Origin of the sequence: Streptomyces sp. 8N114 (genome assembly GCF_052245835.1) — a bacterium.
Classification (GTDB): Bacteria; Actinomycetota; Actinomycetes; order Streptomycetales; family Streptomycetaceae; genus Streptomyces.
Window position 1 is genome coordinate 279,364 of the sequence record NZ_JBQQBT010000003.1, and the last position, 112,306, is coordinate 391,669.

General features: G+C 68.5%; 99 protein-coding genes and 23 pseudogenes (1 of these 122 cut by a window edge). 80 read left to right on the forward strand and 42 right to left on the reverse strand.

What is annotated here, in order from left to right:
- Nucleotides 1–1,351, reverse strand: the 5' portion of a protein-coding gene (pdxR, locus tag ACTWQF_RS09440) for a MocR-like pyridoxine biosynthesis transcription factor PdxR (protein WP_443278732.1). It extends 104 nt beyond the left edge of the window; only the first 1,351 of its 1,455 coding nucleotides appear in the window; its start codon is at nt 1,349–1,351; the stop codon falls past the left edge of the window.
- A 46-nt stretch (nt 1,352–1,397) separates the two neighbouring features.
- On the opposite strand from pdxR, the gene ACTWQF_RS09445 reads away from it, so the two are divergent.
- Both ACTWQF_RS09445 and ACTWQF_RS09450 read left to right on the forward strand, forming a co-directional pair.
- On the forward strand, nt 1,398–1,850 hold the full coding sequence (locus ACTWQF_RS09445; RefSeq protein WP_443278733.1) for a carboxymuconolactone decarboxylase family protein: 453 nt from the start codon (nt 1,398–1,400) through the stop codon (nt 1,848–1,850).
- Nucleotides 1,851–1,940: 90 nt separating this feature from the next.
- A complete protein-coding gene (locus tag ACTWQF_RS09450) occupies nt 1,941–3,155 on the forward strand; it encodes an MFS transporter (RefSeq protein ID WP_443278734.1) in 1,215 nt (404 codons plus the stop codon).
- Between the two features lie 195 nt (nt 3,156–3,350).
- Here ACTWQF_RS09450 and ACTWQF_RS09455 read toward each other — a convergent pair.
- Nucleotides 3,351–3,501 (reverse strand): annotated as a pseudogene (locus ACTWQF_RS09455) (IS630 family transposase); the annotation flags it as partial.
- Between the two features lie 210 nt (nt 3,502–3,711).
- Between ACTWQF_RS09455 and ACTWQF_RS09460 the strand changes: the two are divergent.
- The 3 genes from ACTWQF_RS09460 (at nt 3,712) to ACTWQF_RS09470 (ending at nt 5,352) form a co-directional block, all read left to right on the forward strand.
- Entirely contained in the window at nt 3,712–4,275 is a 564-nt protein-coding gene (locus ACTWQF_RS09460; protein ID WP_443278735.1) for a hypothetical protein, read from the forward strand.
- Nucleotides 4,272–4,865, forward strand: coding sequence for a TetR/AcrR family transcriptional regulator (locus tag ACTWQF_RS09465; protein WP_443278736.1), 594 nt, complete (start codon nt 4,272–4,274; stop codon nt 4,863–4,865). Before ACTWQF_RS09460 ends, ACTWQF_RS09465 begins: the two co-directional genes overlap by 4 nt.
- A 292-nt stretch (nt 4,866–5,157) precedes the next feature.
- Nucleotides 5,158–5,352: a hypothetical protein gene (locus tag ACTWQF_RS09470; RefSeq protein ID WP_443278737.1), complete on the forward strand. Its 195-nt coding sequence runs from the start codon at nt 5,158–5,160 to the stop codon at nt 5,350–5,352.
- Nucleotides 5,353–6,021: 669 nt separating this feature from the next.
- Here the strand turns inward: ACTWQF_RS09470 and ACTWQF_RS09475 are convergent.
- The 3 genes and pseudogenes from ACTWQF_RS09475 to ACTWQF_RS09485 form a co-directional block, all read right to left on the reverse strand.
- Nucleotides 6,022–6,363: a DUF6191 domain-containing protein gene (locus ACTWQF_RS09475; RefSeq protein ID WP_443278738.1), complete on the reverse strand. Its 342-nt coding sequence runs from the start codon at nt 6,361–6,363 to the stop codon at nt 6,022–6,024.
- Between the two features lie 570 nt (nt 6,364–6,933).
- Nucleotides 6,934–7,915, reverse strand: a pseudogene (locus tag ACTWQF_RS09480) (IS481 family transposase); the annotation flags it as partial.
- Nucleotides 7,916–8,092: 177 nt separating this feature from the next.
- A pseudogene (locus ACTWQF_RS09485) lies at nt 8,093–8,191 on the reverse strand (MarR family winged helix-turn-helix transcriptional regulator); the annotation flags it as partial.
- 181 nt (nt 8,192–8,372) lie between these two features.
- Between ACTWQF_RS09485 and ACTWQF_RS09490 the strand changes: the two are divergent.
- Together ACTWQF_RS09490 and ACTWQF_RS09495 are read left to right on the forward strand one after the other, a co-directional pair.
- Nucleotides 8,373–8,732: a hypothetical protein gene (locus ACTWQF_RS09490; RefSeq protein WP_443278739.1), complete on the forward strand. Its 360-nt coding sequence runs from the start codon at nt 8,373–8,375 to the stop codon at nt 8,730–8,732.
- A 410-nt stretch (nt 8,733–9,142) separates the two neighbouring features.
- Nucleotides 9,143–9,736 carry a DUF6461 domain-containing protein gene (locus ACTWQF_RS09495; protein WP_443278740.1) on the forward strand — a complete coding sequence of 198 codons (594 nt, stop codon included), beginning with the start codon at nt 9,143–9,145 and terminating at the stop codon, nt 9,734–9,736.
- A gap of 340 nt (nt 9,737–10,076) precedes the next feature.
- Here ACTWQF_RS09495 and ACTWQF_RS09500 read toward each other — a convergent pair.
- A pseudogene (locus tag ACTWQF_RS09500) lies at nt 10,077–10,592 on the reverse strand (transposase); the annotation flags it as partial.
- A gap of 63 nt (nt 10,593–10,655) precedes the next feature.
- The gene (locus tag ACTWQF_RS09505) at nt 10,656–12,851 is read right to left on the reverse strand and encodes an SUKH-4 family immunity protein (RefSeq protein ID WP_443278741.1); all 2,196 of its coding nucleotides are present in this window, start codon (nt 12,849–12,851) and stop codon (nt 10,656–10,658) included.
- Between the two features lie 46 nt (nt 12,852–12,897).
- On the opposite strand from ACTWQF_RS09505, the gene ACTWQF_RS09510 reads away from it, so the two are divergent.
- Nucleotides 12,898–13,026 carry a hypothetical protein gene (locus tag ACTWQF_RS09510; RefSeq protein WP_443278967.1) on the forward strand — a complete coding sequence of 43 codons (129 nt, stop codon included), beginning with the start codon at nt 12,898–12,900 and terminating at the stop codon, nt 13,024–13,026.
- Between the two features lie 16 nt (nt 13,027–13,042).
- On the opposite strand, the gene ACTWQF_RS09515 is transcribed toward ACTWQF_RS09510, so the two are convergent.
- The 3 genes from ACTWQF_RS09515 to ACTWQF_RS09525 all read right to left on the reverse strand — a co-directional run bounded on the left by ACTWQF_RS09515 (nt 13,043) and on the right by ACTWQF_RS09525 (nt 15,045).
- A complete protein-coding gene (locus ACTWQF_RS09515) occupies nt 13,043–13,213 on the reverse strand; it encodes a hypothetical protein (RefSeq protein ID WP_443278742.1) in 171 nt (56 codons plus the stop codon).
- A 143-nt stretch (nt 13,214–13,356) separates the two neighbouring features.
- Nucleotides 13,357–13,809, reverse strand: coding sequence for a hypothetical protein (locus ACTWQF_RS09520; RefSeq protein WP_443278743.1), 453 nt, complete (start codon nt 13,807–13,809; stop codon nt 13,357–13,359).
- A gap of 177 nt (nt 13,810–13,986) precedes the next feature.
- The gene (locus ACTWQF_RS09525) at nt 13,987–15,045 is read right to left on the reverse strand and encodes a pentapeptide repeat-containing protein (protein ID WP_443278744.1); all 1,059 of its coding nucleotides are present in this window, start codon (nt 15,043–15,045) and stop codon (nt 13,987–13,989) included.
- A 557-nt stretch (nt 15,046–15,602) separates the two neighbouring features.
- On the opposite strand from ACTWQF_RS09525, the gene ACTWQF_RS09530 reads away from it, so the two are divergent.
- On the forward strand, nt 15,603–20,486 hold the full coding sequence (locus ACTWQF_RS09530; RefSeq protein WP_443278745.1) for a DUF4132 domain-containing protein: 4,884 nt from the start codon (nt 15,603–15,605) through the stop codon (nt 20,484–20,486).
- A gap of 294 nt (nt 20,487–20,780) precedes the next feature.
- Here ACTWQF_RS09530 and ACTWQF_RS09535 read toward each other — a convergent pair whose 3' ends face one another.
- Nucleotides 20,781–21,710 (reverse strand): LysR family transcriptional regulator, encoded by a 930-nt coding sequence (locus tag ACTWQF_RS09535; RefSeq protein ID WP_443278746.1) that lies wholly within the window; start codon nt 21,708–21,710, stop codon nt 20,781–20,783.
- Nucleotides 21,711–21,945: 235 nt separating this feature from the next.
- On the opposite strand from ACTWQF_RS09535, the gene ACTWQF_RS09540 reads away from it, so the two are divergent.
- The 4 genes from ACTWQF_RS09540 (at nt 21,946) to ACTWQF_RS09555 (ending at nt 26,387) form a co-directional block, all read left to right on the forward strand.
- A complete protein-coding gene (locus ACTWQF_RS09540) occupies nt 21,946–22,452 on the forward strand; it encodes a cupin domain-containing protein (RefSeq protein ID WP_443278747.1) in 507 nt (168 codons plus the stop codon).
- 105 nt (nt 22,453–22,557) lie between these two features.
- Nucleotides 22,558–23,181: an NAD(P)H:quinone oxidoreductase gene (gene wrbA, locus ACTWQF_RS09545; protein ID WP_443278748.1), complete on the forward strand. Its 624-nt coding sequence runs from the start codon at nt 22,558–22,560 to the stop codon at nt 23,179–23,181.
- 39 nt (nt 23,182–23,220) lie between these two features.
- Nucleotides 23,221–24,825: an MFS transporter gene (locus tag ACTWQF_RS09550; protein ID WP_443278749.1), complete on the forward strand. Its 1,605-nt coding sequence runs from the start codon at nt 23,221–23,223 to the stop codon at nt 24,823–24,825.
- 86 nt (nt 24,826–24,911) lie between these two features.
- Entirely contained in the window at nt 24,912–26,387 is a 1,476-nt protein-coding gene (locus ACTWQF_RS09555) for an MFS transporter (protein ID WP_443278750.1), read from the forward strand.
- Nucleotides 26,388–26,863: 476 nt separating this feature from the next.
- Here ACTWQF_RS09555 and ACTWQF_RS09560 read toward each other — a convergent pair.
- Nucleotides 26,864–27,319 (reverse strand): annotated as a pseudogene (locus ACTWQF_RS09560) (hypothetical protein); the annotation flags it as partial.
- Nucleotides 27,320–27,501: 182 nt separating this feature from the next.
- On the opposite strand from ACTWQF_RS09560, the pseudogene ACTWQF_RS09565 reads away from it, so the two are divergent.
- A pseudogene (locus ACTWQF_RS09565) lies at nt 27,502–27,672 on the forward strand (transcriptional regulator); the annotation flags it as partial.
- Nucleotides 27,673–27,781: 109 nt separating this feature from the next.
- Here the strand turns inward: ACTWQF_RS09565 and ACTWQF_RS09570 are convergent.
- Nucleotides 27,782–28,747, reverse strand: a complete 966-nt coding sequence (locus tag ACTWQF_RS09570) for a LysR family transcriptional regulator (RefSeq protein WP_443278751.1) — start codon at nt 28,745–28,747, stop codon at nt 27,782–27,784.
- Nucleotides 28,748–28,856: 109 nt separating this feature from the next.
- Here ACTWQF_RS09570 and ACTWQF_RS09575 point away from each other — a divergent pair, with 109 nt between their 5' ends.
- The 13 genes and pseudogenes from ACTWQF_RS09575 to ACTWQF_RS09635 all read left to right on the forward strand — a co-directional run bounded on the left by ACTWQF_RS09575 (nt 28,857) and on the right by ACTWQF_RS09635 (nt 43,685).
- Nucleotides 28,857–30,107 (forward strand): M6 family metalloprotease domain-containing protein, encoded by a 1,251-nt coding sequence (locus ACTWQF_RS09575; protein ID WP_443278752.1) that lies wholly within the window; start codon nt 28,857–28,859, stop codon nt 30,105–30,107.
- A gap of 308 nt (nt 30,108–30,415) precedes the next feature.
- Nucleotides 30,416–31,000 carry a helix-turn-helix domain-containing protein gene (locus ACTWQF_RS09580; protein WP_443278959.1) on the forward strand — a complete coding sequence of 195 codons (585 nt, stop codon included), beginning with the start codon at nt 30,416–30,418 and terminating at the stop codon, nt 30,998–31,000.
- A 117-nt stretch (nt 31,001–31,117) separates the two neighbouring features.
- Entirely contained in the window at nt 31,118–32,317 is a 1,200-nt protein-coding gene (locus ACTWQF_RS09585) for an NAD(P)/FAD-dependent oxidoreductase (RefSeq protein ID WP_443278753.1), read from the forward strand.
- Complete coding sequence (locus tag ACTWQF_RS09590) at nt 32,314–32,715, forward strand: (2Fe-2S)-binding protein (protein ID WP_443278754.1); 402 nt, start codon at nt 32,314–32,316, stop codon at nt 32,713–32,715. The genes ACTWQF_RS09585 and ACTWQF_RS09590 overlap by 4 nt, the downstream gene beginning before the upstream one ends.
- Nucleotides 32,712–34,220, forward strand: a complete 1,509-nt coding sequence (locus tag ACTWQF_RS09595) for an FAD-dependent oxidoreductase (RefSeq protein ID WP_443278755.1) — start codon at nt 32,712–32,714, stop codon at nt 34,218–34,220. The genes ACTWQF_RS09590 and ACTWQF_RS09595 overlap by 4 nt, the downstream gene beginning before the upstream one ends.
- The gene (locus ACTWQF_RS09600; RefSeq protein WP_443278756.1) at nt 34,217–35,155 is read left to right on the forward strand and encodes a dihydrodipicolinate synthase family protein; all 939 of its coding nucleotides are present in this window, start codon (nt 34,217–34,219) and stop codon (nt 35,153–35,155) included. Before ACTWQF_RS09595 ends, ACTWQF_RS09600 begins: the two co-directional genes overlap by 4 nt.
- A complete protein-coding gene (locus ACTWQF_RS09605; protein ID WP_443278757.1) occupies nt 35,155–36,156 on the forward strand; it encodes a proline racemase family protein in 1,002 nt (333 codons plus the stop codon). The genes ACTWQF_RS09600 and ACTWQF_RS09605 overlap by 1 nt, the downstream gene beginning before the upstream one ends.
- Before the next feature lie 53 nt (nt 36,157–36,209).
- Entirely contained in the window at nt 36,210–37,694 is a 1,485-nt protein-coding gene (locus tag ACTWQF_RS09610; RefSeq protein ID WP_443278758.1) for an amino acid permease, read from the forward strand.
- A complete protein-coding gene (locus ACTWQF_RS09615) occupies nt 37,691–39,040 on the forward strand; it encodes an MFS transporter (RefSeq protein WP_443278759.1) in 1,350 nt (449 codons plus the stop codon). Before ACTWQF_RS09610 ends, ACTWQF_RS09615 begins: the two co-directional genes overlap by 4 nt.
- Nucleotides 39,037–40,482, forward strand: coding sequence for an aldehyde dehydrogenase (NADP(+)) (locus ACTWQF_RS09620; RefSeq protein WP_443278760.1), 1,446 nt, complete (start codon nt 39,037–39,039; stop codon nt 40,480–40,482). Before ACTWQF_RS09615 ends, ACTWQF_RS09620 begins: the two co-directional genes overlap by 4 nt.
- A 143-nt stretch (nt 40,483–40,625) precedes the next feature.
- A pseudogene (locus tag ACTWQF_RS09625) lies at nt 40,626–40,745 on the forward strand (transposase); the annotation flags it as partial.
- A gap of 119 nt (nt 40,746–40,864) precedes the next feature.
- Nucleotides 40,865–41,458 carry a hypothetical protein gene (locus tag ACTWQF_RS09630; protein ID WP_443278761.1) on the forward strand — a complete coding sequence of 198 codons (594 nt, stop codon included), beginning with the start codon at nt 40,865–40,867 and terminating at the stop codon, nt 41,456–41,458.
- Between the two features lie 1,660 nt (nt 41,459–43,118).
- The gene (locus ACTWQF_RS09635) at nt 43,119–43,685 is read left to right on the forward strand and encodes a putative immunity protein (RefSeq protein WP_443278762.1); all 567 of its coding nucleotides are present in this window, start codon (nt 43,119–43,121) and stop codon (nt 43,683–43,685) included.
- A gap of 325 nt (nt 43,686–44,010) precedes the next feature.
- Here ACTWQF_RS09635 and ACTWQF_RS09640 read toward each other — a convergent pair whose 3' ends face one another.
- Both ACTWQF_RS09640 and ACTWQF_RS09645 read right to left on the reverse strand, forming a co-directional pair.
- On the reverse strand, nt 44,011–44,610 hold the full coding sequence (locus ACTWQF_RS09640; RefSeq protein ID WP_443278763.1) for a hypothetical protein: 600 nt from the start codon (nt 44,608–44,610) through the stop codon (nt 44,011–44,013).
- A gap of 280 nt (nt 44,611–44,890) precedes the next feature.
- A pseudogene (locus ACTWQF_RS09645) lies at nt 44,891–45,004 on the reverse strand (IS21-like element helper ATPase IstB); the annotation flags it as partial.
- On the opposite strand from ACTWQF_RS09645, the pseudogene ACTWQF_RS09650 reads away from it, so the two are divergent.
- Nucleotides 44,994–45,238 (forward strand): annotated as a pseudogene (locus tag ACTWQF_RS09650) (IS630 family transposase); the annotation flags it as partial. The pseudogenes ACTWQF_RS09645 and ACTWQF_RS09650 overlap by 11 nt on opposite strands.
- Nucleotides 45,239–45,280: 42 nt before the next feature.
- On the opposite strand, the gene ACTWQF_RS09655 reads toward ACTWQF_RS09650, so the two are convergent.
- Nucleotides 45,281–46,126, reverse strand: a complete 846-nt coding sequence (locus ACTWQF_RS09655) for an SDR family oxidoreductase (protein ID WP_443278764.1) — start codon at nt 46,124–46,126, stop codon at nt 45,281–45,283.
- 80 nt (nt 46,127–46,206) lie between these two features.
- Here ACTWQF_RS09655 and ACTWQF_RS09660 point away from each other — a divergent pair, with 80 nt between their 5' ends.
- Entirely contained in the window at nt 46,207–47,157 is a 951-nt protein-coding gene (locus ACTWQF_RS09660; protein ID WP_443278765.1) for an AraC family transcriptional regulator, read from the forward strand.
- Between the two features lie 261 nt (nt 47,158–47,418).
- On the opposite strand, the gene ACTWQF_RS09665 is transcribed toward ACTWQF_RS09660, so the two are convergent.
- Nucleotides 47,419–48,843 (reverse strand): WD40 repeat domain-containing protein, encoded by a 1,425-nt coding sequence (locus tag ACTWQF_RS09665; protein ID WP_443278766.1) that lies wholly within the window; start codon nt 48,841–48,843, stop codon nt 47,419–47,421.
- Between the two features lie 154 nt (nt 48,844–48,997).
- Between ACTWQF_RS09665 and ACTWQF_RS09670 the strand changes: the two are divergent.
- Nucleotides 48,998–49,417 (forward strand): annotated as a pseudogene (locus ACTWQF_RS09670) (transposase); the annotation flags it as partial.
- Between the two features lie 21 nt (nt 49,418–49,438).
- Nucleotides 49,439–50,132 (forward strand): annotated as a pseudogene (locus tag ACTWQF_RS09675) (transposase); the annotation flags it as partial.
- Nucleotides 50,133–50,139: 7 nt separating this feature from the next.
- Here the strand turns inward: ACTWQF_RS09675 and ACTWQF_RS09680 are convergent.
- Nucleotides 50,140–50,646: a DinB family protein gene (locus tag ACTWQF_RS09680; protein ID WP_443278767.1), complete on the reverse strand. Its 507-nt coding sequence runs from the start codon at nt 50,644–50,646 to the stop codon at nt 50,140–50,142.
- Between the two features lie 193 nt (nt 50,647–50,839).
- Between ACTWQF_RS09680 and ACTWQF_RS09685 the strand changes: the two genes are divergently transcribed.
- Both ACTWQF_RS09685 and ACTWQF_RS09690 read left to right on the forward strand, forming a co-directional pair.
- Nucleotides 50,840–51,025 carry a hypothetical protein gene (locus ACTWQF_RS09685; protein WP_443278768.1) on the forward strand — a complete coding sequence of 62 codons (186 nt, stop codon included), beginning with the start codon at nt 50,840–50,842 and terminating at the stop codon, nt 51,023–51,025.
- Between the two features lie 50 nt (nt 51,026–51,075).
- Nucleotides 51,076–51,360 (forward strand): peptidase inhibitor family I36 protein, encoded by a 285-nt coding sequence (locus ACTWQF_RS09690; protein ID WP_443278769.1) that lies wholly within the window; start codon nt 51,076–51,078, stop codon nt 51,358–51,360.
- Between the two features lie 561 nt (nt 51,361–51,921).
- Here ACTWQF_RS09690 and ACTWQF_RS09695 read toward each other — a convergent pair.
- A complete protein-coding gene (locus ACTWQF_RS09695; protein ID WP_443278770.1) occupies nt 51,922–52,101 on the reverse strand; it encodes a hypothetical protein in 180 nt (59 codons plus the stop codon).
- Nucleotides 52,102–52,392: 291 nt separating this feature from the next.
- Here ACTWQF_RS09695 and ACTWQF_RS09700 point away from each other — a divergent pair, with 291 nt between their 5' ends.
- On the forward strand, nt 52,393–52,482 hold the full coding sequence (locus ACTWQF_RS09700) for a helicase (RefSeq protein WP_443278771.1): 90 nt from the start codon (nt 52,393–52,395) through the stop codon (nt 52,480–52,482).
- Between the two features lie 236 nt (nt 52,483–52,718).
- Here the strand turns inward: ACTWQF_RS09700 and ACTWQF_RS09705 are convergent, their stop codons facing one another.
- Nucleotides 52,719–53,285: a hypothetical protein gene (locus ACTWQF_RS09705; RefSeq protein ID WP_443278772.1), complete on the reverse strand. Its 567-nt coding sequence runs from the start codon at nt 53,283–53,285 to the stop codon at nt 52,719–52,721.
- Between the two features lie 148 nt (nt 53,286–53,433).
- Here ACTWQF_RS09705 and ACTWQF_RS09710 point away from each other — a divergent pair, with 148 nt between their 5' ends.
- Both ACTWQF_RS09710 and ACTWQF_RS09715 read left to right on the forward strand, forming a co-directional pair.
- Nucleotides 53,434–54,561, forward strand: coding sequence for a sensor histidine kinase (locus ACTWQF_RS09710; protein WP_443278773.1), 1,128 nt, complete (start codon nt 53,434–53,436; stop codon nt 54,559–54,561).
- The gene (locus tag ACTWQF_RS09715) at nt 54,561–55,226 is read left to right on the forward strand and encodes a response regulator (protein ID WP_443278774.1); all 666 of its coding nucleotides are present in this window, start codon (nt 54,561–54,563) and stop codon (nt 55,224–55,226) included. Before ACTWQF_RS09710 ends, ACTWQF_RS09715 begins: the two co-directional genes overlap by 1 nt.
- An 82-nt stretch (nt 55,227–55,308) precedes the next feature.
- On the opposite strand, the gene ACTWQF_RS09720 is transcribed toward ACTWQF_RS09715, so the two are convergent.
- Nucleotides 55,309–55,953 (reverse strand): hypothetical protein, encoded by a 645-nt coding sequence (locus ACTWQF_RS09720; RefSeq protein ID WP_443278775.1) that lies wholly within the window; start codon nt 55,951–55,953, stop codon nt 55,309–55,311.
- 153 nt (nt 55,954–56,106) lie between these two features.
- A complete protein-coding gene (locus tag ACTWQF_RS09725; protein ID WP_443278776.1) occupies nt 56,107–56,511 on the reverse strand; it encodes a hypothetical protein in 405 nt (134 codons plus the stop codon).
- Nucleotides 56,512–56,715: 204 nt separating this feature from the next.
- Between ACTWQF_RS09725 and ACTWQF_RS09730 the strand changes: the two genes are divergently transcribed.
- The 7 genes and pseudogenes from ACTWQF_RS09730 to ACTWQF_RS09760 form a co-directional block, all read left to right on the forward strand.
- On the forward strand, nt 56,716–56,856 hold the full coding sequence (locus ACTWQF_RS09730) for a hypothetical protein (protein ID WP_443278777.1): 141 nt from the start codon (nt 56,716–56,718) through the stop codon (nt 56,854–56,856).
- Nucleotides 56,853–57,725, forward strand: a complete 873-nt coding sequence (locus ACTWQF_RS09735; RefSeq protein ID WP_443278778.1) for a ParB/RepB/Spo0J family partition protein — start codon at nt 56,853–56,855, stop codon at nt 57,723–57,725. Before ACTWQF_RS09730 ends, ACTWQF_RS09735 begins: the two co-directional genes overlap by 4 nt.
- Before the next feature lie 416 nt (nt 57,726–58,141).
- Nucleotides 58,142–59,317, forward strand: coding sequence for a replication-relaxation family protein (locus tag ACTWQF_RS09740; protein WP_443278779.1), 1,176 nt, complete (start codon nt 58,142–58,144; stop codon nt 59,315–59,317).
- 489 nt (nt 59,318–59,806) lie between these two features.
- Complete coding sequence (locus tag ACTWQF_RS09745) at nt 59,807–60,424, forward strand: hypothetical protein (RefSeq protein ID WP_443278780.1); 618 nt, start codon at nt 59,807–59,809, stop codon at nt 60,422–60,424.
- A gap of 374 nt (nt 60,425–60,798) precedes the next feature.
- A complete protein-coding gene (locus ACTWQF_RS09750) occupies nt 60,799–60,966 on the forward strand; it encodes a hypothetical protein (protein WP_443278781.1) in 168 nt (55 codons plus the stop codon).
- A gap of 702 nt (nt 60,967–61,668) precedes the next feature.
- Nucleotides 61,669–62,006, forward strand: a pseudogene (locus tag ACTWQF_RS09755) (transposase); the annotation flags it as partial.
- Between the two features lie 297 nt (nt 62,007–62,303).
- Nucleotides 62,304–63,266: pseudogene (locus tag ACTWQF_RS09760) on the forward strand (IS110 family transposase); the annotation flags it as partial.
- Here the strand turns inward: ACTWQF_RS09760 and ACTWQF_RS09765 are convergent.
- Together ACTWQF_RS09765 and ACTWQF_RS09770 are read right to left on the reverse strand one after the other, a co-directional pair.
- On the reverse strand, nt 63,233–63,502 hold the full coding sequence (locus ACTWQF_RS09765) for an integrase core domain-containing protein (RefSeq protein ID WP_443278960.1): 270 nt from the start codon (nt 63,500–63,502) through the stop codon (nt 63,233–63,235). The pseudogene ACTWQF_RS09760 and the gene ACTWQF_RS09765 overlap by 34 nt on opposite strands.
- 193 nt (nt 63,503–63,695) lie before the next feature.
- Nucleotides 63,696–63,848 (reverse strand): annotated as a pseudogene (locus tag ACTWQF_RS09770) (DDE-type integrase/transposase/recombinase); the annotation flags it as partial.
- A 32-nt stretch (nt 63,849–63,880) separates the two neighbouring features.
- Here ACTWQF_RS09770 and ACTWQF_RS09775 point away from each other — a divergent pair.
- Complete coding sequence (locus ACTWQF_RS09775) at nt 63,881–64,117, forward strand: helicase associated domain-containing protein (RefSeq protein WP_443278782.1); 237 nt, start codon at nt 63,881–63,883, stop codon at nt 64,115–64,117.
- Between the two features lie 950 nt (nt 64,118–65,067).
- On the opposite strand, the gene ACTWQF_RS09780 is transcribed toward ACTWQF_RS09775, so the two are convergent.
- Nucleotides 65,068–65,979, reverse strand: a complete 912-nt coding sequence (locus tag ACTWQF_RS09780; RefSeq protein WP_443278783.1) for a hypothetical protein — start codon at nt 65,977–65,979, stop codon at nt 65,068–65,070.
- A gap of 422 nt (nt 65,980–66,401) precedes the next feature.
- Here ACTWQF_RS09780 and ACTWQF_RS09785 point away from each other — a divergent pair, with 422 nt between their 5' ends.
- Nucleotides 66,402–67,016 carry a dihydrofolate reductase family protein gene (locus ACTWQF_RS09785; protein WP_443278784.1) on the forward strand — a complete coding sequence of 205 codons (615 nt, stop codon included), beginning with the start codon at nt 66,402–66,404 and terminating at the stop codon, nt 67,014–67,016.
- Nucleotides 67,017–67,638: 622 nt separating this feature from the next.
- Nucleotides 67,639–68,190: a hypothetical protein gene (locus ACTWQF_RS09790; protein WP_443278785.1), complete on the forward strand. Its 552-nt coding sequence runs from the start codon at nt 67,639–67,641 to the stop codon at nt 68,188–68,190.
- A gap of 33 nt (nt 68,191–68,223) precedes the next feature.
- On the opposite strand, the gene ACTWQF_RS09795 is transcribed toward ACTWQF_RS09790, so the two are convergent.
- Nucleotides 68,224–68,346 (reverse strand): hypothetical protein, encoded by a 123-nt coding sequence (locus ACTWQF_RS09795; RefSeq protein ID WP_443278786.1) that lies wholly within the window; start codon nt 68,344–68,346, stop codon nt 68,224–68,226.
- A gap of 243 nt (nt 68,347–68,589) precedes the next feature.
- Here ACTWQF_RS09795 and ACTWQF_RS09800 point away from each other — a divergent pair, with 243 nt between their 5' ends.
- The 4 genes and pseudogenes from ACTWQF_RS09800 (at nt 68,590) to ACTWQF_RS09815 (ending at nt 71,911) form a co-directional block, all read left to right on the forward strand.
- Entirely contained in the window at nt 68,590–68,886 is a 297-nt protein-coding gene (locus ACTWQF_RS09800) for a peptidase inhibitor family I36 protein (RefSeq protein WP_443278787.1), read from the forward strand.
- Between the two features lie 427 nt (nt 68,887–69,313).
- A complete protein-coding gene (locus ACTWQF_RS09805; protein WP_443278788.1) occupies nt 69,314–69,502 on the forward strand; it encodes a hypothetical protein in 189 nt (62 codons plus the stop codon).
- A gap of 362 nt (nt 69,503–69,864) precedes the next feature.
- Nucleotides 69,865–71,333 (forward strand): annotated as a pseudogene (locus ACTWQF_RS09810) (NF041680 family putative transposase).
- A 158-nt stretch (nt 71,334–71,491) separates the two neighbouring features.
- Complete coding sequence (locus ACTWQF_RS09815) at nt 71,492–71,911, forward strand: hypothetical protein (protein WP_443278789.1); 420 nt, start codon at nt 71,492–71,494, stop codon at nt 71,909–71,911.
- 84 nt (nt 71,912–71,995) lie between these two features.
- Here the strand turns inward: ACTWQF_RS09815 and ACTWQF_RS09820 are convergent.
- The 3 genes and pseudogenes from ACTWQF_RS09820 to ACTWQF_RS09830 all read right to left on the reverse strand — a co-directional run.
- A pseudogene (locus tag ACTWQF_RS09820) lies at nt 71,996–72,579 on the reverse strand (transposase family protein); the annotation flags it as partial.
- A gap of 189 nt (nt 72,580–72,768) precedes the next feature.
- A pseudogene (locus tag ACTWQF_RS09825) lies at nt 72,769–73,116 on the reverse strand (IS5 family transposase); the annotation flags it as partial.
- A gap of 53 nt (nt 73,117–73,169) precedes the next feature.
- Nucleotides 73,170–73,583 carry a winged helix-turn-helix transcriptional regulator gene (locus ACTWQF_RS09830; protein WP_443278790.1) on the reverse strand — a complete coding sequence of 138 codons (414 nt, stop codon included), beginning with the start codon at nt 73,581–73,583 and terminating at the stop codon, nt 73,170–73,172.
- A gap of 102 nt (nt 73,584–73,685) precedes the next feature.
- Between ACTWQF_RS09830 and ACTWQF_RS09835 the strand changes: the two genes are divergently transcribed.
- From ACTWQF_RS09835 to ACTWQF_RS09850, 4 genes are all read left to right on the forward strand, one after another.
- Nucleotides 73,686–74,537, forward strand: coding sequence for an alpha/beta fold hydrolase (locus ACTWQF_RS09835; protein ID WP_443278791.1), 852 nt, complete (start codon nt 73,686–73,688; stop codon nt 74,535–74,537).
- Nucleotides 74,538–74,814: 277 nt separating this feature from the next.
- A complete protein-coding gene (locus ACTWQF_RS09840) occupies nt 74,815–75,063 on the forward strand; it encodes a GMC oxidoreductase (protein ID WP_443278792.1) in 249 nt (82 codons plus the stop codon).
- A 232-nt stretch (nt 75,064–75,295) separates the two neighbouring features.
- On the forward strand, nt 75,296–75,490 hold the full coding sequence (locus ACTWQF_RS09845; protein WP_443278793.1) for a hypothetical protein: 195 nt from the start codon (nt 75,296–75,298) through the stop codon (nt 75,488–75,490).
- A gap of 124 nt (nt 75,491–75,614) precedes the next feature.
- Complete coding sequence (locus tag ACTWQF_RS09850; RefSeq protein ID WP_443278794.1) at nt 75,615–76,298, forward strand: alpha/beta fold hydrolase; 684 nt, start codon at nt 75,615–75,617, stop codon at nt 76,296–76,298.
- Between the two features lie 18 nt (nt 76,299–76,316).
- Here ACTWQF_RS09850 and ACTWQF_RS09855 read toward each other — a convergent pair.
- From ACTWQF_RS09855 to ACTWQF_RS09865, 3 genes and pseudogenes are all read right to left on the reverse strand, one after another.
- Nucleotides 76,317–77,436, reverse strand: a pseudogene (locus tag ACTWQF_RS09855) (IS630 family transposase).
- Nucleotides 77,437–77,519: 83 nt separating this feature from the next.
- Nucleotides 77,520–77,990: pseudogene (locus tag ACTWQF_RS09860) on the reverse strand (WhiB family transcriptional regulator); the annotation flags it as partial.
- Between the two features lie 159 nt (nt 77,991–78,149).
- Entirely contained in the window at nt 78,150–78,884 is a 735-nt protein-coding gene (locus tag ACTWQF_RS09865; protein WP_443278795.1) for an AAA family ATPase, read from the reverse strand.
- A 289-nt stretch (nt 78,885–79,173) separates the two neighbouring features.
- Here ACTWQF_RS09865 and ACTWQF_RS09870 point away from each other — a divergent pair, with 289 nt between their 5' ends.
- Nucleotides 79,174–79,344, forward strand: a complete 171-nt coding sequence (locus ACTWQF_RS09870) for a hypothetical protein (protein ID WP_443278796.1) — start codon at nt 79,174–79,176, stop codon at nt 79,342–79,344.
- Nucleotides 79,337–80,359 carry an RNA polymerase sigma factor gene (locus ACTWQF_RS09875; protein WP_443278797.1) on the forward strand — a complete coding sequence of 341 codons (1,023 nt, stop codon included), beginning with the start codon at nt 79,337–79,339 and terminating at the stop codon, nt 80,357–80,359. The genes ACTWQF_RS09870 and ACTWQF_RS09875 overlap by 8 nt, the downstream gene beginning before the upstream one ends.
- A gap of 352 nt (nt 80,360–80,711) precedes the next feature.
- On the opposite strand, the gene ACTWQF_RS09880 is transcribed toward ACTWQF_RS09875, so the two are convergent.
- Complete coding sequence (locus ACTWQF_RS09880; RefSeq protein WP_443278798.1) at nt 80,712–81,008, reverse strand: hypothetical protein; 297 nt, start codon at nt 81,006–81,008, stop codon at nt 80,712–80,714.
- 234 nt (nt 81,009–81,242) lie between these two features.
- On the opposite strand from ACTWQF_RS09880, the gene ACTWQF_RS09885 reads away from it, so the two are divergent.
- From ACTWQF_RS09885 to ACTWQF_RS09895, 3 genes are read left to right on the forward strand one after another with little or no spacing between them, the layout of a single operon-like run.
- Nucleotides 81,243–81,647, forward strand: a complete 405-nt coding sequence (locus ACTWQF_RS09885) for a hypothetical protein (RefSeq protein WP_443278799.1) — start codon at nt 81,243–81,245, stop codon at nt 81,645–81,647.
- On the forward strand, nt 81,619–82,128 hold the full coding sequence (locus ACTWQF_RS09890) for a hypothetical protein (protein ID WP_443278800.1): 510 nt from the start codon (nt 81,619–81,621) through the stop codon (nt 82,126–82,128). Before ACTWQF_RS09885 ends, ACTWQF_RS09890 begins: the two co-directional genes overlap by 29 nt.
- Nucleotides 82,129–82,157: 29 nt before the next feature.
- The gene (locus tag ACTWQF_RS09895) at nt 82,158–82,319 is read left to right on the forward strand and encodes a hypothetical protein (protein WP_443278801.1); all 162 of its coding nucleotides are present in this window, start codon (nt 82,158–82,160) and stop codon (nt 82,317–82,319) included.
- Between the two features lie 706 nt (nt 82,320–83,025).
- Here ACTWQF_RS09895 and ACTWQF_RS09900 read toward each other — a convergent pair.
- The gene (locus tag ACTWQF_RS09900; protein ID WP_443278802.1) at nt 83,026–85,446 is read right to left on the reverse strand and encodes an ABC transporter permease; all 2,421 of its coding nucleotides are present in this window, start codon (nt 85,444–85,446) and stop codon (nt 83,026–83,028) included.
- Entirely contained in the window at nt 85,443–86,135 is a 693-nt protein-coding gene (locus tag ACTWQF_RS09905) for an ABC transporter ATP-binding protein (RefSeq protein WP_443278803.1), read from the reverse strand. The genes ACTWQF_RS09900 and ACTWQF_RS09905 overlap by 4 nt, the downstream gene beginning before the upstream one ends.
- 220 nt (nt 86,136–86,355) lie before the next feature.
- Between ACTWQF_RS09905 and ACTWQF_RS09910 the strand changes: the two genes are divergently transcribed.
- Nucleotides 86,356–87,654 carry a sensor histidine kinase gene (locus ACTWQF_RS09910; protein ID WP_443278804.1) on the forward strand — a complete coding sequence of 433 codons (1,299 nt, stop codon included), beginning with the start codon at nt 86,356–86,358 and terminating at the stop codon, nt 87,652–87,654.
- Nucleotides 87,651–88,340 (forward strand): response regulator, encoded by a 690-nt coding sequence (locus ACTWQF_RS09915; protein ID WP_443278805.1) that lies wholly within the window; start codon nt 87,651–87,653, stop codon nt 88,338–88,340. The genes ACTWQF_RS09910 and ACTWQF_RS09915 overlap by 4 nt, the downstream gene beginning before the upstream one ends.
- 12 nt (nt 88,341–88,352) lie before the next feature.
- Here ACTWQF_RS09915 and ACTWQF_RS09920 read toward each other — a convergent pair.
- Nucleotides 88,353–88,609: pseudogene (locus ACTWQF_RS09920) on the reverse strand (IS982 family transposase); the annotation flags it as partial.
- Between the two features lie 234 nt (nt 88,610–88,843).
- On the opposite strand from ACTWQF_RS09920, the pseudogene ACTWQF_RS09925 reads away from it, so the two are divergent.
- The 12 genes and pseudogenes from ACTWQF_RS09925 to ACTWQF_RS09980 all read left to right on the forward strand — a co-directional run bounded on the left by ACTWQF_RS09925 (nt 88,844) and on the right by ACTWQF_RS09980 (nt 99,935).
- Nucleotides 88,844–89,529: pseudogene (locus ACTWQF_RS09925) on the forward strand (ADP-ribosylglycohydrolase family protein).
- Between the two features lie 46 nt (nt 89,530–89,575).
- On the forward strand, nt 89,576–90,463 hold the full coding sequence (locus tag ACTWQF_RS09930) for a hypothetical protein (RefSeq protein ID WP_443278806.1): 888 nt from the start codon (nt 89,576–89,578) through the stop codon (nt 90,461–90,463).
- Complete coding sequence (locus ACTWQF_RS09935; protein WP_443278807.1) at nt 90,460–91,155, forward strand: hypothetical protein; 696 nt, start codon at nt 90,460–90,462, stop codon at nt 91,153–91,155. Before ACTWQF_RS09930 ends, ACTWQF_RS09935 begins: the two co-directional genes overlap by 4 nt.
- Before the next feature lie 142 nt (nt 91,156–91,297).
- Complete coding sequence (locus tag ACTWQF_RS09940) at nt 91,298–92,050, forward strand: Imm49 family immunity protein (RefSeq protein WP_443278808.1); 753 nt, start codon at nt 91,298–91,300, stop codon at nt 92,048–92,050.
- Between the two features lie 606 nt (nt 92,051–92,656).
- The gene (locus ACTWQF_RS09945; protein WP_443278809.1) at nt 92,657–94,294 is read left to right on the forward strand and encodes an RICIN domain-containing protein; all 1,638 of its coding nucleotides are present in this window, start codon (nt 92,657–92,659) and stop codon (nt 94,292–94,294) included.
- 245 nt (nt 94,295–94,539) lie between these two features.
- Nucleotides 94,540–95,529 (forward strand): quinone oxidoreductase family protein, encoded by a 990-nt coding sequence (locus ACTWQF_RS09950; RefSeq protein WP_443278810.1) that lies wholly within the window; start codon nt 94,540–94,542, stop codon nt 95,527–95,529.
- Nucleotides 95,530–95,655: 126 nt separating this feature from the next.
- A complete protein-coding gene (locus ACTWQF_RS09955; protein WP_443278811.1) occupies nt 95,656–95,826 on the forward strand; it encodes a hypothetical protein in 171 nt (56 codons plus the stop codon).
- 373 nt (nt 95,827–96,199) lie between these two features.
- Nucleotides 96,200–96,478, forward strand: coding sequence for a hypothetical protein (locus ACTWQF_RS09960; protein WP_443278812.1), 279 nt, complete (start codon nt 96,200–96,202; stop codon nt 96,476–96,478).
- A 165-nt stretch (nt 96,479–96,643) separates the two neighbouring features.
- The gene (locus tag ACTWQF_RS09965; protein ID WP_443278813.1) at nt 96,644–96,985 is read left to right on the forward strand and encodes a hypothetical protein; all 342 of its coding nucleotides are present in this window, start codon (nt 96,644–96,646) and stop codon (nt 96,983–96,985) included.
- Between the two features lie 820 nt (nt 96,986–97,805).
- On the forward strand, nt 97,806–98,291 hold the full coding sequence (locus ACTWQF_RS09970) for a peptidase inhibitor family I36 protein (protein WP_443278814.1): 486 nt from the start codon (nt 97,806–97,808) through the stop codon (nt 98,289–98,291).
- A gap of 174 nt (nt 98,292–98,465) precedes the next feature.
- On the forward strand, nt 98,466–99,221 hold the full coding sequence (locus tag ACTWQF_RS09975; RefSeq protein WP_443278815.1) for a Helicase associated domain protein: 756 nt from the start codon (nt 98,466–98,468) through the stop codon (nt 99,219–99,221).
- Nucleotides 99,222–99,341: 120 nt separating this feature from the next.
- On the forward strand, nt 99,342–99,935 hold the full coding sequence (locus ACTWQF_RS09980; protein ID WP_443278816.1) for a helicase associated domain-containing protein: 594 nt from the start codon (nt 99,342–99,344) through the stop codon (nt 99,933–99,935).
- A gap of 319 nt (nt 99,936–100,254) precedes the next feature.
- On the opposite strand, the gene ACTWQF_RS09985 is transcribed toward ACTWQF_RS09980, so the two are convergent.
- Nucleotides 100,255–101,283, reverse strand: coding sequence for a saccharopine dehydrogenase family protein (locus tag ACTWQF_RS09985; RefSeq protein WP_443278817.1), 1,029 nt, complete (start codon nt 101,281–101,283; stop codon nt 100,255–100,257).
- A gap of 144 nt (nt 101,284–101,427) precedes the next feature.
- On the opposite strand from ACTWQF_RS09985, the gene ACTWQF_RS09990 reads away from it, so the two are divergent.
- Nucleotides 101,428–102,402, forward strand: a complete 975-nt coding sequence (locus tag ACTWQF_RS09990) for a GlxA family transcriptional regulator (protein WP_443278818.1) — start codon at nt 101,428–101,430, stop codon at nt 102,400–102,402.
- A 222-nt stretch (nt 102,403–102,624) separates the two neighbouring features.
- Here ACTWQF_RS09990 and ACTWQF_RS09995 read toward each other — a convergent pair whose 3' ends face one another.
- On the reverse strand, nt 102,625–103,446 hold the full coding sequence (locus tag ACTWQF_RS09995; RefSeq protein ID WP_443278819.1) for an SDR family NAD(P)-dependent oxidoreductase: 822 nt from the start codon (nt 103,444–103,446) through the stop codon (nt 102,625–102,627).
- 3 nt (nt 103,447–103,449) lie between these two features.
- Nucleotides 103,450–104,043: a TetR/AcrR family transcriptional regulator gene (locus ACTWQF_RS10000; protein WP_443278820.1), complete on the reverse strand. Its 594-nt coding sequence runs from the start codon at nt 104,041–104,043 to the stop codon at nt 103,450–103,452.
- Between the two features lie 90 nt (nt 104,044–104,133).
- Here ACTWQF_RS10000 and ACTWQF_RS10005 point away from each other — a divergent pair, with 90 nt between their 5' ends.
- Nucleotides 104,134–104,844, forward strand: a complete 711-nt coding sequence (locus tag ACTWQF_RS10005; protein WP_443278821.1) for an SDR family oxidoreductase — start codon at nt 104,134–104,136, stop codon at nt 104,842–104,844.
- A gap of 132 nt (nt 104,845–104,976) precedes the next feature.
- Nucleotides 104,977–105,093 (forward strand): annotated as a pseudogene (locus ACTWQF_RS10010) (IS481 family transposase); the annotation flags it as partial.
- Nucleotides 105,094–105,127: 34 nt separating this feature from the next.
- On the opposite strand, the gene ACTWQF_RS10015 reads toward ACTWQF_RS10010, so the two are convergent.
- Nucleotides 105,128–106,153 (reverse strand): hypothetical protein, encoded by a 1,026-nt coding sequence (locus tag ACTWQF_RS10015; protein ID WP_443278822.1) that lies wholly within the window; start codon nt 106,151–106,153, stop codon nt 105,128–105,130.
- 1,256 nt (nt 106,154–107,409) lie between these two features.
- Here ACTWQF_RS10015 and ACTWQF_RS10020 point away from each other — a divergent pair.
- The 4 genes and pseudogenes from ACTWQF_RS10020 to ACTWQF_RS10035 form a co-directional block, all read left to right on the forward strand.
- Nucleotides 107,410–108,438: an esterase-like activity of phytase family protein gene (locus ACTWQF_RS10020; RefSeq protein WP_443278823.1), complete on the forward strand. Its 1,029-nt coding sequence runs from the start codon at nt 107,410–107,412 to the stop codon at nt 108,436–108,438.
- Between the two features lie 221 nt (nt 108,439–108,659).
- Entirely contained in the window at nt 108,660–108,953 is a 294-nt protein-coding gene (locus ACTWQF_RS10025; protein ID WP_443278824.1) for a DUF6233 domain-containing protein, read from the forward strand.
- Between the two features lie 265 nt (nt 108,954–109,218).
- Complete coding sequence (locus ACTWQF_RS10030; protein ID WP_443278825.1) at nt 109,219–109,992, forward strand: hypothetical protein; 774 nt, start codon at nt 109,219–109,221, stop codon at nt 109,990–109,992.
- A gap of 313 nt (nt 109,993–110,305) precedes the next feature.
- Nucleotides 110,306–110,731 (forward strand): annotated as a pseudogene (locus ACTWQF_RS10035) (helix-turn-helix domain-containing protein); the annotation flags it as partial.
- 133 nt (nt 110,732–110,864) lie between these two features.
- On the opposite strand, the gene ACTWQF_RS10040 reads toward ACTWQF_RS10035, so the two are convergent.
- Both ACTWQF_RS10040 and ACTWQF_RS10045 read right to left on the reverse strand, forming a co-directional pair.
- Entirely contained in the window at nt 110,865–111,299 is a 435-nt protein-coding gene (locus ACTWQF_RS10040; RefSeq protein ID WP_443278826.1) for a VOC family protein, read from the reverse strand.
- Nucleotides 111,300–111,664: 365 nt separating this feature from the next.
- Nucleotides 111,665–112,252 carry a hypothetical protein gene (locus tag ACTWQF_RS10045; protein WP_443278968.1) on the reverse strand — a complete coding sequence of 196 codons (588 nt, stop codon included), beginning with the start codon at nt 112,250–112,252 and terminating at the stop codon, nt 111,665–111,667.
- Between the last annotated feature and the right edge of the window lie 54 nt (nt 112,253–112,306).

The following is a 112,306-nucleotide window of genomic DNA, read 5'->3' on the forward strand; positions in this document are numbered from 1 at the left end:
GGCGGGGTGGCATCGTGCTGTCGGGGTGGCGGTAGGGGCGCAGTCCATCAAGGGCCAGGCCCTGGCGCCGGGCCGCGCGCAGGACCGCTTCCTCGGTGTTCTCCGGCAGTTCGAGGACGGCGTGAAGTCCTGCCGCGATGCCGCTGACCTTGATGTGCGGGGCGCGTTCGGCGAGCGTGCTCGCCAGCAGGTCGCGGCGGCGCCGGTAGTGCTGCCGCATGCGGCGCAGGTGCCGGTCGTACGCCCCGCAGGCGATGAAGTCGGCGAGGGTGAGCTGGTCGACGACGCCCGACCACATCTCCCGAGGTCCCTTGGCGGCGAGGATGTCGTCGACGAGCCATCCCGGCAGCACCATCCAGCCGAGCCGCAGCGCTGGTGACAGGCTTTTGCTGGTCGAGCCGATGTAGACGACCCGGTCGGGGTCGAGGCCCTGCACCGCGCCGACCGGCTGCCGGTCGTAGCGGAGCTCGCCGTCGTAGTCGTCCTCCACGAGCAGCCCGCCGGAGGAGCGGGCCCAGTCGATGACCGCCGCCCGGCGTTCCGGGTGCAGCGGTCCGCCGGTGGGGAACTGGTGCGCGGGCGTGAGCAGCACGGCCCTGGCGCCGGTGTCCGGCAGCTCGTCGATCCGCGCCCCGTACGAGTCGACCGTCAGCGGGACGGTGCGCAGACCTGCCTTGCCGAGGATGCTCCGGTGGAAGTCCAGTCCGTACGACTCCACCGCGACGGGACCTTTCAGCACGCTGCCCAGCAGCTCCAGCCCGTGGGCGAAGCCGGAGCAGATCACGATCCGGTCCGGCGCGGCGCGTACACCCCTGGCGCGTGCCAGGTACTCCGTGAGCGTGCCGCGCAGCTCCGTCCTGCCGCGCGGATCGCCCACGCCGAAGGCGTCGTTGGGTGCCGCGGCGACGGCTCTGCGGGCCGATGTAAGCCAGGCGGAGCGCGGGAAGGTGGCCGCGTCGGGCGAGCTGGGCATCAGGTCGTGCAGGACGTGCCGGCGGGCCGGACGGTGAGGACGGCGCGTGCGGTCGGGCTGCAGTGGTGAGGCACGCGGGGCGACCCGGGTGCCGGAGCCCTGGCGGGCGGTGAGCCAGCCCTCCTCGACGAGTTCGGCGTAGGCGTCGGCGACGGTGTTGCGAGCGATGCCGAGGTCGCTCGCGAGGCTCCGGTAGGGCGGCAGCCGGGTGCCCGGGGCGAGCCGACCGGACCGAACGGCCTCCCGCAGGGCGTGCATCAGCCGGCTGCGCAGGCTGCCCTCCCCGGAGAGTTCCAGGTGGAGGTCGGTGCCCGCGGCCTGCCCGGGCAGGGTGCCGTCGCCTGACTGCTCCTTAGGATTGACCCACGTTTCTGCCATGGGAATGCACCATATCTTGGGTCGTTTTCGCTCTTACGGTCTTCACATGCCAACTTTTCAGGTGCCTCAGCGCATGAACTTCACCACCGTCGCCCCCAAGGTCTTCAAGGCCGTCTACGCCCTCGACGCCGCCGCCCGTGAGGGGATCGACCCCGTCCTGCTGGAGCTGGTGCAGATCCGCGCCTCCCAGATCAACCGGTGCGCGTACTGCATCGATTACCACACCTCCGACGCCCGCAAGGCCGGGGAGACGGAGGAGCGCATCTACCAGCTCTCCGCCTGGGAGGAGTCGAGCCTCTATACCGAGAAGGAGCGGGCCGCCCTGGCGCTGACCGAGGCCGTCACCCGCCTGCCCGACGGCGTGCCGGACGAGGTCTACGACGAGGCCGCCCGGCACTTCGGTGAGAAGGAACTGGCCCAGCTGATCGCGTTGATCTTCACCGTCAACACCTGGAACCGCATGAACGTCACCACGCGCAAGACCCCGGGCACCGAGTAACAGACAGCTCACTCCACGGGCGGTGGCCGAGTCCTGGTCCACCGCCCGTGGCATGCCATGTACCTCTCCTCACGAAGGGCTGATGGAGCCGTGACCTCCGTCGACACACTTGTCCCCGCCATCAGAGAGCCGTCACCCGTCAAGGGCTGGCTCGCCGTCCTGGCGGTGACCCTGGGCATCTTCGCCCTGATGACATCCGAACTGCTCCCCGTGGGCCTGCTCACCCCGATCGGCTCCGCCCTGGAGGTGTCCGAGGGCACCGCGGGCCTGATGGTGACCGTGCCCGGCCTCGTCGCCGCGATCTCGGCGCCCCTGGTCACCGTGGCCACGGGTCATATCGACCGCCGGATCGTGCTGGCGGTCCTGATCGGCCTGGTGGGCGCGGCCAACCTCGCTTCCGCCTTCGCGACCAGCTTCGAGGTCGTGCTGATCGCCCGTTTCCTGATCGGCATCAGTGTCGGTGGTTTCTGGTCCCTGGCCGGCGGCATAGCGCTGCGGCTGGTTCCGGAGAAGCACGTCCCCCGGGCCACCGCCGTCATCTTCGGCGGCGTCGAGACCGCCTCCGTCCTGGGCGTGCCCACCGGAACGTTCATCGGCGACCTCAGCGGCTGGCGCACCGCGTTCGCCGCCGTGGGCATCCTCGGCCTCGTCTCCCTGGCATGCATGGTCTTCCTGATGCCGAAGGTGCCGGCGGAGCAGACCATCGGGTTCGCGGACCTGCCGAAGGTTCTCAAGGGCAATGCGGGCCTACGGGCCGGCATCGCCATGACCTTCCTCGTCATCACCGGCCACTTCGTGGCCTACACGTTCGTCCGGCCGATCCTGCAGGACGACGGAATCGACGACAGCATGATCGGCACGCTGCTGCTGACGTTCGGCGTCGCCGGCATCTGCGGCAACTTCATCGCCGGGGCGCTCGTCGCGAAGCGGCTGCGGCAGACCGTCGTGGGCATCTCCGTGGTCCTCACGCTGGCCATGGTGCTCCTCGTACTCGTCGGCAACTCCGCCTTCACCGCGGGTGCCATCTTGATCCTGTGGGGCCTGAGCTACGGAGCGGTGCCGGTCACCTTCCAGACCTGGATCCTCGACGCCGCACCGGACGCCACCGAAGCCGCCTCCTCGCTGTACGTCTCCACGTTCAACCTGTCCATCGCGCTCGGCGCTCTCTTCGGCGGCCTGGCCGTCGACGGCCTCACCACCACCAGCGTGCTGTGGATCGGCGCCGCCCTCGCCGCCGTCACGCTGTTCGTCGTGGGCAGGGCCCGCCGCAGCGCGTCACCTCAAGACAGGGCAACGGTTCTCTGATGCGGCACTAGTGGCCAGTGTGTGCACGTCGTACGTGTTGCCGGGCGTCAAGGCGTCGGCTTCGGCGGTCAGGCGGTCCTGCATGGCCACGGGAAGCGGCCGGTCATCGGCCTTGCGGATTGGCTTCAGCGCGGCGCGGCTGTTGGCGGTGCCCTTCGTCGAGGCGAAGGCCCGGTCTGGGAAGCGTTCCCGCTACTGCTCGATCCGATCGAGCCAGGCGTCGCGTTCGGGGTGGGGGTACTTCTTCCAGGTCGTTGGTGTGCTGGAAGGTGATGCCGCGGCGCAGGAGCAGGCACCGTAAGGCTTCACGGCCCATCCGGATGACGCGTCCGTGGACGCGGCGCAGCACCGAGCTGGTACGGCCCCGGCGCACGACCTGCCTCAGCCTCCGCCCGTCCTGACCGGTCGGTATGCGCACCCGCACAAACTCGGCCACCACACCCCCAGCGGTCGCAACGGACGACACCGCCCATCCAAACGCTCCAACCACCAACCCGGCGAACCTTCTCGGTCCCAGCACTAGCCCTCCACGCTCTACAAATGTAGAGTCACCGACATGAGTGGGCTTGCAGGCACCTTCGTTCCCCGCGCGGACTTCGGGTCCCGGCACCAGACGGTCATCCCGGCTCCGGTGGAGGCGGTGTGGGCAGCGTGGCGGGAGATGGAGCAGGTCGGCGGCGAGGGGTGGGGGCCGGTCGTGCGGGTGCTGTTCACCGTGCGGCGGCAGCTCGGCCGGCTGAAGCGCGGGGGCGGCGAGGTGTCGGAGGAGGACCTGCGGGACAGCTTTCTGCTGCTGGCCGAGGACCCTCCGCGAGAGATGGTCCAGGGGATCCTAGGGCAGTGGTGGACCATGGGAGCAGCCGACGGACGGCCGGACGTCACAGGCCCGCGTGAGTTCCTGGAATTCGACGAACCCGGCTACGCGAAGGCGACGTTCAGCATGAGGTTCACCGCGGACGCCGCCACCGGCGGTACGCGGGTCGTCACCGAGACCCGGGTCCAGTGCCTGGACGAGGCGGCTCGGCGTGCCATGGGGCGGTACTGGCGGTTCATCGAGCCATTCAGCGGCCTCGTCCGCCGGATGATGCTCAGCAGGCTCAGGAAGCGGGCCGTCGCATGAGCGGAGCGAGAAGCCCTCGCGTACAGGCGCTGCTCACCGCCGCAGTGGCGGTTATTGCCGATGAGGGCCTGCGAGGGCTCACCCATCGGGCGGTCGACAAGCGGGCGAAGGTGCCGGCCGGGTCGACCAGCTATTACTTCCGTACGCGGCAGGCACTGTTCGCCGGCGTGGTCGCGTTCATCGCCGAACAGGAAGTGGCGGAGATCGAAGCGGCGACCGTCGCCGAAGAGCTGGCCGAGGCGCCGCGGGTTCGCCAGGTCGCCGACCGCTTCGCGGGCGTACTGGCCCACTGGCTCGGCCCTCAACGCGACCGCACGCGCGCCCGTCTGGAGATCATCCTCCTGACGGCGCGCCACCCGGAAGGGGAGCTGGGCGCCGAACTGCTCCGTGTCCGGGAGAACTTCGTCCGCCAGGCGCAGCTGCTGGCAACGGCGCTCGGCAGCCCGAACCCGGAAGAGGGCGGGCGGACCGTTGTCGCCTTCGCCGAGGGACTCACGTACGACGGGGTGACGCGACCCGGCCCGGACACCACCGACCGGGCGGCCCTGCGAGAGATGCTGGAGAAGGTCCTGCTCACCCTGGCGACGTAGCGGGGTGCTGGAGGGGACCACTGGGGCGCGGGCCCTCGCGGGGTTCTCCTCCGTTCCAGTACGACTGCCGGCGGAGGTCGGTGCCTTGGGAAGTGGCGGGTCCACGGAGTTGGGAGGGATGGGCAGGAGGTGCCTCCCTACCTGGTCGACGTCGCGGCGAGCAGCTGGACGGTCAAGCCGTACGGGCAAGACACCCAGGAACAGCGCGCCACCTGGAAGTGGAACGGCCAGTGGGCTCAAAGGCAGCAAGCTGACCCTTCAAGGCCCCTGGCGGCCCGGTGAGCCGGACATCGTGAGGAAATGGGTCGCGCTGGACGTCCCTGACGAGATCGTCGAAGCAGAGTCCTTACGGCTTCCGTGGCAGATCTTTGACGGCGACTCCCCCGACACCGACAAGCTGAAAGTCAAGTACGCCAAGGACACGTTGCACATCGTGCATACCGATGGCGACGGGGACCGTACAGAGTTCACCTGCACGCGGCTGTAGATCCGGCTGGCCCCTTGCGGAGCAGGCTGCAACGAACGCCCGACTCGAACAACGCTCGACCGAGCACTCGGCGCTTTCGGTCGGCGCCCACGAAGCTTGGCGCACAGACCGTACAGGCACGGCGCGGTGAACAGCTTCTGAGGGTCGTCCTCGGGCGTCAGGGCGTCCTCGGCACGGTGCTGCCCTCGGGCGTAACGCATCGTCAGCAGCTGGTCGTCGCCTTCCGGGGCGGGTTCGCCCAGCAGGCCGGCTGCCTGGGCCCGGTCCACCTCGCGGGGCGCGTCTGCCCGGATCTTCTGGTGGCTGGTCTGCAAGTAGGACCGGAACCTGTCTGGCGCCATGCCGGTGTGCTCGCAATGCGCGGCGATCAGCATGGACGCCGTGTTCACGATGAGCGGCGCGGGCCCGGGCTTCCTCAGCCTTGGACTCTGCCGCGGTCGCCCGTAAGGCGCCGAGGAGGTACAGCGCACCACACCCCAAAACCCGGCTACGACGAACCACAGCGGGCGCTCGGTGGCCAGCGGGCCGGCGGAGATGCCAGCCCCACATCACGCCGACGGCCCAGTAGAAGTGCAAACCCGGCCCGCCGGCGAACGCGGCCGCCCACAAGCACGCGATACGCCCCCTAGGGCGTGGACAATTCCGCCGCCGTTCCCGTCGGTTCGCGTCTCACCGCCGTCCCTCAAGGCGATCGCGCCTGTCAGCGCGCGGGCCATCCGCTTCCTGTGGCAACACGATGAACGCCGTGCCCTTGGTCAGGTCAATGCTGGAGCGGGGCGGCGCACCGTCGCTCTCGTCGTCCCGCCGCAGCAGTTCCACCCGCCGCTGCTCCAGCTCCACCGTCTTGTTTCCGTTCACGACCGCCGTGAATTCATCGAAGGCGATACTCGACAACGACCGCCCCGTGCGCCTGCGTAGCCACGGGATCAGGCCCAGCCCCGTGAACCGTCGCCACGCGCTCTCCACGAGGGCGAACAAGACCAGCAGACACACGAACGCCGGGAACGACATCAGCCATATCGTCACAGATGATTCCCCATCGTCCTCAACGCAGTTGACTGACGGGAAACGACGGAGGGGGTCGGCGTCGTTCTCATCGGACGTGTGGACCGGGAGAGCTCGGGGCCCCGGGCATCGGTCCGCTCGTGGTCCGCTCGCACAGACACTCCGGCACCCATCGCGGCAGCGTCGTATGTCATCCGGTAGGGGTGGTTCCCACTCTCGCGGGCAATGCGCTCTGCCCAGAGCGGCACAGGCCGCTCGGTCCCCTCGACCGCCGTCGTTGCACTCGTCTCGCTGGTTGCCATGGGGTCACTGTTCTCGATCCGTGGCGCGCAGAGATCAGACCGGCGCAGGATCCGCTTCCCCCGTGCGGCGGAGGCGCCGCCATGGAGATCCACCGCATGGCGGAGTGCCGAGGGAGCAGGCCGACTTCGGTAGACCTGCCGGAATCCCGCCCCGGTGTTCCATCTCGTGGTGGGACAGGGGTGTGGGGACGGTCGGCTGGCTCCGGGCCGGGCTGTGGGCGCAGGCCGGGGGGGGGGCCGGCCGGTTCAGGAGGAGGCGTCGGGGGCGGTCTGTATCAGCTTGTTCTTCGACACCGGAGGTTGAAGAACAAGCTGAGTGTGGGCGGTGGTAGTTGTAATGGATGTTCCAGACCGCAATCGTGGATGAGCGGGCGTCCTCGCTGGTGAACTCGCGGGCGTAGAGCAGCCCAGCTCCTCGGCCAGGATGCGCTGATAGCGCTCGACCTTCCCGTTGTGGCGCGGGGTGTAGGGCTTGGTCTTCTGATGTCGAGCCCGCTGGCCGACGATCAGGGCGAAGTCGCCGGATCGATAGCAGGCGCCGTTGTCGGTGACGGTCCGGGGGATGTGGGTGATGCCGTGGGCGGTGAACCAGACCTTTGCGCGGGCGGGGAACGCCGCCGCGGTGGCGCCCTTCTCGTCCGGCAGCGGCTCGGTATAGGAGCGTCGGGAGAAGCCGTCGACGGCTGAGTGCAGGCAGGTGCAGCCGCGTTTCGCACCAGCTGACTTGGTACGGTCGGCGGTCTTGACCTGGTCGCTGTCGCTGTCGCGGCCGTGGACGCGCCAGCCGCTCCGTCGGGGATCCGGCCGACCTTCTTCACGTCCAGGTGCACCATGTGGCCGGGCCGACGGGCGGTGATCTTCCCGGGTTTGCGGTTGTTGTCTCCGCCGGGGTCGATGAACCGGCGTCTGTCGAGGCCGAGTCGGGTCATGTGACGGGTGACGGTCCGGCGGTTGATCGAGAGCCCAAGGTCGGCGAGCTCGTCGGTGATTCGCTGGGCTGACCACTTGTGCTCGCGTCGCCAGGTCTCGATCTCGTCGGTCACCCACGCAGGTGCTGTGCTCGGGCTCCGGTGCGGAGCCGAGGAACGGTCGACCAGCCCAGCGTCACCCTGACGCCGCCAACGGTTGACCCACTTCGACGCGCAGGCCCGCGAGATGCCCATCTCTGCCGCGATGTGAGCGATGGGGCGCGTCTTGCAGCGCTCGATCAGCCGTCGGCGTCCCTCGATACTCAACGGCGCATTGGCGTGGCTCATGCGTCCCGCGCACCGGGACCGGTCCATCAGATCGTTCATGGCCTGCTGGAAGTCGCGGCGCCGCTTCTCGCTCCAGTCCGCTGTCAGCTGCTCGAAGACGTCCTCCTGCCAGCGGTGGGCCTGCGCCGGCATGGATCGGTCCGCAGGAGTGAGGGACGCTTCGCGTCGCCGACCATCAGTCGCAGATGCCGCCACTACCAGGTACCCCGCTGCGGTAGCACTCTTGATCAGCCGTGAAGCCCCGCTCTGGTCGATCCCGATCTCGTGCGCGATCGCGTTGACCGTTGCAGGCCACGCTCAAGCAGTGCGCCGCCCTCGCCGGCGACAGCTCCACGCCAGCCGGGCGCAAGGCATACCGCACCTACGCCGACCGGATCACCACAGCAGCGAAGAAGTGGCGGCCGGCCCGTCACGAAGGGGGCTGCGCACATCGCCTTAAGCGACTCGCTCAAGGGCGGTGAGTGACCAAGACGCGGGCGCATTCTTCGAGTTCGGCCGCTACCCGCACGCCGCGGGCCCGGTAGGGGCGGAGGTCGGAGCGCAGGGAGCGGCACCGGACGGCCTTGAGGGTGCGGGTGGACTTCACTCCGGCCATGGTGTCGATTGCCTGGCCCCAGGTGGTGCATGCCTGCTCGATGTTGTCTTGCTTGGCCTGCTGCTCGGCTCGGGCGACCAGGTCGAGGGCGGTGATCCGCGTTTACGTCGTGTCCGGACGGCTGGCTGCCGCGGTGGCGTACTGGCGGGCGGTGTGGGCGCGGTCGACGTCGGCGATCGCGTGCTGGGCCTGACCGGCCAGGTGCGTGCCAGTGAAGTTTGAGCGCTGCGCGAGGTGGTGCGATCCCCTTGTGGCTCGGCAGATGGCTTACGGGGTGTCAGGTCTCCATTTTTTGCTGCCTGGTGGGGTGTTTGGTGCTGGTGGGCGGGGGCGGTGATGAGGGGGTGTAGCCGTGTTCGTGGGAGTGTTCGCCGATGGGCTCGCCGTGGACGGCTACCCAGGCGTGGGCGCAGACGGCCCAACATCACGGCCTGCTCCGAGGTGGGGGCAAGTTCGAACCGAGCCCTTGCTTATGACTCGCCCGACCAGCCTATAGACCACCACTGACAACCAGCCCGCCAGCAACACAACGTGAGGAACGCAGAGATTCGATGACGAAACCTCCAGCAGATAGCAGCCCCACACCATCTGGGCACAACGACCAACGAACCCGAATAGAAAGGCCCCACACCGTGGACTTGGACGAGATGTTCGGCGAAGGCTGGTGCGTAACCCTCGCCCCCCACCCACTCACCGAAACCCTCCACCTCATGGGCGTCGCCAACCCCGTCCCCTGCCCCGAGGGCCTGAACCGAGCCGCAGACTTCCTCCAGGAGCACCAGGACGAAGGCGCCTTCATCCTCGGCCGCGACATGCCCGGCGGCTGGACCCTCACAATAGAAGGCGAAAGCTGGATCGGCTTCGATGACGATGTCCTACGTACCCTCGCCGCCGACGGCCGCACCGCTATCAGCGCCTACCGCGACCCCGACACGAAGACGGCCACCATCGCCCACGACGGCGCCATCCTCGGCCGCCTCGAACTGTCCGGCGGCTACTTCGACGGGCCCTCCGGCAGCGTAGACACCACCCACCCCGTCGTCGGCTCCCTCACCGCGGTCGGCTTCGACGCCTCCGACGACTGCGAACCCACCGGCGAAGCCGACACCGAAGAGCCCGAAGGCTGCCTCATCCTCGCCGTACGCGTCCTGACCGGCGTCACCCTCACCGCAGCCGACTTCGAGGACCCCTGGACCGGCGGCGGCCTCTCCCGCACCGCCTTCTAGCCCGGTCCTGAAACCATCTTGAAGTCGAGGTAAAGGTCGGGAAAGCTCGATGAGCTGTTGGTCGATCACCGGAGCCACGGTGGGAAACCAGGCCCGACCGGAACCCGTTCCGCAGCCCGTACACACCGCCAGAACATGCGACCGCGTACGTGCCCGGACCACCATGACCGGCCCGGACGCGTTCACCGAGACGACCAGCACATCCGCCAAGCGCGGTAATAGGAAGGCGAGTTCAACAGGACACACCCGAAGGCTGCCCGCTATGCGGACCGGCCGACCGCATCACCGGGATGATCTCCGGCTACGAAAATCTTGCCAGAGCCGGCAAAGCCCGTACGCCGACAACGGCGTCGGTGATGTCGGAGATGGTCTGCTTGGAGACCTCGGCGCGGTATACCTCGGCCAGATGGGCCGCGATCTCGCCGTGGGTGAGTCCCTTCGCCGAGAGTGAGAGCACCATCTCCTCGACGCCGGTCAGGCGCCGCAGCCGCTTCTTGACGATCTGCGGCTCGAACGCCCCTTCGCGGTCCCTCGGTACGTCGATGCCGACCGGGCCGACATCCGTCAGGACGGTCTTGGACCGCTTGCCGTTGCGGGAGTTGCCGCCGTTCTTCCCTGCCGTGTCGTGCTCATATCCGAGGTGATCGGTCATCTCACCCTTGAGCGCGGACTCCAGCAGCCGCTTCGTCAGCTGCTGCAGCAGCCCGCCCTCGCCGGTCAGCTGCAGCCCGTCGGCCTGGGCCCGGGACACGAGTTCCTCGATGAGCTTCTCGTCCGCCACTGCTGACGACGCCTTCGCGGGCACCGTCCCTGACTCCCGGCCATGTTCCTGCTGGTCGCAGGTGCAATCCTCCATGATCGGAGTTACACCGTTCTCTTTACAGGCCCTCTTGCCGCCCGCCTCTCTGACTGATCGACGTCACTCGTTGTGGAGTACGTACGACCAGGCGGGCTGCTCACTGCCCGTCTCGTCGACTTCGGCCAGCACTCCCAGGACCCAATAGGTGATCTGCTCTCGCTCGGAACTGGCCGGGGGCAGAACACTCCGCGTATGCAGCCCGGTGACCCACAGCGCGACCATGGTGAGGAAATCTTCGAGGCTGCGTGCGGCGGGAAGGCCGGCGAGGTGATCCTGGCCCGGCTTCGTGGGAACGCGCAGGACGTGACCGGTGGGCCCGTCGATGACGAGCTTGCCGCCCATCCACTTACCGATCTGGAAGAAGGGCCCGCTTTCGGGGACGGGCTCGATTCCCTCGGGCCAGGAGGGAAGTTCGTCCAGAGTTCCCATGTCCCAGCCGCCGTACGGGAAGATCCCCATGGCCCCTTCGTTCACGTAGGGCAGACCGAAATCGAGGAGCTGTTCGCGCGTCGCCGCATGGGTGAGTCGATCCGGAAGGTCCTCGTCCGGGATGGGGCACAGCAGGTCCTCGCCGAAGAGGGGGATGACGTCCTCGTGACTCGGTGCTGGCGCGTCGATCGGACCGCACGGGCCCGCGTCCGTGTAGTCCCAGCTCAGGGGTTGCTGCCGGGCACCGAAATCGGAGATGTCCACGCCGTCCGCGGGACTGATGGCGATCAGCCCCAAGTCGCCTGCGAAGACGACGACTTCACCCACGGTCAGCGGCACACAGGGGAGCATGAAAGCGCGCTGGTCGCGTCGGGGGGACGACGCAGCGAACAGATCTCGCACGCGTGCGGGCGCGGCGGCGTCGCTCCCGGGTGACGCGGGCCAGGTGAGGTCCGTGCGATGCTCCTGCGGAATCTCGTCGTGTTCCCAAGGGTCCGCGACACGGTCTCCCGTCTCCGCGTCCCAGATCGAGACGTACAGCTCCTGTTCCTCGAGCACCGTCCGCTGCTGCAGACCGGCAATGGCAGGTCGCCCCTGCCAGCGCACCTCCGCCAGCGCGGCGAATCTCCCGGCCCGCAGATAGCGCGCGTGATAGCCACCCGGCGGCCGCCAATGGGCCCACTTCACCTGCCAGGGCAGCGTCACACCAGAGGAGGCGACCGCGGACGCGAACTCGAAATCGTCGCGCGAAAGCGCCATCAAGTGCAGCCACGAAGCCCACTCCGTCTGATGCCGCAGTGTGACTCCCCAGCCCCACAGATGAATCGCGTCGGCGGCGGCCGTGTTTCCGGGGATGAGGAACGTGATGCTTCGTGCCGCGTCCATGAGCGCCGTTTGCGGCAGATTGGCGATGACACGTCCGTCCCGAAGAACTTCGTCGTACGTTCCCGCCTGTACGGCGTGCATGGCGAGCCCAGTGGCCGCGTACAGGCCGACGGCACCGCGCTTGGCCCACCCCTCGGGGTGGGAAAAACCCGGAGCCGAGCGCATCAGCCAAGCAACCACATGCCGATTGACACGGGAGAGTTCGTCAGAGTCGATCTCTCGACGCAAGGTCTCGGCCAGGCCCTCGTCGACAAAGGAAACCCCGAGAGGTCCGAGCCGGAGAATTCCGGACTCTTCCCTCGCGAATTCAGCGAGTTCGTCTTCGGATGCCGCTTCACCGGTCAGCGCGGTGACAAGTTGGGCCCAGACAGGGACGGGTACGAAGCGGGGCTCGGCCAGTGCCAACGCCCGCACGGCAACGGACTCTGTTACCGCTGGCAGAGACTCGACGGCCGCCGCGGACAGTCGGAACACCGCGCTGGGATCAACGCGGGCCGGCAGCAACTCGGGAACCACATGGACCACCACGGCCAACATGCCACGCGCCAGCCACGCAAGGGTCCGGGTCACCAACCGCTCGGGCTCGTACGACCGCCGTGTCGGCCCCGCACGATGGGCGTTGACGACCAGCAGCAACCGCTCCTCGGGCCACGAGCCGAGCGCGAAACGCCAGTCGTCCCGCTTGTCCGCGGACAGATCGACCCCCAGCGCCGTGAGGGCCTGCTGCATGACTTGCTCGGCGGTGAGACCGGTGGCGTCGACGACAACACTGCCGGGCACGTGCTCGTGTATCTCCCGCATGACGGCCGAGGCGTCATGGCCGTCCGTAGGGGCAAGAAAGGCCACTTGGCCGCCGTGCCCACCCTCACGCCACCATGCGCCGACGCGACCGGCGACCTCTTCCTCGGGGATTCCGAGGGGGGCGGTGGTTGGCTCGGGCATGGTCCTCCTCGTTGCGCGATGACACCTCGACCCTACGCGTGGCCGCGTGGGAATGGCCCACAACCTGCTCGGCCGCTACAGCTTCACCGCCTCCACCCCAGCCGCCAGCGCCCTGCGCCCGCTGCGCGACCCGGACGCGGTGGAGCTGGACGAGGATGACGAGGGCGAGGCGTGAGCCTGCTGATCGACGGCTACGCGGTGCCCTTGATCTCGGCGCGCCGCTGGGCGGCGAGCGCGCGGGTCTCCTCCGCCTGACGGCGGCTTCGGGACGGCCCGGCCCTCCTCGATGCGAGCCGGTCGAGCAGGGCCGCCTTGCGCTTGGTCAGCCGGAGGCGGACAGCGAGGCCCGGGCGCTTGTGCATGTGCCAGTACAGGTATTTGAGGCCGTTGAGGAGTTGGCCCAGTAACGCTAGGGAATGGACACGCTCAGTCCTGGGCTGATCTCGGGGAAGCAAAGCAGCGTGCACGGGTGGCTGGGTAGCGGCTCTCCCGGTGTCGTGAACCCCTAGTTGCCTCGCTTCACCCGACTTCGGATTGCCAACGCAGCAAGGCCGAGAAGGACCGGCTCAGTGAACCGTGATGCCATCTCGACGTACGTGCCCACCGTCGTCAAATCCTGGCCGCTCGACTTGAATACCACTGAATTCAATGTCACACGCAGCGACTTCTCAAGCCGCTTCGCACTCAGTCGCTCCTCGAACGGGAGGGTGAGTTTCGGGGCCGGCTTGTCCACTACCCAGCGCATGCCGTCCTCGGTGCGTATACGCTGGACTTCCTGCTTCGGATCATCGTTCGGTAGACCGAAGGCCATCATCAAGCACACCGTCGCGAATGACGCCACCGCCAGCGCGACCAGAGCACGCGAAGCCCGCAGTCCGTATCCCGAAAGCGCCCAGTACGCGCTCAGTAGCCACCGCTCCACGCTTCCCCAGCTATGGCTGTAACGGCGCATCTCCATCTCACCGTAGTAAAAGTCCGCAGCACCCGGCTCGTCCTTCGCATCCTCACGGCACTTCCGCAACTGCCTGTACGTCGTTGCGAGCGCCTCGACGCTGGGAGTCTTCTCCCCGTAGTTGTTAGGTGGCGCACTCCAGTCCCACTGGAATGACGACTGTTGGTGGTTGGGGCGAGTACGCTACAAGCGCTCCTCGTAGATCACCTGCCGTCGCGAGCGACGGCGCGGAATCATGCCACTGCGCCACCGCGCAACCTCGGAAGTGGTGGCGAACTGCCACTCGCCTTCGAGACGAAGCTGATCAAGGTGATGCGTTCCGGTGAAAACACAATTTCGGAGATCCACATCGGAAATGAGCAGCATGGCGGCGTCCACACCTCGAAGAGAACGAATCGACATCTTCGTGGGCAGGTCCCTTTCGAACACGCGCCGCACATAAGGATCGCTCCCCGTGGCCACGGTGACCGGATGCAGTAGTACGGCATCGGTGAGATCCACTTGCGCATGGAGAAGCCGTAGTGTTGACGGCTCCTGGAACCGGGCCTTTGAGCAGCTGACGTACCTCACTGCAGCAAATATGAGAACGGAGTTCTCGAACACCGCAGACTCGAAATTCAGCGTCCTCTCGCAGGTCATCGGGCCGAGCGTGACCGCCGGCCCGAACGTTGCTTTGTTGAACCGGGCATCAACGTTGAACCACGCCCTGCTGAACTCGGCGTCGCCCCTGAAATTCGCCTGGGGAAACCAGGCGATGCCGGTGAACCAAGTCTCGTAGAACCAGGCTGTGTCGCTGAACGTCGCCTTGTCGAACCGGGCATCACCGGTGAACTTCGTACGGTCGAACCGGGCATCACCAGTGAACTTCGTACGGTCGAACCGGGCATCACCAGTGAACACCACCTCGCTGAACTCAGCGTCGCCGATTCGAGGGGCCAACTCTGCTTCTGTGTCGCGTACAGCATCGAGCAAGGCGTCGAGCATGTTCTCGCCGAGGGTGGTGCCGCGTAGGTCGATGTCCGCGCCAGGTGACAGCTCGTCGAGGTAGCTCTGCCGCTCGGTATCGTCGCAGTGGACCAAGCACCTACCGGTGCTCCTGATGACGATGCCCCGGCATCCGACAGGGTCCGCGTCGCCAGCTCCGGTGCCGCAGTGTTCCCAGTCGGGCGGGGTTGTGTTCATGGCGTCGATCTCAGCAAGCGTGCGCTGGGTCTGTCTTGCCTTTGAGGAGATCGATGACACTCCGGAATCGGTCCAGGTCTCTGCCCTAACTGCTGTAGCTCAGCGTTCCCTTGCCCCTCCCGCCAAGATCCTTAACGGCTGTCCAGGTAGCGGTGCCCCGTCCCCTGGAGACCTGCCCGCATCCCATAACCTGTCATCAAATGATCGTTTGCCGACACTTGAGCGCCGATCCGAGCGCACCTCACCCGAGATCAACTACTGCGGTATTTGGAATCTCGATGCGAACATCTCGCATCCGACGTGAACGTCAGCAGCGGCCGGCCCTGCCGACCACCTCGGCAACACGCGAAGCCCCCAGGTCGGAGACTCCTCACCTCGCAAGATCCATCTCACCGCTCATGGCTGTCCGCAGGTTCCTCAACCCCGGCCCTCGGCGCGGTACATGTCCGCTGCACTCCGGCCGAACGCCGGGGAGGGCCGCCGCGAGCAGCGCGCCGGCGCTCGCGATGACAAAGACAAGATCGATATTTCCCACGCCCTACCGGCTGCCCCGTCACTGCGGGTAAATCATCCGCTTCCCCGCCGAGTGTCCTAGGGGTGATCAATAATGGCGCGCCATGGGGTGGATCGGGATCGCGACGGGCCATGAGCTCACTGTCGAGGGGACGCGGTGGCCGGTGCTCGCTTGCCGGACGGCTGCGGGCCGCGTGCTGGCCAAGGTGCCCGCCAACGTCAGAAAGGATCCGACCGCGGTACGGTTCGGCGCCCTCTGCGACCGGCTCGGCGAGCACGCGCGGGCGGTGCACGACCGGGTCGAGTCCTGGATGGTGCGGTCGCTGCCCGTCCCGGCCGCGGTGTTCGCGGCCGTGTGGGACGACCCGGTGTGGCGCGAGACGCTCACCGACCTGGTCATCGCCCCGATCGTCGACGGCGCGCCCGACCTCGGCCGCTGCGAGCTCCTGCGCGAGGGCGGGTGGAGGGGCGCGGGCGCCTTCGCGATCCCGCACCCGCTGCTGCTCGGCGACGAGCTGGCCATCTGGCGGGGACGGAACCTCACGCAGGTGGTTGAGCAGGTACGCCGCGAGGTGTGGAGGCGTCCCGCGAGCATGGACCGTACGTTCGGCGTGGTCGACACCTTCGGATACATGGACGCCCGGTACGAGAGCGGCGCCGCGTTCGAGCGCCGCGTCCACGAGCTGGGCGGGCGCATCAAGGGGGACAGGGCGGGGTTCACCGTGCACGCGCCCGAGCCGCTCGGCATCGAGATCGACCTGGACTGGAGCGGGCCGATGAGCCCGGCCTACATGGCGTGGCTGAGCTTCACCGCGGGCGGCCGGGAGATCGGCGACATCGCCTGGTCCGAGGGCGTCCGCATTCTCATGGCTCTGTACGCGAACCGCACCGTGGACACGACGAAGCCGGTGGTGGAGGCAGCCGAGGCGTACTCCCAATACTGTGACGCCCACCAAGGCGAGCCCGGCACCGTGGTGCCCTCCGGCATCACCGCCCCGACGCGCGACGTGCTGCTGCGCGCCGGGGCGGTGCTGCTGGGCACGCCCGCCAGCCCCGGCGAGGACCTGTGCGTCGCCGTCCGCTACGAGCACACCGTCCTGGACGAGCCGGTCGTCGAACTCGTCCGGCGCACGGCCGTCGACGGCGACAAGGCCGAGAAGTCGCTGCACGACCTGGACCCGGTGGCGGAGACCGGCGTCGGCACCGTGCACGCGGGCCCGCTCGGCTTCCTCGCGTCCGCCCTGAACCGGTACCCGGCGCACCGCGCCCGCATCCTGGCCGCGCACACCGACCTGCGGGCCGCCCGCGGCCTGGCCGCCCGCGGCCTGGCCGCCCGCAAGCCCGGCCTCGCGCGCACCGCGCTCACCCGTACCGGCGACGACCTGGAGACGCACGCGCCCGAGCTGCTGCCGCCGTTCCACGAGGAGTGCGCGCGGATCCTGGCCGCCGCGGGCAGCGCACGCTTCGCCGCCGCCTTCTTCGAGAAGGCCCGCGCCGCCGAGGACGCGCACGCGCTCCCGGTCGACGAGGCCGCGCTCATCGCGGCGCACCTCGCCGCGGGACCGGACGCCGCCGGAACAGCCACGCTCAAGAGGCACGGCAAGCGGCTCGCCGCCCGCCAACCCGCCCCCGGCGCGTACCGCTGGCACCGCAGCCTGCTCACCGATTGGTGCGAGGGGTTCGCAGACGGCGCAGACGGCGCGGGCGGCGCGCTGGCTCTGGCCGACGGCTGGGCGGCGCTGGCGAAGGCCGCCGGGCACGCGCTCGGCGGGCCCGAGGACGAACGCGCCGTTCGGGCCTTGCTGGAGAGCGGCTGCATGGAGTCGGCACCGCAGGCCCTGTGGAAGTTCGTCCTTCCGTTGCTCGGCCCGATGGCGCGGGCGGACGCGGGCATCGGCCGCGCGCTGCTCGACGTCCTGCCGTTGCCCGCCAAGGACACCGCCAAGGCGAAGAGCGCGGCGGTGTCGCTGCTCGTCGGCAACCTCGCGGGCGCGGGCCTGACCGCCCCGTTCGCCGAGTCCCCCGGGCTCACCGGGCCGGCTGTGCAGGTCTGGCTCGGGCGCTTCCTGGAGCTGTACGCGGGGCTCGCACTCCCCGTCGCCGGTCTCGGCGACCTGCTGCACGGGGCCGGTGCGCGGCTGCGCGCGGAGGGTGTCGTCTGCGAGGACCACGAGGCGGTACTGGGAGCGGACGAGGACGAGGTCAACTACTGGGAGGAGACCGCCGCCGACCTCCCGCTCCTCGAACTCCTCGTGGATCGCGGCGTACCGCTCGCGCGCCCCCGACTGCTGCACACGTTCAAGCTGTACGACTGGCTCGCCGCCGGAGTGGGCACCGATCTGTCCGCCGTCGCCGCCGACCCCGACTGGGCTCCGCTGCTGCGCGACGCGATCGTCGGCAATGTCACCAACCAGCTCAACGTCACCGAGCCCGCCGTCCCGAAGCAGACCGACCCCGAGACCGTACGGGCCCTGGCTGCGACACCGGGAACGGCGCAGATTATCGCCGACATCCTGGCCGGTCATGCGGGGCGGGTCCCCCATCAAGGGCTTCCGGACGCGCATGCCGCCCTGTGCGACGCCGAACGGTTCACCATCGCCGGAGTCCCCGGCCTCCTCCTGGACAGCGTCCGAACGATCGCGACCGGGACGGACCCGGCCCGCGCCCTCGCCACCACGCTGAGCGGCGGCGTCCTCGACGAACTGGAGTTGCCCGCCTTCGTCCCCGGCCACGTCAACACCATCACCGACTACCTGGAAGAGAGTGGCACCGACCTGCTCCTGATCGAGTCCGGCCGGCTCTGGGAGCACAAGTTCCGCGCCTCCGTCGTCACACCGGATGGAGTCGGCCCGTCCCACGGCTTCGGCACGTACGAGTACGTCTCCAGCCGGTCCCACGAACGGACCGAGGCGCGCGACCTCTACGACCGCTGCCTGATCGCCGTGAACGGCCGGGTGACCGTCCTCGACCACGGCGGCCCGCACTGCCCGCACGGCAGCGCGCACCCCGCCGCCCGCCGTGTGGCGCCGGCCGACGGCGAACGGGTCGCCTTCCCCGGCGGCGCCGAGGCCACCGTGTGGCGCGGCCGGGGCCGGATCATCGAGCTGCGGGACCCTGCAGGGCGGATCATCGGCCGCTACGTCCGCGGCTGGGGCAGGGTGCCCGAGCACGACGGGGCCGAGAACATCAGCGTGGTCGAAAGCCACCGCTACGCATCCGGGACTCGCCTGGTCCCGCCGCCCGGCCGGTGGTCGGCGATGCGGCCGCGCGACCCCGAAGGATCCAGGGCGCTGCGCGCCATCGACGAGAAGAAGGCGCAGGCCCTGATCGACGTCGCGGACGCCGCGCTCGCCACCGACCTCATGCGGGTGCTGGCCCCCGACAGCGGGTACGCGGAGAAGGACGCCGCCCGCGACGAGCTGGCGGGACGGCTGAGCCCGCTCCTGCCGGAGATCACCGACGAGTCGCTCCGGAAGGGCGTCACGTTCCTGGTGTGGACGGCCGTCGAATGCCGCGAGCGCGCGTTCGCCCTGCTGGAACGCCTGGCGCTGACCCCGCCGCCCCACCTGCGCCCGGCGCCCGCCGCCGCGGCACCCGCGGTCCGGTCCGAGAAGTCCCCCGCGCCGGACGATCCGGGGCCTGAGTCCGCGTACGAGAGGATCGTCCACTTCGCCGGTGCCGCCGTCGATGTGCCCTACGACCAGAAGATCGCGACATTCGACACCGCCGCCGTCAAGGACGTCGAGAACACCCTGGGCCGCCTCGGCGCCGCCGTCCTGGAGGCCGCGTGGGGCAACGGCGGCAGGCGCGCGCAACTCCTGAAACTGGCCGCCGTCCCCGAACTCCTCCGTACCGACGGCACCTGGCACGTCGCCCGGCTGCGCCCGGAGTACGACCTCGGGCAGATCCGCTCGGGCCGCGGCCCCATCGCGGCCGCCGCCGTCGCCGACTACGAGCAGGTGGGGCACGGGTACGCGGTCACGGCGCTCCTCCACACCCCGCACGGCCCCGACCCGCTCCTGTTCACCCGCAACCGCGCCGTCGAGCTGCGGACCTGCCACGGCTGGGGCGACCCGGGCCGGCTCCGGCGGGCGCTCGACCTGATCGCCGAGAAAGGCCCTCCGCCCGTGGACCGGGAGGCGACCGTACGGGCGTTCGCCGAGGCCACCGGCCTGTCACCGGCCCAGTGCCTGATCCTGCTGTCCACCTCGGCCCGCATGCTCTCCTGGCCGGACGGCTGGGCGCGGGGACGCGTCGCCGCCTTCCGCAGGGGCGACGCCGCCCGCGCCCGCGAACTCGGCCTGACCGGGATCGAACTGCGCATCGCCGCGCTCTCCCTGGAGGCGCTCACCACCACCGACGAGGCCGTCGAAGTCGTCGAGCTGCTCATGCCCGACGACCCCGCCGACCTCTGGCGTACGGGCCCTGACCTGGACCGGGCGGTCGCGTACTGGACGGAACGCCACCCGAAGCTCACCCCGCTCACCACCGAGCAGTGGGTCACCCTCGCCTCCTGCGCCGAAGACGCCCTGGAGGCGCTGATCGCCCTGCTCAGCGAGCGTCCGTCCGTACCGCCGCTGGGTCACATCACCCGCGCTGCGAGGCTGTTGGCCGACCGCCTGCTCAAGGACCACCCCGCCCGTACGACCGCCGCCACCCGCCTGCGTGACCTGTACGCACACGTCACTGCTCCGGACACGACCCTGCCCATCGCCGCCGGGGTCACCTCGGTCACCGCCCTGGAACGAGCCGCCGGAGCGGCCGCGGCCCATCTCCCGGAGAGCAGGCTCGCCATCGGCGAAGCCCTCACCCTGGAGCCCGCCGGAGACGGCTACCGCGTCCACCTCCGCCCGTCCCGCTGGTCCGACCTGGACGCGCTGGCCCGGGCCCTCCGCCGCGGCGGAGCCACCGATGTCGCCCTGGCCATGGACGACCTGCGCTTCCTCCGTTCGTCCGAGCCACTGGAGGCCGCGGCCCGGCTGGAGTGACGTTCCCGGAGGTGTGCGGGTGGTGGCAGGCGATCCAGCGGTCCGAGGCTGAGAAGGCCGCTCTGCGCGTAGTCGTGAACGGATACGGGGTCGCCGGCGTGCTCGCTGCCCAGAAGGCGGATGCCGACGAGTTGCCGAATAGTGAGCTGAGACAGGCGGTCCGGAGTCATTGCAGTCGACTCCGGACCGCCTTCGACTGTACGGCCCGGGGCTCTGCGGGGCCGAGTGAGGCCGGGGGTCGGCGGATAGGGGATGACGGCTTTCGTTGCTGGTGTGGCGGTAGCGGGGGGCCGTTCACACGGGGCAGGTCCTGCTCCGGGGATCCTTACCCGTGCCCGGCCGTCGCGCTGTGAGGTGCAGTGTCTCGAGGAAGGCCCGTACCCGGGAAGTCGTGCCGTGCTTCGGCCAGATGGGGGCGAAGCGGCAGGGGAGGGGTTCCTGGATCGGCAGCCAGGTGACGCCGGGGGTGGAGTAGTGGGGTTCGGCGTCGGTGCAGGCGAGGGAGACGCCCTTGCCTGCGGCGACGAGGAATGGGATCTCCTGCCAGGAGATCGCCGCGTGGCCCTGTGGGATCGGGTGGCCGGAGGGGGTCCGGCGTGGGAAGTTGTAGTCGAGCCAGTGCTGCGGGGCGGCGCCGCCGATGGTCAGCAGGGTTTCATGGGCGAGGTCCTCGAGTGATACCGCCTCGCGTCGGGCCAGGGGATGGGCGCTGGGCACCATGAGGGCCCGCTCGGAGGAGTAGAGCACAGGTCCGGCGACGAGGTCGGGCTCGTCCACGGGCAGTTCGGTGACCTGCAGGTGCACCTGTTCGCTGCGCAGGGGCCCGTAGGGGTCGGAGAGCTGGATCTCCTGAATCGTCACGTCGCAGTCCGGATAGGTCGTGCGAAACGTCTCGATGGCCTTGAGCAGCAGGTTGGCGGCCATCGAACTGGAATAGCCGATCCGCAGTGTGCCGGTGATGCCGCGCCCCGCGGCGACCGCGCGGGCGAGCGCCCCATCGATGATCCGGCGGGCGGGCAAGAGATCGTCGCGGAGCCGTTCGCCGACCGGGGTGAGGATGACGCGGCGGCTGGTGCGCTCGAACAGCGGCACCCCCACCCGGCGCTCCAGCGTCTGGATGACCTGGCTGACTCGACCGGCCGACAGCCCGAGTCGGCTGGCCGTGCGCCCGAAGTGCAGCTCCTCGGCCAGCGCCAGGAAGGCCTCCAGCTCCTGTCGCTCCATGCTCCCCGTCCCTCTCGATCATTTAGCCGCACTGCACGGTACTTCAGCGGATCGGCGTTGTTCCAGGTCACGGTGGTGGCGAAGCTGGTCACGTCTTCAGCCGTACGAGCAAGGAGCGCCGCAGGGTGCTCAGGCGCTGAGTACGCAGCCCTCGGGCCTGGCTGGCAACCGCGGACAGCCCGAGGCTGTTCCATGGCCGGCCAGGTCGGCACCTCGCATCCCGAAAGGAACCCCCATGTCCTACCCCGAACCCCGCTACTTCGGTGAGCACGGGGAGATCAATGCCACCTACCGGCCCGCGAGCGCCGCGCCCGACTTCGTCGCCGAGCCGCGCCCGGACGCCCCGGCCGACGCCACCGGCACCGCCTACCACTACCTGTCCACGACCCTCTCCACCGGCGGCGAATACGGTCTGTACCGGGTGGACATGGGCCCGGAGACGAGCGGGCCCAGCACGCACTTCCACAAGGCGATGTCGGAGTCGTTCTTCATCCTGTCCGGCACCATGCGCCTGTTCGACGGGCGGCGCTGGGTCGACGCCACCTCGGGCGACTACCTCTACGTGCCGGTGGGCGGGCTGCACGCCTTCCGCAACGAGTCCGGCGAACCCGCCTCCATGCTCATGCTCTTCGCCCCCGGCGCGCCCCGCGAGGACTACTTCGAAGGCGTGACGCGACTGGACGGCCTCAGCGATGAGGACCGCGCGGACTTCTTCCGCCGCCACGACAGCTTCTTCGTCTGACCGCCTGGCCGATTGGCCGCCTGACCGTCTGGCCGTCCGACCGCCCGACCGTCTCGCCATCCGTCCGACCGCCTTACCCCGCCTCAACCGCAAGGAGATCACCGCATGACCACCGTGGCCGTCATCTACTACTCCTCCACCGGCAATGTCCACAGCATGGCGCAGGCCGCGGCGCAGGCCGCCGAGAAGGCCGGTGCTGACGAGGTCCGTCTGCTGAAGGTCGCCGAACTCGCGCCCGCCGCGGCCGTCGAGAGCAACCCGGCCTGGGCGGAGCACGTCGCCGCCACCGCCGACGTCCCGGAGGCGGCCCCGGCCGACGTCGAGTGGGCCGACGTCGTCCTCTTCGGCACCCCGACCCGGTTCGGCCTGCCCGCCGCACAGCTCAAGCAGTTCATCGACACGACCGGCGGCCTGTGGGCCCAGGGCAAGCTCGTGAACAAGGTCGTCTCGTCGTTCACCTCGACCTCGACATGCCACGGCGGGCAGGAGAGCACCCTCCTGGCGCTCAACAACACCTTCTACCACTGGGGTTCGATCATCGTCCCGCCCGGCTTCGCCGACCCCGTCCAGTTCGACGCGGCCAACGGCAATCCCTACGGGGCGAGCAGCATCTCCGGCGACAGCCCGGACAACGTCGCGGAAGCGAACCTCGCCGCTGTCGAATTCCAGGCCCGCCGCGCGGTCGAGACCGCCTCCGCGCTGCTGCGCGGCCTCGCCACCGCCCCCTGACCGACCCCACCGCACCCACTCCACCCGGAAGGCGAATTCATGCCACCGACCGTCGGCGCGACCGCGCCGCCCGCCCAAGCGGGCGCCCGGCAGTGGCTGGGCCTGGCCGTGCTCGCCCTGCCCACGATCCTGCTCGCGCTCGACCAGAGCGTGCTCTTCCTCGCCCTGCCGCATCTGGCCGAGTCATTGCGGCCCACCGGCAACCAGACCCTGTGGATCATGGACGTCTACGGCTTCATGATGGCCGGTTTCCTGGTCACCATGGGCACCCTCGGCGACCGGATCGGCCGCCGCAGGGTGCTGGTGATCGGTGCCGTCGCGGTCGGCGCCGCCTCCGTCGCCGCCGCCTACGCGCCCAGCGCCGAGACGCTGATCGTCACCCGTGCGCTGCTGGGCATCGCCGCGGCGAGCCTGATGCCGTCCACGCTCGCCCTGATCAGCAACATGTTCCTCGACCCGGGGCAACGGGGCCGCGCCGTCGCGGTGTGGGCGAGTTGCTTCATGGCGGGTACGGCCCTGGGCCCGGTGATCGGCGGCGTGCTGCTCGAATACTTCTGGTGGGGTTCGGTCTTCCTGCTGGGCGTGCCGGTCATGGCCGTACTGCTGATCGCCGCGCCGTTCCTGCTCCCCGAGTACCGCGACCCCGACGGCGGCCGACTCGACCTCTTCAGCGTGCTGCTGTCGCTCGGTGCGATCCTCCCCGTCATCTACGGGCTCAAGGAGTTCGCCCGCCTCGGCTGGCAGCCGCTGTCCCCCGCGGCCGTCGCGGCCGGACTCGTGATCGGCCTGATCTTCGTACGGCGCCAGCGGACGCTGACCCACCCGCTCCTCGACCTGCGGCTGTTCCGCTACCGCGCCTTCACCGCTTCGCTCCTGGTGCTGATGCTCGCCATGACCACGATGGGCGGCAGCTATCTCTTCATCACCGGCTTCTTCCAGATGGTCCAGGCCCTGACACCGATCGAGGCCGGGCTGTGGATGGTGCCCTCCGCGGTCGCCTCGATCGTGGCCGCCATGACCGCGCCCGTGCTGGCGCGGCGGCTGTCGGCCGGCGCGGTGATCGCGGGCGGACTCGGCATCGCCGCCGCGGGCTACCTGCTGCTCGCCTTCGTCGAGGCCACGGGCGGACTGCCGCTGCTGGTCACCGGATTCGTCCTGGCCTTCTTCGGCACGGGCCCGATCGGCGCCCTCAGCCAGAACCTCGTCATCGGCTCCGCACCGCCGGAGAAGAGCGGCTCGGCCGCCGCCATGGCCGAGACCAGTGGGCAGCTCGGGGTCTCGCTCGGCATCGCGGCCCTGGGCAGCCTGGGCGCCGCGGTCTACCGGACAGAGATCACCGTGCCGCGGCAGACCCAGGCCGCGGAGGCCGAGGCGGTGCGCGGCGGCGTGGAGAGCGCGCTGGCGGCGGCCCGGGACCTGCCCGACCGCCTCGGCGACCAGGTGCTGACGGCCGCACGCGACGGATACACCCACAGCCTCAACTCCGTCGGGATCACCTGCGCGGTGCTCATCGCCGGCACGGCCGCCCTGGCCGTCATCTCCTTGCGCAGGACGGGCACCGAGCAGGCGGAGGCGCCGAGGGAGGGGCGGGACGAGGTGGCCTCCGAGCGGCCCGGCCGCCTCGCGGACGCGCAGCGCACGTAGCGCGCGGCGCGCGTAGGCAGCAGCTGTACGCAGCGCACGTAGGCAGCACCCACCCAGCACCCACCGATCACGCGAAAGGCCCCCGCATGCCCTCCGCACAGTCCCAGCCCCGCCTTCGGCGGCCGGGGTGGAGCCTGGCGCTCCTGTCGCTCGGCCACCTGATCATCAGCCTCGACTTCACGATCATCTACGTGGCCCTGCCCGACATCGCCGCCGACGTCGGCTTCACGCCCCACACCCTGCAGTGGGTCGTCACCGCGTACGCCGTCCTCTACGGCGGCTTCCTGCTCCTCGGCGGACGGCTGTCCGACCTCCTGGGACGCCGACGGATGTTCGTGCTCGGCATGGCGCTCTACGGCATCTCCTCCCTGCTGGGCGGCCTGGCCACGTCGCCGGGAGTCCTGCTCGCGGCGCGCGGGTTGCAGGGCCTCGCCGGGGCGGTGCTGTTCCCGGCGGTGCTGGCCCTGGTCAACACCGCCTTCGCCGAGGGCCGGGAGCGCAACCGCGCGCTCACGATCTGGGCCATGGCCGGTGCCGGCGGGCTCACAGCCGGGTCGCTGGCCGGTGGCGTCCTCACCCAGGCCCTGGGCTGGCAGGCCGTGTTCTACGTCAACGTCCCGCTGGCCGCCGTGGGCATCGCCGGGGCCTTCGCGCTGCTGCCCGCCGACGGCCGCGCCACCCGGGGCAGCATCGACATCCCCGGCACGCTCACCGGCACCGGCGGCGTCACCCTGCTCATCTACGCGGTCGTGCACGGCTCCGAGGCCGGCTGGACGCAGGCCGAGGTGCTGGTCGCCGCGGCGCTCGCGGTGCTCCTGCTGGCCGGGTTCGTCCGTCTCCAGGCGCGCGGCCGGAACCCGCTGATGCCGCTGCGGCTGTTCCGCAACCGGTCGCTGAGCGGTGCCGTCGTCGTCATCCTCCTCTTCGGGCTGACGATGAACGCCGTGCCGTACTTTCTGACGCTGTACTACCAGGACGTGCTCGGCTTCAGCGCGCTGGAGACCGGCCTGGCGTTCCTCGGCTCGACCCTGTCCATCACTGCCGGGAGCTTCCTCAGCGAGCGGCTGATTCAGCGCCTGGGCACCCGCGGCACGCTGCTGATCGGCATCGTCGTCAACGCCGTGGGCGCCGCGCTCCTCGCCCCCGGTCTGCGCGTCGACGGATCCGTGCTGACCACGCTGGCCGGGGTCCTTGTCGTCGGCCTGGGCATGGGCGCCACCTACACGGCGATGTGGAACGCCGCGGGCACCGGTGTGGCCGAGCACGAACAGGGCCTCGCCTCCGGGGTGGCCTCCACCGCACTGCAGATCGGCACCGCCGCCGGGCTGGCGCTGCTCGTCGCCGTCGCCAACGACGGCCTCGCGGGCCTGAGCGGAGAGGCCCTGCGCGCCGCCTCCGCCGAGGGCATGCGCACCGCCGTCCACACCCTGGGCGCCCTCATGCTGCTGGCCGCCCTGGCCGCACTGAAACTGCCCCGGCCCCGTGCCCGGATCACCGCGCGCGGGGACCGTGCTCAGCCGCTGCCCGCCCGCAAGGCCGCCGAGCCGCACCACGCCGACTGAACCAGCCACGGCCCGGCGCCACGGAGGCGGTTGCACCCCGTGCCGCACAGCAGCTCCAAGGCCAGGTCCTCATCAGCGATCGGGCGGATCTGGCTGGCGGTATGGGCCTGGGCCAGGCGGACCCGGGCCGCCTGGCCAACCCGCAGCCCGGCGGAACAGGCGTATCCGCCCACGCGTTGGCGCACTTGAAGGCCAGATGCCGGCCGGGCCACATGCCATCGGCATGTGGCCACGAGCGCACGGACAGAGGAAACGCACCGCGCTGACGGAAGCATGCTCCCCGCGTGCGGCATCCCGCCTGGTTGCTAAGGTCCCTGCGCATTGACGTACGGGGTGAGCTGAGCGAGTCCTCACTCTGGCGCAGGGGGAAGGGCGCAGCGTCTGGGTGGGCGGCGCCGCGGTCCTCCTTGGAGACCTGGAATCGTAGCGAGCGGGACATACTCCCGCGACGGTGTTCCCCCTGGCCAGTCAGTGAGGTTAGAGTCGTTGCCGTAGTGGCCGGGGCCGCACTCGGCGGCGTCCGCCCACAGTGGCAGGTCGACTTCCCAGCCGTCGGCCGCGACGCGGTGCGCGATCTTCATCACCGAGCCGTCGTTCTTCATCTCGACCAGCGGCACGTGGTGCAGGAAGCGCCCGCCGTTGAGGCGGTCGCACAGCTCGGCGTACGCGACGGTGTCGAGGATGATCGTGTGCACGCCGATGTCGACCAGCTTGCTCGGGGCCAGGCCGAGCTTCTCGCCGCGGTGGTTCATCGCGGTCAGCAGGTAGGCGTAGCCCTGGCCGAGGACGCGGGCGGCCATGACCGAGTCGTACGGGTAGTTGCGCATCAGGAGTCCGACCTGCTTGTCCCACAGGTCGGCCGGCACGACGTCCCGCGCGGAACGGACCGGGCCGGTTGCCGGGTCGGTGGCCTGGACGGCTGCGGTTGCCATGTTGTACCTCCGATGGACGGTGCCCCGCCGGTCAGGGGCTGCCACCTCCAGCACACCGCGCCACCCGTAGTGGTCAACTCTCCTGCTGTGCAAGGGGGTTGCACGTCGTGCAAGCGGCCTCGACGCCTCCGACGGGCGCCCGTACCGTGGAAAGCCCCCGGTTGTGCGCGTGGGAGGGTCCCGTGTCTGCTGACCCGCTCTGGAACAGCGCAAGAGCACGCGAGTTCGCCGCGCAACGGCGGCCCGGTGCACTGATCCACCTCGGCCGCGAACACCGCTCCTGGATACTGGCCGCGCTCGGGGACCGGCTCGGCTGCTCACCGGCCACCGTCTCCCGGCTGGAACGCCGCACACGCGTGGTCGACCTGACCCTGGTACACCGTGCCGCGCAAGAAGTCGGCGTCCCCAGACACGTCCTGACGACATCTCTGTCACCTGCCGGTGCGGCGGCATCGGCGGCCACTAGGACAGTGGCCGTGCGGCGTGCGGATGCCGTTGTCGCCAGCGCGCGTACGTGGGGCTGTCGGCGCAGGCGTTCAGGTAGCCGTCGCGGATGTGCCGCAGGATGGCCGCGCGGTGCCGGGCGAGCTGGCCGTCGCGGTGCCAGGCGAGCACATGGCGATACCACAGGGGGTTCCCGGCCAGGGGGCGTACGGCGACGCCGGGTACTTCGGTGAAGGTGGCCTGGCAGAGACTCACGGCCAGGCCCGCGCGGACGATCTCGATGAGCTGCCGCCCCTCGGCCTCGTAGGGGATGCGCGGAGGGTGGCCGTCCAGGGCGGGCGCTGACCACCAGTAGTCGCGCGTGCGGTCGCTGTCCGGGTGGGGCGCGGCCCAGTCCTCTTCGGCGAGCCGGGCCAGACTCACCTCTTCCAGAGCGGCCAGGGGGTGGTCGGCGGGCAGCAGCGCGAAGACGGGCTCCATGACGAACGGGTGCAGGAGCACGCCGTCGCGGACCGTCAGTTCCTGGCCGGGATGGTCGCCGAGGACCGTCGCTTCCAGGCGTCCGGCGCAGAGGTCGTCCAGAAGCGGGCCGGGGGCGTAATGGCCGCGGGATGTCACCTCCCTTCCGGGTAGCAACGCCCGTATGGCCAGGAGGAGATGACCGAGGAGCGGGGCGCCCACCGAGCCGACGCGGACGTGGGCGAGTGGGGCGTCGCCGCGTGTGATCCGTTCGGTGTCGGCGAGCAACCGGTCGACGCCCGGCAGGATGGTGTACGCCCGGGACAGCACGAGCTCCCCGAGTGGTGTGGGTGTGACTCCGGAGCGGTCGCGGTCGAACAGCACGCCGCCCAGCAGGCTTTCGATGCGCCGAAGCTGCGCGCTCAGGCCCGGCTGGGGCAGGCCGAGCGCGGCAGCGGCGCGGGTGAGACTGCCTGCCTCGGCGATGGCGCTCACCACTCGCAGGTGCCGTATCTCCAGATCCATGGCGCGGATGTTATGGACCGGCGGTAGTTCCCGGCAGGGCATGGCGCGCTCAGGCTTAAGTGAAATGTCACACGTCACACGCCAACTGCCTGTCGGGAGACCAACACCCATGAGATCTGTGCGCTTCACCAAGAGAACCTGGGCGACGCTGCTGTCCGCAGCGCTCGCCGCGCTCCTGCTGCCGCTCGCAGCCGTTCAATTCGCTCAGGCCGAGCCGGCTCCCAAGTCAGCGTCCAAGTCCGGCCCCAGGGACGCGGGCAGCCCCGCCGACTGCGCGCTGCCCAGCAGCACCGACGGGACCGACGCACCAGACGAAGGCGACGAGGGGCACGACACCGACTACAACGTCTTCCAGCGCCCCGCCGGAGACCTCAGGGTCGGCATGGTCTTCGTCGACTTCCCCGACGCCCCCGCCACCGAGTCCCCCGACGACGTCGCGGCCCAGCTCACGCCCGGAGCCGAGTGGCTGCGCGAGGCGTCCTACGACAAGGTGCGGCTCGACATCACCCAGCACAAGAAGTGGGTGCGGATGCCCCACAAGTCCACGGACTACGGCTACGAACGCGGCCTCAGCCATGAGGAGCACGAGAAATACATCAAGGACGCCGTGACCGCCGCTGACCCGGATGTGGACTTCTCCGGGTACGACATGGTGTACGTCGTGCCGACGAAGAACGCCTCGGCCATCTCTTTCTCCCCAACCTATGTGTACACGCCGGGTACCCCCGGTGTCGTCGCCGACGGGAACCGCCTCAAGTGGTCCGTCACCTTCGGCCAGGACATGTGGCGCTGGGGACCCAAGGTGCTGGACCACGAGACCGCGCACACTTTCGGGCTGCCCGACCTGTACGCCTTCGACGCGGGCGAGGACGCCCATCGCTTCGTGGGCGGCTGGGACGTGATGGGCCTGATCGGCGGGGCCGGCCCGCAGTACTCTGCCTGGCACTCGTGGAAGCTTGGCTGGACCGAGGATGGCCAGGTCGCCTGCCGGGCCTCGGCGGGCAGCGACACCGTCCGCCTCCGCGCCGTCGAGAAGCGAGACGGAGTGAAGATGGCCGTGGTCCGCACCGGCCGCACGACGGCGTACGTCGTCGAATCCCGCAGGGCGTCCGGCGCGGACACCGGACTGTGCGCGACGGGGGCCCTGGTCTACAAGATCGACTCGTCCACCAGGAGCGGCCACGGCCCGGTCAAGGTCATGGACGCCAAGCCCAACGCGGCCCCCAAGAAGGGATGCCACCCGCTCGACGACGCCCCGTACAAGGCCGGTGAGTCGTTCGAGGACGCCGAAGCGGGCGTCCGGATCGACGTCCTGAGCGCGGACGGCGACGGGGACACCGTGCGCGTCACCAAGAAGTGACTCACCGGAGCAATTCACCCCTCTGACACAGGCGGTGGTCCGGGACCGCGCGGCTTCCCGGGCCACCGCCACGCGGACAAGGTCCTGGGCTGCCGACGGTTCCCCTCAAGGCGTCGATTCGTAGCCGCCTCCGGCCGCACCCGGTGGCGCAGTGCTGTATCGGATGCCGACTCTCTTGCACTGCCGACGGGCGAGGCTGATCCTGATCGGGTTAGCGAACGCACCTGCGCGACGCCCGTACGTTATACCGAACGTCGGCAGAGGAGAAGGGGAAGAACGTGAGCGTCTCCGAGGGGTCGGTTCGAGGCATGCTGGCGGCCAATCTCAGGAGGGCGAGGACCGGGCGGGGATTGTCGATCTCCGAGTTGTCCAGGCAGTCCAAGATCGGCAAGGCGACGCTGTCGCAGCTTGAGTCCGGCACGGGCAACCCGACCATCGAGACGGTGTTCAGCCTGTCCCGTGTACTGGAGATTCCGATCTCCGACCTGCTGGACGCCCGGCCCGCCGGCGGCCTCACCGTGGTGCGCGCCAGCGAGGCGGAGGTGCTCAGCGGCGAGGGCGTCGACCTGCGCGCGCTGCGGAGGATCGAGTCGGGGGACGCCGTCTTCGAGGTCTTTGACCAGCGAGTACGCGCCGGTCGCCGACAGGAATCGCTGGGCCATGTGGGGACCGAGCACACCATCGTGCAGGCGGGACGGCTCGGCGTGCGGGTGGAGGGGAACGAAGTCGAGCTGGGGCCTGGCGACTGCGTCTCCTTCGACGCCGCGCTGCCGCACGGCTACACGGCGCTCGACGGCGAGGTGCGCTCCGTTCTGCTGTTGCAGTACCGCGCCGACCAGCGGCTGCACCTGACGGACGCGACGCCCGGCGTCCCCTGCGTGACGGAGGGATGACGGCCGCGTGGCCCTGGCGGTCCGTGGCGGGAAAAAGTCGGCCCGGCGGAACCGTTGACACGCCACGCGGGGCGTCATAACTTTCCGGCGTTCGGTGAAGCGAACGGGAGGTGTGCGATGTATGGAACGCGGGTGGCGGTGCTGGGCGCCGGGATCGTCGGCGCCGCCTGCGCTCGCGAGCTGACGCGGGCCGGACTTGAGGTCACCGTCGTCGACCGCGGCGCCGCCGCGTCGGCGACCACCGCGCACGGCGAGGGCAATGTGCTCGTCTCCGACAAGGGGCCGGGCCCGGAGCTCGAACTCGCGCAGATCTCACGGGAGTTGTGGCCGGACTTGCTCGCCGAGATCGCCCAGCGCTCCGCCGACGCGGCGCGTGCGGTGGAGTGGGACCCCAAGGGCGGCATCGTCGTGGCAACCACCGGCTCCGGCGCGCAGGGGCTGGCCCGGTTCGCCGCCGATCAGCGCGCCGCGGGGGTGCGCGCCGAGGTGCTGGACGCGGATGCGCTCGCCGCAGCCGAGCCGTATGTCACCCGCGAGCACACCGCGGTGCTGCACTACCCCGAGGACGCCCAGGTGCAGCCCGCCGGAGCTGCCACGGCTCTACTCGGAGACGCCCTCTCGGCGGGTGCGGTCCTGCGGACGGGCTGCGAGGTCCTTGGCGCGGTCACCCGCGGCGACCGGATCACCGGGGTCCGCACCTCGACCGGTCGGCTGGAGGCGGACTGGTTCGTCAACGCCGCCGGACCGTGGTCCGGCGAACTCTCCACCCGCCTCGGCGCACCGGTGGACGTCCGGCCCCGCCGCGGCGACGTCCTGGTGACAACACCGCTGCCGCCGACGGTCTTCCACAAGGTCTACGACGCGGACTACGTCGGCGCGGTCGGCAGCAGCGCCGAGGACCTCCAGACCTCGGCGGTCGTGGAGTCCACCCACGGCGGCAGCGTGCTCATCGGCTCCTCACGCCGCCGGGTCGGCTTCGACGACCGGCTGCGCCCCGAGGTGCTCTCGGCCATCGCCGCCAAGGCGCTGCGGCTGTTCCCGACGCTGACCGGGGTGCCCGTGATGCGGACCTACGGCGGATTCCGGCCGTATGTCCCCGATCACCTGCCGATCATCGGCGCCGACCCCCGGCTGAGGGGCCTCTGGCACGCGGGCGGTCACGAGGGCGCCGGGATCGGCCTCTCGGTCGGCACCGCACGGCTGCTGCGCACGCTGATGCTCGACGAGCCGACGGACATGGACGCGACGCCCTTCCGGGTGGACCGCCCGGCCGTACTGGGCGAGAGCGCACACCCCGAGAGTGAGGAGACGGCATGAGTCCGAGACGTGTCCCCGCGGAGTCCGACGCCGTCGGGCGGCAGGACCGGCCGCTGCGGATCACCGTCGACGGCGAGCCCGTCGACGGCATCGCGGGCCAGACCCTCGCGGGCGTGCTGCTCGCCGCCGACCGGGCGGCCTGGCGCCGGGGGCGCTCCGGCGCACCCCGCGGAGTGTTCTGCGGTATCGGCGTCTGCTTCGACTGTCTGGTGACCGTGGGCGACGAGCGTGACGTACGGGCGTGCCGCCGCCGGGCCAGCGACGGCGATGTGGTGACCACGCAGACCCGGGAGCCGGATGCGGCTTCGAGGAGCCATTCGGAGGCCCGGTCCTCGAAGCCCCGGAAGGGCCAGAAGGCCCAAGGGAACGTCAAGATGCCCGGAGCGGAGGAGAGATGACACCCCGTCACGTCGCCGTGATCGGCGCCGGACCCGCTGGCCTCGCTGCCGCGGAGGCCGCGCTGAGCGCCGGGGCCCGGGTGACGCTGATCGACTCGGCGGACCAGGTCGGCGGTCAGTATCACCGGATGCCGCCCGAGGCGTACGGCGCCGCGCGGCCCGAGCGGCTCCAGCATGGCTGGCGGGCCTTCGACCGGCGCCGCCGCCGGGTGCTCGGCCACCCGCGGTGCGCCTGGTGGCCGGAGACCGCGGTCTGGGCGCTGGAGCGCCCGGCCCCGGACTCGGCACGGCCCGGACCGCCGCGCGTGCACGTGCTGCGCGGCCCGGCCGACGGGGGCGACCGGCGCCGGCTGACGCTCGACCCCGACGCGCTGGTGCTCGCGGCCGGCGCCCACGACCGCGTCCTGCCCTTTCCCGGCTGGGAGCTGCCCGGCGTCTTCACCGCCGGTGCGGCGCAGGCGCTCGCCAAGGGCGAGCGGGTGGTGGTCGGCGACCGCGTGATGGTCGCAGGCACCGGACCGTTCCTGCTCCCGGTGGCCGCCTCGCTGCTGGAAGCGGGCTCCCAGGTGCTGGCGGTGCTGGAGGCCAACACTCCGGCCACCGTGGCCCGCGGTTGGGCCCGGCGCCCCTGGCAGCTTGCCGCGCAGGCCGGAAAGGCGGGGGAACTCGCCGAGTACGCAGGTGCGTTGGCTCGCCTCCGGGTGCCGTACCGTACGGGCCGCACCGTCGTCGAGGCACGCGGCGACGGACGGGTCGAGGAGGTCGTCACCGCACGGCTGTGCGCGGACTGGTCGGTGGTGCCGGGCAGCGAACGCGCCGTCGCAGTCGACGCGGCGTGCGTCACCCACGGCTTCAGCCCGCAGCTTGAGCTGCCGCTGGCCGCCGGATGCGCGCTGCGCCGCGGCTCGGCCGGAGAGTTCGTGGAGGTCGACGGCGACCAGCTCACCAGCGTTCCGGGCGTCTACGCGGCCGGTGAGATCACCGGCATCGCGGGCGCACCCGCCGCACGCGCCGAGGGCGCGCTCGCCGGCTGGCTCGCCGCCCGCGGCGCCCGCGGCACCTCCGCGCTGGGGCATCTGCGCCGCAGCAGGGACCAGGGCCGCGCGTTCGCCGAGCGGCTCGCGCGTGCGCACCCGATCGGGGCGGCCTGGCCCGAGTGGCTGCGCCCCGAGACCGTCATCTGCCGCTGCGAGGAGGCCGATTACGCCTCCGTCTGCCGCGCCGCCACCAGCCCGGCGAGCGCCGCCGCGCGGGTCACCAGGTTGGAGACCCGCGCCGGGCTCGGCCCCTGCCAGGCCCGTGTCTGCGGCCCCACGGTTGTTGAGCTGCACACCCGGCTGTCCGCCGGGCCCGCCGATTCCGCCGAACGGTCGGTCGAGGGCCTGCCCGCGCCCGCACCGCACCGTCGCCCGATCGCCCAGCCCATCCGGCTCGGCGAGCTGGCGCAACCCTCCACAGAGTCCAACCCCGAGTCCAGCTCCCCGACGAAAGAGCAGAATTCATGAGCGAGACCAACGAGACCAAGAAGCAGCACCTCTCCCTCGGCGGCGTGGTCGTGGCCACAGCCCTGCCCTACTACGAGGACGCCTCGGCACCGGCCGGTCTGGCCGTGGACTACGACCGTTACGCCGAGCACTGCCGCTGGCTGGTGGAGAACGGCTGCCACGGCGTCGGCCCCAACGGATCGCTGGGTGAGTACTCGTCGCTGACCGACGAGGAGCGCCGCAAGGTGGCCCGTACCGCGATCGAAGCGGTCGGCGAGACGGGCGTCGTCGTCCTCGGTGTGCACGGCGTCGGCTCGCACCAGGCAAAGCACTGGGCCGAGGTCGCGGCAGAGGACGGCGCCGACGGGCTGCTGTGCCTGCCGCCGACGATGTACCGCGCCAACCGCAGTGAGGTCCTGGACCACTTCGAGGCCGTCGCCTCCGTCGGCCTCCCGGTCATGATCTACAACAACCCGATCGACACCAAGGTCGATCTGACCCCGGACCTGGTCGCGGAGATCGCCCAGATCGACAACATCGTCGCGATCAAGGAGTTCTCCGGCGACGTCCGGCGCGTTCTGGAGATCAAGGAGCAGGCGCCCGGACTGGAGGTCATCAGCGGCGCCGACGATGTCGTCCTGGAGAGCCTGCTGATGGGCGCCACCGGCTGGTTCGCCGGCTTCCCGAACGTCTTCCCCGCCGAGTCGGCCCGCCTGTACGACCTGGCCACCACCGGCAAGCTGGAGGAGGCACGGGCGCTGTACGAGCCGCTGGTCGCCGCCTTCCGCTGGGACTCGCGTACGGAGTTCGTGCAGGCCATCAAGCTCGGCATGGAGCAGGTGGGCCGGTTCGGCGGACCCTGCCGACCGCCGCGCGGCCCGCTGCCCGAGCAGATGCGCGAGCAGGTCGAGGCCGACATGGCCCGTGCCATCGCCTCACTGGAGAACCAGCCCTGATGCGATCCATCCGTATGCTCAGCGCCGTCGATTCGCACACCGAGGGCATGCCCACCCGCGTCATCACCGGCGGGGTGGGCCCCATCCCGGGCGACACCATGGCCGAGCGCCGTCGGTACGCCGTGGAACACCTGGACGGGCTGCGCCGCTTCCTGGTCGACGAGCCGCGCGGGCACCCGGCGATGAGCGGCGCGATCCTCCAGCCGCCGACCCGCCCGGACGCCGACTGGGGCGTGGTCTATGTCGAGGTCAGCGGATTCCTGCCGATGTGCGGCCACGGCACCATCGGCGTGGCCACCGTCCTCGTGGAGACCGGCATGGTCCCGGTCACCGAGCCGGAGACCACGGTCCGCCTCGACGCCCCGGCCGGGCTGGTCGAGGCCCGGGTGACGGTCCGCGACGGCCGCGCCGAGAAGGTCACGCTGCGCAACGTGGACGCCTTCGCTCGCGAACTCGACGCGAAGGTGGAGGTGCCCGGACTCGGCGAGGTCCGCTACGACATGGCGTACGGCGGCAACTTCTACGCCATCGTCGACCTGGAACGGATCGGGCTGCCCTTCGACCGGGCGCGCAAGGACGAGATCCTCGGCGCCGGACTGTCGATCATGCAGGCGGTCAACGAGCAGAACCGGCCGGTGCACCCGGTCGACCCGCTCATCGGCGGCTGCAAGCACGTGCAGTTCCTGGCCCCGGACTCCACCGCGCGGCACTCGCGCAACGCCATGGCCATCCACCCCGGCTGGTTCGACCGCTCCCCTTGCGGCACGGGCACCTCGGCCCGTATGGCCCAGTTGCACGCGCGCGGCGAACTGCCCCTGGACACCGAGTTCATCAACGAGTCATTCATCGGCACGCGATTCACCGGCCGACTGCTGAAGACGACCGAGGTCGGCGGAGTCCCCGCCGTCGTCCCCGAGTTCTCCGGCCGGGCGTGGATCACCGCCACCGCGAACTACCTGCTCGACCCGAACGATCCCTTCCCCCACGGCTTCGTTCTCTAGCGCACGCACCCCGTACACCTCTCGTCCCCGCACGGATGCACGGAGGGACCGCCATGTCCCGTTCAAACCCAGTGATACCCCGCGAAAGATCGGCCCCCAGAGGGGCGCTGTTCTCCCGTAACGGCATCTTCCGTCTCAAGCACGTCGACTCCTCCGAGGAGGAGACCACGGGCGGGCTCCGCAGGACCATGGGACTGTGGCAGCTCGTCGCCCTCAGCCTCGGCGGCCTCGTCGGCGCGGGAGTCTTCTCCCTCGCCGGCGTCGTGGCCCACGAGGACGCCGGACCCGGCGTGATGCTGTCCTTCCTCATCGCCATCATCGCCAGCACCGCGGCCGCGCTGTGCTACGCGGAGTTCGCGGGCACCATCCCCAAGGCGGGCTCGGCCTATACGTACACCTACGCCACGCTCGGCGAGGTCGTCGGCTGGGCCATCGGCTGGGACCTGCTGCTCGAATACACCGCCATCGTCGCGGTGGTGGCCATCGCCGTGTCCGGCTACTTCTCATACATCCTGGAGCGGATCGGCATCGACCTGCCGTCCTGGATGCTGGGCGCACCGGGCACCGGGTCCGGCCACAAGGTCGATCTGTTCGCAGCCCTGCTCTGTCTGCTGCTGGCCTGGGTTCTCTCACGCGGAACCAAGGAGTCGGCCCGCTTCGAGACCATCCTCGTGGTGGTCAAGCTCGGCATCGTCGCCCTGGTGGTCGTCGCCGGGGCCTTCCATATCTCCTCGGGCCACTACACGCCGTTCCTGCCCTTCGGGATCGGCGGCGCGTTCACCGGCGCCGCGACCGCGTTCTTCGCCGTCTACGGGTACGACGCGATGAGCGCCGCCGCCGAGGAGAGCGCCGAGGCGAAGAAGGTGCTGCCGAAGGCGATCGTGATCTCGCTGGCCATCGCCGCGGTCGTCTATCTGCTGGTCTGTGTCGTGCTGTTGGGCATGCAGGACTACCGCGACATCGACACCAAGAGCCCGTTCTCCAGCGCACTCGGCGCGGTGGGCCTGGGCGGCCTCGGCATCGTGGTCGCCGTCGGCGCCATCATCGGCATCACCACCTCCGCCTTCGCCAACATGCTGGCGGTCTCCCGCGTCTGGTACTCCATGAGCCGCGACGGGCTGCTGCCGCGCTACTTCGCGAAGAACCATCCCAAGCGGCACGTGCCGACCCGGGTGATCTGGCCCGTCGGCATCGGCTCCGCGTTCATCGCCGGGTTCCTGCCCATACGGGAGGCCGCCGACCTCACCAACATCGGCATCCTGGCGGCCTTCACCGTCGTCGCGATCGCCGTCGTGGTGCTGCGTAAGACCCGGCCCGATCTGCCCCGTACCTTCCGCACCCCGCTGGTGCCCCTGGTCCCGGCCATCGGCGTCGCCTTCTCGGTCTGGCTGATCGCCAACCTGGACTGGGTGACCTGGGTGCGGTTCGCCGCCTGGATGGCCCTCGGGCTGCTCTTCTACTTCGTCTTCGGCGTCCGCAACTCGGAGGAGAACAAGGCGAACGAGCAGAGCGAGCAGAGCGAAGGGAGCGCCGTATGAGAGGCGCGCACGACCCACGGACCGTCAGAAAGGTGATGACGGCGTCGGCGATCGGGCACTTCGTCGAGTGGTACGACTTCGCCGTCTACGCGTACGCGGCGCCGGTGATCGCCGACCTGTTCTTCCCCACCGCGAACACCTTCGTCGCGCTGCTCTCCACCTTCGCCGTGTATGCCGTCGGGTTCGTGATGCGCCCGATCGGCGCGTTCCTCCTCGGCAGCCTCGGCGACCGGATCGGCCGCAAGCGGGTGTTGGCCGGGGTGATCCTGACGATGGGGTGCGCCACGACGGGGATCGGGCTGCTTCCCACGTACGACCACATCGGCGTCCTCGCGCCGGTGCTGCTGGTCGTGATGCGGCTCGCGCAGGGCTTCTCCGCCGCGGGCGAGACCATCGGGTCGAACTCGTTCGTCGGCGAGCACGCGCCCCCGAAACGGCGCGGCTTCGCGGTCGGCATGGTCTACACGTGGTCCAACCTGCCGCCGGTCCTGGCCGCCCTGCTGGTCTACTTCCTCACCGGCGCGACGAGCAGTGGCGCGTACGAGAATTGGGGTTGGCGGGTGCCGTTCCTGCTGGGCGCACCGCTCGCCATCGTCGGCCTCTACATCAGGACACGCGTCGACGAGTCGCCGGCGTTCACCGCGGTCAAGGAGGCCAAGCGGGTCTCCGCCGCCCCTGTCCGCACCGTGCTGCGCGAACACCGGAAGGAGATGGCCGTCTGCTTCAGCATCGCGGCCGTCGCAAGCCTTGGTTACTACTCGCTGACCGGCTACTTCTTCACGTATCTGACGGTCACGATCGGCATGGGCGAATCCGCTGCCCTGCTGTCCAACAGCATCGCCCTGACGATTACCTTCGTCACGGTGCCGGTCGCCGCGGCCCTCTCGGACCGCATCGGCCGTAAACGCGGACTGCAACTCGCCGCCGGGATGAACGCGTTGTTCGCCGTGCCCGCCTATCTCTTCGTGGGCCAGGCGAGCCTGACGAGCGCGATCGTCAGCCAAGGGCTGCTCGCGCTGAGCCTGGGCATGTTCTTCGGCCCGGCCGGTGCGGCGTTCGTCGAGCTGTTCCCCGCCCGTACCCGCTACACCGGCGCCTCCATCAGCTACAACCTGGCGTTCACGATCTTCGGTGGCACCGCCCCGCTGCTGTCGATCTTCCTGATCGAGCAGACCGGCAGCGACATCGCTCCGGCGTGGTACGTCGTCGCCGTCTCGGTGGCGGCCCTGCTGGTCATCGCCCGTATGACGGAGACCAGCGGGAACTCGATGCTCCCCGAGGCCGAACGACAGGCGCCGCTCCCCGAGAACGAACAGCACAACGACAAAGAAGGAAGCACCCCATGAGCACCCTTGCCATCGGACCGGACGAAGCGGTGGCAGCGGCCGCCGCGGCGGCCCCCGACTGGGCCGCGACGGCACCGGTGGACCGCGCCCGCGCCCTGGAGGCCGTCGCCGAAGCGCTGGAAGCCGAGCGCGCGGAGTTGGTCGCGCTGGCCGACAGCGAGACCCGGCTCGGCACGGCCCGACTCAACGGCGAACTGTCCCGGACCACCTTCCAACTGCGTCTGTTCGCCGAGCAGGCGCGCGCCGGGGAGTTCCTCGACGTACGCATCGACAGGGCCGACCCGCAGTGGCCGACCGGACCCCGGCCCGACCTGCGCCGCTACCGCACCGCGATCGGCCCGGTCCTCGTCTTCGCGGCCAGCAACTTCCCCTTCGCCTTCAGCGTGGCCGGTGGCGACACCGCCTCCGCCTGGGCCGCCGGCTGCCCGGTGGTCGTCAAGGTACACCCGGGCCACCCCGAACTGTCCCGCCGCACCGCCGAGATCATCCTGCGGGCGCTGTCTCAGGCAGGCGTACCGGATGGCGTGTTCGGCCTCATCGAGGGCCAGCAGGCCGGGGTCGACGCGCTGCGCCACCCGGCGCTGCGCGCCGCCGCCTTCACCGGATCCGAGCGCGGCGGCCTGGCGCTCGCCCGTATCGCCGCCGACCGCCCCGAACCGATCCCGTTCTACGGGGAGTTGGGCAGCGTCAATCCCGTCGTGGTGACCCCGGCCGCGGCCGACGCGCGCGGCGCAGAGATCGCCCAGGGCTACATCGGATCCCTCACGCTGGGCGCGGGCCAGATCTGCACCAACCCCGGCCTGCTGTTCGTCCCGGCTGACGATGGCCTGATGGACGAGATCGTACGATTGCTGCGCGAGGTGCCGACCGCGCCGATGCTCGGCGAGTGGATCTCCGAGGCGTACGTGGCGGGAGCGGGGCGACTCGCTGGGCACCCCGGCACCCGCACCCTGGTGTGGCCGGACGACGAGACGTCCGCGAGCCCCCGGCTGCTCACCATGGACCTGACCACCTTCGCCGCCGACCTCCAGAACACCGCCCAGGAATGCTTCGGCCCACTGGGCCTGGTCATCACCTACGAGCGCCTGCGAGACCTGGCCCCCGTCGTGGCGGCACTGCCGGGCCAGCTCACCGCCTCCCTCCACGCCCACCCCGACGAGGCCGACGAGACCGGCGCCCTCACCGCCCTGACCACGGCGCTAGCCGACCGCAGCGGCCGGGTCCTGTGGAACGAGTGGCCCACGGGAGTCTCAGTCACCCACGCGATGCAGCACGGCGGCCCCTTCCCCGCCACCACCACACCCACCACCACCTCGGTCGGCACCGCCGCGATCGAACGCTTCCAACGCCCGGTCACCTACCAGTCCTGGCCCCCCGCCCTCCTCCCACCAGCACTGCGCGACGACAATCCGTGGCAGATCCCTCAACGGACACGCCCCTAGCGGGCGCCCCCTTCGGGCGGTGCCTCGAAGAGGGGCCCATATGTAGAACGGTCTAACTCCGATCACGGAGGATGCGCCTGTGACCAGCGAGAACGTAGCCGAGGAAGCAACTGCGGATGGTGCTGTGGCGGTGAGGTCGTCAGCTGCGGGCGGACGAGGGGTTCATCGAGGAACTCGTTGCCCGGGCCGAGGCCGACTGGCTGCGGCTGACCGGTGAGGGAGGGCTGCTGCAGCAGTCGGCGAAGCGGTTGCTGGAGTCTGCGTGACGGCGAGATTACGCGGCCCGCCAGGACTGGGACAAGATCGCCTGCGAGGCAGCGTCTCCAGGTCGATCCTCTTCGAGCAGGACAAATACGGTCGCTGGCGCAGCATCGGTTCCGAGATGAACACCTTCATGCCGCTGCGGGCCGGCATCGCGGATGACCCGCGCCGCTTTGTGAAGTTGACCGACGACGGATCGGTGACCCTGGTAACCAACGGCGACCAGGACGTGGACGCCGAGGCGCTCACCGGTGTGCTCACACAGGCGCGCGCCGAAGCGTGGACCGGCGTGAACTTCCGCGGGCCGGAATCAGCGGAATGGCCGGAGCTGTGGCTGACCTGCACCATGCCCAACGGCCTCAGCCGGAGGCCCGCCCAGAAGGAGGTGATCGATCGGGGCGTGGTCACCCGCCCGTACGCCAGCTCCACCGCCGTCTTCGATGGCGGCACCCTCACCTACCTCACCCGCCGCCTGGCCGACGAGAAGGCACCTGACGGAAGTAACCTTTACGAGTTCGGCGTGATCGGGCACGGCCCCGACGCACAGGAACTCGCGAACCGAGTCACCGAACAGGCCCGGACCTGGGACCGCGAGTACCGGGGCCGCGACGTGCAGTTCGAAATCCAGGACCTCGACGCCACGCCGCCGACGCCCCAGCCCGGCCGCTTCGCCTTCGACAACGCCCTCAACCGCGTGATCATTGAGTGGCAGTGAGATGGACATCGGCCGGATAGCCCAGCGATTCCCGCTGGTCGCACGTCCGCGTCCCGCCTGCCCTCCGCTCACAGAGCGAGTCCGGGAAATCAGCACGCTGGCTGAGGCCGCCCAACATGACGGCGGCCTCAGCACCGCAGCCACGGCGCTGAACCGGGCAGCCCTCGTCGCAAGCGCGGGCTGCCCGACCTGGCTCGCGACCTGTGCTGGCGGCACGCGGAGATCTATCTGACTGCCCAGCCACTCAACGGGCAGGAAGCGCGCCTCGCCCTCGAACCCCTCGTCAACCTTGCCCGCCTCCTGATCCGAAACGGCGACGGAGAGGGGGCCTATCGCCTGCTCACCGACCTGTACGACGCGGTGCGGGGCAAAACGGACACAACTATCGACGGCCGCTCGCTGTCGCTCAAGAACCTGGCCGCGACGTCCGACAGCCACCGAGCGGTGTGCCAATGGCTGTGGACCGTGCTCCTCGGAGACGGAACGCGGGCCCTTGTCGCAGCACAGCAGTGGGGGCGAGCAAGACAGCACGTGAATCAGCACAAAGGAGTCGGCCGTCGGCTGCTCGACGGCCGGCAGGTGGAAATCGTAAGCCGGTTCCTTGACGGTGACGGCGCGGCTGCACAGCACGTATTGGACGAGAGCGCCCTGGACGAAGCCTGGGAGACCTGCGTCGCCGCGTGCATGGCCGTGCTCTGCCGCACTGTCAGCGGGCAACCTGCCCGATATGCCACTGCGCACATGACAACCGAGTACCTGCACCTCGAAGCACCGCCGGAGCTGGCCGTCTTTCGGGCTCGTCTCGGACCAGTCGTACTCGAACTCTCCCCTTCCATTCCGGCTGAGGTCATCCGTCGGCTGGTAAACGACGGGGGTCCGCTCCCAGGACGGATACGTATCTCGGGACGTCCTCACGAACCTGATCTGTTCCCGGGAGATGACTGGCGAAGAGCGTCATCGTCTGCAGGAAGCTGTCGCATCAGCAGGGCTCGGCCAAGGGCTTCTGCCCGCCAGCGTGGACGAGGTCCTCCTGAGCGCGGTGGAGGCGGGGGCGGCAGCGGTGGAAAGATACTTGCTGTCGGACAGCCGTCCTGGCCTCGGCTGAATGAACGCGTGAGCGAACAATGGTTGTCGGCTGAGACCGAGGATCTCATTGGTCAGTGAGCGAGCGCACAAAGTTCTCGCGAGCGCGGTGGGTCCGAGGCGATCGGGAATCAGCCATCGGTCAAGAGCACGCACTCAAGGCATGGCGAACCTGTCGTCGTGAGGGCCTGATCAGATACATGCAGCTGGATGGGGGATAGCCGCTCTACTCGCCGGCATTGCCGGGTTCCTAGGTTCTGTTGTGGGTGCCAGTCGGCAGGCCAAAGCAGCAGAACAGAATTCGAAGGCTGCGATGGAGGCCGCGGAGGCTCAGGCGGCGGGCGGAGTCCGCGCAGCGGTCGAGGGGCGCGAAGGGCTGGCGATGAAGCTGTCCGGCAGATTGGTATCCAGGCACAGGCACTGCGTTCGGACTGGCTGAAGCAGCATCGAGTCGATGCTGGCCTAGGGCCTGTCCGGCGGATCATGGACGGAGCCAAGCTTGACGCTCTCGCCCGGACAAAGGAGCTGGGCCTGCCCGCGAGCGTGCCCCACCCCAGAATGTGCGACGATCGCCTTCGTGACGAGCGTGAACGGTGACTTCGAACTGTCCATGGACGAATTGCGAGTCGTAGCGCGCTACGTCGCCGAGACAGCGCAGGAAGTTCTCCCGGTGTTCGAGGATGCCAATCCCGGTGACACCCGACCGCGGGCGGCCATCGATGCGGCATGGGAGTTCGTCAACGGTGCGCCCAGGACCAAGCTTCAGCGCATCACGTCGATGGACGCTCACCGAGCGGCGAAGGAGACTGCCACTGAAACTGCACGTCTCGCTGCGCAAGCCGCCGGCGATGCCGCATCTGCCGCTTACCTGCACCCGATCGCGAAGGCTCACCAAGTGGGCCACATCCTGCGCGCCGCTGCGAATGCGGCACGCATCGCCGAAATCGACGCAGGCGAGGATCCCATGGCCGGGAACCGGGCGATCGAAGAGGCCCGCGAACGAGCCACACCGGCCCTGATCGATATCCTCGAGCGGTACCCTCTCGCGCCCAGCGGTAAGAGCCGCGCTGCGCAGCTCATGACTGCTCTGGACACCTCCCTCCGTGGGTCCCCGCAAGCGGGGACTGAACGCACGGGTGGCTAGGTTCTGGCCGTGGCAGATCTTGTGACTGCCGGGGGCTCTCGCCGTTGGCATGTCATGGCGCGGGGCTGGGGCAGGTCGCCCATGGCGGTGGCGATGTTGAGGTAGTAGGCGAAGTCGCAGTTCGCGGTTGCCTCGCGCAGGCGGTCGATGGTGGCTGTCAGGTCGTCCTGTGCGCCGCGTACGGCGTGGTGGAAGGCGACGGCGGTCTCTATGAGTGAGGCGAGTGGCTTCGTAACTGACGAGCGACACCGTTTATCGCCGAGTTTCGGCAGCACTTGACGATCACAGGGGCGGAGAATGTCGACGAGAACTGACACCGGTCAGTTCAGAGCAAGTCGTTGAGGCCGTAGAAAACGACGCGTTGGTCGTCATCCAGTTCCTCCTCCAGTTCCTCGATGTACTCATCGAATTCTTCATCGTCCAGTCCCTCGCCGACGCGATTGGCGGTACCGCGTGCGAGATCGATGAGCACACAAGCGTCTTTGGGGAGCAGCGGAGGTTCGAGCTGGGGCCAGGCGAGGTTGTCCCAGTCGATCGTCACCTGCACCTCCTCAGGCCGCTTGTTCACCAGCTCGGGGATCACGGCCCCCTCAAGGTCGAGCTTGGAGAGGTGCTCGTAGCCGCTCCCCGGCTCGGGGAGGCCGCCGAGCTTTCGCCCCTGATCGTCGAAACGGAACTCGGTGAAGCCAGGGATCTTCACCGTCGTCAGCGGATAGACGGGCTGTTCCCAGGCCACCTCGCCGTGCTGGTACACGCGGATTTCGCAGGTGTCATTGTGCCCGCTGATCCAGCCGATCCAGTTGCCGTCCCTGACATAGCGAGCAGCCGCCTGCATGACATCCGCTTGATCATGGCTGACCTCGACGAACTCCCAACCGCCGCCGCCCTGTATGAACGATCCTTCGAACAAGTAGAAGCTGTACAACAAGTCTCCCGAGTGTCTTATGATCCTGATTGTTGAACTTGAGACATCTGTGATCGTCCGGACCATTCATAGCCTGACGGTCGGGCAGCCCGAGGGAATCTCACCCTCGGGCTACCCGACTGTCAGTGGTGGGTCGCCCTTCCTCGGCGGCGTGATGATGGCCAGCAGCAGGAGGGTGTCAAGGTCGTTCGTCCTCGGCTTCGCCTGCGGGTGCCTCCACCTTGACACCCGCCAGCTGCCGACGGATGCGGCACCTATCGAGGAAGGGGCCGGTGTGAGGTTAGCTCGCGGCGTCTTGGGCTGCGGCCCGGGCCTGGGTGAGGGCGAGGCGGTAGGACTCGGTGCCGGTCTGGATCAGGTTGCCGCCGAAGGTGAGCCGGTCGACGATGGCCTCGTGGGCGAACCCGATCGAGGCGCATTTCGTGACCCCCTGCGGCAGTTCACCATCGCCAACTCCAACCACACCAACCACACCGTGCAAACCCGGGCCCTGCACGCCTACCTGCGCTGGCGCAACGCCAACGTCGGCAATCCCGACATCCTCGCCGCCCAGCGCCGCGAGCGCGCCCGCATCCGCAACGAGAAGGGTATTGGCTGGGGCCAGCGGCCCGCGAAAACCGCAGCCTGATCACCGAACCCGGTGAACGTGCCCGATCACGGCACGAGGCGGTCAGGTCGGCCAACCGCCTGCGGCAGCTGTGGACGTGGCGAATTCGGCGAAGGTCCGCGGCGGGCGGCCCAGGGCACGCTGCACTCCGTCGGAGACGTACTCGTCCATGCCCTCCCTGAGTGGCTCAATAACGTCCGCGAAGGCTTCGGCGTCCGCGGGCGGCAGACCCTGCTGGATGAGTTCTGCGAGGTAGTCCTCGACGGAGAGTGGTACGTAGCGGATTTCTCGGCCAGCGGCCTCGGAGATCGTGGTGACCGCCTCGGTCAGCGTCACCGCCCGGGGTCCGGACAACTCATAGATCTGGCCCGCGTGCCGGTCCTCGGTCAGCGCGGCGGCCACCACCGCGGCGATGTCCTCGGCGTCGACGAAGCTGGCAGCTCCGTCGCCGGCTGGCAACCGCAACTCACCGGCGCGGATGGCATCGGCGAAGAAGCCCTCGCTGAAGTTCTGCGCGAACCAGCCCGGCCTGCTGATCGTCCACTCCAGACCGCTCTCCCGCACAGCGGCCTCGCTGTCGACGATGCCCTCCAAGACACCGCTGCTGTCCTTCGCGTAGTCCGGATTGTCGATCCCGCGCCCCGAGGCCAGCACGACCCGCTGCACCCCTTGCTGCACCGCCCGCTCGATGAACGGACGAACAAGCTTCGTGCCGTCCAACTGCACGATGTAGACGGACCGTACGCCCTCCAGGGCGGCATCCCAGGTGCCGCTGTCGGTCCAGTCGAAGACATGCTCGCCGTGTCGGGCCGCCGCGCGGACCGGCAGCCCTTTCGCCCGCAGTTGGCCGACGACGCGGCGGCCGGACTTGCCGGTCGCCCCGGTGACCAGGATTGGATGTTCAGACATGCTCCCAGTCAACCGGCCGCCGTTGAGACGATCCATGGCTGAAAGGTTTTGCTTGATGTCTAGGCGTCTACCCTAGGGATATGGACGCTGTGTCGGAGCTGTTGGCAGAGGTACGGGCGCGCGGCGCTGTCTTCCGGCAGACGATCATGCGACCCCCCTGGGCTCTGCGGATGGCTAGCGGGGCCCCGCTGACGATGGCCACGATGCTGCGCGGTCATGCCTGGCTCGTTCCCGACCAGCACGAGCCGGTGCGTATCGGAGTCGGCGACATCGCCCTCGTCCGCGGCGACGTGCCCTATGCGGTGGCCGATGACCCGGCGACCACACCCTCGCTGGTGGTGACCAGCGCCGACTACTGCTCGGCGGCCGAGGGCGTCGAGCACGCCTCCGGGCCCGCCCGAACCTGCGGAACGCCCGTCGACGGGGCCGCCGTGCTGCTCAGCGGGGCCTTCGAGCGTCGGGGAGAGCTCAGCGAACGGCTGCTGCAGGCCCTGCCCGCCGTGCTGGTGGTGCCAGCCAAGGACAACGCCTACCCGCCGGTGGAGATGGTGGCCGAGGAAGTCGCCAGAGACCGCCCAGGGCAGCAACTGGTGCTGGACCGGCTACTGGATCTGATGCTGGTCTCCGCGCTGCGCAGCTGGTTCGACAACCCGGACGCCAAAGCCCCGGCCTGGTGCCGCGCGCTGGACGACCCGGTGGTCGGTGCCGCGCTGCGGCTGCTGCACGACACCCCCGCCCACCCGTGGACGGTGGCGGACCTGGCGGCCAAGGTGGGGATATCGCGCGCGGCGCTCGCCCGCCAGTTCACCGCACTGGTCGGCGAGCCACCGATGACCTACCTCACGGGCTGGCGGATCGCTCTGGCCGCAGATCTGCTGCGGGAGACCGACCAAACGGTGGGCACGATCGCGAGGAAGGTGGGCTACGCCAACGCCTTCGCGTTGAGTGTGGCGTTCAAGCGACTGCGCGGCACGCGGCCCAGTGATCACCGACGCTCGGAACCAGGGCGGCGGGCCGCACAGCGCGGGTAACCGCTGACCTCGACCAGAGCTCGGCGTAGTCACGTGACGCCGGGTTCGTGGCGATCTGCGAGGTCAGCTGCGCGGTCAGGAACGCGACGGGCTTCCAAGATCATGCGGCGCCCCATGATCCCAGTGGAAGACCGTATCTGCCGACGCATCATCCCTGATCGCTGTTGCGCTGGGCGTTCAGTCCACTGTCACTTCCACGGACGACGTGCCTTCATGGTCGCCTGGGTGCACCGAGGCGTCCGGCGCAGTGCTCATGTACCGTCAAACGGTCGGCATGGGCTCCGGTGCGTCGTCCTGGCCACCTGGTTCGGGCGCGGACTTCCGAGCGTTAGGCCCGGCGCCGAGCCTGAGACTGGCTGGTGGCTCGTCTGGCAGGCCGATGCGGAAGAGATGAATCTCGTTCTCGACGATGGCCGCCAGCCGGGCGCCGTCGGGCGACCAGGCGAGGGCTTGGGCACTGATCCCGGCCTGTGCGCGGTCCTTCGCAGGGCGTCGCATGATCAGCTCACGGTCGGCGACCCGGAAGATGTCGGGTGTGCATTTCCGCTCATCGTTCCAGTCCTCCGTCGCCACGGCCAGGTACGCGCCGTCCGGGCTCGCCGCCAGCGAGTTCAGCCAGTCGCCCGGCACGGTGATGGTGTCCAGGATCCTGCCGGTGGCGGGCTCGATCACGTGCACTTTCGAGTCGTGGGCTACGAACATCCGGGTCTCGTCCGCGCTGAATGCCACGTCCTGGACCCGGCCGGAGGATTCGTCACCGAGCCGTACCGTGCGATCGGGGGAGGACTGCCCGGAGACGAAGTTCACCCGGCCGCTGTCACCGTACTCGACCCGGAAGCAGCCGGTGTGCGAGCGTACGCGGCCCGGTTCCACCGGAAAGTCGGTCTCGGTCTCGGCGTCGAGGTCGTAGGCCCACGGGCGAACCTCGTCGTCCTCATCCTCCTTGAGCGTGACCACATGCTGCCCGGGCACCCACATGATGTCCCGGCCGGCCGAGACAGGTGACACGCGGATCCGCTCGGACCGGTTGGCCGTGTCGTAAACGGACAGTTCGCCGTCCTCGCTGGTGACAGCGAGAAAGCGGCCGTCGTCGGAGAAGGCCAGCACCACGATGTCGGAATAGTCGGAGCCGGCGAACGGAGTGAGGACGGCCTCCGGTTCCGTGAGATCCGGTACGTGCGGGGCATCCTCGGCACGCAACCGGCGGGTTGGGTCCGGGTAGTACCCGGTCTCCCAGCTCAGGCCGGGCCACAGATGCTCCAGCCAGCGTGGGTCGGTGACCTGCACCTCGTAGTCGGCCTGCACGAGACGGTCCTCATCCAGCCAGCCGTCGTCTCGTTGGTGAATTCCCTCCTCTTGGAGGGTATCGATGTTCTCCCAGTCCACGTCGGACAGCGGATAGTTGCGGACGGCGACACGTTCGACGCCTTCGACGAACCACCGGGTGTTCACGGCGAGCCAGCCGTCGTTGTCGAGCTCCCGCCAGGTGAACACATCGCCGAGAGGACCGCCGCCGTCATCCGCGCTCTCCCACAGCAGCGACAGGAAGAAGCCGGGATCTGCTGGCAGTTCAGCATGCCACCGGCGCTCGACGTCGTAATCGACAACCAAGATCCGAAATCTCACACGCCGCCGGTCGGGGGCCAGGGCCAGCACCCGCACGCCGTAGAAGGGATGGATGGACAAAGACTCTCCTTCGTCTCGAAACCAGAGGACGATCGGTGTGCGCCAGCGTGCTTCAGGGCTGCAACGTCCACAATCTCAGAATGGATCGGGGAGGGTGATTCCGCCGGGAGACCAGCACGGAACACAACGAGTCCTCCCGGCGCAGGGCCTCCAGCACCCGGCCGCTGAGATCGTCCTCTCCCAGCCCGGGCCGGGAGCCGTCCTCGGCGCCCGGGTGCTCGCAGAGTTCGGAGACGACCCCGAACGCTACGCCACCGCCAAGGCCCGCGAGAACTACGCCGGAACCTCCCCGATCACCCGCGCCTCGGGGAAGAAGAAGGTCGCCCTGGCCCGCTTCGTGCACAACGACCGGCTGATCGACGCCCTGCTCACCCAGGTATTCTGCGCCCTGAAGATCTCGCCCGGTGCGCGCGCCTGCTACGACCGGCAACGGGCCCGAGGCGTCGGCTACAACTCCGCCCTGCGACAGCTCGCCAACCGGCTCGTCGGCGTCCTCCACGGATGCCTCAAAGACGGCACGTTCTACGACGAGGCAACTGCCTGGTCGCATCACAGGCAATCGTCTACGGCTTGACATCTACGCTCCTGGGATGTCTTTCAACGGCTGAAGACCTGGAAGACCTCCCTGCGATCCGGACTACGCGGCCAAGAAGGCACGCGTTGAGCACGTCTACGTGATCGCCGACGGCGAGGTCATACCCGAGGACGACGAACCCGAAGTCGTCTTCTGCATGGACGATTTCGTCCCGCTCAACCTCCAGCCCCACCCCGGGCGGCAAGGGGCCGAGCGCGGCGGACGGCACAAGGACCCCGACCGGGAGCCCCGGCCCCGCAGGCGGGCGACCTACACCCGCCGCGCGGGGTCCGCCCACCTGTTCGCCGCGTACGACCTGGCCAAGGACAGGCTTTACGGCCACATCAAGCCGAAGAAGAACCGCGCGAGGTTCCTCGAGTTCTGCCGCTACCTGCGCGCCCTCTACCCGCCGCAGATCCGGATCGCGATCGTGCTCGACAACTTCTCCCCGCACCTGACCACGAAGAAGGACACCCGGGTCGGCGACTGGGCCGCGGCCGGCAACGTCGAGTTCGCCTACGCACCCACCAACAGTTCGTGGCTGAACCGCATCGAGGCCCGGTTCACCGCCCTCCGCTACTTCGCACTGGACGGAACGGACCACGCTAGCCATAAGGAACGAGGAAGCATGATCCGCCGCTACATCATCTGGCGGAACAAGCACGCCGCCGATGAACCCCTACGCGAGGTGATCGACAAGGCGAACGTTGCCTGATGCGGCACTAGTCGCCGGTCGTGCCGTCGAGCATCTCGCGCAGGATGTCCAGGTGGCCGTTGTGGCGGGCCGTCTCCTCTGTGAGGTGGAGGAGGATCCAGCGCAGGTCGACGTGGAGGCCGTTGCGGACGGCTCGCTGGGCCTGCTTGTCCAGGTCGTTCCCGGCGGCCAGTTCGCGGTAGCGGGCGCTCTGTTCAGCGTATTCGTCGAGCAACTGTGTGAGCGGGAAGTCGACGGCGATACGCATTTCGCGGTCGGGGTCCTCCTCGGTCCAGGGGCCCTGGTCTTCTTCGCCGAGGAAGACCACTTGGAACCAGTAGTACTCGACCCAGCGGAGGTGGTTGATCAGGCCGCTCATGGTCATCAGCGGTGAGCCCGGCAGGAGCGCCTTTCGGGCGTTCTCCGCAGAGACGCCATCGCACTTGGCGCGGGCGGTTTCACGTGCGTAGTCGAGAAACGTGGTGAGCTGGGTGTGCTCGTCCCACGCGGGCGGCGTATCGTCGATTCTGGTCATCGCGCGAAGCGTCCCCGATCACCGCCACCGATGTCGAGATATTTTGTCGACGGACCCAACTTGCTCCACCCAGCTCCTTGTCCGACGGGTCGCCACAGCGATTCAGGGCCGGTGGGCCGCCCGGCATGATCCGCCGGACAGGCCCCATCCACCGCCGGACGCGCGACACGACTCAACGAGAAGAAGAGAACCTATGAGCGAGGATGAGCGGCGCGAGCGGTATGCGGTGGCGCTGTACAGGACCCTCGGACACAGCGCGGAACGCCACCCCTGGGCGGGGCTGTCCCCGGCCCGGCGCGAGGTCTGGTATGTCCGCGCCGACGCCGCCATGGCCGTGGCCGATGAGGAGATCGCGGAAGCGTTGCGCGCTTCCGGGTGAACCGCTGACACATGGCGGGCGCGACCTGCCTCGCTCGCTACAACACGATCGTGAACAACCTGACTCGCGGCCTGCTGGCCGCCGCGTTGACTGTGCCCCTGCTGACCGCCGCAGCATCGCCGGCGCCCGCCAAGGCGGCGGTGATCGACTGCCCCGACGGCTACGTGTGCATCTACCCGGACATCAACTTCGGCGGCCAGCGGTGGGTCAAGCGCGCGGTCGACGGCAGCGTGAAGGACCTGCCCACCGCCATCCATGACCGCGGCAGCTCCATCCGTAACAACAGTGACCGCACTGCCCGCGTCTACGAGAAGCGCGACTTCGCCGGGCGGTAGGTGTGTGGCGGTGGTTCCATCCACGACCTGCGCGGCGACAACCTGGACGACCAGACCCGCTCCCTGCGCGTCAACCGCAACGACTGCGGCTGACGCGGCTACAGCCCGCACCCTCACAGGAGGGTTCAAGCCGGCCGCGTCCGCCCTCGGCTTGGTCGTTGAGCTCGCCAACTACGCCGCCGACTGCATTCAGATGCGCGCTGCCAAGCAGCGCATTCAGGGCACGCCAGGTCGGCGTGTGGCATGCGTTCCGTCGACCCACTGGGCTGTCGTACGGCGGAAGGCCGGCCATGAAGACGTGGGGTGCTGCACAGCATTTGCATGGGCCAGGCGGCATGCGGCTGCTGTTCGTGCAGCAGAGCGGCCCGGGCGGTGCAGCCGCGGGCAACTGCTGCACGTTCACGAGGTTTGCTGCATGCAGCGGTGCGCTGCTTTGTTCTGCTGCTCCAGGACGATCCGGTTTGCCTGGTGCTACCGGCGTGCTGCTCCGTCCCGGCCGGGAACGACGACGGTGCTCTCCCGGTCGGGGGCGCCGTTGTGGTGCGCGCAGGCGGTGGCGGTTCAGCCGGCTAGCCGGAGGGTGGGTCGGGCCTCGGGGGCCGGGGCGTCCTCGCCGCCGTCGGGGTCGGGGTCGAAGTCGGTGCCGATGCGGGCGTCTCGAGCCCGTGAGGGCCGGATGTCGCCGGTGGGGAAGTTCAGCGGCCACACGAACGTGTCGGGGTCCTTGAGGTGGTTGGCCATGTGCGCGTGCTCACGAACGCCGGCACAGGGAAGCGGGCACCTGGGCACAGCTGTCGGAGGAGCAACAGCGGCGGCTGTCCGAGTTGGGCGCAACGCCCGCTGAACGGCCCACCACGGTCCCGGCAGCCAAGGGCGCACAGCGGCAGGGAAGGCATCAGCGGCCTTCCAGAGGGGCGTTCAGGCCCTCGCGCAGTACATCCCGCCCGCGAAGGCCACCACCGCATCCCCAGGGCCCATGCAGAAGAGATCGCGGCAGAGGGCGAGGCCGCCCCGGCAGTCGCGAAGCTGGGTGTGCGGGTCTCCAACACCAAGAGCCGCCGCGACAAGCTCACCCCCGAGCAGCGCGCCGCGCTCACAGAACTGGGCGTGCAATGGGCGTGACACCGCCATCAGCCGGTCTTTGAACCGGCCGGCCGCACGAAGCACAGAGCGGCACCGGCCCGTGCAGCTGCTTTAGCCGCAGCCTTCCGTGCCCGCTTGGCCTCGCGAGATTCCTTCGGCATCCAAGCAGCGTATGTCGGTCCAGCCACCTGCGAAACGGTCCGTTCTCGTTCGTGTGGCTCGACGGCGGCCTGTGTCCCGGCTCCGCTACCGTGCCGTCATTCGTGACGTGAGGGTCAGCGACGGCGGGCGAGCCGGGTCTTGCCCCAGGGCTTGTAGATGGAGATGGCGGTGGCCATCCCGAGCAGCGCCAGACCGGTAACGATGCCGAGGCCGAGCTGGACACTGACGGTCTCGCTGGGGGCCATGACCTGGCGCTGCAGCCAGTGCCGGAAGCAGAAGTGACCCGCCAGCATCAACGTGACGTTCACCACGAGCTTGGCCACGATCCAGTATTGCTTGAGCAGACCCCAGGGAGTGGCCAGTGCCAGGAGCAGGCCGGTCAGCAGGGATGACCAGGCAAGGACGGCGATCAGCTCGATGCCGAGCAGCTCCATGACCAGGCGGGTCGCGCGCAGCATCTCGGCATCGCCGGTGAAGAGTCCGACGAGGGCGAGGATGAACTGGGCGGCCTCCACCCCCAACCAGCCGACCGCGACAGTCACATGGCAGGTGAGCACAAACTTCCGCGCCCGCGGGTGCAGCCGCCACCCCCGCCCTCCGGCACGTCCGGCCCTGGAGTTGTTCCGCGGCCGTACGGTCGTGGTCTCGGCTCGGGGGGCCGGCGTCACCGTCTCGGTCATCGCTGCTCCGTTCGTCGCTGTGCCGTACGTGCACAGCAAAGATCGGCCAACGGGGACGTCTGAGTCGTCGTCACCAGCGTTGATGCGCGCGTACGCGGGGCTGCGTACGCGCGTGTACCTCATGATCGGACGCCTTTATGCTCGGGCCATGGTGCGAAGGTCCACAGGAGATCGCGGGGCGGTGCCGCTGCCAGGGTTGCGGGACGGCCTGGTCGCCGCCGCTCTGGTCGTCCTCCTGGTCGCCGGCTCGATCTTCGCCGCTTCCGTTCAGGACGGGGAGCGGTCGCCGGACGCGTGGGCCTGGCTGTCGGCGGCGGTGACGGCCGGTGCGCTGGCCTGGTGGCGGGCGGCGCCGATGGCGATGCTGGCGGCGGTCGTCGCCGGAACAGGGGCCTATCTCCTGGGCGGATACGCGCCCGGTCCGGTCCTGCTGTGCCCGGTGTTCGCGACGTTCCAGGTCGCCCGCGTCCGTACGATCCGTCTCTCCCTCCCGGCCTGCGGCGCGGCCGCCACCGTCGTCGTGGCGGCACTGCTGGTCAACGTCGCGGACCAGAGCAGCCTGTCGGTCATCGTCGGCATCGCCTGGGCGAACTGGCTCCTCATACCGTGGTCGTTGGGCACGCTGGTCCAGGTCCGGACCGTGGCTGCACGCCGGCTGCGCACGGAGCTGGTCGAACGGGGGGCATTGGAGGAGCGCGCACGTGTCGCCAGAGAAGTGCACGATGTCGCCGGGCACGGCTTCTCGGTGATCGCGATGCAGGCTGGCGTCGCCCTGCTCGTACTCGACGACGACCCGGCCCAGGCCCGCGAGTCCCTCAAGGCCATCCGCACCACCAGCACCGAGGCGCTGAGCGATCTGCGGGCCGCGCTCAGTATGATCCAGGCAAACGAGGCCCCCGGACTCGACGGCCTACCCCGGCTGGCCGACCGCGTCCAAGGCGCGGGCCTCGCCGTCGACCTGCGGATGAAACCGGTGCGAGACCTGCCCGACGACCTCGATGCCGCCGCCTACCGCGTCGTCCAGGAGTCGCTGACCAACGTGCTGCGGCACGCGGGCCAGGCCCGGGCCCAGGTCCACGTCAGCTGCGAGAACGGCGAACTGCTCGTCGAGGTCGCCGACGACGGCACCGGGTCGCCGGACCACTCCGACGGTCGGGGACTGACCGGGATGCGCTCCCGCATAGCGGCTCTGGGCGGCACACTCACCGCCGGGCCGGGCAACGAAGGCGGATTCCGGGTACGCGCCCGAATCCCCGTCCATGAAGGAGCCGAGTGATGATCCGGGTGGCGCTCGCCGATGACCAGGCGCTGATGCGGATGGGCCTGCGCGTGCTCATCGAACGCGAGGACGATCTCGAACTCGTCGGCGAGGCCGAGGACGGCGCGACGGCGATCAAACTGGTCCAGCAGGCCACACCCGACGTCCTCCTCCTCGACGTCAAAATGCCCGGAATGGACGGGCTGGAGGCGCTGCGCACCATCACCGCCGACCCCGCCCTCAAAGGCACCCGCGTCGTCATCGTGACGACCTTCGAGATCGAGGAGTACATCTTCGCCGCCCTTCAGGCAGGCGCCAGCGGCTTCGTCCTCAAGGACACCGACCCGCTGGAGCTCGTGCACGCCGTACGCGTAGCCGCGGCCGGCGACGCCCTGCTCTCCCCCTCCGTCACCCGCCGCGTCGTCTCGCGCTTCGCCCGCCACATAGCGGGCGGCACCACCACGTCCTCGGCCCTGGACGAACTGACCGACCGCGAACGGGAGATCGTCGCCTGGGTGGCGACCGGTCGCTCCAACGACGAGATCGCGGGAGAACTCTTCCTGAGCCCCGCCACGGTCCGCACCCACGTCGGCCGCGCCACCATGAAACTCGGCGCCCGGGACCGCGCCCAGTTGGTCGTCTTCGCCGTACGAGCCGGCCTGCCCCTCCCCGGCGACCCCTGACATACGCGTCGGCGCGGCCGAGGTCCTTGTCGGTGAAGGACCTCGGCCGCGCCGGTGCCACCGTGTCGGTGCCGCCGGTCGCTCAGGTGCGGCTTGCTCCTCGCCGCCGGTGCCGGGCCAGCACGACGGCTGTGACTGTTAGCCACAGCAGCGACAGGAACCTGCCGAGGGGAACGAGGTAGGTGAGGCTGCCCTCCTCGGGCAGCAGCATGACGACCGAGCCGAGGGCGAGCACGCCGAGGACTACGCCCGTCCAGCCCAGCCATCCGGGCAGCAGCTTCGCGCTCATCAGGGCGATGCCACCGACCGCGACGAACGGGGCGAGGCTGATGACCACCATCGGGCCGCCGAGTACGAAGGTGATTTGGTGGACCAGGTGCAGCACCGGCGCCTCGGCGATGTTCTCCGGCCGCTGCGCGACCCACTGCAGCACCCCGGACAGCAGCAGTCCGAGTGCGGAGAGCAGTCCGCCAGCGAACGTCACCAGCGCTGCCTGGACCCGGCCGGTGCGGTGGATCACCGTGGCGAACCAGGCACTGAACCAGGCGAAGACCAGGCCGGAGATGCTCAGCGCGACGCCCGAGATCCGGGACACCCGGGCGTTCTCCAGGCGCCACCGGACTATCAGCTCGGTGGCGTCGTCGGCCGCGGGATACGTGCTGGTGGCCAGTGCGCTGTGGAACATCAGGCCGAGGATGAAGAAGCCGAAGAAAACGGTGATGCTCACAATCCCGCCATACCCGGCCAAGGCTGGCTGCGGGGACTGCTGTTCGGCGCGTACTAGGGGTGGGGCAGACATGGTGAGGAACCTCCAGGAGCTGGTTGTGGTGTGACGGACAGGCCAAGGACGGTGAGGAGCCAGTCGAAGGGGGGCCGTCTGTCAAGCTCGCTGATGGATCCCGGCTTGGCGGCGACCGGCGTACGTCGTCAAGGCAGTGACCACGCCGGTGAGTGCCGCGGCCGCCATCGCGGTCATCTGCAGGATGCTTCCGGCGAACGGCCCGATCTCACCCGGTGTGGCCAGCCGGTCCCAAACCCCCGACGACACCAGGAACGACGCACCCAGCAGATAGACCGGCATGACGAGGCCGACGATGGATGTCCAACGCCACCGGGCACCCAATGCCACCAACGCGGCCGAGCTGAGCAGCAGCACCGCGCCGGGCGGGATCAGCGGGAACTCCCCGACCCCGGACAGCTTTTGCACCGCGATCCCGACGGCGCCTGCGGCCAGCGCGGCGGCGTTCAGCTTGCCGGTGAAGGGGAGAGTCCTCGTGGTCTTCATGATGTCTCCAGTGGCTCGGGGTGCCGATCTGACACTGGAGATCGTGCGACGCGGGCCCCCGTCGCGGCGTCAACGTCAGTGCGGCATCCGGAGTACGCAGATCCGCGTACAGGAGCGTCACGGATAGCGGACGTGCTGGTAGGGGTTGACGCACTCAGCGCCGGCCAGCCGCGCGCGGTCGCCCTATGGACGGTGGCCGTTCAGATGACGGCAGCCGACTCACGGACGGCCTGGACGACGGCGCGGACCCGGACGGTCTCGCCGGTGGAGCTTCGGCGCTCCGGCCTGACCCACTCGGCGAAGCAGGCCAAGGCCATCCGCCGCATCGCCAGGGAGATCGTGTGACCAGTCACCAAAAGGCCGCTGACCGCGTTGGGCCTCCCGCATTCGTAGGCCCCCGGAGCAGCCGCGGACGAGCGATCACCGCAGCCACTGGCGACCCGGTGTCGCCCCCGCAGGCCGCTCCCACAGCCACCGTCCCCACAGACGAGGTCAGTTTCAACCCCGACAACCCTCGCGAAGAACTCGGTGACGTCAGCGACCTGGTTGCGAGCTTCAACGAGGTCGGGCAGATCGTTGCCATCACCATCGCGACGGCCGAGGCCTACCTGGCGAGCCGCCCTGACCGGAAGCACGACCTCGACGCGGGAGCGAAGTACGTCGTCGTTGACGGCAATCGACGGCTGAAAGCCGCCCGAGAAGCCGGAACCGCCACCATCAAGATCATGTTCGGCGACGAGTTCGCCAGCACGGACCAAAGCCTGCTCGAAGCGGCCTTCATCGCCAATGCCAAACGCAAGGACCTCAGCGAGCTGGAGGAAGCGCAGGCCCTGAACCGGCTCGTGGAGTTCTACGGCTCCCAGCACACGGCCGCTAAGCGCCTCAGTATGAGCCGACCCCTGATCAGCCAAAAGCTATCCCTGCTGCTCCTCACCCCGAGCTGCAGGCAGACCTGGAGGCTGGCCGACGCAACGTCTCCCACCTCCGGAACATGGCCAAAGTTCCCCCAGAAAAACAGCGACAGGAAGCAGATCGCCGCGCCAAGGCCGACGCGGACAAGAAGCGGCAGCGAGCTACCAAGCGGACCGCGCCCCCAGCCTCAACCGCTGATAACTCAGTTATCACCCCGCGAGAGTCGGCTAGCACGCGATCCGTACCGCCTCTACCTTGGGCGGACCCGCCGACTCTCAACCGAATCCTGCGGGAACATATGACGCGGGAAGATCGACTCACCCTCGCCAAACTCCTGGCTCGGTGAGGACCTGAAGCTAACCCGCCACCTCGCCGGGCCTGATCTCGCCTGCCCGCTTGCGGTGCGCACTCGATGCGTGCGGCGCGGTGGTCACCGGCTCGCGTGCCGGGTGCGCGTGGGCCTGGCCTGCCGTCGACCCGGCCGCACAGCCGGAGTGAAGAGGACTCGATGACCGCCGCCGATGCCCTACGCAGTCTCGTTCCCGTCGCTGAACAGACCCATGGCGCACCGCTTGGCCAGGGCGCGCCCGTCCCCTCCGCAGACCCCTCCATCGCCCCCTCCGCTCCCGCTTCGCACCAGCGGACCGTTTCCGCAGGCCGGACCCGGCGAGCTGGGGGTCGGCAGAGGTCCGACAACCCTCATCGCTCAAGGCGTCCTGTGCACCGGAAGAACTCGACAGGCCCCCGGCGCAAGGAGCTGCTGCAGGCGCTCGGGATCTTCCAGCGGGCCACCGCCGATCAGCTGTGGAAGCTGACCCGGCCGGCCAACCGGCACGACAAGCTCGTGCGGGAGACTCTCCTGGATCTCGAAGACCACCGCCTGGTGAGGATCGAGTCCGTTCAGGACGACCAGCGGCAGGTGTGGGTGCTGACCGCGCGAGGGCACCGTGAGGCCAAGCGACTGCTGCAGCCCGAGGGGATACGCCTCTCCGCGCTCCGCAAAGAGGAATACGACCCCGGCCCCGGTGAGGTGCTGGGCACCGGCTACGACGACCATGCCGCGGCGGTGACATCGACGGCCGCCGAACTGACGAAGGCCGGCATTGGGCACCGGCTCGGCTGGGAAACCGAAGTCGCCCACCGCCTCGCCGGCGGGTACGTGCAGCGGGCCGACCTGGTGATGCGAGCAGCCGCGGCCGGGGTACCGGTGCTGCTCCTGGAGATCGACCGCCGCACCGAGGACGCCCATGAGCTGGTGCACAAACTCCGCCGCTACGCCGACTGGTTCCGGCTGCTGCCCGCGGACTTGGACGACCGGACCAAGCGGCTGGCCCGCGCGGGAGGCGACATCGACCACGAACAGCGGCTGTGGCGCCGCTTCTACCCGCCGACCGGACGGGAAGGCACGCCGCCGCTGGCGTTCGTGTTCGCCGACACCACGCCCGACAAGGTTGCGGGCACCGTCAAGGTGCTGGAAGAGGCCGGCCGTCGCCACTGGTGCGGCACCCGGTACGACCCGGGCGTGTGGGAGGGCGTCACAGCCCGGGACCACAGCCAGGCCGTGCCGGTCATCGTCACCACCCTGGAAGAGCTGCGCGAGCACGGCGCGGACGCTGCGGTGTGGCGGCGCTTGGGACGCACGGGGAAGCAGACGCTGAGCGCCGCGCTCGACAACCCCGACGGCGACGCCCTCTTCCACCGCCAGGCCGAAGCCGCCTGCGTCACAGCAGAACGCCGGCGCGCCGCCGACCGCGAGGCCCGCCGCCCGGTGTGCGCGGTGCGGGGCGAAGTTCACCGACGAACGCTGGGAGGAGACCACCACGCGCCCCAGGTCCTGGAAGGCCGGCGACCTGACCATATGTGGGACATGCCACGCCGACGATGCCGCCCGTGAGAAGGCCGCCGAAGACTCGTGGGAGGCAACGCCGGCACCACCGCCGAAGCCGGAGCACGGCCAGGAGCCGGGCAGGCTCCGCGGCCTGTTCCGTCGGCGGGCCTGACGTGGAGAGGCTCCGCAACTTCCTCTCAGTACAAGTGGGAGGCGGCGGGGTCTTTTCTGGCTTCGTTGATGTCTAAGGACAGCGTTTGTTGGCGGGGTCCGACGGCAGTTGGTGATCAACCCACCCCGGGCTGTCGACGAGAAAGGACGGCACCCCGTCGTGGAGGAGTCTGGCGGGCACGCCGTAGGGGCCGCCGACCACACCAGCAGCGACAGTCACGTCTGCAAGGGCGGCCAGGCAGATGGCACGGGCACCGTTGTTCTCCACCGGTCAGGATCACGGGGGAAGAGGGCCCGGGCTGTCCCTTCACAGTCGCCGACAGGTATCCGAGGCGCCTTCAGTGGCGGCACCTTGCAGTACGGGTGATCGGTACTCTCACGGGTATGGGGCTGGACATCACTGTGATGATCGCCGACTGGTCATGGCTGGGTGAGGTTCCGCCCAGGGAGAGGCTGTCGCGGTTGAGGGGTGCCTGGTACGCCGACGAGAGCGGGCTGTGGGATCACGAAGCGCCGGTGGTCGAAGGCGACTGGGAGTGGCCACGAGGGCCCAGCAGCTCCTCCTTCGCCGTCTACGAGTTCCCGGGAACTCTCGGTTCGTTCAAGGCGCACTTCTGGGCTGGGGAGCGGTGGGAGTCCGTACGCGACCGTGCCGACCCGCTGGTGCGGGCTGGGTTGGACACCTTGCTGCTCGGGCTGATCTGGGGAGGGCTGGACGGTGAGGCGGAGCACGTGGATCAGGGCTTCTTCTGCGATGACCCCGCCGTCACCTATGGCGTGCTGCTCGCGAGGTCGCCGGACAGCGTGCGGGAACTGGCAGCGACGTGGGAGGAGGTACGGCCCTGGCTCGACGGGTTGCGTGGGGCGTTTGACGAGCATGCCGCTGTGCCCGAGGGCTGGGTCCGGGACTTCGAGGAGTTCACTGGCCTGCTGGACGACTGGGGCCGCGTCCTTTCCGAAGCTGCCCGGCAGGGCTGGGGACTCCTGGGGCTGAGCGAGTAGGGCGCGACCGGTCGCCTCGCGCGACATGGTCACGCCGGATCGCTGCGTACAGCTCGCCCTTCGAGATCTGCGGCATTACCGGCATTTTCACCAAGAGCTTCCCGATTCTGCGGAATCCGTATCCCGTTTGCGGTCGGCTTGCGGGCCGGCCGCCGCGACCCTTCTCACTGCTTCGGCACGGTGACGCGGGAATGCTGCTACCCGGTCTGGTCGGCCGCCGTGGGATGCGAGCGTGTGGGAGCTGCTTCCAGATGCATCACCTCGTCTCTCACACGATCGCTCATACGGGCTAATCAGCAGATGGAGAAGGTGATGCCAAGAGGCGGCAGGATCCCGACGACAGCCATCGTTCTACCGCACCGAAAGGGCTGAACATGAAGTCTGTGCGCCGCGCCCTCTCCGGAGCCGCTGCTGCCACGGTCCTCACAGTCGCCGCAGCCGTGCTGCCGCTGGCCACCGCAACCTCCGCCCATGCTGACTACAACGCCTGCAAACAGCCTCCCAAGGTCAGCAAGGCGAGGAAGCCGACGAGGCCTGTCTGACCGGCGCCGGAGGGGACTTGGATGAGTGCGTCACCGTGCTTTTCGGGGCAGGTGTGGACCCCGAGTGGCGTTGAATGCATGCCTCCTCGCACAGCGACCCTAGTGAACGGCTCCCCCGATCCGCGATGCCTTCTCCTCTGGCACGGGCTGATCTCGGCCCAGGGGGAACTCTGGCCTGCGCCGCATGTCACAGGTTCGGCGTAGCGAACGGTCCACGTCGCCTGCGCCCGCTGGGCCGTTTCATTCACATCGTCGGTTCGCACGGCGATCCAGAAGCCAAGCCGAGGTGTCTCCAGACATAAGAAGCCCCCCGACGCGGTGCGCTCGGCGTATCGGGTGAAGAGGCGGCCAAGGTGTGTTGTGGTGGTTCGATCCCTTGTCCCCGTTTGGGTGACGGTCAATGGACAGTGCTGAGTGCGTCACTCAGGGTGGATACCATGCAGATGGACTGTGGGGGAGGGGGTGAGTTCCATGTTGCTTCCTGGCGTAGGCAGCCTGCTTGGCGGCGTCCACGGCTGAGGGCGTGTGTGGCCGCGGTCCTAAGCTTGTCGTTTAAGGTCTGGCGTCGAACGCGGCTCGAAATTGACCACTTTTTTCGCAGTTCAGCGAACGTGAAGGCGGCCTTCGTCTGATCCTGTGCTCCGTCGCAGAGGCATAGGAATCAGTTCGAAGGCCGTGGTCGTGAGTCTCGGGTATCAGGGCCTGCGAGATGCGTTCGTGGAAGTGTCACGCTTCCGGACGGAGTTGTAGCGTGTCTCACCGCGCGGGGCGACGCGCTGTTCGAGTTATGCGCTGCGTTGCTGTGCACGGACGGGCCGGGCCGGGAGCTGGTCGACCTGGCGCTCGCGCCGGAACACCGTCGCGCGCACGGGTCGCCCTACGGGTGCCTCAATCAGGCCGGATTGACGTCTCGCGGTTGCGTCGGGGCCTGGCGGGGATGCCGTTGCCCAGGGCGGCGGATGGTCGGATCGTGCTGGCCGCGGACGTCTCGCCGTGGCTGCGGCCGGGCGCCAACAACCTGCCCTGATCGGTCCTTCTGCTAAGTCTCCTGGCCTGCGAGGCCTCAGCGAAGAGTGGCGAATCCTGGCGTCTTGGCGGCCGCCGCCACCGCGGGTCTTCCGCCCTCGATTCTGGTCGTGGCGCGAGCCCGTCGCGCGGCGACCTCTTGAACTGCCCGAGCCGTCGAGCCCTGTCCAAGAGCGAGGCCCGCGCGGTGCGCTGGTGCCGCGAACGGCTTGTGAGATGTCGGACCAATGAGTCCTGCAATTAGGTCGCCGCGTGGCCCGCATGTGCTCGTGACCTGCACAAACAGCACCACGAGGGGGAGGAACCTGACCGTGATCTACTGCGGTATCGACTGGGCCGAACAGCACCACGACGTCGCCCTGGTCGACGACACCGGCCAACTGCTCGCCAAGCTCCGCATCGACGACACCGCGGCCGGCTACCGGATGCTGCTGGACCTGCTCGCCGAACACGGCGACACCGAACAGAACCCGGTCCCGGTGGCCATCGAGACCAGCCGCGGCCTGCTCGTCGCCGCCCTGCGCACCGGCAAGCGTCAAGTGTTCGCGATCAACCGGATGGCCGCCGCCCGCTACCGCGACCGGCACGGCGTCAGCCGCAAGAAGTCCGACCCCGGCGACGCCTTCGTGCTCGCCAACATGCTGCGCACCGACATGGCCGTGCACCGGCCGCTGCCCCAGGACAGCGACCTCGCCCAGGCCATCGCCGTGCTCGCCCGCGCCCAGCAGGACGCGATCTGGAACCGGCAGCAGCTGTCCAACCAGCTCCGCTCGCTGCTGCGCGAGTACTACCCGGCCGCCCTGGAAGCCTTCGCCATCTGGCAGAACGGGCTGTGCCGGCCCGAGGCCCGCGCCGTCCTGGCGGTCGCACCGACGTCGACCCGCGCGGCCGGTCTCTCGCGAGCTCAGTTTCGCTCCGCCCTCAAACGGGCTGGTCGCACCTGGGGCATCGAGGCTGAAGCGGACCGGATGCGGGAGATCTTCCGGGCCGACTACGCCCACCAGCCGCCGCTGGTCGAGGACGCGCTCGGCAAGCAGATGCTCGCTCTGCTCAGGCAGTTGGAGGCCACCTGAGCGGCCGCGGACGACCTCGCGAAGGCGATCGAGGAGGCTTTCCCCCAGCACCCGGACGCTGACGTGATCCTCAGCTTCCCCGGTCTCGGCGTCCAGCTCGGCGCCCGGGTGCTCGCCGAGATCGGAGACCACCGCCACCGCTTCGCCGACGCCCGCGGACTGAAGGCCTACGCGGGCTCGGCCCCCATCACCCGCGCCTCTGAGCTGTCCCGGGTTTCGTAGAGCCCGGTGATCTTGTTTCGGGCGGACTGCAGGGTGGCTTCCTGTTGTCGCCACCAGGCGCGTTCGTACTCGGCGGGCGGTACGTAGTCGAGGGCGGAGTGGAGCAGTTCCTCGTTGTACCACGTGAGCCACCGGAAGATCGCCCGCTCGACCTGGTCGACGTCCCTCCAAGGGCTCTGCATCTCGATCAGCTCCGCCTGTAACGTGCCGTTCAGGGCTCGGCCATCGCATTGTCATAGCTGTCCGCGACTGAGCCGACCGAGGCCGAAGCCCCGATGTCGGACAGCCTCTCGGTATACCGAATGGATACGTATTGCGACCCGCGGTCGCTGTGATGAATGAGACCGGCGTCCTTCTTGATCCGGCGTCACAACGCCATCTCCAGGGCATCCGACGCAGTTCGGTCCGCATGTGGTTCGCGACCTGCCAGCCGACGATCACCCGCGAGTACACATCCAGGACGAACGCCACGTATGCCCAGCCGGACCAAGTGCGTACATACGTCATGCCCGCCACCCACAGCTGGTCCGGCCGCGAGGCGGTGAAGTCGCGGTCGACCAGGTCCGGCGGGCGGGGCGCCGACGGCTCCGGCGGTGTCCGCGGGGGCTGGACGGTGGGAAATCAACCTGGCTGCTGCCCGGCAATTCAAGGCCCGCGAAGGCCACCTGCGCGTCCCGCGGGACCACACCGAAACCGTCACCGACACCGGCGGAGGGGAACACCACATCAGGCTGGGCGTCTTCCGCAGCAACATTCGAACCCGCCACAAGAAACAACAACTCACCCCCGGCCAGACCCACGAGGCGCACGAAGTCGGCTTACTGGCCTGACTGTGAAAGAAAGGACCCTGCCATTCCTTATGGTGAGGAAATGGCGGGGCCCTCTTTCGTATTCCAAAAAACGGGTGGGAGCAGTGCCACCTCGCCAGCATGCGTACCGCGGCCGCAGGTGTCCTGTGACAGCGAACCTTGAGCGTGGCCATCGAAGATTGAGCAGAGACGTGACACTGCTGTATCTCGTGATGAAGGAGTGCTGACCTTCATGCTGCTCCATCGGCGCAGTTCAATCGGCATGAGGCAGGGCGTGAGGGTTTGCCCGAGAAGGCCCGCAGGTACAGCATGGAAGTCACGGGTCGTTCGCGACCGTGCCATGCATACCCCCGACGAGCCGGAGGCTCGCATGGCATCGCGACGAGCGAAGAACGGACCCCCAGCCCCCTTCCTTGAGCTGCACTGGGGTGGGTGCACCTGGTTATCAAGAGAGTGCCGTACCCGCTGCTCGCCGTGATCGGCAGCGCAGTCAGCGCACTTGGCGGGGCCGTGTGGGTTGGCGGGCGATGACAGCCAGGCGAACAGCGCGCACTCTGACCCGGGGTGTCCGCCCTCTCCCGCTCAGGCATCGATGGCACAGACGCGCGTCCGTCAAGGTTCGCTGGCAGGCACCCAAGGTTCGTTGTCACCGGACAGCAGGCTCGCGAGCTGTGAATTAGTGCTTCAGTTGGCCCGTTAGCGTCCCAGTTGGTCCGGCTGAGCGTCGGGGTTGGCCCGTGGGTCCATGCAGCCGCACTCTGGCCGGCTGCTTTCGGCGCTCACCGTGCCCCTTCCCGCCGGTAGGTCCCGTCGGCTCCGGCAGAGTGGCGCTCGTAGACCGTGGGTATTCCGTTCGTCGGGTACGGACACCCGCCCGCTCTGTTCCCAGCCGTCGGGTGACGGACGGTTTGAGGGCGGTTCTGGCAATTGCGCCAAGAGCCGCCCTCAACCGGTGGCCTATCGGCCCTCCTTCAGCCCTTGTGCCACTTCCCGCAGGTCGGATCCTCCTCCTTGGCCTGCTTGACGCATACGCGCAGGGCATCGTGCTTGTTGTAGAGGATGCCGCTTTGGGTCTTGTGCCAACCGCCGCCTGTACTGCGCACCTTGTGCCACTTGCCCTGCCCGTACTTGTCGCTCTGAAGCGACACGGTCATGTTCGGGTTCTTCGTGGTGACGGACCCGTAGGATTCGTTGGCCTCACCCTCGTCGTACGCGTTCTGGACGATCCTGCCCCGGGTTATGTGCCCGTACGTCGCGTCGTACTTGCTCGGGAGCGACTGGCCGAGGCCCGGCTTTTCGTTGTGGTCATAGTTCGCCTTGGCCTTGCGGTCGTAGTCGGGGGAGCCGTCGATCTTCCCCCTGCCCCCGTTCTCCCATGGCTGATAGTGGCCACCCGCATCCTCCCGGGCCCACCGCCCGTACTTCTTCCCGTGGAGCGGGTCGACGATGACGACCCGGATAGAGGTGTTGCGGTTGTCGAGAACCCCGTCGGTCTCGATCTCGTAGCCGCCCGGCCAGTCCGAGGACGGCTCCGACCAGCACTTCTGCTTGCTCTTCCGGTCTTCGATGTAAATCCTGACACCCGGCTTGTACGTGTTGGCGATGGCGTAGGTGTCCTCCCACTCGAAGTGCTCCTGCCACAACTGGACCTTCGTCTTGGGGCCGCTGCGCCCCGGGTGCTCCGGGTTGTACCGCTTATCGCCGGGATAGAGCTTTGCGTCACCCCACCAGTCCGAATGTTCCGGGTCGCAGCTGTGTCCCTTTGGCGTGGCCTGGCTGGCGGTCGCGGCCCGGCTCGGGGCTTCGACTGCATGGGCGGCGGCGGTGGGCGCTATGAGCACTGCGGTGAGCAGCGGTGTGGCGACGGCGCGAGCGCAAGTCATTCGTGTGGTTCTCATACCTATGTCCCCCATACGTCATGTTCGCGTCACCTCAAAGCGTGACGCCTCCCCGTTGACGTGAACCACGCTGACAGCGGGCGCGCGCGCAGTACATCTGTTTCGTCCCCCGCCGAAACTCCCTGATCGCGCGAGCGAATGCCCGTGCGGCAGTCATGGTCTGAGCCCCCGGACCCGGACTCTCCCAGCGCCCTTCGGGCCAACTCTGACGCTCAGCAGGCCAACAACTACGCGAAGGGGCCAACTGAAGCGCTAAGTCTCAACTCGCGGACCCAGTGTTTCGTCGCAGCAATTAGGTTGAGCGGCTCGGGGTGCACAATGGGTGCCCCGTGTGCTGCGAGGACGCCACGCGGCTTGCCCTCATGCGTGAGCGATGAGTCTGGGCAGCGGATCGGGTCTGTCTCGGTATGACTCGAATCATCGCTGACATCTCGGTCTCTCTCGACGGCTTCGTCACCGGACCCGACCCCGGCCCGGACAACGGTCTGGGCACCGGCGGTGAGGCCCTGCACACCTGGGCGTTTTCCGACGATCCCGACGACCGCCGGTATCTGCGCGAGGGGACCGCCCGCTCGGGCGCCGTCGTCCTGGGCCGCCATCTCTTCGACGTGGTCGACGGGCCGGAAGGCTGGGACGACACGGTCGGCTACGGCGCCAGCGAGGTTGGCAAGCCCGCGTTCGTCGTCGTGACGAACTCGCCGCCGCAGTCGGTGCGGCTCACCGACCTCGACTGGACCTTCGTCACCACTGGTCTCCCCGACGCCGTCGCCGCCGCGCGCGAGCGCGCCGAGGCGGTGTCGTCGCACAGCGGCAAGAACTTGGACGTCGTCCTCATGGGCGGCGGCGCCACGATCTGCTCGGCGCTCGACGCCGGGCTGGTCGATGCACTGACGCTGCACCTCGCACCCGTCGTGCTGGGCGCCGGAACGCCACTGTTCACCGGCACAGCGCCACGCACGCTCGTGCAGCGGAGCGTGACCTCGACATCGACCGCGACGCACCTGACCTACGACGTCCTCTGACGAGGTCGTTCGGTCTCCTGCCCACGCCCCAGATTCGGGGATCGACGACGGGCACTCACACGAATCGGCGCTCAACCTGATTCGTTGAGAAACGATCAAGCTTCGCTGCGACAGATCACCGAGCGTCGCGGATCCAGCGAACCCCGACCCGTCAGCGCCTGCCCGCCACCGCCACGGTTCTGTCCGCTCCTTGATGATGAGGTTCCGCCGCAGCCCAGAGTTGATTACCCAGTGGGGATCGCTCGACATCGAAGCGCCGACAGCATCCGGTCGATGTCCTGGGCGGTGGCGTCGGTGCCCGACCACCCGGAAGAGAAGCGGGGGTGGTGGTGGAGGAGTTCAGCCGAGCCAGATGAGGTCGGATACGCGGAATTCGCGGTGTCCGGGGTAGCGCGTGTAGCTGATCAGCACAGGGAGGCGGGGGAGGTCGATGTTGTAGCGTCCGTCGCCCATGGGGGGTGCCGTGCGATCGGTCGTCAGCCGCGGTCAGCGGTGTTTCGGCCTCGCCCGAATAGGCTCCGTGCCCCGGGAGTCACCACCTATTGTGAGGACGACCGCGCACGTCGTGAGATCACGGGGGACCGCTCGTGCCGACGGCGCATGGGCAGGATATGGGGGAGTCATGAAACGACGTATCGCATCAGTGGCGACGGCAGTCGCTGCCGTCGCCACCATTGCGGGGGCCAGCGTGACGAACGCTTCCGCGGACTCGGCCCTGGCCAAGTCCGCCCCTGCCTTTCAGGGAGGGAAGTGTACCTACAACGGCTACAGCGGATGGGGCCTCTTCGAGGCCGTCAGCCGGAAGGGCAAGGGGACTGAGAAGTACAACGACGGATACACGGTGCGCGGCTACAAGATTCTCGCACTGCGGACCGGAAAGATCCACGACAGGTCGGCCGCGGAGCTGAGCGACGCCAGCAAGGGCGACAAGGTATGGGTGACCATCAGCCACGACAAGGGCAAGACCTGGAAGAGTTGCGGTCACAAGACCGCCAAGGCCGGCGAGCGGATCATCACGAGCACGAAGTATCTGCACTCGGGTAGCGACGTACACAATCGCTACATGCGGGCCTGCGCGAAGACCGGTGGAAAGGTGTGGTGCGCGGACATCGGCAACAAGTCGAACCGCAAACACGGTGACGGCAAGAAGCGTTACTGGTGGACGGACAGCTGAGCCCACCACGGCCTCGTAGTGCCATGGCCGCCGTCATCGGTAACGGCGGCCATGGAGCTGATAAATCTCGATGGATGTCTCGGTGCCCCACACCGCCGGATCGAGAGCGGCGGGGAAGGCGAGGGTGACCTCCAGGTGCTCGGTGGGCAGCCGCACCGCCCGCAGGAGGAGCTGCCCCTGTATTTTTCGCCCTTCCGGATCCTGCCCGGCGAGACTCGGTCCGGCTGCCCAAGCCCCGGCACCCTCACTTCTCGGACGTGTGCAGCCTTCCAACTGCCGTGACCGGCGATGTCGTGCCGCTTGAATTCGCCGTGAACAACCTCTTCCGTGGCCTGCTGACCGCCGCCATCGCCGTGCACCGCTGCGACACCCGCTGCTGCACCGGCTTCCAAGGCGGCGGTGATCGACTGCCCCAACGGCTACGTGTGCATCTACCCAGACATCAACTTCGGCGGCCAGCCCTGGGTCAAGCGCGCCGTCGACGGCAGCGTGAAGGATCTCCCCACCGCCATCCGCGACCGCGGCAGCTCCATCCGCAACAACTCCGACTGCACCGCCCGCATCTACGAGAAGCGCAACTTCGCCGGACGGTGGGTGTGCGTGGCCAAGAGCGGCGGCTCCATCCACGACCTGCGCGGCTACAACCTCAACGACCAGACCCGCTCCCTGCGCCTCAACCGCAACGACTGCGGCTGACTCGTCACCAACCTCAACGCAGCGCTGTTCCCTGAGCAGCTGACCGCCCTCGGGTGCAGCTGTGCTGAAGCGCCCCATGGCTTTGGCCAGCGGTGAGGCCAGGGCGAGAGAAGGGGGTGGCCGGGCCCGGCTGTGGCTGCACGTGGGCCGGCCACCGGCCAGTGTGCACGGATTCCCCGCCCCGCACGGCATGCGCCGGGAGGCGGGCCTGCCGCGGATGAGCTTCTTCCTGTCGGGATCAGCTCAGGCCCGCCACATGCTGGTTCGGCCGGTGCGGATGATGCGTGTATGAGGCGCGAGGTATGTCTGTTCGTCGCTGAAGGGCCGTTGCCGGACTCGGAAGCAAGCGTGGAAGAGATCGCCCGTCGGACACACCAGCTGAAAGCGATTCCACGCCCGGGTCACAGCGGAGGAGGCCAAGGCCCTGGTGAAATACTTCGGCCCGGATGACTGCTACGGCATCGCCTGGACTCTGCATCTCATCGAAACCGGACCGAACCCCGTCCTGACACGCAAGCCGGCACCGGACGCCAACGAGTGGCACCACATACTCTGGAAGCGGGCCGTGTGCGGCGGACTGGTCACCGACGTTGAGGAGTGCCGAGGCGATGCCTGACCCCAAGTTGCTGGTCGTCACGTTGTGTGGCTGGTAGGGCGCCTGTGCGGGCGGCGAACTAACCGCAACGACTGCGGCTGACACCCTCAACCAGCCTCACTTTCCAGCTGCTTCTTGGCAGTTGGAGTCCCCTGCCCAGGGGACCTGGCTGCCAGGGTGTTTGAGCAGATGGACGCTCACCGGTCGTTCTCCCGGTGTAGGCGGCCTTCGTCGTCATACCGCTCAGCTTGTTTTTTAAGGTCGGGCGTCGAACGCAGCTCGAACTTGATCAATGTTTCCGCAGTTCATCGGACATGGAGACGGCCTTCGCTCGATCCTGTGCTCCGTCACAGAGGTAGAGGATCAGCGCGAAGGCCGTGGTCGTGAGTCTGGTGCATCAGGGTGTCCTGCGGGATGCGTTCGCGGAAGTGTCATGCTTCCGGACGGAGTTGTACGCGTCGCTGACCGCGAGGGCTGACGCATTGTTCGAGCTCACCGACGCGATGCTGTGCACCGATGGACCGGTGCGGTCTTTGGTCGACCTCGCGCTGGCGCCCGAACACCGCCGCGGTCACGGAGCCCTCGACGGTGGGCTCAACTGCGGTCGGATCGATGTCAGTCGACTCCGCAGGGCTCTTGCCGAGGTGCCCCTGCCGCGGGCGGCAGACGACCGGCCGGTGCTGGCCGTGGACGTCTCGCCCTGGCTGCGGCCTGATGCCGGAACCGTGCCGGACCGGTCCTTCTGTCACACCTACGGCCGTGGCGACGCCAAGCACCAGATGATGCCCGGCTGGCCGTACTCGGTCGTCGCGGCACTGGAGACGGGCCGCACCTCGTGGACGGCGGTTCTCGACGCTGTCCGCCTTCAGCCCGGCGCCGATCTTGCAGCCGTCACCACCGCCCAGGTCCGCGACGTGGTCGAGCGGCTGATCGCGGCTGGTCAGTGGAGTGAGGGCGACCCCGAGATCCTGTTTGTCCTGGATTCTGGCTACGACGCACCCCGCATCGCCCACCTCTTGTCCGGCCTGCCGGTTCAGATCCTCGGTCGGCTCCGTTCCGACCGTGTGATGCGGCGGCCGGCGCCGCCGTGGGTCTATGACCCGAAGGGCGGCCGACCGCCCAAGCACGGCGGCGAGTTCGTCTTCGGTGACTCGGCGACCTGGGGTCTCGAGCAGGCCGTCACCACCACCGACACCCGTCTCTACGGGAAGGCGACAGCGCAAGCCTGGGACCGGCTGCACCCGCGGCTGACCCACCGGGCGGCCTGGCTTGACTACGACGGGCCGCTGCCCTTCATCGAAAGGGACTGTGATCCGCCTGGCCGTCGAGAAGCTGCCGTCCGGCGGGGTGAACAAGCCGGTCTGGCTGTGGTGGTCCGGCACCGGCGCCACAGGCGGAGGACGTCGACCGCTGCTGGCATTCCTTCCTGCGACGGTTCGATGTGGAGCACACCTTTCGCATGCTCAAGCAGACGTTGGGCTGGACCCGGCCGCGGCTTCGCAGCTCGGCTGCGGCCGACCGCTGGACCTGGCTGGTGATCTCCGGACACACCCAGCTGAGACTCGCGCGGCCCCTGGCAACTGACCTCCGTCGGCCGTGGGAGAAGCCCTCCCCGCCGAACAAGCTGACCCCCACAAGGGTCAGGCGCGGGTTTCGGAACCTGCGCACGAAAGCAGGCTCCCCAGTCAGTGCGCCGAAACCAACACGCCCCGGCCCTGGCCGCCCACCTGGTTCGAGAAGCCATCGTCCGGCCCAGCGTCATGACGTGGGGCGAATCCTCACCACCGGCCAGGCTTACAGCCGCCCCACCACCCACCACAAGAAGGGCACCAAACCGCGGCGCACTGCCTAAAGAACAAGCTCAGCGCCTGTTTCTGATCCCGGCCCCTCACTTGCCTTGTCTTGTGTCCCACAGCGTCACTCTTTCGGGCTCGTCCGGCGGAGCGGACCGGTACAGACCCGTGAGCAGGGCATGCCAGGGGCATCGAATGCCGCTGGGAAGGAGCCAAGGTGAAGTACGCACTGCGCCGTGCGCTCGCTGGAGTCGCGACCCTTGCCGCTGTGGCAGGTATGGTCCTTGAACCCGCGCCCGCCTACGCCGTCAACGCCTACAAGATCCTCTCTGCGAGAGCCGTGAACAGCGGCGAGGTCGCAGTCGACCTCATGTACCGCTGCGACAAACCAGCCCTTCTCCATATCACCATTCGCAAGAAGAACGAGCCCGCGGTGGGTGATGTGCTCCAAGGCGAGTGCGACGACAAGTACCACTACCCCACGATTACCCCCGATTTCCGTTCAGGCGGCGAAACTTGCATCGTCGCCCCGGGTGAGCAGTGCTTCCAGTATTTCGAGAAGGGGGACAAGGTCGCAGTGGTTCTTGAGCTGGTGGACGAGAACTGGTCGACGGCGGCGTACCTCACCCTGGAATGACCAGCCGCGTGGTCGGATCAGCAGCCGACGACAGGCGGGGCGCGAACAGGGTCGCGCAGCTTCAGCAGCCTCAGTGAACCTCTTTCATCCTGCGTATTCGCAGGCGAGGAGGGTGTGGACTGCTGCGACCATTCTGCCGATGCGATTGGTCGAGCATCGGGCTTGTCGTAGCAGTCGCCAGGACTTGAGGCGGGCGAAGGCGCGTTCTCCTGGAGCGCGGAGACGGGCGTGGTCGCGGTTGTACTGCTGGTAGTGCTCTGTAGTGCTCCGGGAGTTCGCGGTGGCCGTAGTAGGGGGTGCGGACGGTGGCGCCGGCGCCTTGGCAGGCGCGATCGGCCAGGACGAGGATCTGGCGGGTGAGACAGGCCTGGACGATGCCGTGAGCGCGGGCTGCGGTCAGGTCATGGGTGCGTCCCGGCGTTGCCCGCGAAAACCACAGGGACTTGCCGTCCGGACGCGTGATGACCTGGACGTTCATGCCGTGCGTCTTGTGTTCTTGCGAGTAGTACGGCTCATCGACCCGCGATCCGGTCGGTGGGGATCAGCGTCCCGTCGACGATGACGAAGTCGCCTTCGCCCAGACCGACGAGGGCTTCGTGCAGGCCCGGTGCCCACGCGGCCAGTACCTCCACGGTCTCGCCGACGTAGCGCCAGGCTGTCGCTTCTGACTCGCAGCCCTTCGACCTCGCCGAGCCAGCCTTCGCGCTCGGCCTCCACGAGGCGGGCGTGACGGTTGTCGCGGATCTCCACCAAACGGTCGCGTTGGCCGGGGTCGGGCCAGAGCATCGGGCAGCGGACGCAGATGGTGTTGGAGTAACCAGACGGTGCAGTTGACGCCCCCTTGGGGGCGGGGCCGGCGGTGGGTCGTTGCGCGCGCCAGCCGCGTGCTGATGCGCCCGCACGATGGTCGAGTCGACCGAGACGTCCCAGTCGAGCTCACCCATCGCGCCCGCTGCAGCCTGGACCTGCTGGAGCAGACGCTCCCATGTCCCGTCGGCCCACCACAGCCGGTGCCGTTCGTGAACGGTCTTCCACGGCCCGAACCGTTCGGGCAGGTCACGCCACTGCACCCCGGTCCGAACCCGATGCAGAATCCCATCGATCACCTGCCGGTGATTCCGCCACCTGCCACAACGCCCGTTACTGACCGGGAGGAACGGCCGCAGCCGCTCCCACTCGGCATCACTCAGATCACCCCGCCCCATGTCCACATCAACAACCCGAGTATGAACCGGTCACATGATCGGCCGGACAAGTCCTAATTGGGGGGTGACTCGTCGGCGAGCTGGTTGCTGCGGTCGATCTCCGGCATGTGTGTTTCGGCCCAGACCCGCAGGGCGGAGAGCGGTCTTTCGAGGGACAGGCCGAGCTCGGTGAGCCGGTAGTGGACGGCGGGCGGCACGGTGGGTTCCACTCGGCGCGTGACCAGGCCGTCGCGGACCAGGCTCTGCAGGGTGACGGACAGCATCTTCTGTGAGATGCCGGGGATACGGCGCCGCAGTTCCGCGAATCGGAGCTCGTCCGGAGCGTCCTCGGCCAGCACCTTGACCGCCATCGACGTCCACTTGGTGCCGATACGGTCGAGCAACTGGCGGGTCGGGCAGCGCGGATCCAGTAGATCGCCCCGCTCGCCGGGCCGCCTGCTGGGTTCGCCGGGACTCGATGTGGTCACTCAGGGCTCACCACCTGAAGGGAAAGTGCCGTCTTGGAGGAACCAGGATAGTTCCCTAACGTGACCTGGTCACTATTCCTCACTACCTCCTGGAGCCTCTCTATGCCCGAGCTGCGGCGCGTCCCCGTCAACGGTGTCGAACTGAACGTCGCTCTCGTCGGATCGGGCCCGACTGTCCTGCTCCTGCACGGTTTCCCGCACACCTGGGAGCTGTGGACGGACGTCATGGCCGGCCTGTCCGGCCGCTACCGCGTCATCGCGCCGGACCTACGCGGGTTCGGAGCGAGCAGCCCGGCCGCCTCCGGGTACGACGCGGGCACCCTGGCCGAGGACGCCGCGGCGCTTCTCACCACGCTCGGCGTGTCCTCGGCCGCGGTGGTGGGCATCGACGCGGGTACCGCGCCGGCCTTCCTCCTCGCCCTGCGTCGCCCCGGTCTCGTCCGGCGCCTGGTCGTCATGGAGTCCCTTCTGGGCAGGCTGCCTGGCGCCGAGGACTTCCTCGCCGACGGGCCGCCGTGGTGGTTCGGCTTCCATTCCGCCGCACCCGGCCTTGCCGAGACCGTGCTGGAGGGCCACGAGGCCGCCTACGTCGACTGGTTTCTGCGCGCCGGCACGCTCGGCGACGGGGTGCGCCCCGCCCTCCGGGACGCCTTCGTCCGCGCATACACCGGCCGCCAGGCTTTGAGCCGCGCGTTCTCGTACTACCGGGCGCTGCCCGAGAGCGCGGTACAGATCGAGCAGGCGATCGCCACTGCCCGCCTGACGGTGCCGACAATGGCGTTGGGCGCCCGGCCCGTCGGCGCTGCGCTGGAACGCCAGCTCCGCCCGGTCACCGACGATCTCACTGGACACGTCATCGAAGACTGCGGCCACATCATCCCGCTGCACCGCCCGCGCGCCCTGCTCACGCTGCTGCGTCCATTCCTGGCCGGTGAGGACGCGAAAGCAACGTGACCGGAGCCGGGGGCTGACTTTCGGTACACGCCCTAGCGCACACCGCCCACCAGGCCGTCGACGCCATTGCCGCCGCACTCGATCGCGAAGAGCAATCCCGCGACCACACCACGACCACCAGACCGCACGCCGCATGAGAACGCCACCGCGGTATCGGGGCCCGCGCATCCGCCCCACCCGGATGACGACCACCCCACGACCACAAGCACAAAAGGCCGTTCCCACCTCTCGGTGGAAACGGCCTCCGACCAGCTAAAGCTGGTCGGGACGGCGGGATTTGAACCCACGACCCCTTGACCAGGACGGCCACTCAGGGGATCGAGGCCGTACAAGTCCACCTTGGAGACGAGTCCACCTTGAAGCCGACAAGGGACCGGCTGACGAGGACACCGCAGCCGTCGACAAGTACGGCCGCCTCCACGGCGTCGCCGCGCTTCGCGTCGCGGACACGTCCATCCTGCCCACCGCCCCCGCCGTGTTCATCGGCGAGCTCATTGCCCATGCCATACGGCACAACCTGCACTGAACTAATGGGTCAGCCACAACATGTCGGCAGGCCGGGCTGGTTGCGGTAAAGAGTCACGTAGACCTGCTGGCCGGGTCGGTCGCCGACTCCATCATCGACACGAGGGCCCGTTGTTTGCGGCTGGTGACGATCCTGCTGGCTTATTCCGTGCCCGGCGGGGCTGGCGGCTCGTTGGTCGGGACAGCAGCGGCCGTCTTGGCGTTCCCGGTCGCGGGTGGGGTGTGGAATGTCGATGCGGCCGAAGCCGTGGCCGGACGCGCCTGAGCTGACCGCGCGGGTGGCGCGGGCGGTGGCGGCACGGGGCCCGTACCCGTTGGCGATGCGGGTCCGCGACGAGCTGGGCGAGTTGTTCGCGGATGCCGAGTTCGCCGAGGCGTTCGGAGTCAGAGGGCGGCCAGGCTGGTCACCGGGCCAGCTAGTGCTGTGACCGCGTAGGTTCGCCGGGTTGGGTCGAGCCGTCTTCACAGATCGGACTCTGACCAGAGTCCGGTGTCAGAGCCTCCCGATAGCGTGCCGGCAACCAGATCCGACTCCTCTTCGGGAGAACCACTGTGGACATCCTGCTCATCGCTGGCTTGTGGCTCGACGGATCCGCCTGGGACGACGTCGTGCCGGAACTCACCGCGCTCGGCCACCATCCCGTGCCGCTCATACTCCCGGGCCAGGGCGACGGCGCCGCCTCCGCGACGCTTGACGACCAGCTGGAAGCAGTGCTTGCCGCGGTTGACGCGGCGCCCGGAAAGCCGCTGGTGGTAGGGCACTCCGCAGCATCGACCCTGGCCTGGCTGGCCGCCGACGGGCGACCGGAGAAGGTGGCCAAGGTCGCCCTGATCGGCGGCTTCCCCGCCGCCGATGGGCGGGCCTACGCCGATCACTTCGCGATCGAGGGCGGCGCTATGCCCTTCCCGGGCTGGGATCCCTTCGAGGGCGCGGACGCCGCCGACCTGGACCAGCAGGCCCGCGACCGCTTCGCGTCCGCCGCGGTTCCTGTCCCCGAGGCGGTCGCCAGGGGAGTCGTACGCCTGACCAACGAGCGCCGCTTCGACGTCCCCGTTGTGGTTGTCTGCCCCGAGTTCACCCCCGCCCAGGCCGAGGAGTGGATCGCCGCCGGTGAGAGTCCTGAGCTCGCCCGCGCTGCCCACCTTGAGTACGTGGACCTCAACTCGGGCCACTGGCCGATGGCCACCCGCCCCCGCGAACTCGCCCGCGTCCTGGCGGAGGCCGCCAACTCCTAGCGGTGCCGGGTTGGGCGGTCAGGCCACCGCTGACATCGGCCGGCCGCCCCAGCGGATGCCCTTCTTGCTGCGGATGCGTGGCCCGTTCCTTGCGCTGGGCCGCGAGAACATCGGGATGGCGGGCGTTGGCGTTCCGCCAGCGCAGGTAGGCGTGCAGGGCACGGGTCTGCGCGGTGTGGTTGCGGTGGTTGGAGTTGGCGACGGTGAACTGCCGCAGCGGTCCGAAGTGGGCCTCGATCGGGTTGGCCCAGGACGCGTAGGTCGGGGGGAAACACAGGTTGATTTTGTTCTTCTTCCCCCAGCGACGGATGTCGGCGCCTTTGTGCGCGGACAGGTTGTCCAGGATCACGTAGATCGGGGCGCCGTCGGGCCGGGCGGCCCGGATCGACTTCAGCGCGGCAAGGGTGTTCGCGGTGCTCTTCTTGCGGCGGTTGACTCCCCACAGGGTGTAGTCGCCGATCGAGTAGCAGCCGTGGAAGTAGCGCACCCCGTCGGTGCGATGGTAGGTCGCGGGATGCCACTCAGGCCGGCCTTGCTCGGCCCAGCACGACCCGGCGATGGGCCGGATCCCGAGCGACCCGAATTCGTCGAACGCAAAGACACGTCCGGGAAACGCTCCAGTACCTCCTCGATGCGGTCCAGCTTGGCGTCGCGCTCGGGGTCGGGCGATTCCTTCCACGTCTTGGTCCGCTGGAACGTGACGCCGCGGCGGGCGAGCAGGCACCGTAACGCCTCACGGCCGATCCGGATGACGCGGCCGTGCACTTTCCGCAGGCAGGCGGCGAGTTTGCGGATGGACCAGCGGGTGAAGGGCTGGCCGAGCTTGGTCGGACGGGTGGTGGCCGTCTGAACGACGAAGTCCTCGTCGTCAGGGTTGAGCAGGCGGGGACGGCCTCCCGCCCACCGAGGGTCCAGGCAGGCCAAGCCGATCTCGTTGAACCGGTGGATCACGTCGCGGACGGTTCCTCATCGGCCTGCGCCAGCTTTGCGATCACAGGCACCCGGTTGCGCCAGCCGAAGCCAGCAGCATCATCACGCGCCGGTACCGTACCGAACTGGTGCTGCCCCGGCGCGCGATCTGCTGCAGCTTCTGCCCTTCCTGGTCGGTCAACCTGCGCACACGGACAGGCTCAGCCACCACACCTCCAGCAGTCGGATCGGACGACATGCCATATCCAACCGCTCCGACCACCAACCCTGTGGACCTTCCTGTTCACAGCACTAGGCCGCCCTCCCGTACGTCGGCACCGCGTCCAGTCCGGCCAGGAGCAGCCGCTGGTTGCGGGCCTGGGCCGCGGAGGTGAGGGGCTCGCGCCACGGCTCGTACGGCTCGGGCCGGGTGGGGATGAGCTCCCGCTCCAGCCGGGCCACCTCCTCGCTGGTAGGAGGCCGGGAGGGCTGGGGGCGGAAAGCGGCTTGGCGGCGGGTCCGTTCGCGGTCGTGTCCGGCGACGACGCCGACCCAGTCGGAGCCGAGTCGCTCGATCAACTGACGGCGCACCTGGGTGCGCTGGGTGCGGGTGGTGGCCGCCCACACCCCGACGGGGGTGAGTTCGGGGCCGGCGAGCGCCCACTTCGGGCAGCCCTCCACGATCGGGCAGGCGGAGCAGGCACGCCGCGCCTTGGCGAGGGCCTGTTTGCGCTCGCGGCCCGCGTCGATGTCCTCGATGGCGAACAGGGCCGGTTCGGTCCGGCAGCGCGTCCGGGTGGAGGTGTGGGGGAACGGGAGGTGATGGTCGGCTTAGGGGAGAGGGGGTGTGTAGATACGGCTCATGGAGGAGTCCTCCTGAGATGCGAGAAAGGGCCCGCACGCCACTGCAAAGCTGCAGTGCGGGCCAGGAAGAAGGAGGGTTCAGGCGTCGTCGTCGTGTCGGCGTTTGGGCTGGATGTCGGAGGCGAACCGCCCGACGCGCGCTTCGGTGGGATTCGCGGCGATCCAGTCCTCAGCGCACGCCTTGTGCACGGGCTCGCCCTGGGGGGGGAGCACATGGGCGTGGGCTTGCCGCACAGGACGCAGGGGCGGTCCTGCCAGCGGTCGAAGTGCTGGCTGTCGCGCCATTCGAGGAGGGCGCGGGGAGCCGGAACCAGCGTCGCCCTGTCCGTCGACGTTCGTGCGCAGGGCGAGGACCATGCGGTCCGGACCGAGGCGGATCTCGCCGACGCGGTCACCGTCGGCGATCGCAGAGTTGTCGCGCCACCGCCACAGCGGCAGCACTTCGGAGCCGAAGAAGCGGCGCACCAAGAGCAGGTCGCCCAGGCCGTCGCCGCCGTCCCAGCCGAGCTCGCGGCGGCGGGTGTCGCTGGCGCAGCGCAGCAGCGGCTCCAGGCGGTGGATGTTGTCGGCGAAGACCACGTGCGCGAAGCCCCCGCCGCGCAGGTTCGGGAACGCGGCGACGGTTTCGGCGTACTGGGCGCGCACGACGTTCTCGGGGACGGCACGGTCCGGGGTCCGTTCGGCCTGGCGGGCGACACAGACGGAGACCGGGGTGGGAACCAGGAAGGCGACGGCGGGAACGCCGTGGTCATGGGCGATCTGCAGAAGGTCGGCCCTCACATGCGCCTTGGTGTTCGTCGCGCTCCCCGTCAAGTTCTTCTGTTCAGTCTCCTGGAGACAGCGCGTGACCAGTCAAGAAGATGGCCTGCCGGTGGACCAGGTCGATACCGACCGGAGTCGACATGCGTGTAGGGGCCGGCGGACTCGGGCATTCGCCTGACACGGTCGACGTTCGGTGACCGCAACTTGGTGGCGAGCCCTTACCCGATGGGTCAGAACTTCTGCGAGCCCTGTAAAGAGAATCCGCGTCTCAGCCCTCTTCATAGGCATACGGCCAGTCCCCGTGTGGGACGAGCGGCCACGAGTGAGGAGGAGAAGAGACGTGGAGATCACGTTGGTGATTCTGATCGTTGTAAGTGCCCTCGTACCCAGCATCGCCAAAATGATGGACAGCGTCGCGTACCGCAACCACGCCGCGGGGCAGGCCGAGATCATCAGGGCCAAGCGCGCTGGCGAGAAGGACGGGGAGGGACGGGTGGGGCGGAGTGGCTGAAAGCGGAGCGGGCGTAGGCCTCACCTTGGATGAGGTCTACGCCCTCCGGTACGGGGAATTGGTCGGCTACACCCGCAGGATGCTGCGTGAGGCCGAGGTGGCGGAGTCCTTCATCGGCGCCGAAGACGTTGTACAGAACGCCTTCACCAAGGCATATCGAGACCCGGCTCGCATCGAGCAACCTCGCGCCTACTTGTACCGGGTCATCAAGAACGAGGTCCAAGAGTGCTCACGGCGGGCCCGGCAGGCAACAGCACAGACACAGAGGGAGGCCCGCGTCTCATCGGCAGACGTCGGCGACGCGGTGGCCGAGCGCTGCGATGTGCACCGCGCACTGCGCGCCCTGCCTGAGCAGCAGCGCACGGCCGTGTATGCAGCCAAGGCCCTGGATTACACCCAGGCAGAAGTAGCCGTCGTGATGGGCAAGAAGCCCGGCACCATCGCTACCCACGTCGCGCGCGCCACTGCCGTCTTGAGGACTGCACTTACCGTCGCTTCGGTTCTCGCAGCCGTCCTGCTGTGTGCTGCAGGAATGAGGGCTGTCCGCCGATACAACGCAGCGAAACAGCCCGGAAGTCAGTTGCCTGATCCGCTTCAGGATCTTCCGCAACCACTGGCCTTCCTGCTCTGGGGTGCTGCCGTCCTTGTCGGCTGTGCCGCCCTGGGGCTTGCAACGCTACGAATTCGGCGGATGATGCAGGAACGACGGCGGTGGCGCAAGCCCGAAAATGGCAGTCCCGACTACGGCTACTACCGCCGGAACAAGGTTCCGGATTACCTCAAATTGGACGGGCCGGGTGAGTGCCCTGCCTGCAAGACGACCACGGTCTTTGTCCGGGCAACCGAGGCTGAGGAGAGAAGGACTCAGCCTGACAGGCCGATCCCGTCTCCCGTTTACAAATGCCAAAATGACTGCGGTTTTGCCCTGTATGACCTGAATGGGATGGGAGGCACAGCCAACCTCCGAGTGAGCGAGCGCAGCCTCTTCTTGCCAGACGGGAGCCTCCGGGAGTAGGTGCAACGGGCTCGTCCTGTGACGCTCCGCTCGCTGAGCTAGTGAGGGACGCAAGTCTGGTGCTCGGCACCTGCATCCCGCCGGTCACGCGCACCGTGGGATACAGAGGGGCGGATGATCGGCGCCGGGCTGAAGGAAGCTCACTGCTCGTGGCGCAAGGCGCGCGCCCACTACGGCGGTCTGCGGGCGCACTCATTCGCCCGCCGCTCGGCGCGCCAGACAGTTCTGCGGTGGGCTCTGTCCAACTCCAGGTAACACTTGGCATGTCGGCTGGGTACCAGGATCTGCGACGTCAGACTCTCAGGTTGTTGATGGGCGAAACGGGACGACGTTGTATGGGGTGTGTTCTCCTTCAGGGCCCAGGGAGCGGGCAGCCCGGAGCAGGCGCGGGCCCGACGTTGTCGGCGAGCAGGGCGGCAGCCTCATGCAGCGGGCAAGAGGCGTCGCCGTCGCGGTCGGGCTCGATCTGCTCCGCCCGGCGCGCAGCGGTGCTGGCCAGCTGAGCGATTGCCGGGAAGAGGCCGCCGGGCACGTCGATGTCCTCCTGGAGCTCACGCAGGATCACGGCGAGCTCCAGGCGGTCGACGTCGCCGGCGTTCAGGTCGTCCTCGATCTGCCGGAGGCCGGTGCGGCAGATGGTGTTCGGCAAGAACTACACGCGCCCCACCCTCAATGGACCGCTTCCGCCCTACGCGCCGACCGAATGGAACCGGCTGATCGACCTCTGCAAGCAGGAGGTGCGCCGCCTGGGGGAGGCACAGCGGGCGATGGTCCGCGCTCGCCGAGGGCGGGCAGGATCCGGCAGTCGGCGGCTGGAGCGAGGTGAACGCGGCCTGGCTGATGCTGCGGATGGGCCCGGTGACGCGAGGAGGTCGCCGCTCACATGGGCTTGACGCCGAGGACGTTCACCGGACGGCACCGGGGCATCGAGCGAGCCAGGGCGGCGCTGTTTCCGTCCCACAAGGACGCGATTCCCTACATGCTGCTGCTGGCGGCCTGGACCGGCATCGTCCCGGACGGGCTGACCGGCCTGGAGGTGTCCGGGATCCGCTGGACCGGGAGTCAGGCGACACTGCTGTCCTACGCCCAAGGCCGCACGGCGGACGAGAGCTTGGTGTTGTCGCCGCGGGCGTCGCGGCTGCTGGAGCAGTGGCTGCAGTACAGCGCCCTGCTGCGCAGGCATGCCCCGGCCGAGCTGGCCGAGCACGTGGCTGGTGACGCCGCAAGGCAGGCTGGCCCGCGCGGCCTTCGAGGAGTACATGATGCGCGGGTGGGTCAAGGCCCATGATCTGCGCGGTGATGACGGCGGTCTCATGCGCATCGACCGCCGACGCCTGCGGACGACGTTCATCGCGCAGCGGGGTCAGCGGCAGTGGTCCCTGCGGGCGACGGTCGATCCGAACCACTCGCCTCAGGTCGAGGATGATCACTACCTGTCGGCCGCGACCCCGGCGCAGAAGGCGGTGGTCGAGGAGATCGCCCGGGACGCGCAGAGCGATCTGCTGCGGCGCGCGAGCACGCCGCTGGTCGTCGACGAGGCGGTCAGCGCCGCCGGGCTGCCGGAGGAAGCACGCCGCCTCGGCCTGGCCGAGGGCGCCTTGGCCGAGTTGCTGTCAGGTGAGCGGGACGTGTTAGCGGGGCCTGCGCCGATCAGTTCGCCGGGCTGCACGGGCCGAAGGGGCAGCCGTGTCCGGCCCGGCCCTGGGTCTGCATGCTCTGTCCGCTGGCGTTGTTCGCCCCGCGTCATCTGCCGAATCTGCTGCGGCTGAAAGCCTTCTTCGCGCGGCAGTTCCGCCAGATGCCGCGCGAGCAGTTCGTCGCAGTGTTCGCTCCTTACGCCCGCCGCCTGTCGGCGGACATCCTGCCGCGGTTCGAGGAGGCCGCCATCGCGGCGGCACAGCGCGACGTCGGTGACGAGGACGCCGAGCTGCCGCTGCGAGCAGAGGAGACCACATCGTGAGTCTGCTTCCGGCCTCTGCGGAGCCTGCGGTCCGGTCGGTGTTCGCCGGCGCGGATATCGCCGCCACCGCCCGCCTGGCCTGGTTGGACGGATGCCCGCGGGCCCGCTTTGAGGACGATGTGTGGTCGTTCGTCGGCTGGGCCGATGCACCAGTGCAGATGAGGGTGACGGGGCGCCGGGGCAGTGGCTGGTCAACGCGTACGGACCGACGGAGACGACGATGTCCCAAGCGTTGGTATAGGCGGAACTGCCGATCCGTATGGTTTTCATAGCGCCCACGTCGGCCGCACTCGCGAGTCGGCTCGCCGATCAGGAGCGCCACCAGCCGAGGGCCAGACCTGTGCTGCGGCGTATGCGGAGGCATGAGGACGAGTGAGCCGTGGTGCGACGTTTCACTGATGCCGAGGTAGCCGTGCGTCTGTGAGGTGCCCTACCCCCGGTTCGGGGGACAGGTCTCGGGGGACTTCTGCGGATGAGCAGGGGCCGGATCTGTGCGGCGGCGAAACCGGGTCGGAGCTCCTGCTCCACACCCGGTCTCGCCGCCGATACCCCGCACCGCTTCCCGCTGCCGGCCCCCGTCCGGGCCTTCCGAGTCCCTCTCAAGAGGACCTGCCTGGACGGGGGCATCGGCACCTGCAGCCTGTACGGGCGGCCCGACCCCGCGGGCCTTGCGGATCCGCCCCAGCAACTCGCGCTCCGCCAGACGCTACTCGGTGCGCAGCGCCGTGGCCGTACGCGCCCTGGCGGCCCAGCCTGCCGGGATCAGCGCGCCCAGCATCGCGATCACGACCCCGCCGAGCCCCAGCAGGAGCAGCTGGAAAGGCCCGTACACATCGAGGACAAGCGACGGCAGGCTGGTGCCCACGGCATGCCCCATCACCGGCATGACGACGTGGTGCAGCGCGTACCCTGCAGGGACGCCGAGCAGCCCGCCGATCACGCCGATCACGGCCACCGAGGCGAGCACGAGGCTCAGGGTCTGCCGCGGGGACATGCCGATCGCCTTGCAGACGCCCAGGTCGTGGATGCGTTCCCGGGTGTCGAGGACCACGGAGTTGAGTACGCCGAGACCGGCCACAATGATCAGCATGAGGGTGAGCAGCACCGCCATTGCGGCCATGATGAGGATGACGCCGTCCTGCCCCGACTCGGAGCCGGTCGTGGCGTCGCCCCCCAGCGGCTGTACGACCGCGGCGACCTTCTGGGCGTACTCGTCGGCGGAGACGCCGGACTTCGTCTCGACGAGGAAGGTGCTGGGCTCGGCCAACGTGAAGTCGGCCATGTCCGCGTGGATCTCCAGCTGGCTGCCCGACGTGTCGAAGGACTCGCCCACGATCCGCAGGTTCGCGGTCTCCTTCTCGTAGGTCACCCGCACCGTGTCACCGAGCTTGGTGCTGGTCCTTTCCAGGAAGCGTGAGGGCACCACGACCTGTCCCTTGCCGGTGATCCAGTGCCCGGAGAGCATCTCGTAGCTGCCGGGGCGCGAATCGCCCTCGTAGAGGCTGGCCTGGATCGGTCCTGAGACCCCGGCCACGGCGACCTCGGTCTGGGCCTTGCCGTAGTAGGACTCCGTGCCCGGCTGCGACGTGATGGCGGACCGCACCTTCGCCGGGTCGGCGGCCTTGGGCTTCTTGGACGTGCTCGCAGCGCTGTTCTCCACGGGAGGCGGATCTCCCGCGTCGCCCCCCACAGGAGGAGGCGGCGGGGGAGCGACTTCGATCGCCTTGGTCGTCGTGACCGTGACCGCGGCACGGTTCTCGGGGTCCTGCGAGGTGCCGATCGCGTTCAGGGACGAGGTCAGCCCCACCGCGAACGTCGCCGCTACGGTGCCGAACGCCACCGCGAGCAGCATCGCGAGGGTACGTACCGGATGCGTGAAGGGGGTGGCGAGACCGTAGGTCACCGGCCGCGGCAGCGGCAGCATCCCCATCGCCCGGTGCGCCCACTGGCCGCGCCCCGTGCGCGGTGCCCGGCCGACCGCGATGGCCTCGACCGTGCGCAGCCTGCTGGCCCGCAACGCGGGAATCAGCGCCGCGAGCCCCACGACGACCAGGGCGGCGGCCGGCACGGCAACGTCCACCCACCAGGCCACCGAGAGCGAGACGCCGCCGTACACCGACTCGGTGTCGGACAACAGCGGCACTGCCAGGAGGTTGCCCAGGACGACACCCAGGGCGATGCCGACGACGGCCGGGATCAGCGCCTGGGCCACGTAGGCGCGTACGACCTCGCGCGGAGTGAAGCCGATGGCCTTGAGGATGCCGATCCTGCGCAGGCTGGTGCCGACCGCGCCACTGATCACGCTGCTGACGATGATCACCGACATCACGATGCCGAGCGCGCCGAAAGCCATCACGAACGGGACGGTCGCCGCCGCACCCTGATCAGCGGCGCGCTTGGTGTCCAGCCAGGACTGGGTCCCGAGGAGCGCTCCGGACCCCACGGAGGCGGCGAGCTTCTTCCGGTCGGTGAGGATCTGCTGCTTCGTGCTCGCGGAGTCGAAGCGGTAGAGCATCTGACTCGAGACCGGGTTGCCCTTCGATCCCAGCGCGTCGACCTGCGCGGGGGCCGCCCAGGCGTCGGCGGTCCTGCTGGCCGACACGGCGAAGCCGACGATCGAAAGAGTCGGGGCGGCCTTGGCGTTCGACGCCCTCATGGGGGTGCCGATCCCGATGGCGGGCCCCTCGAACGACGCGTCGAGCACGATCTCGCCGGGCTTCTGCGCCCACCGGCCCGCCTTCAGATCCACCCGGTCCACGGCGCCGTCAGGACCGGGCCGCCCTACCAGGGTCAGCGTCGGCAGCTGGAAGCCCGACCGGTCCACCGGGCGGACCGCCGTGGACGGGTACGGTCCCGCGCTCGCGGCGACGCCGGGCAGCTTCCCGGTCTTCGCCAGCTGCGCCGCACTCGCCTTGGCCGGATCGAACTGCGCGGTGATGTGCGAGCCCTGCTGCTTCTTGAAGGCATTGTCGAAGGGCGCCGCCGCGGCGACCATCAGCGACCCGGCGACCACGGCCGAGGCCACGGCCATCATCGTGGCCACGGCGATTACCACGGTCTGCACCCGCCGTCGGTCGACGCCGGAGCGTACGACCCGGCCCAGCGCGCCGGCACCGAACAGGCTCATCGGACGGCCTGCGCGTAAGAGTCGAGGGCGACGTGACCGTCGACCAGGTGAACAGCGCGGCTCGCGCATGCCTCCGCCAGCGTCAGGTCGTGCGTCACCAGCACGATGGTCTGTCCGGCGCGGTGCAGATCCATCAGCAGATTGCGGACGTCGTGGCCCGAGGCGGTGTCGAGCGCACCGGTGGGCTCGTCGGCGAGCAGCAGCGCGGGCCGGTTGACCAAGGCCCGGGCGACCGCGACCCGTTGGCGTTCGCCTCCGGACAGTCGGCCCGGGTAGGCGCGGGCATGCTCCAGGATGCCCAGCATCTCCATGAGCTCACCCGCGCGGGCCGCGGCCTTGCGCCGACTGCTCCCGGTCAGCTGGGCCGGGAGCTGAATGTTGTCGGTAGCCGTGAGGTCGTCGAGAAGATTGAAGAACTGAAAGGCCATGCCGATGTGCTCGCGACGGAACTTGGCGAGGGCATGCTCGCTCAACTGGTCGATCCGTCGCCCGGCCACGATCACGGCGCCATCGGTCGGCTTGTCCAGGCCGGCGACAAGGTTCAGCAGCGTGGACTTGCCGCTGCCGGAAGGGCCCGTCACGGCAAGGGCCTCACCCTTGGCGACGCTGAGCGTGAGCGGTCCGAGCGCCGGCGCGCCGGCGCTGTCGTAGCGCTTCGCCACACCCTCCAGTTCGATCACTTGAGGCATATCAGTTGTCCGTCCTTGCGGTCGCGAGAGGCACATGCCGTTGCCGGTCCTGCGAACCTAGAGGTGCCGCGTATGGGGCGCGTCGGCCGCGGAACCAACATCAGGCCCTTCTCGCGGAGGATTCGGCCGCGGAGTCATCCCTGAGAAGTACGCCTCCAGGGCAATGCCCTGGCCGGACAGGTGGACGCGGGCCGGGCGGAGAGCGCAGCACAATGCACGGATGGAGACGGAAGACCGGCGTAGCTGGCATCAGCAACTCATCGAAGCGCTACGCCCGGAGGCGAAGGCCGCTCCGCTGTCCCGGCGAGCGGTGCGCGCCGATGCGGTGCTGGCGGTCGTACTGACCGTCATTGCCCTGTTCGTGGCGGTGCGCTATCCCGGCGACGGGCCGGTGAACATCAACCCTCCCGCGGTGGACGTCGGGACCGGTGTCCCGGCCCCGCCCTCGCCGCCCGACCTTGGTCAGGTGCCCGTGGAGGAAGAACCCTCCTCCGTGCCCTGGGCCTTGGTCGTCCTGTCTACGCTGCCGCTGGCAGCCCGGCGCCGGTATCCGCTGACCTTGTTCGTGGTGGTGCTGGGCGCAGCACTGGCCATCGGCAGCTCCGCCTCCTGGATCACCGTCCTGGCCTGTGTCACCGGCGCATACAGCGCCGTCGTATACAGCCGTTACCGGACAACGGCGATCGCCGTCCTGGTGATCGCCGCCGCGCTGTCCGGTTTCGCTTTCCGCAACGCGGAACCTGTGCTCCCGGGATGGTCCAGCCCGGGATTCGTGCTCCTGGTGGCAGGGATGCTGGCCAGCCTCGTCCGCTTTCTGCAACTGCGGCTGGCCTCCAGCCGGGACCGGGTGACAGAACTGCAGGCCGCTCAGGAGGAGGCCACGCGCCGCGCCGTCGAGGAGGAGCGTGCCCGCATCGCCGCCGAACTGCACGACGTTGTGACCCACAATGTGAGCGTGATGGTGATCCAGGCTGGCGCGGCCCGCAAAGTGATGGACATGGCGCCCGAGCAGTCGCAGGAGGCACTGCTGGCCGTCGAGGCGGGCGGTCGGGCCGCCATGGCCGAACTCCGCCACGTGATGGGCCTGCTGGCCGCCCCGGACCACGAGAAGCCCGACGGCCTGGAGCCCCAGCCGGGGCTCGCACAGCTCGACGCGCTCGTCGCACGAGTACGCGCCACTGGTACGCCCGTGAGCGTCGGGGTGTCGTTGCCGCCGGATCCTCTGCCACCAGGGGTGGACCTCGCGGCGTATCGCGTCGTACAGGAGGCGCTGACCAACACGATCAAACATGCGCGCGGCGCGCAGGCGTCCGTCGCCATTGGTTACACCGACGCCTGTCTGGAGATCGAGATCACGGACACCGGTGGCGCCAAGGATTCCCCGCCGGTGCAGAGCAACGGCCGTGGCCACATAGGGCTGCGCGAGCGGTTGGCCGTCTACAAGGGCGAGCTGACGGCCGGACCGATGCCGACCGACGGCTACCGGGTGACGGCCCGCATCCCACGGAGCGCGGTATGACCGCGGACCGGCCACCTCTGCGCGCCGTCATCGCCGATGATCAAGCCCTCGTACGCACCGGTTTCAAGATGATCTTGGCCGCGGACGGCATCGAAGTGACGGCCGAGTCCGCTGACGGGGCCGAGGCTGTCGCAGCGGTTCGCCGTACGCGGCCCGATGTCGTCCTCATGGACATCCGGATGCCGGAGATGGACGGCATCGAGGCCACCAGGCGCATCATCGGCGACGCCGGCCCGGCCGAAACGCGGGTCATCATCCTCACCACATACGACCTCGACCACTACGTCTACGCCGCGCTCACGGCCGGCGCCAGCGGCTTCCTGCTCAAGGACGTCACCCCCGAACGTCTGGTCTCCGCCCTACGCCTGGTGCAAACCGGCGACGCTCTCCTCGCGCCCACGATCACTCGTCGGCTGATCGAGCGCTTCGCCCATCACGACGAACCGCAGACCATCGCCCCGCACCGCGATCTGTCCGGCCTGACCCCGCGCGAGCTCGAGGTACTCCGCCTCCTCGCGACGGGCCTCAGTAATGCCGAACTCGCCTCCCGGCTGTTCCTCAGCCCGACCACGGTCAAGAGCCACGTCGGCCGCATCCTGTCGAAGCTGGACCTGCGCGACCGCGTCCAGGCCGTCGTCTTCGCCTACGAGACGGGGCTGATCGCCCCGCGCGAGGCGCCCAGATGATTGATTCCAAGGTCAGTGGTCGTAGCCGGTCAGTGACGGGATGTCTGGTTGGTCGGTGTACTGGTTGTGGCAGATCGCGGCAGTCAGTAGCGAGGAGTCGTTGCACTACGCGGACGGCTACCCCGGCAAGGTCTGGTTGACGGACTCGATCAGCTGCCGTAGCGGCTTGAACAGCGCAGCGCAGCGCAGCGCAGTGCCGGCCCGGTTCGGATTTGCCCTTGCGAGCCGTCCCGCAGCAGCCGGACGCCCAGGCCAGCGAGTTGAAGTTCGGTGTGGTTCTCGACCCGGACTGGCCAACTGCCCTCAGAGCCGCAGCGGCCGTCGGTCTCGGCAGGGTTTCCGGCATCGCAGCGGATCACCAGGTATGCGTCATGCCATCACTCCCAGGGGCGTATTTCGAGGTGCGACGTTGACGTCTCAATCGAGACACCCGAGCGGAATCCAGCCATACCACTGTCGGCTACTGCCGATGGGAACCGGGCGAAGCCACGGACGACACGCAGATGGCCGTTCTTGTCGCGGAGTCGCTACTGCAGCGGGGGGATTGGACGTGCCGGACATCTTCGCCCGCTTCCAACGGTGGGCGGCAGCCGGCCCCAAAGACATCGGCCTGCAGACCGAGGACGTGCTGACAAACGGCATGCCATGGGATCTGGCAGCCGCAATTCATTTCCAGGTCAACCAGCGAGCAGCCGGCAACGGTTCATTGATGCGGGCATCCACATCTGCGGTCTATTTTGCACGTGCTGGTCAGGCGGCCACGATGGATGCCGCCCGTCGCATTGCTGCCCTTACCCACGGCGACCGCGCCGCCTGGGAAGGCACCGCCGTATACCACGAACTCATTTGCCTCACCCTGGCAGACGCCGACCCTCTCTGTGCCCTTCATGACGTTCTGGATCGCGTCCATCCCGACCACCGTCAGCGATTTGCCACAGTTCTTGCTGCCGACTGGCACCCTGACCAGGCAACCGAGGACGCAATTCGTGCGGCGATCGATGTCGGCGGTGACACAGACACTGTCGCCGCGGTCACCGGAGGACTCGCCGGCGCGTATCACGGATTGGATGCGATCCCCGTCCGCTGGACTGAGCCCCTGCATGTCCCCCTGCCAGGGTTCGGCGAACGGGCGCTGCGCCTGGCCGATCTGATCGATCTCGCGCTCCGCCTCGGGGCTGACGCGGACTGACGCAGTCAGCGGTTGAGCGGCGCCATCAGCTCACGATTTGCCACGGGTGCCGTCCGATACATTCTGGGCCTGCTCATCCGCGCACTCACGGGAGCACGCGACGTGGCACCTCCTGCATCGGCTTCGTCGTCGCAGCCGCGGCGAGGAAGTCACCCACTACCAGCTCGCGTTCGCGCGGCAGCATCTGCGGGCAGCCGGCTATCTCCTGGACTGGCTCGAGGAATGGAACCTGACCCTGGCCACCTGCCGACAGACCGACCTTGAACGCTGGATGACCAGCGACGACGTCCGCCCTCGCCGGGAGACAGGCCACTTTGTGCGCTGGGCCCTCTCCCAGAAGATGACCTGCGATCTCAGCTTCCCGGCCGAGCGATGGAACGACCCCACCCAGTGGATGCACGACGAGCCCCGTTGGGACACCACACGACGCCTGCTGCACACCCCTCAAGCCCCAAGACCGCCACGCCGGCTGCGGTTGCACCTCTATGCCCAGTGGCCCGCCACGATCTCCCGGCTCACCATCGACCATATCGAGGAGACCGGCATCACGGTCCGCATCCACCTCGGCGCCGTCCCGGTCGAGCTTCCCGCACCCGTCGCTGAACTCGCTCTCCACCAGGTCAAGGTCCGCCGCAGCCATGCCACCCTCGCCCGGACGGATCACCCTGGCTCTTCCCCGGTGGCCAGCTACGCCGCCCGATCAGTGCCTGGGCCATGGGCGAACGCCTCCGCAAACTCGGCATCTGCCTCGCTGAAGCCCCCTCAAACCGCCCTGTTCCAGCTCGCCACCGACCTGCCCGCTGCGGTCCTCGCCCGTACCCTCGGCACCGACATCACCGTCGCCGTCGAATGGCAGCGAGCCGCCGCGGGAGACTGGGCCGCCTACGCCGCCGAAGTCAGCCGCCGGAACTTAATGCAGGAGGACACCAGGTGACCAGCCACAACTCCCGTGTCGACGGTGAAGTCTGGGACCCCTTCGGCACCCTGCACCGCACGTTGTGGATCGGAGGCGGCCAATGGGCCGGCAAGTCGACCGTCGCCCGGCTGCTGGCCGTTCAATACGGCGTCACCGTCTATCACTACGATTACCACGACGCTCGCGGTCACAATGATCGCCGGATCGCCCGTCGCGTTGCTCTCGGCGAGCCCGCCACCGACCCCGATATGGACAAGGTGTGGGTCCACACCACCCCGGAAGAGATGGCCACCGAGACCCTGACCGGCTTCCCAGACCGGTTCCAATGGGCTCTCGACGACCTACGCGCGCTCGTGTCCGGCCGCCCGATCATCGCCGAAGGCTGGGGACTCCGACCCGAACTTGTCGCACCCATCATCGACTCACCGCGCCGGATGATCGTCATGGTGCCCACGCCCGAATTCCGCCACCAGCAGGTCCACGAACTACCCCGAGCCGCCTCCCTCGCGCACCGCGTCAGCGACCCGGCCCGAGCGCAGATCAACCGACTGGCCCGGGACCGACTCGTCGCCGAGGACGCCGTCCGCTCCGCCCACCAGCTAGGCATCCGCGTTATCGCAATCGACGGTTCCCGCGACGCTGCTGCGATTGCGGAGATCGTCGCCGATCACTTCAGCCCTTACCTCCCAGAGCCAGATCGCAAGGCTTGATCACCAGAGGCATTCAGAAGGTTCCAACACCCGACGTCACCAACCGCCGGTACCGCACGGTTCCCCTTGATCGTCTCACCCACCGACGACCTCATGGACGAGTCGGTCTGGGCCTACACCACGAGCGATCCACGCATCACGCATGTGCTGCTCACCGAAATGCAGCCCGGTGACCTGCTCCGCCTCTCCGGGTTCCTCGTCTTTTCCGACATCCCGACATCCCAACGTCCTGCACTGGATCGACACCCTGCAGATCTACTGGACCGAGCGCCCCATAGACGACGTCGTGGAGAAGCTGATCACCACCATGCAGGCGTCCGCACCCGAGGTCGTGACCCACGCGCCGAAGGACTTCGTGAACCGGATCGACTACCAGCCGGTCGCCCTCTTCCACCGGCTGATCACAGGCGACCACGAGGCCTTCACCGAAGCCCTTACCGAAGCCCTCGCGCACCACGGCACATACTGGGGCGACTCAACGACGCCGCGCGTCCTCCTCGCAGGAACGGTCGCGGGCGTGGGCAGCCCGCTGTGCTGCCGCTCCTCCTTCTTCGGTGCTGTGCGTTGGCGCCGCAACTCTCGGTTGCGCTCCTGCGCGGCCCGCAGCCGCCGGTTCTCCTCCTCCCGAGACCCCGCTCTCGGCCTTCTTGGCCTTCTGCTTCGTGGCCCGTTTGGCGGTGACGAACGCCTTTGCCTTCTGCTCACACTCGGGGTGGACCGGCTTGCGGCGGGCTGGGCCTTGCTCGCGGCTGACCCAGACCTTGCCCTCGATCTGCCCGCCGCACATCGCGCAAACGGCCGGACCGCGCCGCTGCGGCGCCGACGTGGTCTTTTGCGCAGGCTTCGCCGCCTGGAAGACCACAATTCCGTCGCCTCGGGACACGGTCACCGGTGACGTCGGCGAGATCGAGTAGGACCGCAAATCGTCCGGCGTCGCCTTTGCTGTTGGCCTCTCCTGCCCCCGCGTACGGGAATCTCACTGCCCACGGCAGCAGCGTAGAGCAGCGCGAGTACCGGGCCGAGGGCTCATGCGGTACGGGCCAGGGTCCTGACGCCGGTTCGGGGTACTGCCCGAGCTTGGTGATTGCCGCAGGCACCGAAAGAGGCGCGCCCATTCCTGCTGGTCATTCTGTTTCCCTGCGGTCGTTGAGGCGCCAAGCAGGCAGATTAGGTCATAAGTGGACACAATGCCTGCCGCTCGCTACAGTTTTTAGAGACGCCATAAGTGCAGGTGTAGTCCGCAGACGCAGGGAAGTTGGCGTAGTGCACGCCGGATCCCACGGCTCTCACGGCCAGGATGGGCATCACAGTGTAGATACGGCTCCCTGGTCTCGCACTTCATGCGTGTCATGGGCAGGTCAGGACGGTACACCGCAATGACAGGGACAACCTCGAAGAACCCTTCCTCAACCCCGATCTGCATCTGACGGGAGTGCGCCCCCTCCGCTGTGTGGCGACCGGCTTCGTCGACGCGCCCATCATCGTTGAGGGGTGATGCATCATGACGTTCCTGGAGGAGACGAAAGAGCTGGCCACCTTGCCGACGGTCGACCTGGGATCGTCCGCCGAAGGAATCCGGACGGTCAAGGCTTTCCTGGCGCGCTTCGGCTATCTCGGAGAAACCGCGTGGCGGGAGGGCAGGCCGGAAGAGGGCGGCGAATTCTCGCCCGTTCTTGATGAGCGAACCGCGATCGCCCTGCTGAGGTATCAGGAACTGCACTCCCTGCGGCTGACCGCGAACTTCGACGAGGCGACGCGGGAGATGATGTCCCGTCCACGCTGCGGCGTCCCCGACGTCGACCCGGCGACCGGCATCCGCTTCGACCTCACCTGCCGGTGGAAGCGCAACACCCTCAGCTATGCCTTCGCCAACGGAACCGCCGACGTTGCCGGCGACGGCGAACGGGACGCGGTCCGGCGGGCTTTCGCAACCTGGTCGGCGGCCGTACCGCTGGCCTTCCAGGAGGTCGGTGTCACAGACCGCCCGGACATCAGAATCGACTGGACCAACGCACGGTGCGGGGACCGGGACATGACCGGCACCGTTCTGGCGCACGCCGACTTCCCGCCGGGCTGCGGCACCATCGGCAACGCCCTGCCCCGGCCGTTGCACCTCGACGATCAGGAGCACTCGTGGGTGCTCGGAGCGACGGTCGGCCGGGTCGACGTCGAGACGGTGGCCCTCCACGAGATCGGGCACATCCTCGGGATGTTGCACTCCGAGGTCCCCGGCGCGGTCATGTTCGCTTCGACGTCGTCCGGCACGACGCGGCGCGCGCTTCATCCCGACGACCTCGAGGGGATCCGACGCCACTACCAGACCGTAGGCCCGCTGTTCGCCCGGCACAGCGGCCTGTGCCTGGACATCGCGGGCGTCTCGACGGCGAACGGTGCCGATGCGACGCAGTGGGAGTACGTGGGCGGGAAGAACCAGATCTTCCAGTTCCATTTCACCGGCGAAGGCTACGACTTGGTCCTCGCGGAACATAGTGGCCGCGTGCTCGACGTCGAAGGAATCTCCACCGCCAATGGCGCCCAGGTCCATCAGTGGGACTGGTGGCGTGGCGACAACCAGCGGTTCCGGCTTGAATCAGTGGGGCATGGGTACTACAAGTTGGTCGCAAAGCACAGCGGCAAGTGCCTCGATGTACGTGACGCGTCCCAGGCTTTGGGCGCGAAGGTCGTCCAGTGGGACTGGTGGGGCGGCGACAACCAGCAGTGGCGGCTCGGTCACGCTGCGATCACCGCGCGGCACTCCGGCCGGACCCTGGATGTCAAGAACGGGGACGTGAACAGCGCCGCTCCGGTGGTGCAATGGGGCTACTGGGGTGGCGCGAACCAACGATTCCGGCTCGACCCGGTCGGCGACGGCTACTACCGGATCATGGTGGAACACTCGGGCAAATGCCTCGACGTGCGGGGCATCTCCACAGTGAACGGCGCCCTGATCCAGCAGTGGGACTACTGGGGCGGGGACAACCAGAAGTTCAAGCCGATATCCACCGGCAACGGATACTACAAGTTGATCGCTAAGCACAGCGGCAAATGCGTCGACGTCAGCGGGATCTCGACTGCGGACGGCGCCCAGGTCCAGCAATGGGACTACGTGGGCGGCAAGAACCAGCAATGGCGGCTGTGATTCCGCACCGGCGCCGGCTGCTGATGCGCTACTGGGCCAGCTCTCGTGCAGCTGCCGCCACCCGACCAGGTGTGGCCTGTTCGAATAAGATGGTGGGAGACGCATCAGGTGCGGCGGTCGGCGCGAGCGGGCGGCAGGGCGCGGCTTTGGACACCGGGTGGAAGGCCCTCACCTGCCGGTAATCGTGGGAATTTCACACGAGTTGCGGTGACATGGATCTGATCAGTTGTGAATGAGGGAGTATGATGCGCGCTGCCGTCGTCAAGGCGCCGGGCCCGGCCGAGGTACTCGAGGTCGCTGAGGTGCCGGACCCCAGCCCCGCAGAGGGTGAGCTGTTGATCGATGTGGAATTTGCTGGAGTCGGGTTCGTCGACACTCTTTTCCGCGCTGGTGCTTTCGCCTTGCCCACGCCGTTCGTCCCAGGGATCGAGGTTACTGGGCGCGTACGCGAAGTGGGCGCCAGCGTGACTGGATTCGCAGTGGGACAGCCGGTCGGCGCACTGCTTAACGACTTCGGCCGAGGACCTAGGGCGGGCAGCTACGCCGAGATCGCGGTTGCCCACGCGTCGATGGCGGTCCCTCTTCCCGAGGGTGCCGACCTCGCGCGTGTCGCGGGCGTTCTGGTCAACGGGGTTACCGCGTGGATGGCCCTGCACGATCTGGCTCGCCTGCGCGTCAACGACGACGTCCTGGTGCTAGGGGCGAGCGGCGGACTCGGTGGCACCGTCAGCCGCTTGGCCGCCGTGCATCCGGCCCGTCGGGTGATCGGCGTCGTCGGCAGTGAGGCCAAGCGCACCTCCGCCGCCGAAGAGTGCACCGACGTGATCGTCGCCACCGATCTGGTTGCGGCCATCGATGAATTGACCAACGGCCGCGGTGTCGATGTCGTCGTCGACCCAGTCGGTGGCGAGCTGCGCGCACAGGCATACGAACGGCTTGCTGCATTCGGCCGCTTCCTCGTGCTCGGCAACGCCAGTGGCCAGGACCCCGCGCTGTCCGGCGACGCGGCCTGGCACGGCACCCGGCAGCTCCTCGGGCTCAGCCTGGGAGCGGTCGCCCACCTGGTGCCCGAACAGGTCCATACGGTGATCTCGGCTGTGGTCGACCTGACGCACCGCGGGGTCCTTCGCGAACCGGCCCCGTCGGTCGTGTCGTTGGACGATGTGGTCGAGGTCCACCGGGCACTCGAGAACCGCACTGCCCCGCCCAAGACGGTGCTCGCCATCAGAAGCTGATGTCGGCGACGTCGAGGAGACCCGATCGATAGCAATCCCCGCCGGCGGGGACGACGATGCCCTGGTGGAGCTCGCGAGGGGTGACCGTCGAGCGGATCCACCAGGGCATCGAGTTCCAGAACAGGCGTGCCCGCGAGTTCTGGCGCGGGCACGCCGCTGCTAGACGATCATCACTCGCTCGACAGCTTCTGCGAGCTCGTCGAGAAGGTCATTGGTGAAATCCTCCCCGAAACCATCCAGCTTCGTGCAGCAATCGAGCGAGAGGCCCGGGAGAGGAACAGCCGCACGACCGAGTGAACCTGCCCCCCGCCCAGCAACCCCGCGAGGGCCGCACCATGTCCCCACCCGCATGCACCCCCTCGACATGCCTGGCCACGTCCGCATCACCATCGAAGCCGCCGACCCGCAGCTCGCCGAACGCACTGCCTACGCCATCGCCATGTGCCAAAGGCATGGGTGGACCAGGTCGTCGACGACGCGCTGATCGTGGCCCCGCTGCCCATCGCGAGCGTGCCCAACATCACCGTGGTCGCCACCATCCGGGTACAGCGCCATGAGGAGCACGGTGGCACGCCGACGGTGGAGGCCGTGGAGAACGGTGGCTACATCGAGGCAACCGTCTCACCGAAGACGGACCTGGACCTGCCCGGCCGGTGGGTGGGAGAACCGCGTGCCCACCTCGTCCTGGATCGCAATCGCCTGGCGCGAGGACGACGACGAATTGGGCACCGGCGCCCGTACGGCCCTGGACCGTCTCCTCAAGGACGCGCACACCGAACCGGACGAGGGAGGCGAAATCGACTGGCCGTCCTGGCGCGCCTACGCTGCCGCCCTCGACGAACCACACCTGACGATGGTCAGCCTCACCCCGGGTCAGTGGGCCCTCGGACACTCCACGAACACCGCGTCGGCGCTGGTCCAGCAAGACGGCACCCTCATCGCCGACTGACCCGACTCACCCTCATTGGCGCGCCGGCGGGGGTGGCTGCGGACCTGGGAACAGGTCGGTCGGCCCGCACCCGAGACCTATACCCCCGAGCTGATCGGTTGTGACGGTGGCTGGCGCACGAGGCCGGCTTCGGGGATCCAGCCAGGGGTGGCGCGGACGCGTCGGATGCCCCGGGACAACCTGGCCGCCGAGCAGTCCGCACAACAGGTAGGCGATCACCTGCCGGAGCTGATCGACCACCTGGCCCACGAAAGATTCACCGGAAACACCGCCCCGGCCGTCGAGATCGTGGCCTCCCATCTCCCTGTCCAGCGCCCGGCCAAAGTTAAAGAACCCCTGTGGAACACCTTCCTGGGCGACCTCCTACGCCCAACCGGCTTATTGGTCGAACGCGCAGGCGACTTCGAATTTCTTCACCAGACGCTCCTCGAACACCACGCGGCCCTCCACGCCACCCGCGACGGACAAGCGCGTACTCAAGTACTGCACGACTTGTTGATCGCCTGATAACGCACACCTGCGGGCACTGATCGCTGGAAGCCGCCGGACTTCGACCCGTCTTACGTCGGCTTCCTCATCGATGGGCAGCTAGCCCCCGACGACGACACCGCAGCCGCCACCAGCCAGGCCCTGGCAGACCTCGTCGCGCACTTTCTGACGGACTGGATCCACATCGGCAACAGGAACGACGTCTGCCGGTTCCTCACCGCACAGGTGCGCCTCAGGACCGGTCTCCCCAGGGATACCACCGCCAGCCAACTGGCCGCATTCGCCGCCAAGCGCGGAATGTTCGACCGGCATGCAGATGTCCTTGAGGCGCTGGCCAGGATGCAGGGGCGTGAAAAGGAGGGCCGCAGACTGCTCGCCGCCATCGCTTACTCCGGCACCGACCGTAACCGTGTGGAGGCCGCCATCGGTGGTGTGGGGTCGTGGTGAGGGCCGGAGACTGCTCTCCGACCTAGCCAAAGGCCCCTCTGCAGAAAGGAACCACGTCGACGATGCCTACGAGCTCCTAGTCCCGCGTGAGATGCCCTCCTGCATGCCGCCGCCTGGAGGGCGCCTGATTTCTGGTGACTTCGTCCAGGATCTTCGACTGCCCAGGAACCTCATGGAGCAGGCACAGTGCTGATCCGGCACAGGCTTGCTTGCCGGGGCCCGCGATGCGCGTGGTCGGGACGGTTCGCCCGGCGGAGGTCCGGGCCGGTGGGTGCCGGCCTTCTGCGTCGTTGGCAGGTCGAACTGCCTGCCATGGTTCGGTAATTCCGAACCTCTGATCCGGGTGCGTGCTCCATCGCTGGCTGACCTGCGATTCCGTAACGTCGTGGGCATGCTGATGTCGCCCTCACTGCTGGTTGCTTCCTGGGACCAATGTGGGGGCGCGTGGGAACAAAAGCCTGGAGAGGAACAGATGTCGAAGAAGCTCCGGATGGTCAAGCGAGCAACGCTGGCCTCAGTCGGAATCCCGCTTACCGTGCTGCTCGCGTTTCCCGCACAGGCCGACGTGCCGAGGCACCCGGATCTGTTGGCTCGCAAGCAGCAGTCGACGGACGTCGCACCACAAGCCTGTACTCTGACTCCCAGCCCGGGCACCTATTCAGCCTGGGCCGGCAGGGACTGCACTGGGCAAGGCGAAAGTGGCTTGCCCCCCGCGGGTGTCTGTCGGCCCACCTCGAACGGCATGGTCTCGGCATGGAACAACTCGCAGGTTCCGATCACGTTCTGGGAGAACGCGAACTGCACCGGCGAGCACACAACGGTCGCCGGCGGTGGTCTCGTGAACAATCTGGGATTGGTTGCCTTCGGGGTCAGCTGAGAAGCTCGGGCGGTCGGCTCCTCACGTCGTCCGCGTAGGCAAAGAGTTCGCAGTGGAGGCGGTCGGTTTACCTGGCTGACTCCTCCACGCTGCAGCGAGACTATGGGGGAGTGGCTGTGCGGCCTGCACCCGGCCTCCCACTAGCGCGCGGTCCTGGACCAGATCGCAGGCGGGGTGGACGCCGAGGGCCGTAAGACTGAGTTCCGCGTCCTGTCCCGCTGCCGCCTCCTGGGGGAGGGCACCGACATCACCGGCCGGTGCGGCCTGGACGGTGTCCTGTTCGCCGACGTACGCAGCAGCCCCGTCGACATCGTCCAGGCCGTCGGCCGCGCCCTGCGCCAGAAGTCCCACGAGGGCAAGGTGGCCCGCTTGGTCGTGCCGGTGCTCCTGGCTGAGGAGGACGAGGGGCGGGACATGGCGGCAACGGCGGCGTTCGAACCCCTGGTCACGATCCTGCATGCGCTGCGCTCCTTCGACCCGCGCATCATCGAGCACCTGGCGCTGCGTCCGGCCGCCGCAGCGGGACGCCGTAGGACGTCCTGGCCGCCGACCCGGCCGGAGACCCCCCGACAGCAGACGGACACCGCCGAGAGTGGAGAGCCGGCCGACGAGGACCACGACCAGGAACAGGAGCCCGACGGCCACGAGCAGGGGGCCGATTTGGCACTGCTGCACTTCTCCCGCCGCCCCCGCGAAGCCGACCAGATCGCCCGGCTGGTGCGCACCCGCATCCTGCGCCCGGAGTCGACCGCCTGGCTCACCGGCCTGGAAGCCGCCCGCGCCTTCGTCGCCGAACACGGTCACGCCAACGTGCCCTACACCGCAACCGTCTACCTCGGCGACCACAAGGTGGCCTACCCGGCCGGACAGTGGGCCGCCGAGCCGCGCCGCGCGTGGTGGCATGGCGAGCTGGCCGACTGGCGTACGTAGCTGTTGGTCGAGGAAGGGTTCGTATTCGACCGCCGCGACCAGGCGTTCACGGAGTTCCTGGACGTGTGCGCCCTGCACTTCGCCTAGCACCACACCCTGGCCGCGCCCCGGGATGCGGTCATGGCGGGTGTAGCGGTGGGGGAGCGACTGCACCAGGCCCGCAAGCCCGACGGCCTGGGCAAGAAGACCGAGCGTGCCAGGAGCCGCCGTGAGCGGCTGGAGGCCATCGACCCGGACTGGAACCCCGCTTGGTCGCTGTCCTGGCAGCGCCACTACGCCAAAGCCAGCTGGCTCCTGGCCCAAGGCGCCACCCTCGCCGAGCTCCAGCCCGGCGTCAGCCTCGGCGGCGACGACATCGGCGCCTGGCTGGCCGAGCAGCCCGCAGCCTGGCACACCCTCACCGAAGCCCAGCAGCAACGCCTCATGGGCCTGGGTATCCAGCCCGCGGCCACGGTCGCCCTCCCCGCCGCTCCGGCAGTGCCCGCAGGGGCTGGACGGTGGGAAATCAACCTGGCTGCCGCCCGGCAATTCAAGACCCGCGAAGGCCACCTACGCGTCCCGCGGGACCACACCGAAACCGTCACCGACACCGGCGGACGGGAACACCACATCAGGCTGGGCGTCTTCCGCAGCAACACCCGAACCCGCCACAAGAAACAACAACTCACCCCCGGCCAGACCCACGAGGCACACGAAGTCGGCCTACTGGCCTGACTGTGAAACAAAGGACCCCCGCCACTCCTTATGGTGAGGAAATGGCGGAGCCCTCTTTCGTACTCCAAGAACGAGTGGGAGCAGTGCCACCTCGCCAGCATGCGTACCTCGGCCGCAGGCTCGCGAGCCAGGACACGCCTGTGACTGCGGCCGATACTTGGCCAACCGCAGCGAGGAGGGCTGAGGTCGGTGTCCGCTGTCGATCCTAGGTTGGCCGTTCTGCCGAGTGCGAGTTGGCCGCTGTCGCCCCCGGAAAGGCCGTTTTGCCGATGGAGCCAAGGATGAGCAGGCCCGGCGAGCGGTAGGGGCGCCCGGGATGCTACGGGAGCAGTTCCAGGGTGATGTGCGGGGACAGCGCGCGGAGGAAGTCGGTGGCGTCGAAGATCTTGCCTGCGGCGGCGACGCCGACCGTACGGGTGCGGCCGGTGAGCACGCGGTCGACGGCCTCCACGACGAGGGGGGCCGTGACGGCGTAGATGTCCTGACCGCGGGCCACCGCGCGGCGTTCGGCGCCACCCGACCGCACTACCGCGTCGATGAGGAACGTCTGGTCGGAGCGTCCGCTCTCGTCGGACGCGGCGGGAGCCGGTGTGTCCGGGGCCGCGACGTCACGGACGGCCTGGACGGTCATGTAGGTGGTCACGTCCGGGATGGACAGGTGGCTGGGCACGGTCACCACGTCGGCCATCGTGAACTCCCCGATCACAGGCTGGGGGCCCATCGGCTGGGGAAAGCGCCACGTAAGGGTCGGCGGGGCGTCGGTGCGGTACTCCCACTGCCCGTTCGCAAAGCGCATGCGCCGCTCGCCGCGCCGCTCCCGCGAGACCGCGCCCGACAGCCGGGTCCCGGCGGTGGGGTGCCAGTTGCTCAGGCCGTAGGCGATGTGTGCCTCGTCGGCCTGGGTCCACTCGCCCATGGCCGCGGTGGCCAGCAGGTCGCCCAGACCGCCGAAGAAGGCCATCGCCGGGACGATCACCGCGCCCGCCTCCCGTGCCGGGTCGGCGAAATTGGCGAAGGTGTCGATATTGGCCTCGAGTTCGGCTGCCACGTCCAGGTACGGGATCGTGGCGTGCAGGGCCGCCTTGATGACCGGGGCGGTCGTCGAGGCGAACGGCCCGGCGCAGTTGATCACGGCTGCGGCGCCGGCCAGCGCACGGTCGAGCGAGTCCGGGTCGTCGACCGACGCCACCCGGGCCTCCAGCCCGGTCTCGTGGGCCAGCGCCTTCATCTTGGCGGTATCGCGGCCGGCCAGCACCGGGACGAACCCGCGCTCCACCAACTCCGCCACGACGAACCGCCCGGTGTGTCCGTAAGCGCCGAACACCGCAACTGTCTGACCCGATCCCATGAGCCCGCTTCCTTGCACTTGTCTGTCAGTGGAGGACCCGCTGCCGATCCCTGTTGACCTGCCGCGCTCTGTCACCAAGATCCTGACCCGGAGCAGCACCCCCACGCGAGTGTCCGCAACGACATGACCCGTACACTTTCGGACATGCCTACCGTCGCGCTGGCCATCACCGATGGCATGCTGCACCTCGAGCTGTCCCTGGCCTGCGAAGTCTTCGGCGCCGACCTGACGCACATCGTGGACCCCTGGTACGACTTCTGGCTCTGCGGACCGCGCGCCGTACGAGTCGACCGCTTCCGGCTGCAGCCCGACCACGGGCTCGACCACCTCGCACGCGCCGACACCGTGATCGTCCCGGGCTGGGCCGACACCGACTGCGACCCGCCGGCCGACCTCGTCGACGCGGTACGCACGGCCCACGAGGCCGGCGCGCGGGTGGCCTCCCTGCGCACGGGCGCCTTCATCCTGGCTGCCGCCGGACTGCTGGACGGCAAGCGCGCCACCACACACTGGGCGCACACGGCCGAGCTGGCCAGGCGCCAGCCGAAGGTCACCGTCGACCCGGACGTCCTGTACGTCGACAACGGCAGCGTGCTCACCTCCGCCGGCAAGGCCGCCGCCATGGACCTGTGCCTGCACCTGGTCCGCCTCGACCACGGCGCCTCGATCGCCAACAAGATCGCCCGGCGGCTGGTCGTACCACCCCACCGGGACGGCGGCCAGGCCCAGTTCATCGCCACCCCCGTCCCCGAGCCGGGCAACCATCCGCTCGCCGACCTCTTTCCCTGGATGCTGGAGCGGCTGGGCAAGCCGCTCACCGTCGAGGACCTGGCCCGCCAGGCACGGATGAGCTCACGCCACCTGGGCCGCCACTTCAAGCAGGTGACCGGCACCACCCCGCTGCAGTGGCTGCACACCCAGCGCATCCGCCACGCCCAGGAACTGCTGGAGACCACCGACGACACCGTCGATGCCATCGCCACGGCCACCGGCATGGGCACCGCCACCACCCTGCGCCGCCACTTCGCCCGCACGGTGGGCGTCCCGCCGGACTCCTACCGCCGCACCTTCCGCGCCCAGGCCCGCCCCGGCCTGCACGCCGGCGGGCGACACCAGTAACGCCGGCACAAGGCGGCGGGGAGCGAGCGGCCGTAGCCGCTCGCTCGGACGCCGCCGGCGCAAGTCCCGTGCGACAACGCCAACCGGCGCCCCTCGGGTAGCTGAGGCTGGGCAGCCGGATCACATGGTCGCGCAATCCCCGGCCCGACTGGCCAGGTGTTGCGGGTCATGACGTTGCTGGCGCCGGCGGGGTGTGGGGCAGTGGCGTTGGATCTTCGAGGGTCATTCGGGGCGCTTGGTGAGTCTGGTGCTGAGGTCCCAGAGCTTCTGCTGGATGTTCGGATCGTAGGCATCGGTGTGTGCCTTTGCGGCACGGGTGCGGTCGTAGAACTGTCCGGTCACCCCGTCGAGTTCGGGGGCGAGGATGAGGCGCAGGGTGGCCTGCAGGCCGTCTTCGAGGGAGTCGATGCTGTAACCGACCGAATCCAGGACCATCTTGGTCGGCATAAAGGTGGCGGGGTGCAGGCTGTTGACCGTGACCCGGTGCGGGTCGAGTTGTCGGGCAAGGACGAAGCCCGTGGCGATCATTGCCAGTTTGGACTGGCCGTAGGCGCGCATGCCCGAGTAGCCGTGTTCGAGGGTGGGGTCGTCGAAGTTGATCGGGGCCTGGCCGATCGAAGCGACGTTGACGATACGGGCGGGGGCGCCGCGGTCGAGCAGCGGCAGCAGGCGCCGGGTCAGCGCGAACGGGGCGAGATGGTTGACCGCGAAGCGGAGCTCGTTCCCGTCGACGGTGAGCCGGCGGTCGGTCCCGTCGGGTTCGCCGCCGCCGATGCCGGCGTTGTTGACCAGCACCGAGATGTGATCGGTGAATTCGGTGATCTCGTCCGCGAGGCGGTGCACTTGCGCCAACTCGGAGAAGTCGGCCCGGACCGTGTGGATCGAGGCCGGTGCATCGGCCAGCGTGGTGGCCAGTTCGTCGAGCCGGCTCTGGTTGCGCCCGTGGAGGATGAGCGTTGTTGCGGGCCGGCGTGCGAGGGCGCCGCTGAGTGCGCGGCCCAGCCCGTCGGTTGCTCCAGTGATGACGATGGTTCGATCGGGCATGCGCTACTCCTCGCCGGGGTGTTCGTTCAGTAGTCGTCGGATGGCGGTGATGTCGTCTTGGCCGAGCAGGCGCTCGGTTGCGAGGACCCGGTACCAGATCAGGCCGAACACCAGGTCGGCGGCGAAGGCTGCCGTCAGGTGAGCGGGCTTGTCACCGCGGGCCGCAGCCCGCTCGACGATGGTCTCGAGCGCGGCCCTGCGTTTGTTCAGGAAGCCGTCCTGGAAGCGGCGCCGGAAGTCTGCGTCGCGCTGCGCCTCGGCCATCAAGGAGCGCAGGACGGGGGCCACCCCCGGGAAGGCCATCAGGGCGGCGGAGCCACGCAGGAACGCGTCCAGCTCCGCGTCGAATGACCCCTGGTCCGCGGTTGAGACCTTCAGGTCCGCCTTGAGCGCCAGGGCTTCGAGCAGGACGTCCGCCTTTGTGGGCCACCAGCGGTAGACGGTCTGCTTGCCCGCCCCGGCGCGGGCGGCGATGCCCTCGATGGTGAGGTCTGGGAAGCCGACCTCGGTCGTGAGCTCGTAGGCCGCGGTGAGGATCGCGAGCCTGGTCTGCTCGCTCCGCTTGCGGCCGCGGGCGGGTGTCGTGGTGCCGGTCATGCGTGCCAGCCTAACCCATTATCGAGACGTCACGTCTAGAAATGATGCTACGCTCATGTGAGACGTCACGTCTCGAAATAAGGAGTGAGCATGTCCACTGCACTCGTGATCGGTGGCACGTCGGGGGTCGGCCTGGCGGTCGCCCGGCAACTCGCCGGCCGAGGACACGCGGTCCACATCGCCGGACGAAACACAGAGCGGCTCAACCGGGCAACGGCGGCCATCGACGGAGACGTCCACGGGCACGTTCTCGACGCCGCCGACGCGGAGGCGGCCGCGTCGCTCGCCGCTGGGATCGCCCCGATCCGCCACCTCGTCATCACCCTCGCCGGCAAGGGCGGCACCGGCCCGCTCGGCGACTTGCCGCTCGATGGCCTGCGGCAGGCGTTCGAGGAGAAGTACTGGCCCACCGTCATCGCACTCCAGGCCTCGCTTGCTCACCTCAGCGGGGACGCCTCGATCACCCTCGTCGGCGCCGTCACAGCGAGGGCTGCCCTGCCCGGCACAGCCGGGATCGGCTCGCTCAACGCCGCCGTCGAAGGGCTCGTCCAACCGCTCGCCGCCGAACTGGCGCCGATCCGGGTGAACGCTGTCTCGCCGGGATACGTGGACACGCCCTGGTGGGACGGACTCGCCGCCGAGGATCGATCCGCGTTCTTCAAGCAGGCCGCCGACGCCCTGCCCACCAAGCGCATAGCCACCGCCCCGGATGTCGCCGAGGCCATCGTGCTGCTGGCCACCAACCCCAACATCACCGGCACCGTCATCGAAACAGACGGCGGCGCACGTCTCACCGCCTGACACTTCTTCACCATGCCCAGCCCGCCGCACCGTCGTGGCACGGACGGCTTCGGCGAGCAAGTGACGGCCTGCGCAGAACGGGGTCGCCTATTGCTCGCGACCCCGTTCTGCGCCGCCTCAAGGAGCCTTCTCGTGACGCACGCCAACGCGCCTCTATCCATCGAAGGACGCCGTCGACTCGTCGAGCGGTGCAAGACGCGGCCGATCGCCCACGTCGCAGCGGAGATGGGGATATCCCGCGCCTGCGCATAGAAGTGGGTCAACCGCCACCGCCGCCACAACGTCAGGATCCGGTGTATTCCGTTCCGTTGAACTTGTAGGGCCAGGTGGTGTCGGCTGCGATGCTGATGGGTGAGCCGTTGGCGGGTACTTTCAACATGGTCATCGTCATGAGGGTCTGGGTGAAGGTGTTCCAACGGGTCTCTGAGATGTTGTCCCAGCCGGTGATCTCCATCTCGAACCAGCGCCCCGGTCCCATGTCAACGGCTGTCTCGCTCACCCTTGTGCATGCGACGAGTGCTCCGCCGTCCTGTGTCCGCCAGGCAGGGCCGAGTGGTGTGCGCCGCATCTTCACTGACACCTTGGCAGACTTGGGGTTGGCGTACGCCTTGCGCACACCCGTCGTGTCCCCGTAGGAGTTCCGGTACTTCTTGATCTGCTTTGACCACCGCAGGTCTTTGCCGGTGGTTTTGTGCGAGACGTAGTCGTCGAAGGCGCCGCAAGCCCTGCCCGGCTGCACCGCCAGGTCTTCATCCGATGAGACGGTGGGCACAGCTTTCGACTTGTTCGTAGCCGCCTTAGGAAGATCTTTCTTGCCCCGAGGCATGACCACGAGCGCAGTTCGCCACGGCCCGTCCTTGCTGTCACGGTGGTGGAGGCTCCACCGCATCTCTGCCGTGTTCTTGGACTCGCCTCCGATCTCGGAGGAGGAGACTTGGCGAGCCCCCAGGATCCACTCGCCGCCGCCTCCGGCGCGGGGCTTGGCAGCCCAGGCGTGCACGGCACTGTCCAGGCGTGGATGGTTGGAGGGGGTCTTGTCATCGGGTTTGCCTCGCATTTTGACGTTATCGATCCTGACGAGTGATCTGTCCAGCCACGGGCCTTCCTGAATCTTGTGCCAGTAGGCCGGGCTGAGACTGCCACTGTCCTCCTTCTTGTCCAGCTCCTTCACCACCCGACGCGCTTCGCCGGTCGAGACGGCAGGATTCGCTTCCCCGCCGTCTGTGCCCTTCCCGTCGTCGCTTCCCTGGACGTCACATGCCACGGAACCGAGCAACAGAGATGCCATGACCAGTGCCGAGCGCTTCATCCAAAGACCTCACTCCGCCGCGAACAAGTGCCGCTGTGATCTTCTCGCACACAGATCCATCGTGTGCCCTCTCCCGAAATCAGCTGGCAGCGCCACCTGGTCACCACCGACCAGGCCCTCGCGTTGCTCGCGCAGGCCGATCCTGCTGGGTCTGTGAGCTCTGCGACCCCACCCGTGCCGTCACCTCCGGCGGGAGGCTGGTGGGTATGAGTGAGCCGCAGCGTCGCGTCTACGGCAGCGACCACGACGACCCCCCATCCCTATGCCGCCCCGGCCGCTCCTACCGGGAGCTGGGGCGGGCCGTTGGACGGGCTGCTCCTGGAAGTGACCGGCTGGGAGTTGGAGGCGCTGGCTCGAAGGAGCGGGCGCTGATGACGTAGATCGGGGATCGTGCCATCGCTCGAGGGGAAGCACCCTCACTCTCAAGACGACGGCCGGAGAGGTCACGCTCACTCTTCCTCCCAGGGCTTGAGGCGCTGACCGTGGCGCCCTGTGCCGTTGACTGCAGCTGAGGTAGACCTCGTGGCTGGCAGCTTCGCGGCTTCAACCCCGAGGGTGGAGGCGCTGCGGGCCATCGCGGCGGAGGCCCGGGAGTGGGCCCTTACCGGGGACCCGCTGCGGGACCAGGGACGGACGGTTGATGCTGGCGAGGGCTCCACGACTCAGGATGTCCGGCACGCGCTGCTCTCACGTCCGCAGCCGCTGGCGCACACCATGGGCGCCATCGTGGCGCGCAGATTGCGGGACCTGACGCCGGCCGGACCGGCGTCGGGAGACGTCCCCGATCCCAGAGGACGAGGGCCGGGACATGGCCGCCACCGCCGAGTTCGAGCCCCTGGCGACTGTCCTGCGGGCCCTGCGCGCCTTCGACCCCGCGCCGCTGGAGGTAGGGGGTTGAGCCGGTGGACCTCGTCCATCAGCACCAGCTTCGCATCCACCGCGATGTAGGTGTGGCACGCGGCGGTGGTGATCTGTGCAGTGGTCACTGGTGAACCCTCCTCTCTGTGGGACCTGAGAAGGTGCCCGTGGTGAGATGCCGGTGAGAGCCGGGGTGACGGCCCGCGGTGGTCGCTTTGCGAAAGCCCGCATGACACTGCCGTCCCCGGCTCTTCCGGAGCTGTCGACCGGTGCCCAAAACGCTCATGCCTCACCGGGAATGAGGGGCGTTGGACGCTGAACGGGCCCCCATGAGTCCGGCCGCATGTCGCGGCACATAACATCCGCATGCGAGGAATGGGCACTTGGGAGGTCAACTGATGCGTACGGACAAAGCGGTTGGTGTGGCTGCCGCGACCCTTGCCGGGCTGCTTGCCGCCACCACCCTGAACCTGGTACCGGCCCAGGCCCACGGTGGAGTTCACCATGGGGGTGGGCATAAGTGCTCGCCGTATGTCTCGATTGACCGCTACTCAGACGCCCTGGACAAAACCACGTTCCAGGGCTCGTACGTCGGCAACTTCTCCGCTCTCGCGCCCGACACCCATGGCCGGATCGCCGCGCTGTCCGACCGGTCCAAGCTGTTCAGTCTCGACGCCAGGACTCATCGCCCGCAGCGGGTCATCCCGCTCACCGACGAAGAGGGCACAGAGACCGACTCCGAGGGCCTGGCCGTCGACCACGACGGCAGTTACTTCGTCACATCGGAAATTGAGCCGTCCGTACGCCACTACGATCACGACGGCCGGCTACTGGGCCGACTGCCTGTGCCGGACGAGCTGCGGGTGGCTCCGGCCGGCCGCGGGCAGGAGAACCAGACCTTCGAGGGCCTGACCCTGTCCCCTGACGGCCGTACCCTCACCGCATCCATGGAGGGCCCGCTCGCTGAGGAGCCCGCAGACAGCCGAGGAAGGCAGGTTGTCCGGTTCCAGACCTGGCAACGCCACGGCGACAAGTTCGAACTGGGACGGCAATTCCGCTACCCCCTCGACAAAGACCTCCTCGTCCCCGAGGTCCATGCGCTCAGGGACGGGCGGTTCCTTCTCCTGGAGAGGGGTTTCGAACCGGGCATCGGTAACACAATCCGCCTCTACCTGGCCGATCCCCGTAAAGCCGGCGCAACCGCGCCCATGGACAAGAAGCTCCTCGCCGACCTCGGCAACTGTCCTTCCCTGGGCGCGCAACTGCCGCAGCCCTCAAGCCACCCGCTGCTCGACAATATCGAAGGTATGACGGTCATCGGCCGAACACCGGACCGACGGCTGCGACTGCTACTGGTCAGCGATGACAACGAGAGCTCTAAGCAGGTCACGCGCCTGTACGAGTTCACCGCACGTGTCCCGGCCTGACAACGGTGATGGGCCGCGTTGCTTTGTCAGTGGTTGGCCGCGTGGGTGTCAGTGAGCTTTGTTGCTGGTCAGGGGCGGGGTAGTGCTGACGTTGTTGCGGTCTTCCTGCTGAAGTCGCAGCTCGCTCCCGCACCCCCGACGGCCGATGGCGGTACGAGTGCCAGGCGATCCTCCCGGCCAGCCCCGACCAGAACGGCCACGCCCCGCCCGGCGGCGTCCCGGTGGCCATCAGCGTTGCCGCCGAGCACATTGCCCCGATCCCGGGCGAGTCCTACTCGCGTGTGCCGACCGAGGGCGCGGTGGCCGGCCGCCAGTGGCTGGCGCTGCGCTCCCCAGGCGTGCACGGGGGCGGCCCGTGGTGGCAGCTCCACCGCCGTGACTGCTGGCAGGCCCGGGGCGGCTGGCGCTGCCAGCTGGTCATCACGGAGGAGGCCCGCCGGATCCTGGCCACGCTGCCCCCGGACCGCCTGTGCGACATCCGCCGACCGGACCAATTCCCGCCCCCAGCTCCCTGACAACTGATGGACGTCATGGATCTATCAGGTCGACTGGGACGGTCCACGTCGACTCCACCTCGGTGCGCTCCCACCAGCACGCCGCCGAGGCCACGGAAAGCCCCGCCGCCTGCGCTGTCCTCCGCCGCAATAGGGGCCGGAGAAGGATGCGCGCCCGGCAGGGTGATCCAACGGTGTGGCGGCTTGAAGACCGTCTCGTTGAGCCTGGCGGCGTGCAAGACGACCTCAGGTGGTTGGTCTTCGCTGTGGTTGTCCGGTGAGTGCGGTGACCGATGCCTTCCACCGATGCATCAACTTGCTTACCGTGGGAGGGTTTTGGGGCAGGAGGGAGGGAGTGCTGGTGCTTCTTACCCTGATCTTGGTCGCGATCCTCTGCATAGTCCTGCGCGAGCTGTTCGTGGTGGTACGCAACAAGCGCCACATACGGCGGCTCCCTCCTCCGTCCATCACCCTGGCGCAGGCCGCGGCATACCAAAACCAGGTCTTCCAGGAGATCTGCCGAAGATCCACGGGGCCCAGCTGGCGGGGGGTTTGCATGGCGGACTACTTCATGGATCACGGATGGAATCGCGCCGGTACCATGCTCATTCTTGCGGAACCCCTCAAGCACCGGCTGATCAAGACTTGCGGATGGAAGTTCGGTATCTACGGCCCGACTCGGACGGGGTGGGACGAGTACCGGAAGAACTTCATGTGGGCAGGAGGAAGCGAAGCGGTGCACATCTCGGCCAGCTCTGGCGGTTTCATAGTGGCGAACGTCAGCAGCCCTCACGCTGTGGCTCAGGCAGGCCACGGCAACACCGCCGACGTGCACGCCGTCTCACACAGGCAGTTGTTCGACGCGCTGAGGGAGGATGCACGCAGCGCGGATCCCGACGAAGCCGTACGGGCGCAGGAATACGCCGACGACCTGACGGAGGCGGTCCAGACGGAGAACCCGCACAGGACGGATCGGATTCTCGCCCGGATCAACGCCCTGCTCACCTCAGCACGTTCAGCTTTCGCACTGACCAGGGACCTACTGCCACCCGGTACCTGAATGCGGACCGTGAGCGCTGCTGATCGGTCGGTGTCGGCGATGATGTCGAGTTCGCCGCGAAGCCTGACCTGGGCTTGTGCATGCTCAAGCGTGCAGTGGAGGCCGACACTCCGTTCGGGTGGGTCACCGCAGATGAAATCTACGGGCAGACAAGCAGGATCCGTGTCTGGCTCGAAGTACATGACATCCCTCATGCACTTGCGGTTCCGAAATCTCAGATGGTCATGACTACGGAGTTCTTCGGCTCGACAGTACTGTTTCTGATCCCTAAGGGCTGTCCCGTAACGGCTGATCTTGGTGTCATGATCTCGCCATGCCTTGCCTGATCACGTCGTCGGGACCATCCTGGATAGCCCCGTTCACCGGGGCTGAACCCGCAGCAGTTTGGCAAGCTGGTCACTGCGATGCGGAGCGAAAGTACGGACCAGGTGCGCAAGCGTCGACCGTGGAGCCTGACTCTGGAGGTCCGGATCCTGCCCGTAGCGGCTTACTGGCGTACGAACTCGACGCTGCGGCAGCTCGCCCCGATGTTCGGGGTGTCGAAGTCGGCCGCCAACCGCATCATCCGCCACCTCGGACCGTCGCTTGCGCTTCAGCCTCGTCAGCGGTTCCGTAAGGACGCCGTGCTGATCGTCGACGCACCCTACTAGTGCCCACGCGGGATCATATGGTTGCCGAGCAGTCGAAGAACTACCGGTACTCGACCAACCACCAGGTCGTCATCGACGCCGATACCCGGCGACGGCGTTCACACCGCCGTGCTCGGCATCGCCCGGATGCACAACCTCGCTCTCATGAGGTAACTCTCTCCCCATACGAGACCAGAGAGGCCCGGGGGAGGCGGCTCCCCACCTCCCCTGCTCGGAGAATGCTCAGTCGATACAGAATTCGTTGCCCTCGATGTCCAGCATTGGGATGCACGACTCGTTCTCCTCATCGGCATACAGCGTTTGCACGTGGGTCGCACCGAGCGCAACCAATCGTGCGCACTCAGTTTCGAGCGTGGTGAGGCGCTCGTCCCCCACGAGCCCGGTGCCGACCCGGACGTCGAGATGCACCCGATTCTTGACGATCTTGCCTTCGGGGACGCGCTGGAAGTACAGGCGCGGGCCCACACCTGAGGGATCACTGCAGGCGAACCATGAACCCTGCTTCTCAGGGGGCAGGGTGCGGTTGAAATCCTCCCAGGTGGTGAATCCCTCCGGTGGCGGCGGTGTGACGTACCCCAACACCTCGCACCAGAAGCGAGCGAGGCGCTCAGGTTCTGCGCAGTCAAAGGTGACTTGGAACTTCTTGATCGCTGACATCGGCGCACCGTACCGCGTACAAGGGGGACGCTGCCGCTCATTTCCTCAGGCGGATCCGCCCGCCACTCGTCGCGCCCAGGGCCGCCTTGGACACTCATGTGATCAAACCGGACAATCCATGAGACGACGCGACCGTGGCGGCGGAGCGCCCCCATGGTCTCCTGGGTCCGGTCCTGACCAACCACCTTCATGTCAAGATCAGTTGCGGGACAACCCTTAGTTCTGAGTGGCCGGCGCACCAGACGAGAGCTGCCCCCGCACAGCCCTCTTACCAAAAACACCCACCCCAGGACAAAACGCTAAGCCCCCGGCAGTCTGCGCGAGGGTGCTTCCCCGCGTATCGCACCCCCTACCGGGAACGAGGGTTATTCCTTCTCCTTCCATGCATTTACTACGAAGGTCACCTTCGCGTCCTTTGGTGAAATCTCTTGTACGCGGAGTAGTTCGACACGCTCAGTCTGGTCGTAGGGGTGCGTGAGGCAGAACTTATCCCCAACCGCGAGCTTGTCGAACGAGAGGGCTTCATTGATGTCCTGAGCGCGTCCGCTGTCCATGGTGGCGTTGCAACTGAGGCCGTCCCGCTGGTCAGTGGCCCGGAATGCCAGATCGGTAGATGTGGGTGAGAAGTCCACCGCGGGTTCATTATTTCTTCCGCACGGCTCAAGCGACACGTCCGGTTCCGATTCCACGGCGAATCCTCCCTTCAAGATTTCGGGAGAGCTGCTGTCAAAGGAGGCGCTGGTGGAGTGACATCGGAGAGCCCCGTCTTCATGGCTCAGCGTGAGTGATGCGTCTTTGTACCGCACTTTCAGGTCTGCACTCGGTGAGCTTGCAGGTGGCTTCGTGCTCGATTTGGCCGGGGGCTCAGGGTCGGGCTTCTTGTCCTCGCCTGAGCAAGCCCCAACCGCGAGCACTGCCAAGATCATCGCTACAGCCCCAGTCGCGGTTCGCATGAGCGTCAGGTTTCCACTGGCGGCGACGGTCGACAATCGCACCGAGCGCCAACA

What these genes read in the sequence shown, in the direction of transcription:
- ACTWQF_RS09445 (WP_443278733.1), top strand. Translation starts at nt 1,398, where the DNA reads ATGCCAACTTTTCAGGTGCCTCAGCGCATGAACTTCACCACCGTCGCC.
- ACTWQF_RS09460 (WP_443278735.1), top strand. Translation starts at nt 3,712, where the DNA reads ATGAGTGGGCTTGCAGGCACCTTCGTTCCCCGCGCGGACTTCGGGTCC.
- ACTWQF_RS09465 (WP_443278736.1), top strand. Translation starts at nt 4,272, where the DNA reads ATGAGCGGAGCGAGAAGCCCTCGCGTACAGGCGCTGCTCACCGCCGCA.
- ACTWQF_RS09475 (WP_443278738.1), bottom strand. Translation starts at nt 6,363, where the DNA reads ATGTCGTTCCCGGCGTTCGTGTGTCTGCTGGTCTTGTTCGCCCTCGTG.
- ACTWQF_RS09505 (WP_443278741.1), bottom strand. Translation starts at nt 12,851, where the DNA reads ATGCCCGAGCCAACCACCGCCCCCCTCGGAATCCCCGAGGAAGAGGTC.
- ACTWQF_RS09515 (WP_443278742.1), bottom strand. Translation starts at nt 13,213, where the DNA reads ATGCACAAGCGCCCGGGCCTCGCTGTCCGCCTCCGGCTGACCAAGCGC.
- ACTWQF_RS09520 (WP_443278743.1), bottom strand. Translation starts at nt 13,809, where the DNA reads ATGGAGATGCGCCGTTACAGCCATAGCTGGGGAAGCGTGGAGCGGTGG.
- ACTWQF_RS09530 (WP_443278745.1), top strand. Translation starts at nt 15,603, where the DNA reads ATGGGGTGGATCGGGATCGCGACGGGCCATGAGCTCACTGTCGAGGGG.
- ACTWQF_RS09535 (WP_443278746.1), bottom strand. Translation starts at nt 21,710, where the DNA reads ATGGAGCGACAGGAGCTGGAGGCCTTCCTGGCGCTGGCCGAGGAGCTG.
- ACTWQF_RS09540 (WP_443278747.1), top strand. Translation starts at nt 21,946, where the DNA reads ATGTCCTACCCCGAACCCCGCTACTTCGGTGAGCACGGGGAGATCAAT.
- wrbA (WP_443278748.1), top strand. Translation starts at nt 22,558, where the DNA reads ATGACCACCGTGGCCGTCATCTACTACTCCTCCACCGGCAATGTCCAC.
- ACTWQF_RS09550 (WP_443278749.1), top strand. Translation starts at nt 23,221, where the DNA reads ATGCCACCGACCGTCGGCGCGACCGCGCCGCCCGCCCAAGCGGGCGCC.
- ACTWQF_RS09555 (WP_443278750.1), top strand. Translation starts at nt 24,912, where the DNA reads ATGCCCTCCGCACAGTCCCAGCCCCGCCTTCGGCGGCCGGGGTGGAGC.
- ACTWQF_RS09570 (WP_443278751.1), bottom strand. Translation starts at nt 28,747, where the DNA reads ATGGATCTGGAGATACGGCACCTGCGAGTGGTGAGCGCCATCGCCGAG.
- ACTWQF_RS09575 (WP_443278752.1), top strand. Translation starts at nt 28,857, where the DNA reads ATGAGATCTGTGCGCTTCACCAAGAGAACCTGGGCGACGCTGCTGTCC.
- ACTWQF_RS09580 (WP_443278959.1), top strand. Translation starts at nt 30,416, where the DNA reads ATGCTGGCGGCCAATCTCAGGAGGGCGAGGACCGGGCGGGGATTGTCG.
- ACTWQF_RS09585 (WP_443278753.1), top strand. Translation starts at nt 31,118, where the DNA reads ATGTATGGAACGCGGGTGGCGGTGCTGGGCGCCGGGATCGTCGGCGCC.
- ACTWQF_RS09590 (WP_443278754.1), top strand. Translation starts at nt 32,314, where the DNA reads ATGAGTCCGAGACGTGTCCCCGCGGAGTCCGACGCCGTCGGGCGGCAG.
- ACTWQF_RS09595 (WP_443278755.1), top strand. Translation starts at nt 32,712, where the DNA reads ATGACACCCCGTCACGTCGCCGTGATCGGCGCCGGACCCGCTGGCCTC.
- ACTWQF_RS09600 (WP_443278756.1), top strand. Translation starts at nt 34,217, where the DNA reads ATGAGCGAGACCAACGAGACCAAGAAGCAGCACCTCTCCCTCGGCGGC.
- ACTWQF_RS09605 (WP_443278757.1), top strand. Translation starts at nt 35,155, where the DNA reads ATGCGATCCATCCGTATGCTCAGCGCCGTCGATTCGCACACCGAGGGC.
- ACTWQF_RS09610 (WP_443278758.1), top strand. Translation starts at nt 36,210, where the DNA reads ATGTCCCGTTCAAACCCAGTGATACCCCGCGAAAGATCGGCCCCCAGA.
- ACTWQF_RS09615 (WP_443278759.1), top strand. Translation starts at nt 37,691, where the DNA reads ATGAGAGGCGCGCACGACCCACGGACCGTCAGAAAGGTGATGACGGCG.
- ACTWQF_RS09620 (WP_443278760.1), top strand. Translation starts at nt 39,037, where the DNA reads ATGAGCACCCTTGCCATCGGACCGGACGAAGCGGTGGCAGCGGCCGCC.
- ACTWQF_RS09630 (WP_443278761.1), top strand. Translation starts at nt 40,865, where the DNA reads ATGAACACCTTCATGCCGCTGCGGGCCGGCATCGCGGATGACCCGCGC.
- ACTWQF_RS09655 (WP_443278764.1), bottom strand. Translation starts at nt 46,126, where the DNA reads ATGTCTGAACATCCAATCCTGGTCACCGGGGCGACCGGCAAGTCCGGC.
- ACTWQF_RS09660 (WP_443278765.1), top strand. Translation starts at nt 46,207, where the DNA reads ATGGACGCTGTGTCGGAGCTGTTGGCAGAGGTACGGGCGCGCGGCGCT.
- ACTWQF_RS09680 (WP_443278767.1), bottom strand. Translation starts at nt 50,646, where the DNA reads ATGACCAGAATCGACGATACGCCGCCCGCGTGGGACGAGCACACCCAG.
- ACTWQF_RS09685 (WP_443278768.1), top strand. Translation starts at nt 50,840, where the DNA reads ATGAGCGAGGATGAGCGGCGCGAGCGGTATGCGGTGGCGCTGTACAGG.
- ACTWQF_RS09695 (WP_443278770.1), bottom strand. Translation starts at nt 52,101, where the DNA reads ATGGCCAACCACCTCAAGGACCCCGACACGTTCGTGTGGCCGCTGAAC.
- ACTWQF_RS09705 (WP_443278772.1), bottom strand. Translation starts at nt 53,285, where the DNA reads ATGACCGAGACGGTGACGCCGGCCCCCCGAGCCGAGACCACGACCGTA.
- ACTWQF_RS09710 (WP_443278773.1), top strand. Translation starts at nt 53,434, where the DNA reads ATGGTGCGAAGGTCCACAGGAGATCGCGGGGCGGTGCCGCTGCCAGGG.
- ACTWQF_RS09715 (WP_443278774.1), top strand. Translation starts at nt 54,561, where the DNA reads ATGATCCGGGTGGCGCTCGCCGATGACCAGGCGCTGATGCGGATGGGC.
- ACTWQF_RS09725 (WP_443278776.1), bottom strand. Translation starts at nt 56,511, where the DNA reads ATGAAGACCACGAGGACTCTCCCCTTCACCGGCAAGCTGAACGCCGCC.
- ACTWQF_RS09730 (WP_443278777.1), top strand. Translation starts at nt 56,716, where the DNA reads ATGACGGCAGCCGACTCACGGACGGCCTGGACGACGGCGCGGACCCGG.
- ACTWQF_RS09745 (WP_443278780.1), top strand. Translation starts at nt 59,807, where the DNA reads ATGGGGCTGGACATCACTGTGATGATCGCCGACTGGTCATGGCTGGGT.
- ACTWQF_RS09750 (WP_443278781.1), top strand. Translation starts at nt 60,799, where the DNA reads ATGAAGTCTGTGCGCCGCGCCCTCTCCGGAGCCGCTGCTGCCACGGTC.
- ACTWQF_RS09780 (WP_443278783.1), bottom strand. Translation starts at nt 65,979, where the DNA reads ATGACTTGCGCTCGCGCCGTCGCCACACCGCTGCTCACCGCAGTGCTC.
- ACTWQF_RS09785 (WP_443278784.1), top strand. Translation starts at nt 66,402, where the DNA reads ATGACTCGAATCATCGCTGACATCTCGGTCTCTCTCGACGGCTTCGTC.
- ACTWQF_RS09790 (WP_443278785.1), top strand. Translation starts at nt 67,639, where the DNA reads ATGAAACGACGTATCGCATCAGTGGCGACGGCAGTCGCTGCCGTCGCC.
- ACTWQF_RS09835 (WP_443278791.1), top strand. Translation starts at nt 73,686, where the DNA reads ATGCCCGAGCTGCGGCGCGTCCCCGTCAACGGTGTCGAACTGAACGTC.
- ACTWQF_RS09845 (WP_443278793.1), top strand. Translation starts at nt 75,296, where the DNA reads ATGCGGCCGAAGCCGTGGCCGGACGCGCCTGAGCTGACCGCGCGGGTG.
- ACTWQF_RS09885 (WP_443278799.1), top strand. Translation starts at nt 81,243, where the DNA reads ATGGGCTTGACGCCGAGGACGTTCACCGGACGGCACCGGGGCATCGAG.
- ACTWQF_RS09890 (WP_443278800.1), top strand. Translation starts at nt 81,619, where the DNA reads ATGATGCGCGGGTGGGTCAAGGCCCATGATCTGCGCGGTGATGACGGC.
- ACTWQF_RS09895 (WP_443278801.1), top strand. Translation starts at nt 82,158, where the DNA reads ATGCCGCGCGAGCAGTTCGTCGCAGTGTTCGCTCCTTACGCCCGCCGC.
- ACTWQF_RS09900 (WP_443278802.1), bottom strand. Translation starts at nt 85,446, where the DNA reads ATGAGCCTGTTCGGTGCCGGCGCGCTGGGCCGGGTCGTACGCTCCGGC.
- ACTWQF_RS09905 (WP_443278803.1), bottom strand. Translation starts at nt 86,135, where the DNA reads ATGCCTCAAGTGATCGAACTGGAGGGTGTGGCGAAGCGCTACGACAGC.
- ACTWQF_RS09910 (WP_443278804.1), top strand. Translation starts at nt 86,356, where the DNA reads ATGGAGACGGAAGACCGGCGTAGCTGGCATCAGCAACTCATCGAAGCG.
- ACTWQF_RS09915 (WP_443278805.1), top strand. Translation starts at nt 87,651, where the DNA reads ATGACCGCGGACCGGCCACCTCTGCGCGCCGTCATCGCCGATGATCAA.
- ACTWQF_RS09940 (WP_443278808.1), top strand. Translation starts at nt 91,298, where the DNA reads ATGTGCTGCTCACCGAAATGCAGCCCGGTGACCTGCTCCGCCTCTCCG.
- ACTWQF_RS09945 (WP_443278809.1), top strand. Translation starts at nt 92,657, where the DNA reads ATGACGTTCCTGGAGGAGACGAAAGAGCTGGCCACCTTGCCGACGGTC.
- ACTWQF_RS09950 (WP_443278810.1), top strand. Translation starts at nt 94,540, where the DNA reads ATGCGCGCTGCCGTCGTCAAGGCGCCGGGCCCGGCCGAGGTACTCGAG.
- ACTWQF_RS09965 (WP_443278813.1), top strand. Translation starts at nt 96,644, where the DNA reads ATGCCCCGGGACAACCTGGCCGCCGAGCAGTCCGCACAACAGGTAGGC.
- ACTWQF_RS09970 (WP_443278814.1), top strand. Translation starts at nt 97,806, where the DNA reads ATGCTGATGTCGCCCTCACTGCTGGTTGCTTCCTGGGACCAATGTGGG.
- ACTWQF_RS09980 (WP_443278816.1), top strand. Translation starts at nt 99,342, where the DNA reads ATGGCGGGTGTAGCGGTGGGGGAGCGACTGCACCAGGCCCGCAAGCCC.
- ACTWQF_RS09985 (WP_443278817.1), bottom strand. Translation starts at nt 101,283, where the DNA reads ATGGGATCGGGTCAGACAGTTGCGGTGTTCGGCGCTTACGGACACACC.
- ACTWQF_RS09990 (WP_443278818.1), top strand. Translation starts at nt 101,428, where the DNA reads ATGCCTACCGTCGCGCTGGCCATCACCGATGGCATGCTGCACCTCGAG.
- ACTWQF_RS09995 (WP_443278819.1), bottom strand. Translation starts at nt 103,446, where the DNA reads ATGCCCGATCGAACCATCGTCATCACTGGAGCAACCGACGGGCTGGGC.
- ACTWQF_RS10000 (WP_443278820.1), bottom strand. Translation starts at nt 104,043, where the DNA reads ATGACCGGCACCACGACACCCGCCCGCGGCCGCAAGCGGAGCGAGCAG.
- ACTWQF_RS10005 (WP_443278821.1), top strand. Translation starts at nt 104,134, where the DNA reads ATGTCCACTGCACTCGTGATCGGTGGCACGTCGGGGGTCGGCCTGGCG.
- ACTWQF_RS10015 (WP_443278822.1), bottom strand. Translation starts at nt 106,153, where the DNA reads ATGAAGCGCTCGGCACTGGTCATGGCATCTCTGTTGCTCGGTTCCGTG.
- ACTWQF_RS10020 (WP_443278823.1), top strand. Translation starts at nt 107,410, where the DNA reads ATGCGTACGGACAAAGCGGTTGGTGTGGCTGCCGCGACCCTTGCCGGG.
- ACTWQF_RS10040 (WP_443278826.1), bottom strand. Translation starts at nt 111,299, where the DNA reads ATGTCAGCGATCAAGAAGTTCCAAGTCACCTTTGACTGCGCAGAACCT.
- ACTWQF_RS10045 (WP_443278968.1), bottom strand. Translation starts at nt 112,252, where the DNA reads ATGCGAACCGCGACTGGGGCTGTAGCGATGATCTTGGCAGTGCTCGCG.